Raw genomic sequence first — 111188 nt, 5'->3', positions numbered from 1 at the left:
GCCGGTGACCGCGTCGGCCGGTGCCGGTGCTGTGGGGCGGGGACTCAGGGACCGGGACACGCGCGCCTCCTGGCGGTCGGGCCGAGTAGTCGGTTGGAGATTCGAACCAACGCGCGGACACCGTAGCAGCACGCGGGCCTGGGTCACACCCACCGGCGCGGAGGGCGCGCCGCCGTCGGGCGCATGGTCCGTGCGGCTCGGGGGCACCGACTCCCGCAGAGGGCACCGACCGGGTGCCGCACGACCAGGGAGGAACAGCCGATGGCGTCCGTCATCCACTTCACCATCGCCACCGTCGCCGAGGAGAGCCCGGACTTCCGCCGCGTCCTGTGGACCGGGGGGAACACGCAGCTGGTGATCATGACGATCCCGCCGGGCGGGGAGATCGGTGAGGAGGTCCACGAGGACATCGACCAGATCCTCACCTTCGTCAGCGGCGTCGGGGAGGCGAAGGTGGGCGGTGCCACGAAGAAGGTGGCGCAGGGCGACCTCGTCGTCGTCCCGGCGGGGACGAAGCACAACTTCCTCAACACCGGCCAGAACCCGCTGGTCCTCTACACGGTGTACGGGCCGCCGGAGCACGCCGACGGCGCGGTGCACCACACCAAGGAGGAGGCCGACGCCGCGGAGGAGTCGGGCCAGGACGAGCCGCCGACCTCCTGACCCGCCGCCGCCCCGGGGCGTCCGGCCCGCGGCGCGCACCAGGGCAGCGGGACCCGGCGGGGCCGGTGCACGATGGCGGCATGACCGCCAGCGTGTACCGGCCCGCCGACCCGGAGAGCGTGTTCACCTACGGAGCCCCGCGGCTGAAGTTCGGCACGGGGGCCGCCGACGAGATCGGCTACGACCTCAGCGAGACCGGTGCCCGACGGGTGCTCGTCGTCACCGACCCCGGGGTGGCCGCGACCGGCCACCCGCAGCGGGTCGCCGACCAGATGGGCCAGTTCGGCATCGAGGCGCACGTGTTCGACGGCGCCCACGTCGAGCCGACCGACGAGAGCCTGCAGACCGCCGTCGACTGGGCCCGCGAGAACGGCCCGTGGGACGCCATCGTCGCCGTGGGCGGCGGCTCCAGCATCGACACCGCCAAGGCGGTCAACCTGCTCACCACCAACCCCGGTGAGCTCATGGACTACGTCAACAAGCCGGTCGGCGAGGGCCGGGCGCCGGTCAACCCGCTCAACCCGCTGGTCGCCGTCCCGACGACGACCGGCACCGGCGCGGAGAGCACCACGATCTGCGTGCTCGACGTCCTCGCGCTCCAGGTCAAGACGGGGATCAGCCACCCCCGGCTGCGGCCGACGATGGCCGTCGTCGACCCGGCGCTGACCCGCACCCAGCCGGCCGGTGTCACCGCCGCCTCCGGCATGGACATCCTCTGCCACGCGCTGGAGAGCTACACGGCCCGGCCGTACACGACCTACGAGCGCAAGCGCCCGGAGGAGCGGGTGCCCTACTGCGGGGCCAACCCGATCGCCGACATGTGGTCGGAGAAGGCCCTGTCGCTGCTCGCGGAGTCCTTCCGCCGCGCCGTCCGCGAGGGCGACGACGACGCCCGGGCCAAGATGGCCATGGCCGCCACCTTCGCCGGCATGGGCTTCGGCAACGCCGGCGTGCACATCCCGCACGCCAACGCCTACCCGATCGCCGGCCGCGTCAAGGACTTCCACCCGAAGGACTACCCGGCCGACGAGCCGATGATCCCGCACGGCATGTCGGTGTCGCTGACCGCGCCCGAGGCGTTCCGCTTCACCTTCGACGCCGACCCCGAGCGGCACCTGCGGGCGGCCCGGCTGCTCGACCCGCGGGCCGAGCAGACCGGCGACCCGGCGGAGTTCCTGCCGACCGTCCTCACCGCGCTCATGCGCGACATCGACATCCCCGACGGCATCGGCGCCGTCGGCTACGACGAGGGCGACATCCCGGGCCTGGTCGAGGGGACGATGAAGCAGCAGCGGCTGCTGGCCACCGCACCCAAGGACGTCACCGAGGACGACGTCGCCGGCATCTTCCGGCGCTCGCTGTCCCTGTGGTGACGGCCACCACCGGGGCGATCGGGACCGCCGAGGTCACCGCCGCGCTGCGCCGCGCCGGCATCGGGGACGTCGACGACTCGGGCCTGGCCCGGGCGCTGTACTCCTCCGACGGGTCGCTGTACCGCGTGCTGCCGCGCGCCGTCGTCCGGCCGCGGGACGCCGACGAGGTGGTCGCGGCGCTGGCGGTGTGCCGGGAGCTCGGCGTGCCGCTGACGATGCGCGGGGCGGGCACCTCGATCGCCGGCAACGCGGTCGGCACCGGCGTCGTCGTCGACACCAGCCGGCACCTGCACCGGGTCCACGCGATCGACGCCGAGGCGCGCACCGCCGTCGTCGACCCGGGCGTGGTCCAGGCCGCGCTGCAGGTGGCGGCCCGCCCGCACGGCCTGCGCTTCGGCCCCGACCCGAGCACGAGCAACCGCTGCACGATCGGCGGGATGATCGGCAACAACGCCTGCGGCTCGCGCGCGCTGGGCTACGGCCGGACGTCGGACAACGTGGTCGGCCTCGACGTGGTCACCGGGACCGGGCAGCGGCTGCGGCTGACCTCGGGCTCGGCCCCGGCCGGCCTCGAGGAGCTGCACGCCCTGGCCGGGCGCGAGCTGGCCACCATCCGCACCGAGCTGGGGCGCTTCGGCCGGCAGGTGTCGGGCTACTCACTCGAGCACCTGCTGCCCGAGCGCGGCTTCGACGTCGCCCGCGCGCTGGTGGGCAGCGAGGGCACCCTCGCCGTCGTCCTCGGCGCCACCGTGCGCCTGGTCGCCGACGCCCCGTACCGCGGGCTGGTCGTGCTCGGCTACCCGTCGATGGCCGACGCCGCCGACGCCACGCCGGGGCTGCTGCGGCACGGTCCCACCGCCGTGGAGGGGCTCGACGAGCGCATCGTGCAGCGGCTGCGCGACGTGCCGGCCGCCGTCGTCCCGGACCTCCCGAAGGGCGCCGGCTGGGTGATCGTGGAGCTGACCGGCGACAGCGTCGCGGAGGTGGAGGCCACCGCCCGCGGGGTGCTGGCCGACGCCGGAGCCCTGGACTCCATGGTGGTCACCGACGTCGCCGAGGCCGCCGCGATCTGGCGGATCCGCGAGGACGGCGCCGGGCTGGCCGCGCGGACCAGCGACGGCCGGCCGGCCCACGCGGGCTGGGAGGACGCCGCCGTCCCGGTGGAGTCCCTGGGCGCCTACCTGCGCGAGTTCGAGGCGCTGCTGGTGCAGCACGGCCTGCAGGGCGTGCCCTACGGGCACTTCGGCGACGGCTGCGTGCACGTGCGCATCGACTTCCCGTTCGGCCGCGAGCCCGACCGCGGGCGGGCGGCCTACCGGGCCTTCGTGACCGACGCCGCCGCGCTGGTCGCCCGCTACGGCGGCTCGGTGTCCGGCGAGCACGGCGACGGCCGGGCCCGCAGCGAGCTGCTGGGCAGCATGTACTCCCCCGCAGCGCTCGACCTGTTCGCCCGGGTCAAGGGCCTGTTCGACCCCGACGACGTGCTCAACCCCGGCGTGCTGGTGCGGCCCGCCCGCCTCGACGACGACGTCCGCGTGGCCGCCGCGCCCCGGCAGCGCACCGGGCTGGCGCTGGCCTACCGGCACGACGGCGGCGACTTCTCCAACGCCGTGCACCGGTGCACCGGGGTGGGCAAGTGCCGGGCCGAGCCCTCGGGCGTGGCGGTGATGTGCCCGTCGTGGCCGGCCACGCGCCAGGAGAAGGACACCACCCGCGGCCGGGCCCGCGTCCTGCAGGAGATGCTCGCGCCCGGCGGCCCGGTGCGCGACTGGCGCTCCCCGGAGGTGCACGAGGCGCTGGACCTGTGCCTGTCGTGCAAGGGCTGCTCGCGCGACTGCCCGACCGGCGTGGACATGGCCTCGTACAAGGCCGAGGTGCTGCACCAGAGCTACCGCCGGCGGCTGCGGCCGATCTCGCACTACACGCTGGGCCGGCTGCCGATGTGGTCCGACCTGGCCGCGCGGGCGCCGCGGCTGGTCAACGCGGTCATGCACTCCCGGCTCGGCGGCCGGCTGGCGAGGTGGGGCGCCGGCGTCGACCAGCGCCGGGACCTGCCGCTCTTCGCCCGGCGGACGTTCCGGCAGCAGTGGACCCCCCGCCCCGGCGGCGGCGCGCCAGTGGCGCTGTGGGTGGACTCGTTCACCGACCACTTCGCCCCGGAGGTGGCGCACGCCGCCGCGCGGGTGCTGGAGGCGGCGGGCTACTCGGTGCAGGTGCCCGGCGACGACACCTGCTGCGGGCTGACCTGGATCACCACCGGCCAGCTCGACACCGCCAGGCGCATCCTGGGCGATACGGTGCGCGCGCTCGCACCGCTGGCCGACGCGGGCGTCCCGATCGTCGGCGTCGAGCCCTCGTGCACCGCGGCGCTGCGCTCCGACGCCGTCGAGCTGCTCGAGGTGGCGGGTGGGCGAGCCATGGCGGCGCGGGTGGCCGCGGGCACCCGGACGCTGGCCGAGCTGCTCACCGCCACCGAGGGCTGGACGCCGCCGTCACTGGCCGGCGTCGAGGTGGTCGCCCAGCCGCACTGCCACCACCACGCGGTGATGGGGTGGGCGACCGACGAGCGGCTGCTCCGTCGGGCGGGTGCCACGGTGACCCGGCTGGGCGGCTGCTGCGGGCTGGCCGGGAACTGGGGCGTCGAGCGCGGGCACCACGACGTGTCGCTGGCGATCGCCGAGCAGCAGCTGCTGCCCGCCGTCCGGGAGGCCGGCCCGGACGCCGTCGTCCTGGCCGACGGGTTCTCCTGCCGGACCCAGCTCGACCAGCTGGCCGACCGCCCCGGCCGCCACCTCGCCCAGCTGCTCGCCGACGCGCTGGACCGAGCCCCGGAAGAGGACGGGCCGGAGGGGGAATGAGCCGCCCACCGGCGCGTTGGCGCTCGGCATGACCACTCTCGGCATCATCGGCGCCGGCCACATCGGCACGGCGCTCGCGCAGGCAGCCCTCGACGCCGGCTACGACGTCGTGATCGCCAACTCCCGCGGCCCGGAGACGCTGACCGACCTCGTCGACGCGCTCCGGGACCGACCCGGGCGGCAGGGCGAGGTCCGCGCGGCCACGGCCGCGGAGGCCGGCGCCGCCGGCGACCTGGTGGTCGTGACCGTGCCGCTCAAGGCGCTGCCCGACGTCCCCGTCGAGCCGCTGGCCGGCAAGGTCGTGATCGACACGAACAACTACTACCCCGAGCGGGACGGCCACATCGCCGCGCTGGACGAGGAGACGACCACCACCGCGGAGATGGCCCAGGAGCACCTGCCCACCTCCCGGGTGGTCAAGGCCTTCAACCACATCCTCGCCGCCGACATCACCGCCCGCCGCACCTCGCCGGGCACGCCGAACCGGCGGGCGCTGGCCATCGCCGGGGACGACGCCTCGGCCAAGGAGACCGTCGCCTCCTTCATCGACGAGCTCGGCTTCGACGTCCTCGACCTCGGCCCGCTCGCCGAGGGCTGGCGCATCCAGCGCGACACCCCCGGCTACGGCGCGGACCTCGACCTCGGCCGGCTGCGGCAGGCGACCGCGGACGCCAAGCGCTACCGCGACATGTGAGGCGTGGCGGCCCGGCGGGGAGTCCCGGCCGGGCCGCGGGACGCCCTCAGCCGCCGGGACGGACCAGGCCCATCTCGTAGGCGAGGACCACCGCCTGGACGCGGTCGCGCAGACCGAGCTTGGTCAGGACCCGGCTGACGTGGGTCTTGGCGGTCTGCTCGACGACGACGAGCTCCTCGGCGACCTCCCGGTTGGACAGCCCCCGCGCCACCAGCCGCAGCACCTCGACCTCCCGCGGGGTCAGCGCCGCCAGCCGCGCCGGCCGCTCGCCGTCCTCCGCGCGGGCCGGCCCGGTCTCCAGGTAGCGGGCGATCAGCCGGCGGGTGACCTCCGGGGCCAGCAGCGCCTCCCCCGTGGCGACGACGCGGACGGCGTGCAGCAGCTCGGCCGCCGGCGCGTGCTTGAGCAGGAACCCGCTGGCCCCGGCCCGCAGCGCCGCGTAGACGTGGTCGTCGAGGTCGAAGGTGGTCAGCACGAGCACCCGCGGCGGCGGGGCGCCGGGGTCGGCGAGCAGCAGCCGGGTGGCTTCGATGCCGTCGAGCCGGGGCATCCGGACGTCCATGAGCACGACGTCGGGGACCCGGCCGGCGGCCGCCAGCCGGCGCACCTCCTCGACGGCGGCCCGCCCGTCCCCGGCGGTGCCGAGCACCTCGACGTCGGGCTGGGCGGCGAGCAGGGCGGCGAAGCCCTCGCGCACCATCGACTGGTCGTCGACGACGAGGACGCCGATCACCGGACCTCCCCCGGCGGGAGCGCGGACGCCAGCGGCAGCCGCGCCGTGAGCGCGAAATCGCCGTCCGGCGTCGGCCCGGCGTCGACCGTCCCGCCGTGGACCGCCGCGCGCTCCCGCATGCCCGGCAGCCCCGCGCCGCGGCCCGGCCGGTCGTCGTCGCGCACGGGCGGCGCCGGCGGTGGCCCGTTGACGACGTCGACGGTCAGCGCGTCCCCGGCGCGGGCCAGCCGCACGTGCACCGGGGCGCCGGGCGCGTGCTCGGCGGCGTTGGCCAGGCCCTGCTGCACGATCCGGTAGGCGGTCAGGCCGAGCGCGGGCGGCACCGGCGGGACCTGGACCTCGGCGGTGACCCGCGCACCGGCGTCCCGGGCGGCCCGCAGCAGGTCCGGGACGTCGGTCAGGCCCGGCTGGGGCGCCCGCTCGCTGCGGTCGTCGGAGCGGAGCACGCCCAGCAGGTCCTGCATCTCGGCCAGCGACTGGCGGGCGGCGCCGGCGACCTCGGCGAACTCCGCCCGCACCGGCTCCGACAGCCCGCCCAGCCGGTAGGGCGCCGTCTCGCAGCGGACCGCGATCATCGACATCGAGTGCGCCACGACGTCGTGCATCTCGCGGGCGATGCGCGCCCGCTCGGCCAGCGCCCCCTGCCGCGCCAGCGCCTCCTCCGCCCGCTGCTGCTCGGTGCGCAGCGCCGCCCGGGCCGACTGCCGTGACCCCAGCGCGGCACCGAGCGCGAGCGGGACCGCGGTCAGGACCAGCGCGGGCACGACCGCGTACGGCCCACCCCCCCCCAGGGCAGGAACACCCCGCACAGCAACAGGGTCAACCCGGACACCAGGGGGACGCCCACCGCGGCGCGGCCGCGCGCGGCCGTCGCGGCCAGGGCGAGGACGGGGATCCACAGCAGCCACGCCCACGGCTCGAGGACGGGCACGACCCGTTCCGGGGCACCGACCAGCAGCCGGAGGACGACCAGCCAGCCGGTCACCAGCAGCCAGCCGTCCAGCGGGCGCACGACGGCCAGCCTGACGCCGACGACCGCGGGCAGCAGCAGCAGGAAGGCCACGCCGCCGGCCATGCCGGCGCGGCCGTCGAGCACTCCCCCGGCGGCCGCGATCGCGACGATCGTGGCGTACAGGGTGGCGACGGCCGGCAGCCGCCGCGCCAGCCCGGGCCGGCGTCCCCACGGCGGGGACCAGGGCGCGGCCTGCGGGCGCACCGCGGCCAGCACCGACTGCACGCCGGTCCGGAAGGCCGGCACGGCGGCGCTCCGGAGCCGCTCGGTCGGGCGCACGGTGCTCATGGTGGGGCGAGGCTAGCCGCGCGGGCGGCGGCCGCGCGTCACTCCGCAGGCGACCACCGACCCCCTACCGCGGTAGCACGGCCTCCCCACGGCCGGGGTACCGCCCGGCCCGCCGGTGCACCACGGGGAGGTGCGCAGGTCGGCTCCGCAGGGTGACGACCGGCGGCGGCGGTGTGTCCAGCATCGATCGGCATGCGGAACACCACCCTCGCCGCGTCCGTCGCCCTGTCCGTCCTGTCCGCCCTGGTCGGCGCGGTCGTGCAGCTCGCCCAGCCGGCGGCCGCGGCCCCCGTCGGGCCGGTCGGTCACGACGCCGCCTGCGCGGCCGACCTGACCGCCCGGGTCACCCGGGGTGACGACGAGGGGCTGCGGGTCCTCGGCTGCGACCCGGCCGAGCGGGGCCGCGCCGTCCTGGCGCTCGGGGACCCGGCCACCGCCGGCTCGGTCGCCGTGCTCGTGCCGGGCTCGGACACCGACCTCTCCACCCTGGACGACCCCGCCCACCCGCAGCACCGACCGCTCGGCTGGGCGAGGGCGCTGCACGCCGCCGCCGGGCCGGACAGCGCCGTCGTCCTGTGGGTGGGGTACCCCACGCCGGAGGGACTGGGGCGTGACGCGGCCACCGGTCGGCTGGCCCGCGCGGCGGTGCCCGCGCTGGTCGCCGAGGTGACCGCGCTGCGGGACCGGCCCGGGAGCCCGCCGCACCTCACCGTGGTGGGTCACAGCTACGGCGCGGTCGTCGTCGCGCTGGCCGCCGCCGACCTGCCCGCCGACGACCTGGTGCTCCTCGCCAGCCCCGGCGCCCGCGCCGACGACGTCGACGACCTGCACACGACGGCCCGGGTGTCCGCAGCCCGCTCCCCCGACGACTGGATCGGCCGGGTGCCGCACGTGCGCCTCGGGGACCTGGGACACGGGGCCGACCCGGCCGCGCCGGCCTTCGGGGCGCACCCGCTGCCGGTCGACGGCGTGCGCGGGCACGACGGCTACTTCCGTCCGGGCAGCACCACGCTGGCCGCCCTGGCCGACGTGGTGACCGGCCCCCCGCAGGAGACCCGGCCGTGAGCGGGGACCGTGCACGGCGGCCGCGGGTGGCCACGGTGGCGGCCTGGACGGCCGGGCTGACCTGCGTGGGCACCCCCTGGCCGCTGCCGCCACCGGCCGCGGTCCGGCTGACCGCCGGCCTGCTCGCCGCGCTGACCGCCTGGCTGGCCGTCCGGGCCGCCGGGTCGCTCGCGGTCCTGGCCGGCGACGTGCTCCGGGGGTGGACGCCGCGGGCCCGGCCGGTGGTCGCGGCGGTGCTGCTGCTCCTGCTGGCCGGGTGCGGCGCGGGCCCGCAGCCGGGGGCGGGGGTCGCCTCCGCCGGGGCGGGTGACGTGGCGGACGTGGCGTCGCTCTCCGCCGGGGAGAGCGGGGCGCTGCGGGTGCGGGTGGGCCTGGACGGCGCGGCCACCGACGTGGGACGGGCGCAGTCCGCGGTGCGCGGGCTGGAGAGCGCCGGCGGCCTGGCCCGGTCGACGGTGCTGGTCGCGGTCCCCACCGGGTCGGGGTGGGTCGACGAGGCGGCGCTCGCCGCGGTGGAGGACCTCGCCGGCGGGGACGTCGTCACCGTGACCGTCGAGTACGCCGACCGGCCCAGCTGGGCGGAGTACCTGCTCGGCGGGCAGCGGGCGACGCGGTCGGCCGGGGCCGTGGTGGCCGCGGTGCGGGAGCGGCTGGCGGCGGTGCCGCCGGGCGCGCGGCCGCGGCTGCTCGTGTTCGGGGAGAGCCTGGGCGCCGGTGCGCTGGCCGCCGCGCTGCCCGCCGCCGGCCCGGTCGACGGCTGTCTGCTGGCCGGCCGCCCGGGTTCGGGCGGGGAGCCAGCGGTCCCCGGCTGCACGGAGGTGCGCAATCCCGACGACCCGGTGGCGTGGTGGGGACCGGGTCTGCTCGTCGCCCCGCGGGCGGGTCTCCCGTGGCTGCCGGTGTCGACGTTCTGGCAGGTGACCGGCGCGCTGCTGCCGGCCATGGACCAGCCGGCCGGGCACGGGCACCGCTACGGCCGGGCGCTGGCGCCGGCGTGGGCGCAGCTGCTCGGCGCGGCGGCCCGGTAGCGGCGGCGGCGGGGGGCGCTGCGGCTCAGGCGGCCCGGCGGGCCCGGCGGGCGCGGGCGGCGGCGAGCACGGTCGGTGCGAGCGCGGCGGCGATCCGGGCGTAACCGGCCGAGGACGGGTGGAAGCGGTCGGCGGAGAACAGCGCCGGGTCGTCGCCGAAGGCCCGGCCGACCTCGGCGGCGACCGCGGCGACGGTGGCGCCGTGCGCCTCGGCGACCGCGGCCTGCCGCTGCTGCAGCACCGCGCAGGCGGCCCGCACCGCCGGTCGCAGCGCCGGCGGCACGAACGGGACGCTGGACATGTCCGGCGCCGGGACGACCACGACGTCGGTGCCGGCGGCGCGCAGGTCGGCCACCGCGCTCCCGAGCGCTGCCGTGGCCTGGTCGGCGGGCAGGAACCGGGCGAGGTCGTTGGCGCCGATGACGACGACGGCGAGGTCGGCGGCCGACGGCGCGGCGCGGCGCACCTGCGCGGCGAGGTCGCGCGACACCGCGCCGGGCACGGCCAGCACGGTGAGGTCGGTGTCGATCCCCTCGCTGCGCAGCACCTGCGCCAGCCGGGGGCCGAGGGTGTCCTCGACCCGCGCGGCACCGGTCCCGTACGCGATGGAGTCACCGAGGACGACGAGGCGGAGCGGAGCGGTCACGGCTGGTGCAACGCCGGCCGGCGGGGCGCTGTGCCCGCCGGCCGGCGTGAGCAAGGACCCACCTGCCCACCGCCACGCGCTCCGCACGCGGCGGGGCCCTGCAGGTGGGCCGCTAGGCCTTGGGGCCGCCCGCGGCGTAGACGACCTGGCCGGAGACGAAGCCGGCGCCCTCGCTGGCGAAGAACGAGACCAGGTGGGCGATGTCCTCCGGCTGGCCGACGCGCGCGACCGGGATCTGGGCGGCCGCGCCCTTGATGAAGTCCTCGAAGCTGACGCCCATGCGCTCGGCGGTGGCCCTGGTCATCTCGGTCTGGATGAAGCCGGGGGCGATCGCGTTGGCGGTGACGCCGAACTTGCCCAGCTCGATGGCCAGCGTCTTGGTGAAGCCCTGCAGCCCGGCCTTGGCCGTCGAGTAGTTGGCCTGGCCGCGATTGCCCAGCGCCGAGGTGCTCGACAGGCTGACCACGCGGCCCCAGCCGGCCTCGACCATGTACTTCTGGCAGGCCCGGCTCATGAGGAACGCGCCGCGCAGGTGCACGTTCATGACGACGTCCCAGTCGACCTCGGTCATCTTGAACAGCATGTTGTCGCGGGTGACACCCGCGTTGTTCACCAGCACCACGGGCGGGCCGAGCTCGGCGGCCACCCGGTCGACGGCGGCCTGCACCTGCTCGGCGTCGCTGACGTCGGCGCCGACGCCGAGGGCGGTGCCGCCGGCGGCCTCGATCGCCGCGACGGTCTCCTTGGTGTTGCCCTCGTCGAGGTCGAGCACGGCCACGGCGAAGCCGTCGGCGGCCAGGCGCTGCGCCGTCGCGGCTCCGATGCCGCGGGCGGCGCCGGTCACGATGGCGACACGGGGGGTTGCCTCGCTCATTGCGGTTCCTCTCATGCTGGTGGCGGCGTCGTCGCCGGCCGGTCCGGGCGCACGCACGCGACGGGTCCACCCGGTCACGCGCTCGCGCGCTGCGCCCGACAGGTTACGGCGGGGTCGGTACCGCATCGTCCCGGGCCCGGCGGCGCGTCGCCCGGACCCGGTCGGCGCCGGGCCTCAGGGCCAGATCGAGGCGACGATGATGGCGGCCACCGCCAGCTGCGCCGCGGCGCTGACCAGGCTCGCGGGGTGGAAACCGACCTCGGTGACCAGCGCGCCGAGCTTGCCGGGCGTGAGCAGGTCGAGGGCGACGAAGGCAGCGGCCTGCAGCAGCACACCCAGCACGCCGAAGACGACGGTGTAGAGCAGCGCCCGGCCGAAGCCCGAGGTGGCGTTGGTCCAGATCGTGGTGAAGACGACGGCGCCCTGGGCCAGGAAGCCGGCCGCGAGGACCACCGCCGCGCTCACCGACCGCTCGGCGTAGATGCGCCGGCCGAGGTGGCCGGGCGTCAGCAGGTCGAGCGCGAGGTAGCCGAGGGCGAGCAGCGCGAGGCCGACGGCGGTGTAGGCGACGGCATAGCCGATGCTGGCCAGCACGGGCGGGACCTCCGGGGACGGGGGCGGGCGGGCCCGCAAGGTCTACCGCACGGGCGCGGCCGGACGCACGCGGCGCCCCGCCCGCGCGGTCACGTCCCGGGCTCAGGTCCGCGGGGCCGGCTGCTCCGGGCTCAGGTCCGCGGGGCCGGCTGCTCCGGGGCCGGCTGCTCCGCGGAGGAGGCCGCGGTGCGCACGACGTCGACCCGGTCGAACCCCTCCGCGGTCGAGGGCGGGGTGAACCGGGCGCGGGCGGACAGGACGCCGACCAGCGGCACCCGGTCCCGGCCCTGACGGACCTCGTTGCGCGCCAGGCAGGTGTCCAGCGGGGTGTCCAGCCACACCGCGCGGACGGGCACGCCGGCGGCGCGGGCCGCGGCGATCAGCGGCGCGCGTTCCTCCGCCGACGGGCTGGTGTTGTCGACCACGGCGCTGCGGCCGGCCGCGAGCAGCTCGGCCACCACGCGCTGCTGCCGGGCCTCGCGGCGGCGGGCCCGGGGCCAGTGGTCCTTGCTCACCACGGCGTGGGTGGCCGCGAGGTGGCGCGCCACCCAGGTCGACTTGCCGGCGCCCTGCAGGCCCACCATGACGACGAGCTCAGGCGGGCTCATCGGCGGCCCCGTCCCGGATCCCGTCACGGGTTCGTGAGGGGCGGGGAGGACGGCGGCCCTCCTGCAGGGGCCCGCCGCAGGCCCCGTCCAGAGGCTCGTCCCGAGCGTGCGAGGGATGAGGAGGACGGGGTCCTTCCCCGGTGGGGGGCAGGAGGGTCCTTCCTCAGGCGGTCCGCCGCAGCGGGGTCACCGGCTCGTCGTCGTCGAGCGCCGGACGGGCCGCGGGGTGCTCGACGAGTGCGAGCACCCGGCCGGACATGAAGCGCGCGGTGCGCACGGGGGTGCCGCCGCGGGTGTTCTCCGTGACCTCCACGACGCCGCGGCCGTGGGTCACGTCCACCCGGCGGCCGGCGCGGGTGGCCTCGATCTCGTAGGTGCGGGTGCTGCCACCGGCGTCGATGACGACCTCGACACGATCGCCCTTCACGGGTCCTCCCAGGGGTCCTGTCGGGCACTGCACCCGACGTGGGGACAACGTCCTCCTCCCCCCTGACATTCCCCGAAACCGCAGGTCAGTGGTCGGATCCGCGCCGTCCGGGCCAGTGCGGGTGCAGCGCGCGGACCGAGGCCAGCGCCGCCCGGCGGTCGTGCGCGCGCTGGCGGGCGCGGCTGGTGCGCGGCGCCCGGGGCTCCTCGCGCAGCAGCGCGTCGAGCCAGTGCCCGCGCGGGTCGACGTCGACCAGCAGCGCCTTGACCAGCAGCGTGAGCGGGATGGCCAGCAGCGCGCCCAGGGCGCCGAGCACCCAACCCCAGAACAGCAGCGCGAGGAAGGTGACCGTCATCGACAGGCCCACCGAGTCGCCCACGAACCGCGGCTGGATCAGCGTCTGGACGACGAAGTTGAGCAGCGCGTAGACGATGATGACCACCCAGAACTCGGTCCACCCGCCGTCGAGGAGCCCGAGCAGGGCCGGCGGGATCACGCCGAGGACGAACCCGATGTTGGGCACGTAGTTGGTGATGAACGACAGCACGCCCCACAGCAGGGGCAGCGGCACGTCGAGGATCTCCAGGGCGATCGTGTCGCCCACCGCCACGATCGCCCCGAACACCGTGCTCACCAGCAGGTAGCTGCGGGTCCCCCGGGCGAACAGGCCGAAGGCGATGGGCAGGTGCGGGCGGTCGGCGGCGACGAGCGCCAGCCGGCGGCCGAAGCCGCCGGACTCGATGGCGAGGAACACCATCGCCGACAGCAGCAGCACCAGCGTGGTCGCGGTGTCGGTGACGCGGGCGAGCAGACCGGTGGCCAGACCCACGAGCTGCCCGTAGTCGAAGCGGTCGACGAGCTCGGCGATCTGCGCCGAGGACATGCCGGCCTCGCCGAGCCGGCGGACGGTGTCGTCGAGCAGCAGCTGGAACTGCGGCGCGTAGCCGGGCAGCAGGACGGCGAACTGGGCGATCGCGTACACCAGCAGCGAGCCGAAGCCGAGCAGCACTCCCCACACGAGCACCAGCAGCACGGTGGCGCTGGCCCAGCGGGGCACGTGGTGGCGCAGCAGCCACCGCTGCACCGGCATGATCGCGATGACGACGACCAGGGCGAGCATCACGGGCGCCAGCAGCCAGGCGATCTCCCGGACGCCGGCCACGGCGATGGTGGCCGCCGCGGCCCCGATCAGCAGGACCAGCCAGCGGGGCATCCCCCCGGCGCCGCCCGGCGCCGGGATGGCAGCCGCACCGTCCGCAGCCGCACCGTCCGCAGCCGCACCGGCGACCGGGGTGTCCGCGGCCGGGCGGTCGGCGGCGGCGTCGCCGAGGACGTCGACAGCGGGCCCGGCCGGCCCGTCCGGGCCCGCCGAGGGCTGCGCGGCCGCGACGAGCGCGGCCTGCAGGTCGGTCGTGTCCGGCGGCGTCAGCCGGGTCGCCCCGGTGCTCGCCCGCTCGGCCCCCCGACCGGACAGGGAGTGCTGCTGCGCGGCCATGTGTCGACGTCCCTCCCACCCGCGGTGGCCGTGCGGGCCGGCCGCGGGCCCGTCGGCACGGACCGCACCGCCGCCGCACCCGCGCCCCCGTCCGGCGCCGCCGTGAGCCCCCAGGGTGACACGCCGCGCCCGCGTCCGGGGGGACCCGTCAGCGGGCGGGCCGCCCGAGCAGCGCCGACATCTCCGGCAGCTCGAAGAACACCGCCGTCTCGCGGGCGCTGGGGCCGCCGGCGTCGGGGTCGGCCCCGGCGTCGAGCAGCGCGCGCACCGCGGGCTCGGAGCGGCGGAAGACCGCGGCGGCCAGGGCCGTCTGCCCGCGGTCGTTGGCCCGGCCGTGGTCGGCGCCGCGGGCGAGCAGCGCGGCCACCGTCTCGGGGTGGTCGTGGTAGGCGGCCAGGATGAGCAGCGTGTCGCCCTTGTCGTTGGTGAGGTCGACGGGGACCCCGGCGTCGACGTAGGCGGTCAGCTCCCCGGTGTGCCCGAAGCGGGCCAGGTCGAAGACCCGCGCGGCCAGCTCGATCACCCCGGGGTCGATGGGCTCGCTCACGGGGCCGCACCGCCGGCCCGGTCCACCAGCTCGAGCAGCCGCCGCCACGCGTCCTGGCAGGCGTCCTCCCACTTCGTCGAGGCGCGGTCGAAGAAGGAGTGCGGCGCACCGTCGTAGACGGCGGTGGTCACCTCGGCGCCGGCCGCGCGCATGGTATCGGCCAGGGCGAGCTGGTCCTCGACGGGGGTGGCGGCGTCCGCGCCGGCGATGAGCATCAGCGTCGGCCGGGAGGCGCGGGACGCGGCGTCGCCGACCATGACCGGACGGCCGTAGAAGCCCGCGCAGGCGGCGACGTCGAGGTCCCCGCCCGACTGGCGCCAGGAGTGGCTGCCGCCGAAGCAGAAGCCCACCGTGACCACGGGCAGGTCGGGGCGGGTGCGGCGGCGCAGCTCGGCGATCGCGGCGGCGAGGTCGGCGTCGATGCCCTCCGGCGTCGTCTGCGGGATGTGCGTCTGCCAGTCGAACTCCCCGTCGCGGCTGCCGCCCTCGGCCAGGCCGGCGGTCCGGCCGAACCAGTCGATCGCCAGCGCCGGCACACCGGCCTCGGCGAAGCGCTCGGCCAGCGCCACGTAGTAGGGGTGCAGGCCGCGGATGTCGGGGAGGACGACGACGCCGGCGGGGGCGCTGCCGACGTCGTCGGGAGCCGCCCAGGCCGCGGAGAACTGCGTGCCGTCGGCCGCGGTGAGGGTGGTCAGCTCGGTCGCGGCGACCGCACCGGCGCGGCGGGGTGGCGCGGGTGGGCGGCTGCTCGGGTCGTGGCACATGCAGGCAGTGCTACCAGGCCGTCCCCCGGGCCGCCCGGCGGGCCCCGGTGTCAGTGCCCGCCGGTGCGCTCGGCGGCCTCCGGTCGGCCGCCGAAGACCGCCGCGGCCACGTCGCGCCGGGCGTCGGTGAGCCACTGGTACTGCCGGTCCGCCTGGTCGATGAGCCGGTCCAGCTCGGCCCGGGGCAGACGGTCGTCGACCTCCGCGGCGATCCGCAGCGTCTCGAAGCCGCTGCGCTTGCCGCGGACGGCCGAGGCGAGGAACTCGAACTCGACGAGGTCCGACAGCGGTGAGCGGGAGAGCAGCCGGCCGTTGAGCTTGACGCGGGAGAGCTTCTCGGCCACCCAGACACCGAGCTGCTTGTACTGGCGCACCGGGACGCCGAGCGCCCGCGCGACGTCGAGCAGGGAGGACTTCTCGTCGCGGAGCTCGGTGAGCAGCTGCTGCAGCGGCGGTTCCCACCGCGACCCGCGGTGCACACCGATCATCCGGCAGACCAGCTCGATGCCGCCCGTGGCGGCGGCGAGGTGGTCGTTGAGGTAGACAGCGAGCAGTTCGGTGTTGCGCTGCGGGTGCACGGGCTGGGTCATCCGGACCTCCTCGGGGCGGTTCGGGCGCCATTCTCCGGGGTGCGGTGATCACCGCGCGCGGCGGTCCCCCGGGCGGGCTCAGCCCGCGGCGCGGACGAGCAGGCGGGCGGCGGCGGGCCGCAGCTCCTGCTCGAGGTCCCACAGCCCCGCCGACAGCCGCTGCGCGACCGCCTGCCGGGAGACGCCGAGCTCGGCGGCCACGGACGCGCGGGCGGCGCCGGCGGCGACCAGGTCGGCGGCGGCCCAGGCCGCCCGGCTGCGGCGGGCCAGCAGGACGGCCAGCGCGGAGAGCACCGCCTGCGCGTCGGCGGACGCGGCGGGATCGGTCCCGCGGACGGCGAGGCGGGCCGGTGTGCGGGTGGCCGCCTCCAGCGCCCGGCGGGCGACCAGCAGCACCGGGCCGTCGTCGGCCGAGGCGGGAGCGGCTCCCACCCCGATCCGCCAGCCGCCCTGCCGCACCAGCGCGACGACGGCGTCGACGGCCACCCGCGCCGCGGCAGCGGGGTCGGCGTCGTCGACGACGGCGACGCTGCCCTCCCGGATCGGCCGCACCGCCGTCCCCACCGGCAGTGCCGGCCCGGGCGGCGGGGCGCCGGGGATCGCGGCGCTGCCGGACCGGGGAGCCCAGCCGATCGCGAGCAGCACGGGCGCAGCGTTGTCCCCGGAGGCCGTCCGGGCAAGCTCCTGGCCTTGCCCGGCGCGCCGGGCGCCGGCTCAGTCCCCGGCCGCGAGCTCCGGCGGGAAGCCGCCGGTGGCCACCGGCCCCCAGGACTCCACCGTGATCCGCAGCAGCGACTTGCCCTGCCGGGTCATCGCGGCGCGGTACTCGTCCCAGTCGGGGTGCTCGCCGCTGATGGAGCGGAAGTACTCGACCAGGGGCTCGAGCGCCTCGGGCAGGTCGAGCACCTCGGCCCGGCCGTCGACCTGCACCCAGGGGTCGTCCCACGCGTCGGAGAGCACGCACAGCGAGACGGCGGGATCGCGGCGGGCGTTGCGCACCTTGGCCCGCTGCGGGTAGGTGGAGACGACGACGCGGCCCTCGGCGTCGACGCCGTAGGTCACCGGTGACAGCTGCGGCCCGCCCTCGCGGCGGCGGGTGAGCAGCACGGCCCGGTGCCGCGGGCGGAGGAACTCCAGCAGGGCGGCGCGGTCGACCCGGTCGGCGGTGGCGGTTCTCGGCACCGCCCGACGCTAGCCCGCGGGAGGAGGGAGGCACCGGGCGGGACGGGACGGTCGCCGTCGGTGGTGGTGATCTCCGGACGGTGGGTTCCGATGATCTGTGGTGCGATCGACTCATGAGGTTCCGCCTGCCCGGGCAACGGGACGACAACCCGGTACCGGCCGGCTCCTCCGCCGTGGGCGGCCCCGGCAGGCCCGGGCCGGACGCGCCGCGGACCGGCGGCACCGACCGCGACGGCGGCACCTCGGGCCCACCCCCGGCCCTCACCGGTGAGGGCGGGCCGGGCGACCCGCGCGGCGCCGACCACACCACCACCGTGGCCCCCGCGCCCACCTGGCAGCGCGGCGAACGGGCCCGGGCCGCCAGCCGGGCGCTCGCCATCAGCTCGGCGCAGCTGCTGCTCATCAGCGCCGCGCTCGTGGTGATCGGCTGGGTGCTGGGCAAGTTCTGGGTCGTCCTGCTGCCGGTGATCCTGGGCCTGCTCTTCGCCACCGTGCTGTGGCCGCCCACGCGCTTCCTGCGCCGCCACGGCTGGCCTGCGACGCTGGCCTCGGCGGTCGTGCTGCTGGTGTTCCTCGGGCTCATCGGTGGGCTGATCGCCGTCATCGCCCCACAGGTGGCCGACCAGGTCACCGAGCTCGCCGACCAGGCCGCCGCCGGCCTGCAGCAGGTCCAGGAGTGGCTGCAGGGCCCGCCGTTCGACCTCGACGAGGAGCAGATCGGCCAGTACGTCGACCAGGCGATCAACTCGGTCCAGGCCAACGCGTCCAACATCGCCGGCTACGCCGCCAGCGGCGCCAGCGCCGTCGGCAACGGCCTGCTCAACCTGCTCCTGGCCGTGTTGCTGGCCTTCTTCTTCATCAAGGACGGCCCGCGCTGGGTGCCCTGGCTGGCCGCGCAGACCGGCCCGAGGGCCGCGCCGCACGTCGCCGCGCTGTCGCAGAAGACCTGGAGCACGCTGTCGGAGTTCATCAAGCAGCAGGCCCTGGTCGGCTTCGTCGACGCCCTGTTCATCGGCATCGGGCTGTGGATCTTCGACGTCCCGCTGGTCATCCCGCTGGCCGTGCTGACCTTCTTCGGCGCGTTCATCCCGATCATCGGCGCCTTCGTCGCCGGCGCCTTCGCCGTCCTGATCGCCCTGGTGGACGAGGGGTTCACCACCGCGCTGATCATCTTCGGCATCGTGCTGCTGGTGCAGCAGATCGAGGGCAACGTCCTGCAGCCGATCATCCAGGGCCGCGGCTTCAACCTGCACTCCGCCGTGGTCATCCTCGCCGTCACCGCCGGCAGCAGCCTGTTCGGCATCATCGGCGCCTTCCTCAGCGTCCCGGTCGCCGCGCTGATCGCCGTCGTCTACCGCTACGTGCGCGACGTGTTCGACGGCCGGCACCCCGAGGTGGCCGGTGACGGCACGCAGACCCAGGTCGCCGGCGACGACGACGGCGCGGTGCTCACCCGCACCCCGGCCCCGGGGACGTCCGGCGGCTGACCGGCGGGGAGCCTCCGGGAATGCCCGGGGGCCCGTCGACGCTGATCACGGTGACGACGACCTGCAGGAGGTGCCCCCGTGGCGCAACGACCGGACGAGCTCGTCGAGCTGCTCCCCGACGCCGAGCCGTTCCTCGCCGCCGAGGCGGCGGTGCCCGAGCCCGCCCGCCGGCGCGGTCTGGTGCTCGTGCACGCCCTCGCCGGCGACTTCGACGCCGCCTCCTCCGCCGCCCTGGCCGGCGCCCACCTGCTGGCCACGCTGCCGCACCGCACGGTCGCCCGCTTCGACGCCGACCTCCTGGTCGACTACCGCGCGCGCCGGCCGCGGATGACGTTCTCCGGTGACCGGTACGAGACCTTCGACGCGCCGGAGATCGTGCTGTGGGCGGTCGAGGACGACTCCGGCGAGCCGTTCCTCCTGCTCACCGGACCGGAGCCGGACTACCGCTGGGAGGCCTTCGTCGCCGCGATCGCCGGGCTCGTCGAGCGGCTCGGCGTCACCTCGGTCGTGGCCCTGCAGGCCATCCCCATGCCGGTGCCGCACACCCGGCCGGTCACGGTCACCGCGCACGGCACGCGTCGCCAGCTCATCGACGCCTATCCCGTCTACTGGGGCGAGATGCGCATCCCCGGCAGCGCCGCGGCCCTGCTCGAGCTGCGCCTCGGCGAGGCCGGGGTGGACGCGCTGGGCGTGGCCGCACACGTGCCGCACTACCTGGCGCAGGCCACCTACCCGGCCGCGACGCTGACCCTGCTCGAGCACCTGGGCCGGCTGACCGGCCTGCTGCTGCCCACCGAGACGCTGCGTGAGGCGGCCCAGCGCAACCGCAGCGACATCGACGAGCAGATCGCCCGCTCCTCCGACAACACCGCCGTGGTCGCCGCCCTGGAGCAGCAGTACGACCAGTTCACCTCCGCCCGCGGGGGGACCGAGCTGCTGGGACAGGTCGGCGAGGTGCCCAGCGGCGAGGAGATCGGGGCCGAGCTCGAGCGCTTCCTCGCCGAGCAGGACCGCCGCAGCCGGGAGTGAGGACGCGCACGCCCCGCGGAGGGCGGGTCAGGCGGGCCGGCGTGCGGCCGTCCGGGTGACCGCGAGCGCCGCGGCGCCGAGCACGCCGACCACCGCGAAGAGGTAGAAGCCCCACGGGAAGGCCACCCCCGCGCCGACGAGCAGGCCGGCCAGCAGCGGGCCGACGATCGCGCCGACCCGGCCGGCCCCGGCCGACCAGCCCAGCGCGGTGCCGCGCACCTGCGGCGGGTGGTTGCCGCTGACCAGCGCGTAGACCAGCACCTGGGCACTGAAGACGAAGCAGCCGGTCAGGAAGACCATGAGGTAGATGCCGGCGAGCGGCAGCCGGATCGACAGCAGCGCGAGGAACAGCGCCGCCGCGGCGAACCAGCCGACCCCGGCGGTGCGGACGCCGATCCGGTCGGCCACCGTCCCGGCGACCAGCAGACCCACGATCGCGCCCACGTTGAGGACCGTGAGGAAGGCCAGCTGGGCGCCGAGGTCGTAGCCGGCCTCGCGCATGATCCCGGGCAGCCAGTTGTTCAGGCCGTACACCAGCAGCAGTCCCATGAACGACGTGACGCCGATGGCCAGCGTGTTGCGCAGGTAGCCACCGCGGAACAGCGTGGCCAGGGTGGCCGCGGCGCCGCCGGTGCTCGCCTCCCCGGCGTGCGGGTCGACCGGCGCGGCCGGGTCCTCGAGCGTGAGCCCGTGCCGGCGGGCGACCTCCTCGGCCTCGGCCCGCCGGCCGTGCGAGAGCAGGTAGGCGGCCGACTCGGGCAGGTGCCGCAGCATGAGCGGCACCAGGACGAGGGCCGGCAGCGCGCCGATCACGTACATCCACCGCCAGCCCAGCGGCTCGACCACCAGGATGCCGAGGGCGGCGGTGGCCACCGCACCGACGTGGTAGCCGGTCATCATCGTCGTCGTCACGCGACCGCCGCGGGCGCCGCGGCTGAACTCGTTGACCATGGCGATCGCCGTCGGCAGGCAGCCACCGAGACCGAGCCCGGCGAGGAAGCGCAGCAGGCCGAAGACGAACGGGTTCGGCGCCAGCGCGCAGAGCAGGGTGAGCACCGAGAAGGCCGTCACCGAGGTGATCAGCGCCTTGCGGCGCCCGAGCAGGTCGGTGAGCGTGCCGATGGTCAGCGCGCCCACCATCATCCCGACCAGCCCGACGGTGATCAGGGCGCTCGCGCCGCCGGCGGACAGCCCCCACTCCGCCGACAACCCGGACAGCGTCGTGGGGACGACGACGAGGTCGAAGCCGTCGAGCAGGACGGCGATCCAGCACAGCGAGGCCACCCGGCCGGCTCCGCGACCCGCGGCTCCTGGACGTCCCGCCGTCCGGCCGGTGCTCGTCGGTGTGCTGCTCATGTCTCCTCCTGGCGCGACGCTGCGGACCCCGGGCAGACGGTAGGCGAACCAGACCCTGCCGACCCAGCGGGGGCTCCCGGCCCCTGGGAGCCGACCGGCCGGGAACCCACGGCGGGCCGCGACCGGGGGTCCCGGTCGCGGCCCGCCGGCCGTGCTGGAGGGGTCAGCCCTGGGCGACGGCGACGTGCTCGTTGGGCACGCAGTGCGTCATCACGTGGCCGCTGACGTCCCGCGGACCGTTCTTGCCGAGGTTGGCGGCGCGCTGCTGCTCCTCCTCGGACAGGGTCTGCGTCTGCAGCGGAGCCAGGCCGCGGACGTCGTCCGCGGTGATCCCCAGGGCCTCGCCGACGCGCTGGCCCCACTCGTCCTCGCACATGAAGAAGTGCCAGACCATCCGCTCCTGGATCTCGCGGCGGCACTGCTGCAGGGCGCCGACCAGGTTGGCCACCAGGTCGTCCTTCTCCCACTGCTCCGACAGCAGGTAGCGCTCGCCGGCCTGCGCGTAGTCGTTGGTGCGCGGGATCCGCTTGCGGGTGACGCGGCCGGTGATGACCGGGCCCTGCTCGTCGTGGGTCGGGTACTGCGCCTCCCGCAGGCCGCCGAGGATGGATGGCTCGTAGTTCACGTGCGGGTTGGTGCCCTCGGCCCGGTCGACGCCGTAGGCCATCTGGCCGTCGCGCTGGTTGGTGGCCACCCGCGCCTTCGGCTGGTTCACCGGCAGCTGCAGGTAGTTGGGGCCCACCCGGTAGCGCTGGGTGTCGGAGTAGGAGAACGTCCGGCCGACCAGCATCTTGTCGTCGGAGAAGTCCAGGCCGTCGACGAGGACACCGGTGCCGAACGCGATCTGCTCGTTCTGCGTGAAGTTGTCCTCGGGCATCCGGTCGAGGGTCATCGTCCCGACCTTGCGCAGCGGGAAGACCTCCTCCGGCCAGACCTTGGTGTCGTCGAGCGGGTCGAAGTCCAGCTCCGGGTGCTCGTCGTCGCTCATGATCTGCACGTGCAGCTCCCACGACGGGAAGTCGCCGGCGGCGATCGCGTCGTGCAGGTCCTTGGTGTGGGCACCGAGGGTCTGGGCCTGCGTGGCCGCGGCGTCGGCCGCCGTCCAGGACTTGACGCCCTGCTTGGGCAGCCAGTGGTACTTGACCAGGACGGTCTCGCCCTCGGCGTTGACCCACTTGTAGGTGTTGACGCCGAAGCCCTGCATGAACCGGTAGGAGGCCGGCGTGCCGCGGGGGCTGAAGACCAGCGAGACCATGTGCATGGCCTCGGGGGTCTGGCTGAAGAAGTCGAAGGCCCGCTCGGCCACGCTGGCCTCGAACGTGACCGGGTCCGGCTTCTGCGAGTGGATGAAGTCGGGGAACTTGATGGCGTCGCGGATGAAGAAGACGCCGAGGTTGTTGCCGACGAGGTCCCAGTTGCCGTCCTCGGTGTAGAACTTCACGGCGAAACCGCGCGGGTCGCGCGCGGACTCCGAGGAGTCGCGGCCACCGGCGACGGTCGAGAAGCGCAGCGCGACGTCGGTCCGCTTGCCCTTCTCCTGGAACAGCTTGGCGCGGGTGTACTTCGCGACCGGCTCGTCGCCGACGGTGCCGTCGGCCTCGAAGTACCCGAACGCCGTCACGCCGCGGGCGTGCACCACGCGCTCCGGGATGCGCTCCCGGTCGAAGTGGCTGATCTTCTCGAGGAACTGGTAGTTCTCCAGGGTCGCCGGGCCGCGTGCGCCCACCGTCCGCTGGTTCTGGTTGTCGTAGACCGGGTGGCCCTGACGGTTGGTCAGGACCGGGCGGTCGGCCTCACTGGACGCAGGGCCCTGCGATGCGACGTCGGTCATGCGGATGCTCCTCCTCGATTGTCGTGCTGAAGGGCCTGAGCGGTCTGCTCCGGTGTCTGCACCCGGCACTCGCGGCACAGACCCCAGAAGACGACCTCCGCCTCGTCGACGGCGAAGCCCGCCGTGTCCGAGGGCGACAGGCACGGAGCCGCCCCGACGACGCAGTCGACATCGACGACCACGCCGCACGAGCGGCAGACCAGGTGGTGGTGGTTGTCCCCCACGCGGACCTCGTAGAGCGCCGGGGCGCCGGCCGGCTCGACCCGGCGGGCCAGGCCGACGGCGACCAGCGCCTTGAGAACGCCGTAGACGGCCTGCGGGGACAGCGTCGGGTGTGCCTGGCGGGCCACCGTGACCAGCGTGTCCGCATCGGCGTGCGGATGGCCGGCGAGGGCGTCGAGGACGGCCAGTCGCGGCCGCGTCACCCGCAGCCCGGCGTCCCGCAGCCGGGGCGCCCACGTCGTCTCCATCGGCTCCACTCAACCGGCTTTTCTTGAACGAGTCAAATCAAGCCGCGCTCCCGGCAACTCCTCCGCCCGTCCCGGGGGGTACCCGGTCACCCCCGGGGACCACACGTGGATCCCGGGGGTGACCGGCGGCAGGCGGGGTGCGCCTCAGGCGAAGACGATGGTGCGGTCGCCCTCGACGACGACGCGGTCCTCGACGTGCCAGGTCACCGCCTGGGCGAGCACCTGCCGCTCGACGTAGCGGCCCACCCGGCGCATGTCCTCCACGGTGGCGCGGTGGTCGACCCGGGCCACCTCCTGCTCGATGATCGGCCCGGCGTCGAGGTCGGGGGTCACGTAGTGCGCCGTCGCCCCGATCAGCTTCACGCCGCGGTCGTGCGCCGCCCGGTAGGGGTTCGCGCCGACGAACGCCGGCAGGAAGCTGTGGTGGATGTTGATCAGCCGCTCGGGGAAGCGGCTGCAGAAGTCGGCCGAGACGATCTGCATGTAGCGCGCGAGCACCACCAGGTCGACGTCGCCGACCAGCTCCAGGGCGCGCGCCTCGGCCTGGGCCTTGGTCTCCGGCGTCACCGGCACGTGGTGGAAGGGGACGCCGGCCGCCCGCGCCACCGGCTCGAGGTCGGGGTGGTTGGAGACGACGGCGACGATGTCGGCGGGCAGGTCACCGGCGCGCACCCGGTAGAGCAGCTCCTGCAGCACGTGGTCGGTCCTCGACACGAACACCGCCACGCGCGGCCGGCGGGAGGCCTCGGCCAGCCGCCAGGTCAGCTGCCACTGCTCGGCCAGCAGCTCCAGCGCGCCCTCCAGCTGGGTCCGGCGGGCCGCCAGCCCGGGGAGCACGAACTCCAGCCGCAGCGTGAAGGTGCCGCCGGTCGGGTCCGACGAGTGCTGCTGGGACTCGGTGATGTTCGCCCCGACGTCGGCCAGCAGCCGGGAGAGGACCGCGACGATCCCCGGGCGGTCGGGACAGCGCACCACCAGCCGCCCGACGTCGGAGGAGCCGGAGTCGTGTGCGAGCGGGGCGGCGGACACGCGCGAGATGGTGTCAGGAGCACGGCGGGGGCCGTCCCGCCGGGGCTCAGACGGCGGGCAACCGGCCGCGGGTCCGGTCGGCGACGTCGAACAGGTCGCCGTACTCCTCGACCCGGGCCAGCACCTCCTCGGTGTGGAACCGCAGCTCGCCGGGATCGGCGCCGCCGCCCCGGACGGCGTCCACCTCGTCCCAGCCGATCGGCGTCGACACCGTCGCGTCGGGCCGGGCGCGCAGCGAGTAGGGCGCGACCGTGGTCTTGGCCGGGTTGTTCTGGCTCCAGTCGACCAGGACCTTGCCCGGCCGCAGCACCTTCTCCATCCGCCAGACGACGCGGTCGGGCGTCTGGGCCGAGAGCTCCTGCGCCAGCGCCTTCGCGTAGCGGGAGGGGTGCTCGCGGTCGGTGACCCGGATCGGCGCGTAGACCTGCATCCCCTTGGACCCCGACGTCTTCACCACCGGGTCCAGCCCGTCCTCGACCAGCCGCACCCGCAGCCGCTCGGCGACCTCGCAGCACTCCCGGATGCCGGCGTCCGGGCCGGGGTCGAGGTCGAGCACGAGCAGGTCGGGCAGCGTCGGCTGCCGCCTGCTGCCCACCTGCCACTGCGGCACGTGCAGCTCGAGCGCGGCCAGGTTGGCCGCCCAGGCGAGGTCGGCGACGGTCTCCAGGACCACCATCTCGAGGACCTCGCGGTCGCGGGAGCTGCCGGGGCTCGGGACGGTGACCCGCCGCACCCAGTCCGGCGCGTGCCGGGCGGTGTTCTTCTCGAAGAAGGCCGGCCCCTCGACGCCGTCGGGCCAGCGGGTGAAGGTCACCGGCCGGCCCGACAGGTGCGGCAGCAGCACCGGCGCGATCCGCACGTAGTAGTCGATGACCTGCGCCTTGGTGAAGGAGACCTCCGGGAAGAGGACCTTCTCCAGGTTGGAGACAGACAGCTGCCGGCCGTCGACCCGCACCCGCTGCCGGCTCACGGGCTCCACTCCACCACGACGTCGTCGACGTCGAGGTCCTCGCGCAGCCCGCGCCACGCGGGGTGGCGCATCCGGCCGTCGGCGGTCCACGCGGCGAAGGCGACCTCGCCGACCAGGTCGGGCTCGGCCCACCGCGCGTCGCGGGCGACCTCGCGCGGGATGGCGTCGGCGAACGGCGGCGTCCGGCGGGGGCGCAGCAGCCCGCTGAGCTCCCGCAGCGCCGCGTCGGTGAACCCGGTGCCCACGTGACCGGCGTACACCAGCCGGCCGTCGTCGTCGTGGACGCCGACCAGCAGCGATCCCACTCCCCCGGCCCGCCGCCCCTTGCCCGGCCGCCAGCCGCCGACGACGACGCCCTGCATCCGGACGTGCTTGACCTTGCGCCACTCCGGCGCGCGCACGCCGGGCCGGTAGGGGGAGTCCAGCCGCTTGGCGACGACGCCCTCCAGGCCGTTGTCCCGGCTGGCCGCGTGCACGTCGGCGCCGCCGCCGCGGAACCACGGCGTGGTCACCCACCGCTGCCCGGCCGCGCCCAGCTCCTCGAGCCGCTCGCGCCGCACCTCGTAGGGCTCCTCGAGCAGGGGCTCGCTCCGGACGGTCAGCACGTCGAAGACCAGGAAGGTCACCGGCGCCGCCGCGGCCAGCCGGGCGACGTCGGCGCCGCCGGTGCGGTGCATCCGGTTCTGCAGCAGGCCGAAGTCCGGGCGGCCCAGCCGGTCGAGTGCCACCACCTCACCGTCGAGGACGGCGTCGGCGCCGGCCAGGGCCGCCGGGAGACGGCTGAGCTCGGGGTAGCGGCCGGTCACCTCGGTGCCGCTGCGCGCCCACAGGCCCAGCCGGCCGTCGCGGACGGCGGCCAGCGCCCGGACGCCGTCCCACTTGAACTCGTAGCCCCAGCCGCCGTCCTCGCGCCGCGGCGGCAGCTCCCCGGCGACGGCGAGCATCGGCGCCGGCACCGGCGGCTCGGGCAGCAGGTCGGGGCGCACGGGTCAGGCGCTGCGGCGCGAGGTCCGCTTGGCCGGCTCCTTGGTCGCGGCGGTCACCTTGCGGGCGCGCGGGCGGGCGGGGGCCTCCTCGGCCGCGGCGGCCCTCTTCGCCGGCGTCTTCTTCGCGGCGGCCTTCTTCGCCGGGGCGCGCTTCGCCGGCGCCGGCTCGTCGGCCTCCGCCGCGCGGGCCCGCGTCGCCCGCCGGGCCCGCGGGGCCGGGGCCTCGTCCTCGGTGGCGGTGTCCTCCCCGCCGCCGCGGGCGCGCTCGACGCTGCGCCGCAGCGCGCTCATCAGGTCGACCACCGCCGCGCCCGGGTCGGCCGTCTCGGGCACCGGCTGCACCTCGCCGCCGGTCTGCTTGGCCTCCAGCAGCGCCGTCATCGCCTCGCGGTAGTCGTCGGTGAACTCACCGGGGTCGAACTCGCCGGCCATCGAGGTGATCAGCGCCTCGGCCATCTGCAGCTCCTGCGGCCGGACGGCGACGTCCTCGTCGAGGAAGCCGAAGTCGGGACGGCGGATCTCGTCGGGCCAGCGCATGGTGTGCAGCACCAGGACGCCGTCGCGCACCCGCATCGCGGCCAGCGACTCCCGCTGCCGCAGCGCGATCTTGGTGATCGCGACCTGGCCGGTGTTCTCCAGCGCGTCGCGCAGCAGCACGTAGGGCCGCGTCGCCGGGCCGTCGGGCTCGAGGTAGTAGGTCTTCTCGAAGTGGATCGGGTCGATCTCGCTCTGCTCGACGAACTGCAGGACCTCGATCTCCCGCCGGGTCGACAGCGGCAGGTCGGCGAGGTCGTCGTCGGTGAGGACCACCAGCTGGCCGTCGGGGAGCTCGTAGCCCTTGGCGATGTCGCCGTACTCGACCTCCTCGCCGTCGATCGAGCAGATCCGCCGGTACTTGACCCGCCCGCCGTCGACGGCGTGCACCTGGTGGAAGCGGACGTCCTTGTCCTCGGTCGCGGAGTACAGCTTCACCCCGATGCTGACCAGGCCGAACGAGACCGCGCCGCGCCAGATCGAGCGCATGTCCACTCCCCTTCCCCGGGCTCTGCGACCGCCGGCCGGCCGGTCCCGCAGGATAGGTGCGGGTCCCGGCCACCGGCACGTGCTCGGCCGACGGGCTCCTCCGCCCGGGGGAAGCGGGCAGTGCTGCTGGACGCTGCTGTCGCGGCTCAGGCCGACTCGGAGTGCCGTCCGGCGGTGTCGGCGTCCTCGGCCCCGCCGGTTCCATCCTCCTCCTCGTCGTCGCCGGTGACGCTGCTCTGCAGCGCGTCGTAGGCGAACTGCAGGACGTCGGACCCGGCCACCATCGTCATGGTCAGCGCGGCCAGGCGGGTGGCCCGCGGCGCGGCGACGTAGCTGAAGACGAACGCGGTGCCCACCCACTGCGCCAGGCAGAAGGGGCAGGTGACCAGCTCGCCGACGGCGTGCTTCCAGCCGTGCTCGGCGCGCACCTGCTCGGCCAGCTCGGCCTCCCCGGAGGCCCCGTCGAAGCGGGCGAAGGGGGCGCGCAGCGGGCTGGTGACGGGGTCCTTGGCGATCCGCCGGGCCAGCCGGAAGGTGCCGACGGTGAGCAGGACGGCGTCGCCGAGCGGGATGCGGGTGGGCAGCTCCCGGCCCGACGCGCGCACCACCGTGGCGCCCGCGGCCACCGCGGCGGTGTAGACGCTCATCGCGCCGAGGAAGCCGCCCAGGGGCCGGTCCTGACCACCGTCGTACGCCTGGCCCTGCTCCTCCGCCCAGCGGCGCACCGGCCGGCTGATCCGCTGCACCTGGTCTGGAATCGCCATGTGCCGAGCGCTACCCGGTCGTCCACCGCCTCATGCCGCCGGCGGGCGTGGTGCGCTTTCCCGCATGGCCCGCCGGGCGGCGGGTAGGCGGAGGGCAGTCCGCTGCCGGGACCCCGGTCCCGGCAGCCCGAGAGGAAGGGACCCCGTGACCGAGAACGATCCCGGCGCGCTGCACTCCGCGCAGAACGACGCCGACTTCCCCGACGACGAGCGCGGCCTGACCGGCGTCGCCGAGGACCCCACCACCCCGCGGCCGGAGGGCCAGACCGCGCGGGACGTGTTCCCGGAGGACGAGGGCATCCCGGAGGTGGCGCAGGACGACTCGCCCACCATGCAGTCCGCGGAGGACCCGGAGTTCGCGCCGATGCCGGGCGAGGACCCCGGCGCGGTGACCGACTTCGGCACCACCGCCCGCGAGCAGTCCGACGGGGAGTCGCTCAGCGGCCGGCTCGACCGGGAGGTGCCCGACGTCCAGCCCGGCGTCCGCCCCGCCGAGGACCCAGAGGCGGCGTCCATGCAGCTGGAGCAGGACACCTCCACGACGCCGGAGAGCGACTCCGGCACCAACCGGACCGCCGACGACGTCGAGGCCACCGCCGACCGCCGGGCCGGCGGGGAGGGGCCGGAGGAGGCCGCCGTCCACGTCATCGACCCCTGAGGTAGGGCCGCACTCCCGCAGCCCGCGTCCCGCCCCCTCCGGTCAGCCGATCAGGACCCGGCACCCAGGACCTGGCACCCACAGCCCGCGCCCGGCGGGACGCCCCAGCGGCGTCCCGCCGGGCTGGTTGGCGTCTCGCCATCCGGTTGTCTACGTTGGATGACGCGGTTGAGCAGGCAGCCGCGTGCGCCGGTCGCCCCCATGGCTCCGGTGCACTTCTCAGGACCACCGGTGCACCCGGGGGTGATCACACCCCCGGGCCGTTCGTCGGTAGATTGACCGGTGGCCGCGCCGTGCGGTGTGGCCACTGAGAGGAGCTGCGTCCGTGACCGCATCCGACCTGCCTGCCGGAGGGCAGCACGACGTGCCCAGCGAGGGCACGGAGGCACCCTTCGACGACGTGATCACGCTCTCCACCGCCACGGGCGAGGACGGCTCGGTCACGGTGACGGTCGTCGGCGAGGTGGACACGTTCACCGCCCCGGTGCTGCGCTCCTCGCTGGACACCCAGCTCGAGCAACAGCCCCGCGAGCTCGTCATCGACCTGTCCGGTGTCCAGTTCCTGGGCTCCGCGGGTCTGGCCGTCCTCGTCGAGACCCAGAAGTCCGCCCGTTCGCGCGACGTCGACCTGCGGCTCGTCGCCACCACCCGGGCGGTCACCCGCCCGCTGGAGGTCACCGGCCTGATCGACCTGTTCACCATCGTGGACAGCAGCGCGCGCTGACCACCCGCACCACCCGCAACGAGGCCCCGCCCCGGCGGGGCCTCGTTGCGTTCGCGGGCGCCTGCAGGCGGGCCAGCGAGCGGCGGGCCCCTGCAGGCGGGCCGGCTAAGCGGACAGCAACTGGCAAACCGCCTGTTCGAGCACGCGCTGCGCCTCGCGGTCGTCCTCGGCGCCCGCGGCCTGGGTGAGCGCGTCGGCCACGGTCTCCCCGTGCTCGTACCGGTCGACCACCCGCGGGTCGACGTAGCTGGCCTTGCACACCGCCGGGGTGTTGCCGAGCTGCTCGGAGACCCGCACGTACGCGGCCTTGATCGTCTTGTTCCGCGCCGTCTTGTTCCTCGGCGGCGGCTGCTCGGCCAGCGTGGCGGCCATCAGCACCGTCGCGTTCCACGTGCGGAAGTCCTTCGCGGTGATCTCCGCGCCGCTGACCTCCTTGAGGTAGGCGTTGATCTCGTCGCTGGTGACGTCGTGCCAGGTGCCGTCGGCGAGCTGGTAGGCCAGCAGCTCGTCACCGGCGTCGTCGGGCCGCTCGAGCAGCTGCCGGACGACGGTCGCCGTCGGCCGGTCGGTGATCTCCACCTCCCGCTCGATGCTGCCCTTGGCGGTGTACCGGAAGAAGGTCCGCTCCCCCCGCACCGTGACGTGCTCGCGGCGCAGGGTGGCCAGGCCGTAGGTGCCGTTCTCCTCGGCGTACTCCTCGCTGCCGATCCGGAAGGTGCCCAGGTCCAGCAGCCGCAGGGCGCAGGCCAGCACCCGTGCCCGGTTGAGCCCGCGGGTGCGCAGCGCGGTCGCCACCTGGTCACGCACGTCGGGCAGCTCGGAGGCGATGGCCAGCACCCGCTCGTGCTTCTCGGCGTCCCGCCGGGCCCGCCACGCGTCGTGGTAGCGGTACTGGCGGCGCCCGGCGGCGTCGAGCCCGGTCGCCTGGATGTGCCCGTTGGGCCAGGGGCAGATCCAGACGTCCTTCCAGGCCGGCGGGATGGCGATCGCCCGGACGCGGTCGAGCCGTTCGGCGTCCCGGATCAGCTCCCCGCGCTCGTCGCGGTAGGAGAAGCCGCGCCCGGCCCGGCGACGGGTCCAGCCGGGGCCGTGCACGTCACTGCGCCGCAGTCTCACGCCCCGTGGATGGGCACCGGAGGCGTGCCTCAAACGACCGGCACCCGGACGGGCGCCGCTCAGCGCAGCTCGACCAGCCGCTCCAGCCCACTGACCAGGAGGATGTGGCGGGTGACACCGCCGTCGGGGGCGTGCACCACCAGCCGCCAGCCCTCGGCCTCGGCGATGGCGGCCACGGCGAGCACCACCCGCACCGCCGCGCTGCTGAAGAGGGTCACCCCGGTCAGGTCCAGCTCGACGCGGACGGTGCCGCCGTGACTGGCCTCCAGCAGCCGGATCCGCAACTGCTCGGCGCTGACCATGTCGACGTCGCCGGTGGCGTGCACCACCGGACTGCTGCCCGTGCGGTCGACGACGACGCTCGCGCCGGTGCCGCCGGCCAGGTGCTCGGGCTCCTCGTCGGGCGACTGACGCAGCCGGGTCCGCAGGGTGACCGTGGTGCCGTGCTCGCCCTGCACGACCATGCCGTCGACGAGCTGCCGCATGATCAGCAGCCCCCGGCCGCGGTCGCCGGGGTCGCGGTCGGGCGGGCGCCAGGTGCCCTCGTCGCGGACGGTCACGGTGAGCATGCCGTCGACATCCACGGCCGCGGTGACCTGCACGGGACCGGGCTCAGTGTCCCGGTAGGCGTGCTCGGCGGCGTTGGCGCACGCCTCGCCCACCGCGACCATGACGCCGACCCGGTCCTCCTCGCCCATGCCCAGCGCCGTGAGCCACGCGCTGAGCCGGCGGCGCACCGCCGGCAGCGACGAGGGGATGGCGAGCAGGTCCAGCTGCAGCGGCTCGACCGAGTGCGCCCGACGGTGGGTCACCAGGACGGCGATGTCGTCGGGACGGCCGTCGGGGGTGAGCAGTCCGCCGACGATCACACCGGCCAGCCCGGCCACCGCCTCGCCGTCGAGGGCCGCCGGGTCGGCGAGCGCGGCCCGGGCCACCTCGGTGAGCCGGGACAGTCCCTGCGCCGGCGGTGGGCCGGTCGCGGTGACCGCGCCGTCGGAGTAGAGGACGAGCGTGGCGCCCCGCTCGAGCTCGGCGCGGGCGACCGGGGTCGGGGCCCCGCGCAGGGTGCCCAGCGGCGGCCGGGCGGTGACCGGCAGGTAGGCGGTGCGCCCGTCGGCGTGCACGAGCAGCGGCGCGGGGTGGCCCGCCGCCGCGTAGGTCAGCGCGCCGGTGGCGGCGTCCAGGACGGCGTAGAAGACCGAGGCGCCCTGCACGTCCTCCATCTGGACGGCGAAGTCGTCGAGCGCGGCGAGCACCGCCGCCGGCGCGGGGTCGCGCAGCGCGCTGGAGCGCAGCGCTCCGCGCAGCCGGCTCATCGCCGCGGCGGCGGGCACCCCGTGGCCGACGGCGTCGCCGATGACCAGCGCCAGGCGGCCGTGGCCCAGTGACACCGCGTCGTACCAGTCGCCGCCGGCCGACCGCACGGAGCTGGCCGGGTGGTAGCTCCCCGACAGCCGCACGTCCGGCAGCAGCGGCAGCGAGGGCGGCAGCAGCGAGTGCTGGGCCTGGCCGACGACGTCCTGCTCGGCCGGCGTCGCCGGCCGGTGCCCCGCGGGGGCCGGGGCGCCGGCGGGGCGCGCGGGGCTCTCCTCGACCACCAGCACGACGCCGGGCCGGCCGCCGGTCACCAGCGGGCGCAACGCGACCGTGACCGGCGGACCGTCGCCGGGGAGGACACCGGTCAGCGTCTCGGGCCGGCCGCTGTCGAGGACCGCGGCGACGAGGTCGGCGACCGCCCGGCCGCCGACGACGGGCAGGTCGGCGGGGTCGGGGCCCAGGGCGCGGGCGCGGGCGTTGGCCCAGAGCGTGCGCGGTCCGGGGCCGGCCAGGAACCACAGCGCCGAGGGCGCGTCCTCCAGCGCGGCGACCAGTGCCGCCGGGCCCACGTCCTCGGCGGGAGGGGCCCCGGCGTGCTGCCCTGGCTGGCGTTCATCCGGGACAAGCAGACAACAGGGCCGGTACCCCGGCAACCGCGCACGGGAGCCGCCCGGACGGCCTCCCGGAGGGGCGCCGACGGTGTTTGGGAACCGGTCCGGATCGGGTAGGGCCGGGTGCTGGACGGACAGCGGAGCCCGCCCCCACGCGCACCCCGGCCGGGCGGCCGGGCAGGATGGGACACCGCCGGCGGCGGCCGGCGGGGCCGGAGCCGGCGAGGGCCCGGCGCGCGGGTGGCCGACCGCGGTACACGGATGAGGAGCAGACGACGGATGGCGGACTCGAGGAGTGCCCCCGCGCAGGACGGGCGACGCACCGAACGACTGGAGCTGCGCGTGCCCAGCACGCCCAACCAGCTCCCCGCGGTGCGCGCGATGGCCGGTGACCTGGCCATCCGCATGGACTACGACCTCGACTCGGTCGAGGACCTGCGCCTGGCGGTGGACGAGGCCTGCGCCACCCTCGCCGCGATCGCCCTCGGTGACGCCCCGCTGACCGTGGTGTTCGAGACGACCCGCGCCGGGCTGCACATCGACGCCTGGGTGCCGGTCGCCGAGGGGACCGGCGTCCCGCGTGACGGCTTCGGCTGGGCGGTGCTGCAGACGCTGGCCGACAACGTCGACGGGCGCGCGGCGACGCAGGGCGACGTGCCCGCCGGCGACGGCGGCGACGCCGCGGTCGCCGTCATCTCCATGGACAAGTACCTCCCCGGCCAGCGGCCGGGCGAGCTCGTCGGCGGTGCGGGCCAGAACCGCTCGGTCGCCCCGTGACCCCGGCGGCCGCCAGCCACCGGGCCGTCGAGGAGGACCCCCTGTCCGACCACACGTCCGGGAGCCCCGGGGGTCCGGCGGAGGAGACCGCCGAGGACGCGACCGAGGACCCGACCGAGGACCCGACCGAGGACAGCGCCGAGGACACCGCCGAGGACACCGCCGAGGACACCGCCGAGGACACGACGCCGCCCGCCTCGGAGGCCCGGGAGGCCGACGCCGACAGCGCGCCGGTGTCGGACAACCGCCGTCGCGCCGAGCGGACGGCACCGCTGTTCGCCGAGCTCGCCACGCTGGAGAAGGACGACCCGCGGCGGGAGCGGCTGCGCGAGATCCTCGTCGAGGAACACCTCCCCCTCGTCCGGCACTTCGCCCGCCGCTTCAGCAACCGCGGCGAGCCCTTCGACGACCTGCTGCAGGTGGGCACGCTGGGCTTGATCGCCGCGATCGACCGGTTCGACCCGACCCGCGGGGTGGAGTTCCTCTCCTTCGCCGTCCCGACGATCACCGGTGAGATCAAGCGGCACTTCCGCGACCAGGGCTGGTCGGTGCGCGTCCCGCGGCGGCTGCAGGAGCTGCACCTGTCGCTAAACTCCGCCGTCGGCGAGCTGGCGCAGAAGAACGGCCGCGCGCCGACGCCCTCGGAGCTGGCCGAGCACCTCGGCATCCCGCGCGAGGAGGTCCTCGAGGGCCTGGCCGTGGCCAACGCCTACCGCAGCAGCTCGCTCGACGAGCGGCTCTCCGGCGAGGACGACTCCCCCACGCTGGCCGCCACGCTCGGCGAGGAGGACGCGGCGCTGGAGGGCGTGGAGTACCGCGAGTCGCTGCAGCCGCTGCTGGCCACGATCCCGGCCCGCGAGCGGCGCATCCTCATCCTGCGGTTCTTCGGCAACATGACCCAGTCGCAGATCGCCGCCGACATCGGCATCTCGCAGATGCACGTGTCCCGCCTGCTGTCCCAGACCCTGGCCAAGCTCCGCGAGGGCCTGCTCAAGGACTGAGGACCCCCTCGCCCCCACGCCTCGCGAGCTCGGCGCGGGCCCCTGCGAGGGGGCCGTTCCCGCACGTCGCCGGTCAGGCCGGCGTGGGGTTGCCGTTCTGCTGCCGGACCTCGTCGGCGAGCTGGGGCAGCGGCGGCGGGGCGGGCAGCGCCGGCTCGTCGTCGGTGATGCTGCGCAGCTCGATCTTGGCCTCGGGCTGCTCGGCGGCCGGCGGCAGCTGGGACTCGAACCAGCTGCTGGTGTCGATCGGGCGCGCCGGCGCGGCCCCGTCGGCCGGCGCCGGGACGTCGAGGAAGGACCGCTCGCCGTCGGCCCCGCCGAGGCGGCCGAGGCCCTCGAGGGCCTTGCTGAACTCGCTCGGGACGATCCACATCTTGTTGGCGTCGCCCTGGGCGATCTGCGGCAGCGTCTGCAGGTACTGGTAGGCGAGCAGCCCCTGGTCGGGCCTGCCGTCGTGGATGGCCTGGAAGACCGTCTCGATCGACTTCGCCTGCCCCTGCGCCTGCAGGAACAGCGCCGCCCGCTCGCCCTCGGCCCGCAGGATGCGGCTCTGCCGCTCGGCCTCCGCCTCGAGGATCGCCGCCTGCTTCCTGCCCTCGGCCGACAGGATCGCCGAGGCCTTCTGCCCTTCCGCGGAGGTGATCGCGGCCTGCCGCTGCCCCTCGGCGGTGAGGATGATGGCCCGCTTGTCGCGGTCGGCGCGCAGCTGCTTCTCCATGGAGTCGCGGATCGACGGCGGCGGCTCGATCGCCTTGATCTCCACCCGGGCGACCCGCAGCCCCCACGGGCCGGTGGTGCCGTCGAGGACCTCGCGCAGCTGGCTGTTGATCCCGTCGCGGCCGGTCAGCGACTGCTCGAGGTTCAGCCCGCCGACGACGTTGCGCAGCGTCGTGGTGGTCAGCTGCTCCATACCGGTGATGTAGTTCGCGATGCCGTAGACGGCCAGCCGCGGGTCGGTCACCTGGAAGTAGACGACGGTGTCGATGCCGACCTGCAGGTTGTCGGCGGTGATCACCGGCTGCGGCGGGAAGGAGATGACCTGCTCGCGGAGGTCGACGGTGGCGCGCACGCGGTCGATGAACGGCACGAGCAGCGACAGACCCGGGGAGAGTGTGCGGCTGTAACGACCGAGCCGCTCGACCACCTTGGCCTGGGCCTGCGGCACGATCGTCACGGCCTTGGCCACCACGACGACGAACACCAGTGCGACGACCAGCAGGGCGATGAGGGCGGGAGTCACGGGATCCTCCGGTGCGTCGCGGACGGTGCACCGATCATCCTGCCGCTCGCGGCGTCGCCGGTCACGCACGTCCGGCGCGGGTCACCCCAGTTCGAGGGCGTCGCCGACGACGGCGGTCGCGCCGTCGACCTGCAGGATGCGCACGGTCGTGCCGACGGGGAAGGTCTCGCCGCCGTACTGGCTGCGGGCGCTCCACTCGTCGGCGCCCACCTGGATGCGGCCACTGGAGGCATCGACATCCCGGGTCACCCGGGCGGTCCGGCCGATGAGCGCCTGCACGCCGTCGACGTGGCCGGGGACGTGGCTCTCGAGGCGGGCCTTGGCCGCCGGCCGGACGACGGCGAGCAGCAGCGCCGAGACGACGATGAAGGCGACCAGCTGGACGGCGACCGCGCCGCCGGCGAGCGCGACGACCGTGCCGCCCACGGCGCCCCCGGCGAACATGAGCAGCACGAGGTCACCGCTGGCCACCTCGCCGGCGACGAACAGGCCCGAGGCGATCATCCACAGCAGCCACGCAGCCATGGCCCGAGTCTCGCAGGTCCGGGCGGGGTCGTGGCGCCCCGGCGACCGCGACGTAACCTCGCCCGGTGCACGACCTCCCCGCCGGCCGGTTCGCGGTCTGGGCGACCGCGTGGCTCTCCGGCCGCACCGCCTACGACACCGCTCTCGACGCGCTGACCGACGACCGCGCGCACCGCGTGACCGGCCTGCCCGGCAGCGACGGCGCCGTCCCGCTCGGCTGGGCGCTCACCGCGCTCCGCGGCCTCGGCGAGCGCCGGCTGCGCCTGGTGCTGCCCGTGCCCGGCGACGTCCGCGGGCTGCCGCGCGCACCGGGGTTGGCCGCGCTCGCGGTGGAGGCCGGGCAGGCCGCCGTCGGCGAGCACGTGGCGCTGGTACCGGAGGAGCTCGGGCCGGAGGTGACCGCCTGGACGGCGTTCGGTCTCGATGGGGTGCCGCCCGCGCCACCGCCGGTCGAGGGGTCGCTGCGGCAGGTGTCGGGCGCGCTGGACCTCGCCGTCGGCGACGCCGCCCGCACCCTGGCCGCCCTGGACCTGGCCCGCTGGCACCCCGAGGTGCCGGCGCTGCTGGCCGGGCTCGGCAGCGCGCCCGCTCCGGGCCTGCCGCCGGACACCGACCCGCTGGCGCTGTCGGTGCTCACCCGGGCCCAGCGGCTGGCGCGGGTGCTCGACCTGGCCCTCACCGACGCCCCCGGTGGCGCGGTCACCCACGGGCAGGCGGCCGCGCGCGACGAGGCGCTGCGCCCACTGGCCACCGCGGTCCGCGAGGCGATCACCGCCGCCTGCAACGCCGTCCCCCGCTGAGCTGCTCCGCCCGTGATCACCGGCGGGTGGTCGCGCCCGCCGGCGTGTCGGACCGCCACTCGCCGATGATCACGGCATCCCCCCTCCCGCAGGAGGTCAGGGACGGCGGGCGGTGACCAGCCAGGCGGCGGAGCCGAACTCGATGCCGTCGGGGCCGGTGTGGGCCTCCAGCCGGCGCCGGAGATCGGCCACGGCGCGGGCCCGGGCGGCGTCGTCGAGCCCGTCGAGCAGCCAGCCGGCCAGGCCGAGCACGAACTCCTGGGCGTCGTCGGCGTCGGCGCCGAACCACTCCGGCTCGGCCAGACCCTCGACCTCCACCTGACGGTGACCCGCGGCGGCCAGCACGCCGCGCAGGTGGTCGGGGTCGGCGAGGGAGAACGGCCCGGGCGCGCCGGGCGGCGGGCTGGGCAGCGGGCGCCCCGCGGCCAGCGCCCCGAGGATCTCGGTCATCCACTCGTTGGCCTCCAGCGCCTGCCACACCAGCAGGACCAGCCGGCCGCCGGGCACCAGCGCCCGGCCGACGTTGGCCAGCGCGGCCACCGGGTCGGCGAAGAACATCGCGCCGGTGCGACTGATCGCCACGTCGAAGCCGGCCGGCGGGAAGTCGGCCACCTGGGCGTCGGCCTGCTGGAACCGGACGCCGGTCAGCTCCTCCTCGGCGGCGCGGCGCCGGGCGACCTCGAGCATCGCCGAGGACAGGTCGACGCCGAGCGCGGACCCGGTGCGGCGCGCGGCCTCCCGGGTCGTGCGGCCGGTGCCGCAGCCGACGTCGAGGACCCGCTCCCCCGGCCGCAGGTCGGCCGCGGCGAGGAAGGCGGCGTCGTAGCGGGCGACCGACCGGTCGAAGCGGTCGGCCTGGGCGGCCCAGTAGGCACCCTGCGCGCCGTCCCAGGCGCCCAGCTGGCCGGCATTGGCGGGGTGGACGTCGACCACGGCACACCGTCCTGACCGGGGACTGGGACTGGGACGCCCCGGTCTACCCGCGGCCGGCCGGCGGGTCAACGCCCCGCCGCGCCGCCCGCTCCGGGGGTGTTCCTCCGGGTGGAGGGGTGTTGCAGGACCCCCGGAGCCCGGGGAACACCCCGGGAGGTCCGGTCAGGCCGGGCGGGCCGCCGGGCGCTGCACGAAGCAGCAGGCCGCCGGGCAGTTGGTGCCCAGCCGCGGCTCACTGCCGGAGCGCCGCTCCTGCAACAGCTCCCGGACCATGGCCACGAACGCCGGGTGGGTGCCCGCCGTCGCGGCCCGCACGAAGGCCATGCCGAGCTCCTCGGCGGTCTCGCGGGCCTCGTTGTCGAGGTCCCAGACCACCTCGAGGTGGTCGCTGACGAACCCGACGGGGAACAGCACGACCGCCGTCTCGCCGTTCTCGTGCAGCGCCCGCAGGTGGTCGTTGACGTCCGGCTCCAGCCACGGCACCGACGGCGGGCCGCTGCGGCTCTGCCACACCAGGTCGAAGCCCCGGCCGGGGTCGACGGCGTCGACGACGGCGCGGGCGGCGGCGGTCAGCTCTCCTTCGTAGGCGTGCCCGTCAGGACCGGCGACGACGGCCATCGCGTCGGGAATCGAGTGCGCCGTCGCCACCAGCCGCGCCGAGCCGCGCACGTCGTCGGGCAGCTGCGCCAGCGCGGCGGCCAGGGCGTCGGCGTTGGCCCGCACGAAGCCCGGCGCGTCGAAGTAGTGCGGCAGCTTCTCCGCCGTCGGGCCTCCGCCGGTGGCGATGCGGGCCCGGGCGACGTCCTCGTGGTACTGCCGGCACCCCGAGTACGACGCGTACGCCGAGGTGGCCAGCACGTACACGTGCTCGATCCCGTCGTCGGTCATCTGCTGCCAGACGTCCTCGACGTAGGGGTCCCAGTTGCGGTTGCCCCAGTACACCGGCAGGTCGACGCCGGCCGCGGCGAGGTCGGCCCGCACCGCGGCGACCAGCGCCTCGTTCTGCTCGTTGATCGGGCTGACCCCGCCGAAGTGGTGGTAGTGCTCGGCGACGTCGACCAGCCGCTCGGGCGGGACGCCGCGCCCGCGGGTGACGTTCTCCAGGAACGGCATGACGTCGTCGGTGCCGCGCGGCCCGCCGAAGGAGAGCACCAGCAGCGCCTCGCGACGGCCGGCCGGGGCCGGGGCGGACGACGGCGGCGCGCCCCCGTTGTTGCGGACGGCGAGCGACGGGTCCTCGTCGGGTCGCTGGCCGGGGTGGAGGTCGACGGTGGCGCGGGGCACGGGCCCTCTCTCCGCGGGGTGCTCAGACGCCCACGGCGTGGAAACCGCCGTCGACGTGGACGATCTCGCCGGTGGTGGCCGGGAACCAGTCCGACAGCAGCGCGACGACGGCCTTGCCCGCCGGCTCGGTGTCGGTGACCGACCAGCCCAGCGGGGCGCGGCCCTCCCAGGCCTGCTCGAACTGGGCGCTGCCGGGGATGGACTTCATCGCCATGCTGCGCAGCGGGCCGGCGGCGACGAGGTTGACCCGCACGCCCTCGGGGCCCAGCTCGCGGGCGAGGTAGCGCGACGTCGACTCCAGGGCCGCCTTCGCCGCGCCCATCCAGCCGTAGACCGGCCAGGCGACGCTGGCGTCGAAGGTCAGCCCGACGACGGAGGCGGTCCCGCCGAACAGCGGCCGGCAGGCCTGGGTGAGCGAGGCCATCGACCAGGTCGACACCTGGAAGGCCGTGGCCGCGTGCTCCCACGCGACCTCGGGGAACCCCTCCCCCATGGCCTCCTGCGGCGCGAAGCCGATCGAGTGGACGACGCCGTCGAGGCGGTCGCCGACGTGCTCGCGCAGCCGGTCGGCCAGCGTCGCGAGGTGCTCGGTGTTCGTCACGTCGAGCTCGACCACCGGCGCCTCGGCGGGCAGCCGCTTGGCGATCCGCTGGCACAGCGACAGCGCGCGGCCGAAGTTGGACAGGACGACGGTGGCGCCCTGCTCCTGCGCGATCCGCGCGGTCGCGTACGCGATCGAGGCCTCGGTCAGCACGCCGGTGACCAGGACGGTCTTGCCCTCGAGAATGCCCATCAGTGCCCCATCCCCAGTCCGCCGTCGACCGGGACGACGGCCCCGGTGATGTAGCCGGCCGCGTCGCCGGCCAGGAAGCGCACGACGCCGGCGATCTCCTCCGCCGAGGCGTAGCGGCCCAGCGGCACCTGGCCGAGGATCTCCTGCTGCCGCTTCTCCGGCAGCGCCGCGGTCATGTCGGTCTCGACGAAGCCCGGCGCCACCACGTTCGCGGTGATGCCGCGGCTGCCGAGCTCGCGGGCGATCGAGCGGGCCAGGCCCACCAGACCGGCCTTGGACGCCGCGTAGTTGGTCTGCCCCGCCGAGCCCAGCAGCCCGACGACGGAGGAGACGAACACCATCCGGCCGCTGCGGGCGCGGACCATCCTCGCCGCGGCCCGCTTGGCCACCCGGTAGGCGGCAGTCAGGTTGGCGTCGAGGACGTCGGTGAAGTCGTCCTCCTTCATCCGCATGAGCAGCCCGTCGCGGGTGATGCCGGCGTTGCTGACCAGCACCTCGACCGGCCCGTGGGCCTGCTCGACCTCGGTGAAGGCCCGGTCGACGGCCTCGGCGTCGGTGACGTCGCACTGCACGCCGAGCAGCCCGTCGGGGGCGCCGCTGCCGCGGTGGGTGACCGCCACCCGGTCGCCGTGGTCGGCGAACGCGCGGGCGATGGCCAGCCCGATCCCCCGGTTGCCGCCGGTGACCAGCACCGACCTGCCGGACTCCGCCATCCGTGCCCTCCTCGCCGTCCGCCCGTGTCGGCTCCCGAACCTAGTCGCTGGCCACGGGTCCCACCCGGCCGCCGCCGGCTCCCGCCCGGACCCGCGACGGTGAATCCGAACGCCGTTCTGGTCATGCGGACCCGCCCGGTCTAGGTTCGTGACGTCCGTCACGCCGTTCCCGGAGGCCCCATGACCACGACCGAGCTGCCCAGCCGCGCGACCGCCCCGGAGCCGGCGGGGGACGCCGGGATCCCCGCGCACGTCGACGTGCTGGTCGTCGGTGCGGGCATCTCCGGCATCGACGCCGCCCACCACCTGACCACGCGGTTCCCGGAGCGCAGCTTCGTCGTCCTCGACGCCCTGCCGGCGCGCGGCGGCACCTGGTGGACCCACCGCTACCCCGGCGTCCGCTCCGACAGCGACCTGTTCACCTTCGGCTACTCGTTCAAGCCGTGGCGGGGCCCGTCGATCGCGACGGCCGACGAGATCCTCGCCTACCTCGACGAGGTGGTCGAGGAGTCCGGGCTCGGCCCGCGCATCCACCACCAGCACCGGGTGACCGCCGCGAGCTGGTCGACCGAGGAGCGCCGCTGGACCGTCGAGGTCACCCGCGAGGACACCGGCGAGCAGCTGCGCCTGACCGCCGGCTTCCTGTGGATGTGCCAGGGCTACTACGACCACCGGCGCGCGCACACGCCCGAGTGGCCGGGGCTGGACCGCTTCGGCGGCACCGTCGTGCACCCGCAGCACTGGCCCGACGACCTCGACACCACCGGCAAGCGGGTGGTGGTGATCGGCTCGGGCGCCACCGCGGCGACGGTGGTGCCGGCGCTGGCGCAGACGGCGGCGCACGTGACGATGCTGCAGCGCTCGCCCACGTTCTTCATCGCCCGGCCCAAGACCCACGAGCTGGCGGTCACCCTGCGGGCCCTCGACGTCCCCGAGGAGTGGACCCACGAGATCCTGCGGCGGGCGCACATCGCCGAGGGCGACGAGCTGCAGCGGATGTCCTTCGAGAGCCCCGAGGAGCTGCGCGCCTTCCTCGTCGAGGAGATGCGCCCCCTGCTGCCCGAGGGGTTCGACGTCGACAGGCACTTCAGCCCGACCTACCGCCCGTGGCAGCAGCGCCTGGCGGTCCTGCCCGACGGCGACCTGTTCGCCGCGCTGCGGGAGGGAACGGCCTCGGTCGTCACTGACACCATCGAGACGTTCACCGAGACCGGCATCCGGCTGGCCTCCGGGGAGGAGCTCGAGGCCGACGTCGTCGTCACCGCGACCGGCTTCGACCTGTCGGTGTTCGGCGACGTCGCCTTCACCGTCGACGGCGAGCCGGTCGTCTTCCCCGAGCGGGTCACCTGGCGCGGGATCATGATCACCGGCGTGCCGAACATGGCCTACGTCTTCGGCTACTTCCGGCACAGCTGGACGCTGCGCGCCGACCTGGTCAGCGCCTTCGTCTGCCGGCTGTTCGAGCACATGGCCGAGCGCGGCGCCTCCGTCGTCGTCCCCCGGCTGCGGCCGGAGGACGCCGACATGCCGCTGCTGCCCTGGGCCGACCCGGACAACTTCAACGCCGGCTACGTCATGCGCTCGCAGCACCTGCTGTTCAAGCGCGGCGACCGCGAGCCCTGGACCCACCTCAAGGAGTACGTCGAGGAGCGCGACAGCCTCCCGGCCGCCGACCTCGACGACGGCCTCGTCTACTCCTGACGCGCCGCCCGACCACCCCCGAGAAAGAGGAGAACCGTGCCGGTCGATCAGCACACCGCCGCCCTGCTGGGCATGCTCGAACAGTCGGGCATGCCCCCGATGTACGAGGGGACGCCCGACGCCGGGCGCGCGCAGTACCTGGCACTCACCGCCGGGACCCGCACCCCGGAACAGGTCGTGGCCGTCGGGAGCACCGAGGACCTGACCGTCCCCGGCGCCGTGGGTGACCTGCGCGCCCGGGTGTACCGGCCCGAGGGCGAGGGCCCGTTCCCGACCGTCGCGTTCTTCCACGGCGGCGGCTGGGTGATCGGCGACCTCGACACCCACGACAACATGGCCCGCCACGTGTGCCGGGGCGGGCGGGCGGTCGTCGTCGCCGTCGACTACCGGCTGGCGCCGGAGCACCCGTTCCCCGCGGCCGCCGACGACGCCGTGGCCTCGGCGCGCTGGATCGCCGCGCACCTGGACCGCTTCGGCGGCGACGACCGGATGGCCGTGGCCGGCGACAGCGCGGGCGGCAACCTCGCCGCCGTCGTCGCCCAGGTGCTGACCGCCGAGGGCACCCGGCTCAGCGGGCAGTTCCTCATCTACCCGGCCGTCGACGCGATGGGCGAGTACCCGTCGCGGGTGGAGAACGCGCGCGGCTACTTCCTCGAGCAGCCCACGATGGACTGGTTCTACGGGCACTACGCCGGTGCGTTCGACGACGCCAAGGACCCGCGCCTGTCGCCGCTGCACGCGGCCGACCTCTCCGGCCTGCCGCCGGCGGTGATCGTGACGGCGGAGTACGACCCGCTGCGCGACGAGGGCGAGGCCTACGGCGAGGCCCTGCGCGCCGCCGGCGGAGAGGCCTCGGTCACCCGCTACGCCGGGCTGATCCACGGGTTCTTCGACATGGGCACCGCCTCACCGGCCGCCCAGGCCGCGATCGACGAGAGCAGCGCCCGCTTCGGGGAGCTGCTGCACCGCTGAGCACCCCATCCGGCCCCGGTCCGCGCCCGCGGACCGGGGCCCGATCGTGTCCTCGGCCCCGTGCCCTCAGCCCAGGCGCAGCGGCAGCGCCCGGGGCCCGCGGATCTGCCCGGTCGACCACCGCACCGCCGCGGGGTCGGCCAGGCTGAACTCGGGGACGCGGTCGAGCCAGACGTCGAGCGCCACGCGCAGCTCCATCCGCGCCAGGTGCGAGCCGACGCAGCGGTGGATGCCCAGGCCGAAGGCGGCGTGCCGGTTGACCTGGCGGTCGACGAGCACCTCGTCGGCGCGGTCGAACCGGGCGGGGTCGCGATTGGCGGCGGGGAAGGACAGCAGGACCCAGTCCTCGGCCCGCATGTCCACGCCGCGCCAGTGCACGTCCTCTTTCACCAGCCGCGCCATGGTCACCGGGGCGTAGGCGCGCAGGAACTCCTCGACCGCCGTCGGCCGCAGCGCGGGGTCGGCGACCAGGCGGCGCCGGTCCTCGGGGTGCCCGGCCAGGTGCCACAGCGAGGCGCCGATCGCGCTCCAGGTGGTGTCGATGCCGGCGATGAGCAGCAGCGCCATCGTCCCGGCCACGTGCGCGGGCTCGAGCTTGCGCCCGTACAGCTCGGCCTCGAGCAGGTAGGTGGTGAGGTCCTCGCGCGGGTGCTCGAGGTGGTCGCGGATCTGGACGAGCAGGTACTCGAAGAGGTGGCTGCTGCGCGCGATGCGCTCGTCCGGCGGCAGGTCGATCGCCTCGAGCGCGTTCTCGACGAAGTGCCGGAACCGCGGCCCGTCCTCGGGCGGGAAGCCGAGCATGTCGGCGATGACCCGCACCGGGATGTGCTGGGCGTAGTCGGCGGCCGCGTCGACGACCTCCCGCCCGGCCAGGCCGTCGAGCAGCGCGTGGCAGTACGCCCGGGTCGACTCCTCCTGGCGGCTCACCGCGCTCTTGGTGAAGGCCGGCAGCAGCAGCTTGCGGGCGTCGTGGTGGAACGGCGGGTCCGAGGAGATCGGCGGCGTGCCGCCCACCGGGGCGAGCGCCCGGGGCGGGCGGAAGTTGCCGGCGATGATCGCCCGCGAGGAGAAGTGCTCGGTGTCGTAGGCCACCGCGGCGACGTCGTCGTAGCGGGTGGGCAGCCACGCCCCGCCGAAGCGCTCGGTGTGCGCGATCGGGCACCGCTGGCGCAGGTCGTCCCAGATGCCGATCGCCCCCTCGGCCCACTCCTCCTCGGTGTGGGAGAAGTCGGTGGCCCAGTCGGTCACCGGCCCGGTCACCGGCTCGGTCATGGAGCCGAGGGCGGGGTCGGACCGCAGGCTGCCGGCGTCTGCGGTGAAGCGGTCGTCGACGGTCACGGCGCGACCTCCTCGAACACCAGGACCGCGGCCTCGGGGCAGTTGTCGGCGGCGAGGTGGGCGGCGTCCTCGCAGCCGGGCGGCACCTGCCCGTCGGTGGTCAGCAGGGTGGCGTAGCCCTCGTCGTCGGCACCGAACAGGTCGGGCGCGAGGTCGTAGCACCGCCCGTGGCCCTGGCACAGGCTCGGGTCGATCTGCACTCTCATGGACGGCTCCCCATCTCGGCGGTGGTGGCGGGGTCGGCTGCTGGTGCGAGGGACGCGACGAGGCGGCCGAGCAGGGCGGTCCACTCCTCGTCGTCGACCGGGTCGACGTCCGGGCCGACGAGGGCGGTGCCGACGGCCAGGGCCAGGCACAGGTGCGCGACGGCGCGCGGCGACACGGCGGCGTCGATGCCGCCGTCGTCCTGCCCGCGCCGCACCAGGCCCGCCAGCCAGTCGGCGCGCTCGTGCACGTAGCCGCGCACGGGCCCGAGGACGTCGCCGTCGCGCCGGGCCGCCACGAGCGCCTCGACCAGCAGCTCGCCGTCGGGCTCCCGCCGGCGGCGCAGCGTGCGGCCGCTGGCGAGCAGCAGGTCGGGCAGCGAGCGGGTGGGCTCGGCGGCGACGAGGTCGGCGAGCAACCGGCGGCCGTGCACGCGGAGCGCGTCGACGAGCAGCTCGGCCTTGGACCCGAAGTAGGCGTACATCGCGCCGTTGCTCAGCCCGGCCGCCGCGGCGACCTCGGACACGCGGGTGCCCTCGTAGCCCCGGCGGGCGAAGACGTCGGCGGCCGCGCGCAGCAGACGGTCCCGCGTGTCCGCCGCGGTGGCACCCGGAGTGCGACCCACGTCACGAATCGAACAGTGGTTCAATTCCCGCCGTCAAGGGGTCGGCGCGCGAGAGCGCCGCGAGCCGCTGCCCGACGACGCGCTGCTGCACGGCTGCGCGCCGGCCCACGTGTCCGACGTCCTGCTGCTGTCGACGTCTCTGGCGCCGCACCGGACCATGATCGGGGCCCCGGACGTCGCGGCGGCCAGCCTCGACCACGCGGGGTGGTTCCACCGTCTCGCCCGCGCCGACGAGTGGCTTACTACGAGCAGGAGAGCACCTGGGCCGACGGCGGGCGGGTGATGTGCTCGGGCCGGGTCCTCGACCGCGCCGGCCGGCTGGTGCTCACCGTGGCGCAGGAGGGGACGGTCCGTCCGCTGGGGCGTCGTCGACCTCCACCCCGGGGACCCCCATCCCGGGGACCTCCGCCCCGGGCGCCTCCGCTTCGGGCAGGACGCCGAGCCGCTCGATCATCGCGAGGGCGGCGTCGGTGATCGCCTCGGCCTCCCGGCGGCTGCGGCTGCCCATGACCTCGCGCGCGGCCTCGCCGATGACCGACGTGAGCACCGAGACCGTCAGCCGCCCGAGGGCGTCGTCGGGCGTGCCCAGCAGGACGGCGTTCTGCCGCAGCCACCCCGAGGCGCGCCGCCGTCGCATCAGCTCGAAGCCGGGTGGGCCGTCGGCGTCGACGAACAGCACGCCGACGGCGCGGCCCTCCCAGGAGCCGCGCAGGAAGCCGCGGGCGCCGGCGGCGAACAGCGCCAGCGGCCGGGTCTCCCCCGCCGTGCGCGCCGCGGCCACGGCCCGGGCCGCGCGCTGCTCCTGACTGCTCTGCCAGTCCTCCCACAGCGCGAGGAACAGCTCGCTCTTGCCGCCGAAGTGGTGGTAGAGGCTGCCCACGCTGGCGCCGGCCCGCTCGACCACCTCGGCGACGCCGGCGTCGGCGAAGCCGCGCTCGGCGAACACCGCGCGGGCGGCGTCGAGCAGGACCCGCCGGGTCTCCCCCGTACGGCTCCACTTCCAGGGGCTGCGGCCCTCGCTGCGGCCCTCGCTGCGGCCCTCGGGAGCACCGACGTCCCCGGGCATCGGTGTCCCCCTCGCGATCTCCGCCGGCAGCAGCCCCGGGCGGACCGGATGGTACGGCCGGGCGGCCGCCGGCCGGCCGGGTGCGGCTCCGACGTCCGGCGGCGATCCGGCCGACGCCTTGGGCGATCGCGCGTAGCGTTCGGGCACGGAGCCGCCCAGGCTCCCGACGAGGGAGCGCGCCATGGCCGACAAGTCCCCGCGACACTCGATGTCGAAGAAGTCCGGGAAGTCCCTCAAGGAGAAGCGCTCCGAGCGCAAGACCAAGGTCGACGCCCGGTCGCAGGTGGAGCGGCTCACCACCACCGACAAGAAGCACTGAGCCCCGACCGCCACCGGCGCCGGTTCCGCTCAGCGGGCAGGATCGCGGCGTGCTGAGCGACACCGACCTCACCCACCTGCGCCGCTGCGTCGACCTGGCGGCCGAGGCGCTCGAGGCGGGGGACGAGCCGTTCGGGTCGCTGCTGGCCGGTCCGGACGGCGCCGTGCTCCTCGAGGACCGCAACCGCGTGGCGGGCGGGGACGCCACGCGGCACCCGGAGTTCGCGATCGCCCGCTGGGCCGCCACGCACCTGTCCCCGGAGGACCGCACGGCGGGCACCGTCTACACCTCGGGCGAGCACTGCCCGATGTGCGCGGCCGCGCACGGGTGGGTGGGGCTCGGCCGCATCGTCTACGCCAGCTCCGCAGCGCAGCTGGCCGGCTGGCTGGCCGACCTCGGCGTCCCGCCGGCGCCGGTGCGTCCGCTGCCGGTCGGCGAGGTGGCGCCGGGTGTCCCCGTGGACGGCCCCGCGCCGGGCCTGGACGAGGAGGTCCGGGCCCTGCACGAGCGGCTGCACCGCGGCGGCTGACCCGCCCGCGGGCGGGTCAGACCGAGAACTGCGCCACCAGCCCGCGCAGCTGCCCGGCGAGGCGGCCGAGCTCGTCGGAGGCGTGCTGCGTGCTCGCGGCCTCCTGGGCGGCGTCGGCCGCCGAGGCCAGGCCGCCCACGGTCGAGGAGATGGCGGTCGCGCTGCTGGCGACCTCGCCCACGCTGCGGCTCATCTCCTGGGTGGTCGCGGTCTGCTCCTCGACGGCGGTGGCGATGGCCGACTGGAAGGCGTTGATCCGGTCGATCGTGTCGGAGACGTCGGCGATCGCCCGGGTCGCCTGGCCGGTGTCGGCCTGGATGGCCTCCACCCGTCGGGCGATGTCCTCGGTGGCCTTGGCCGTCTCCTGGGCCAGCTCCTTGACCTCGTTGGCGACGACCGCGAAGCCCTTGCCGGCCTCCCCGGCGCGGGCGGCCTCGATGGTGGCGTTGAGGGCCAGCAGGTTGGTCTGCTCGGCGATCGAGGTGATCACCTTGAGCACGTTGCCGATCTCGGCCGAGGACTCGCCGAGCTTGGCCACCGTCGCGCTGGTGTCCCGGGCGGTCTCCACGGCCGCGGCGGCGACCTGCGCGGCCTGCTGGGCGTTGACCGCGATCTCGCGGATGCTCGCGCCCATCTCCTCGGCGCCGCTGGCCGTCGTCTGCACGTTGCGGCTCACCTCGGCGGCCAGCCCGGCCGAGCCCTGCGCCTGGTCGGAGACCTGGGCCGCCGAGGAGGACAGCCGGCTGGCGACGTCGGAGAGCCCGGTCGACGCGCCGCTGAGCGTGTCCACGCTGCGGCCGATGTCGGCGACGGCCTCGCGCATCACGGCGCCCGCGTCGTTGAGGGCGCCGGCCATCTCGCCCATCTCGTCGCGGGTGCGCAGGTCCAGGTGGGCCGAGAGGTCCTTGCGGCCGAGCGCCCGCAGCGCCGCCACGCACTTCTGCAGGGGCCGGGTCACCGACACCTGGACGGCGCGGGCGAGGACGAGCGCGGCCACGAGCGCGAGGCCCAGGGTGATCAACGTGGCGGTCCGGTGGACGGTGGCCTCCTCCGCAGCGTCGGCCGACGTCCGGGCCGCGCGCTCCTGCACCTGGTCGACCATCGCCGTCGAGGCCTCGGTCACGGCGAGGTAGGTCACCAGCTGGCCCTGCTGGTCGTCGTTGAGCCACGTGACGAGCCGGTTGGCGGCGTCCGGGGCCCCGGAGGTGAGGATGGCGCGCGCCTGGTCGGCGGTGGCCAGGTAGTCCTCCCACGTGTCGGCCAGCGCGGCGAAGTCCTCGCGCTCGGCCGGGGTCATGTACTCGGTGTGGACCGAGTCGAGCATCTCGCGGGCCGCGGCGAGCTCACCCTGCAGCCCCTGCCAGTTCGGCCCGTCCGCGGAGACCGCCTGCTGCGGGCCGAGGGTGAAGGCATCGGTGGCGACGCCCATCTCCCACGCGCCGATGCTGGCGGTGTAGTAGGCCGACTCGTCCATCTCCTGCACCAGCACGCCCAGGTGGTCGACCTCGACCGCCGCGGCGTGCTGCGCGCTGAGCCCGACCAGGCCCACCACGGTCGCGACCGAGGAGAGGCCGAACACCAGCAGGAAGGCGAGGAACAGGCGGGGGCCGGTGCGCAGGCGGTTGAGCGGGTTCACGGGAACGGGATCTCCGGACGACGGCGGGCAGGACACCCGGACGATCGGTCGTCCTGGTCCCGGGTTGAGCCGAACCGGTCGGGCCCGTTCCGGGTCGAGGGCCCCGGCCCGTCCCCGGGGCCCGGCCCGAGGTCCTAGCCTCGGGACCACGTGGTCCCGGTCCCGCTCCTCGGAGGCCCTGATGCCCTACCCCGGCGCGCACGCCGTGACGACGCCCGACAAGCCCGCGGTCGTCATGGCCGGCACGGGCGAGACGCTGACCTACGCCGCGCTCGAGGAGCGCTCCACCCGCCTGGCGGCCCACCTGCGGGGGCTGGGGCTGCGGCGCGGGGACGTCGTCGCGCTGCTGACCGACAACCGGCCGCAGGCCAGCGAGGTCTACTGGGCCTGCCAGCGGGCCGGGCTCTACGTCACCGCGGTCAACTGGCACCTGACACCGGCCGAGGCGACGTACATCGTCGGCGACTGCGGCGCGACGGTCCTGGTCGCGTCGGCCGCCCTGGGCGACCTGGCCCGTGCCGTGCTGGCCGGGGTGCCGGGGATCCGCACGGCCCTGGCCTACGCCGGGGACGTCGAGGGGTTCGGCGACTACGAGGCCGCCCTCGCCGCGGCCGCCCCCGTGCCCCCGGCCGACCAGCCCCGCGGCGGGGACCTGCTCTACAGCTCGGGCACCACCGGCCGGCCCAAGGGGATCAAGCCGGCGCTGCCCGACCGGCAGGTGACCGAGCCGGGTGACACGCTCACGGCCGTCTTCGGCGGCATGTACGGGTTCGGCCCCGACACCGTCTACCTCTCCCCGGCGCCGATCTACCACGCCGCGCCGCTGCGCTTCGTCGGCATGGTCCAGGCCCTCGGCGGGACGGTCGTGATGATGGAGTCCTTCGGCGCCGAGGCCGCGCTCGCGGCCATCGAGCGGTTCCGGGTCACGCACAGCCAGTGGGTGCCGACGATGTTCGTGCGCATGCTCAAGCTGCCGGAGGAGGTCCGCCGCCGCTACGACGTCTCCAGCCTGCGCTGCGCGGTGCACGCCGCGGCGCCGTGCCCGGTGGAGGTCAAGCGGGCGATGATCGAGTGGTGGGGGCCGGTCCTCTACGAGTACTACGCGAGCACCGAGTCCAGCGGCGGCACCTTCATCGACAGCGCCCAGTGGCTGGGCAAGCCCGGGTCGGTCGGGCACGACGGCGTCATGGGGACCGTGCACATCGTGGGCGAGGACGGCGCGGACCTCGGCCCCGGCGAGGTCGGCGTCGTCTACTTCGAGCGCGAGGAGATGCCCTTCAGCTACCACGGCGACCCGGCGGCGACCGCGGCGGCCCAGCACCCCGACCACCCGACCTGGACGACGGTCGGCGACATGGGCTACCTCGACGAGGACCGCTTCCTGTTCCTCACCGACCGCCAGTCCTTCATGATCATCTCGGGCGGGGTGAACGTCTACCCGCGCGAGGTCGAGGACGTGCTGGTCCTGCACCCGGCCGTCGCGGACGTGGCGGTGATCGGGGTGCCCGACGAGGAGATGGGCGAGGCGGTGAAAGCCGTCGTCCAGCCCGCCGACGGCGTCGCGCCGTCCGACGACCTGGCGGCCGAGCTGATCGGCTACACCCGCGAGCGGCTGGCGCACTACAAGTGCCCGGCGTCGGTGGACTTCGTCGCGCAGCTGCCGCGCACGCCGACCGGCAAGCTCCGCAAGCACCTGCTGCGCGGCGACCACCGGCCGGCGACGACCCGCTGAGGCCGCCGGGCCCTCAGGTCGCCGCGACCACCATCTTGACCTGCCCGGGCGCGGGACGGACCGCGTGCTCGAAGGCCGCCTGGGCGTCGTCCACGCCGAACACGTGGCTGACGTAGCGCTCCGCCAGCTCCGGGTGCTCGCGCAGGTACCGCTCGGCCAGGGCCAGCACCCGCCGCCGCTCGAGCGTGACCCCGGCCCGCAGCGTGAGGTTCTTGCGCAGCATCAGCCACATCGGCAGCGGGTACACCAGCTCGTCGGGGACGCCGAAGTAGAAGACCTCGCCGCCGAACGCGGCGGCCTCCACCGCGTGGGTCAGCGTCGCCGTCTGGTGCCCGACCGCCTCCACGACCAGGTCCGGCCGGTCCCCGGCGGGCAGCGACGCCGCCCACAGGTCGCTCGCGGCCCACACCGGTTCGTCGACGCCGAAGGTGGCGGCGAGGTCGGACCGGTCGACCGCGTCGACGCCGACGACGCGCGCGGCACCGGCCGCCTTCGCGACGTGCCCGAAGAGCAGCCCGATGGGCCCCTGCCCGATGACGGCCACCGTGCGGCCGGCGACCGGGCGCACCTGCTCCATGGCGTACAGGACGCACGCCAGCGGCTGGATCATCACCGCGGTGCGCGCCGGGAACCGGCGGTCGTGGGCGTGCAGCCCGTCCCCGTCGCAGACGACGAGCTCGGCCAGGCCGTCGAAGCGCGGGGCCCAGCCGACGACGTCGTCGCCCACCTGGAGGTCGGGGTGCCGGGAGGCGACCACCGAGCCGGCGACCTCGTGCATCGGGAACCCCGGGGTGCCGAACTCACCGGCGTCCAGGCCCACGTCCGGGGAGATCCCGCCGCGGAAGAACGGCAGGTCGCTGCCGCAGATGCCGCCGGCGGCGACCGCGACCAGGACCTCACCCGGCCCCAGTGCGGCCTCCCGCGGCGCCGGGACCTCCACCGGCTCCAGCCGCCGGGGAGCCACCAGCCGTTGTGCCCACATGCCCGCCTCCGCTTCCCGGTGCCCTCGCCGACGGCGGACGCGCCGCCGGCCGTCGCGTCATCCTCCTGCGGCCGCGCGGGAGCCGCCGCGCCGTGCCCGGACGGCCTCGGCGAGCTCGGCCAGCACCACCTCGGTCGTCGCGGGGTCGACGCACGCGTCGGTGACGCTCACCCCGTACGCCAGCCGCTCGGGGTGCCGCTGGTCGAGGTCCTGCCGGCCGGCGACGAGGTTGCTCTCCACCATGACGCCGCGGATCGCCTGCTCGCCTCCGGCGACCTGCCCGGCCAGGTCGCGCACGACCTCGACCTGGCGCCGGTGGTCCTTGCGGCTGTTGCCGTGCGAGGCGTCGACGACGAGCACCTCGGGCAGGCCGCGCGCGGCCAGCCGCCGCCGGGTGTCGGCGACGTGGGCCGCGGAGTAGTTGGGGCCGTCGGCGGCGCCGCGCAGGATGACGTGCGCGGTGTCGTTGCCGGTCGTCGACAGCTGCGCGGACACCCCGTGGGCGTCGACGCCGAGGAACTCGTGCGGGGCGCGCGCGGTCAGCACGGCGGAGACCGCGGCGTCGACGCTGCCCTCCGGCGAGTTCTTGAACCCGACGACCGAGGAGAAGCCCGACACCCGCTCGCGGGCGGTCTGGTCGGTGACGTTGCGCGCGCCGACCCCGTTGTAGGTGACCAGCCCGTTGACGTACTGCGGCGTCAGCGCGTTCAGGGGCTCGGCCGCGACCGGGACGCCCATGGCCGTGATGCGGCACATCAGCACGCGGGTGGCGACCAGCCCGACGCTGATGCGGCTCGACCCGTCGAGGAACGGGTCGTAGGCGAAGCCCTTCCAGTCGACCTCGGTCCGCGGCTTCTCGGTGTAGGTCCGCATGAGGACCTCGAGGTCGTCGCCGTGCCGCTCCCGCATCCGGGCGAGGAAGCCCGCGTACTCCACCGCGGCCTCGGGGTCGTGGATCGAGCAGGGGCCGGCGATGACGGCCAGCCGGTCGTCCCGCCGGCCCACGATGTCGGCCACGGCCCGGCGGGCGGCGGCCGTGGTGGCGACGGAGGCGGCCGGCAGCGGGACGACGGTCGCCACCGCCGCCGGGGTGACGACGACGCTCAGGCCGGTGATCCGGGTGTTCACCAGGCCGGACACGTCCACGTCGTCGGCGGGGACGCCCAGCTGCTCGCGGACGCCGGGCAGCAGGTCGGCCAGCGTGTCGTCGATCTGCCGGTTGACCCGGGTCTGCACGTCCACGAGCAGGTCGGCGACCCGTGTCGCCGCGTCCAGGATCCGCTCCGCGGGGATGGGTGCCTCCTCGGTCGTCGCCGCGTGCCGCGGCCGGGCCCCCAGTGTGCCGCCCGGGCGGCGACCGCCCGCCCGGGCCTCCCCCTCCGGTGTCGGGGCGAGGTCGAGGTCCCAGTCGGTGTCGGTGGTCCCGGTGATCCAGTGGCTGCCCCCCACGGGATGACGAACAGCAGGCTCTTCTCGGTGCGCGTGATGATCCCGGTGGCGCTGTTGATCCGGTTCCGGGGGACGACGAGGTGCACCCCCTTGGAGGCGCGGACCTGGAACTGGCCGCGGCCGCCGACCATCTCCTGGATCTCGTCGGTCCGGATCCCGGCGGCGTTGACCACCTGCTGCGCCCGGACGGTGTACTCCCCGCCGCCCTCCAGGTCGCGGACCCGGACCCAGGCGATCCGGTCGGACTCCCGGAGGAACCCCGTGACCCGGGTGCTGGTCACGCACAGCGCCCCGTGGGTCGCCGCCGTGCGGACCCCCTGCCCAACCAGGTCGGAGCTCCGACGACCGTAACCCGACCGTGAGCTGGGTCACGACCGGGGTGCAGGGTCAGGGGCTCCCGCCCATCCGGTCGACGAGGGTGTCCAGGTCGACGCCGACGGACTCGAAGGCGGCGGCGACCGTGGCGTAGCCGACCGGGTAGTGGAGGGCCAGCAGCCGGCGCTCCTGCGCTGGGCTGAGTCGCATGAGGGGCAGCAGCCGGACCACGTGCTCGCGGCTGATCTGCTGATCTCGGAGGTGGAACACCGTGGGCTCCTGGGGCGTCGGCGCGCCGGGGCTCCCTCTGCTCGGGTGGGGCGGGCGTCGGCCGCCCCGTGGCGACCGCCCCATCCTCCGCCCGGCGGGGCGGGAAGGACAGGGACCGAGCACCCCGCGGGCACCCACCGGCTGTAGTAGGCCTCACCCTCGTCCCCGACTGCTCGATCGCCACTGTCCGGGGCGACCACGACGCACAGGGAGATCCGGCATGCACGCGCCCCCCGTCGACCACCTCCGCAGCGCCGCCGACCCGGGAACCTGGACGCTCGTCGTCGCCGACCGGGTCCACACGCTCGCCGGTCCGCCGGTGGAGGCGCTGGTGCTGCTCGACGACCGGGTGGCGGCCGTGGGCGACGCCCGTGAGCTGGGCGAGAGGTTCCGCCCCGGCCGCACGGTCGAGGTCGACGGCGTCCTCGTCCCCGGCTTCAACGACGCGCACGCCCACCCGAGCATGACCGCCGAGAACCTGCTGCACGTCAACTGCTCCCCCGAGGTCGCCACCGACGAGGACGTGCTCGTCCGGCTGCTGCGCGAGGAGGCCGCCGCCGTCGGCGAGGGGCAGTGGGTCGTCGGCTCGCGCTACGACCACACCAAGACCACCGGCGGCCGGGTCGTGGACCGCGCGTTCCTCGACCGCGCCGTCCCCGGCTCCCCGGTGCTGCTGACCCACGTGGCCGCGCACTGGGGGGTGCTCAACTCCGCGGGGCTCGCGGCCGCGGGGCTCAGCGACACCAGCGCCGACCCGCCGGGCGGCGCGCTGGGCCGCAGCGGCTCCGGGGAGCTCACCGGCGTCGTGTACGAGCAGGCCCTGTTCGACGTCTCCTACCCGTCGCTGGCGCGGGGCGGGACGGTCGTCCCTCCCTCGACGCCCGCCGCCCGGCTGCGCGGGCTCGCCCGTGCCCAGCAGCTGTTCCACGCCGCCGGGATCACCTCGATGGTCGACGCGCTGTGCGGCCCCGACGACGTCGCCCTGCTGGCCGAGGCCGCCCGCAGCGGGCAGCTGACGCTGCGCGTGGCGGTGCTGGTGGCCTTCCCGCACTACGACCGCATCGCCGCGCTGGGCCTGCACAGCGGCTTCGGGGACGAGCGGCTGCGGCTGCTCGGGGTCAAGGCGTTCGTCGACGGCGCCTGCGCCGGCGGGAACTGCCTGGTCGACGAGCCGTTCGAGGGCACCGACGACCACGGCATGCAGACCATGGACGACGCCGACCTCCGCGACCTGGTCGAGCGGGTGACCGGCGACGGCGTCGTCCTGGCCGTGCACGCCAACGGCGACCGCGCCATCCGCAAGCTGCTCGACGCCCACGAGCGGGCCCGGGCGCTCGGGGCGCCGCCCCGGCGGCACCGCATCGAGCACTGCTCGCTGGTCGACGCCGACATCGTCGGCCGGATCCGCGCGCTCGGGCTCGTCGTCGTCCCGTTCGGTTCCTACGCCCGGTTCCACGGCGACAAGCTGGTCGGCTACTACGGGCGGGAGAGGCTCGAGCGCATGTTCGCCCACCGGACGCTGCTCGACGCCGGCATCCCCGTCGCCGGGTCCAGCGACTACCCGTGCGGGCCGTACGAGCCGCTGGCCGCGATCACCAGCTGCGCCGAGCGGCGCGCGCTGGACGGGACCCCCATCGGGCCGAGCCAGCGGATCTCCGTGCGGGAGGCGTTCGACCTGTACACGACCGGGGCCGCCTACGCCGCGGGCGAGGAGCGCGCAAAGGGCACCCTGGCCCCGGGCATGCTCGCGGACTTCGTCGAGCTCGGCCGCGACCCGTTCCAGGCGCCGGCCGGCGAGATCGTCGACATCCCCGTCCGGTCGACGTGGGTCGGTGGCCGCCTCGTCCACTCGGCCCGTTGAGGTCGACGCCCGTCAGGGTCGCCTCCGCGACGGGGCCGGCCGCTCCAGGGCTCCTCCGCCTGGACGGTGCGGATCACCGGCGTGGCTCCCCGTCCGCCACACCTCTGATCTTGACCAGGTCCAGGGAGACCGTGACGATGGCGCCGTGCCGGGCACCGCAGACCTCGAGCGCGCCCTGCGCAGGGCGGGCCTGCGGGTCACCGGCCCGCGGATGGCGGTGCTCGACGCCGTCCACGCACACCCGCACGTGGACACCGAGGTGCTGATCGCTGCCGCCCGAGCGCGTCTGAGCACGGTCTCGCACCAGGCGGTGTACGACGTCCTGCGCGTCCTCACCGACCGGGGCCTGGTGCGGCGGATCCAGCCGCAGGGCTCCCTCGCGCGCTACGAGGCGCGGGTCGGCGACAACCACCACCACCTGGTCTGTCGGTCCTGCGGCGTGATCGCCGACGTCGACTGCGCCACGGCACGGGCACCGTGCCTCACTCCCCCCGACGACGGGGACTTCCACGTCGACGAGGCCGAGGTCATCTACTGGGGCCGGTGCCGCGCGTGCGCGGCGGCCACCGACTCCTCCCCCGACCCCCACGGTTCCCCAGCAGAGAGAGGCACGCCGTGAGCGAGAACGACAAGACCGAGGCCGGCAAGGCCGCGACCGCGAGCACCAGCGAGAGCGAGAACCCGGCGATCCCCTCGCCGACCGCGCACACCGACCAGCGGCCCCACAGCAACCGTGACTGGTGGCCCAACCAGGTCGACCTGGCGGTGCTGACCAAGCCCTCGCGGGACTCCGACCCGCTCGGCGAGGACTTCGACTACAGGAAGGCGTTCGCCTCGCTCGACGTCGAGCAGGTCAAGCGCGACCTCGTCGAGGTCATGCGCACCTCGCAGGACTGGTGGCCGGCCGACTGGGGCCACTACGGCCCGCTGTTCATCCGCATGTCGTGGCATGCAGCCGGCACCTACCGCATCGCTGACGGCCGCGGCAGCGGCCACACCGGCGCCCAGCGCTTCGCTCCCCTCAACAGCTGGCCGGACAACGCCAACCTCGACAAGGCCCGACGCCTGCTGCTGCCGATCAAGCAGAAGTACGGCCGCAAGCTCTCCTGGGCCGACCTGCTGCTGCTCGCCGGCAACGTGGCGCACGACGACATGGGCCTGAAGACCTTCGGGTTCGCCTTCGGCCGCGAGGACACGTGGCAGCCCCCGGAGATCTTCTGGGGCCCCGAGGACACCTGGCTCGGCGACGAGCGCTACGCCGGCGACACCCCGCTCGACCTCGACGAGGGCCACCTCGCCGCGGTCACCATGGGCCTGATCTACGTCAACCCGGAAGGCCCGCAGGGCCGGCCCGACCCGGTCGCCTCCGCCCACGACATCCGCGTGACCTTCGGCCGGATGGGGATGACCGACGAGGAGACCGTCGCGCTCATCGCCGGCGGCCACACGTTCGGCAAGACCCACGGCGCCGGCAACCCCGAGCTCGTCGGCCCGGAGCCCGAGGGCTGCCCGGTGCACGGCAACGGCCTGGGCTGGATCAGCCAGCACGGCACCGGCAAGGGCCCTGACACGATCACCAGCGGCCTCGAGGGCGCCTGGACCCCGACGCCGACCACGTGGGACAACACCTACTTCGAGATGCTCTTCCGCTACGAGTGGGAGCTGGGCGAGAGCCCCGCCGGCGCCAAGCAGTGGCACCCGACGGACCCCGAGGCGCAGGAGCTGGTGCCCGACGCGCACGTCGAGGGCAAGAAGAACCCGCCGATGATGGCGACGACCGACCTCGCGCTGATCCAGGACCCCGAGTTCCGGGCGATCTCGGAGCGGTTCTACAACGACCCGGAGTACTTCGCCGACCAGTACGCCCGCGCCTGGTTCAAGCTCCTGCACCGCGACATGGGGCCGAGGAGCCGCTACCTCGGCCCCGACGTCCCTGCCGAGGAGCTCGTCTGGCAGGACCCGGTCCCGGCCGTCGACCACGAGCTGGTCGGCGACGCCGAGGTCGCCGACCTCAAGGGCCGCCTGCTCGCCTCCGGGCTGAGCGTCTCCCAGCTGGTGCACACCGCGTGGTCGTCGGCCGCGTCCTACCGCGGCACGGACAAGCGCGGCGGCGCCAACGGCGCGCGGCTGCGCCTGGAGCCGCAGATCGGCTGGGCGGCCAACGCCGGCGTCGCGGACGTGCTGCCGGTCCTCGAGCGGGTCAGGGACGAGTTCCAGTCGCAGACCGGCCGGAGGATCAGCCTCGCCGACCTGATCGTCCTCGGCGGCTCCGCCGCGGTGGAGAAGGCGGCGGCCGACGCCGGCGTGCCGGTGACCGTGCCGTTCTCCCCCGGGCGCACCGACGCCACGCAGGAGCAGACCGACGTCGACAACTTCCGCTGGCTCGAGCCGCGCGCCGACGGCTTCCGCAACTGGATCGCGCCGGGCAGCAAGCTGGAGCCCGAGACGCTGCTGGTCGACCGCGCCTACGTGCTCGAGCTGACCGCCCGGGAGATGACGGTCCTGGTCGGCGGCTTGCGGGTCCTCGGCGCCAACACCGGCGGCGTGCAGCACGGGGTCTTCACCGACCGGCCCGGCGTGCTGTCGCAGGACTTCTTCCGCAACCTGCTGGACCTGAGCACCTCCTGGCGCAGCTCGGTCGAGACCGAGGGTGTCTACGAAGGCGTCGACGCCGGTGGAACGGTCGTGCGCACGGCGACCGCGGTCGACCTGGTGTTCAACTCGAACTCCATCCTGCGCGGCATCGTCGAGGTGTACTCCTCCGACGACGCCGGGGAGAAGTTCGTGCGTGACTTCGTCGCCGCCTGGGTGAAGGTGATGGAGCTCGACCGCTTCGACCTGCGGTAGGCGCCGCCCGTCCGGAGGCCCCGGCCCGCACCACGCGGACCGGGGCCTCCGCGCGTCCGGGCACGTCCTCAGGAGCGCAGCGTCGTGCGCACGACCGGGACGGCGACGACGTCGTCGTGCAGCTGCGCGCGGCCCGGGTCGGGCAGCACGACGGAGGTGCCGGCGTGGCCCCCGGTGACCCCTGACGGGGCGCGTGTGACGCCCGGGGCGGGTGGGGCGTGGCGCCGCCACGCGGGGCAGGCGCGTGCGCACCATGGGCGCGTGCCGGCACGACCGGACGCCGTCGCCGCGCTGCCGGCCGCCCCGGGCGTCTACCGCTTCCGGGACGGCGGCGGGCGCGTGCTCTACGTCGGCCGGGCGACGGACCTGCGCTCGCGCGTCGGCTCCTACTGGGGCGACCTGCGCGACCGCCGCCACCTGCGGCGGATGGTGGGCCGGGTGGCCCGGATCGAGGCGCTCGAGTGCGACTCCGTGCACGAGGCCGCATGGGCCGAGCGGAACCTGCTGGAGCGGTCCCTGCCGCCGTGGAACCGGATCGCCGGCGGCCTGGAGGTCCCCGTCCGGATCCGGCTGGACAGCTCGCCGGACGCGCCGCGCCTCGACGTCGTCTCCGACGCCCGGCCGACACCGGACGTGCGCCTGTTCGGCCCCTACCTCGGCAGCCGCAGGGTGCGCGCGGCCGTCTCCGGGCTGGGTCGCGTGTACCCGCTCACCCACGCCGGCGTGCAGCGGAGTGCGGCCGAGCGCGAGCTGGCGCGGGCGCGGGGCGGCCGGGACACCCCGGTCCCGCAGCTCGCCGCCGCACTGACCGCGGTGCTCGACCGCGAGCCGGGCGCGGTCGCCGCCGCGCTGACGGCGCTGGCCGCCCGGCGCGACGCCGCGGCCGAGTCGCAGGCCTACGAGGCGGCCGCCCGCCTGCAGGAGGAGATCGAGGCGCTCGAGTGGGTGGTCGCGCCGCAGCGGGTCACCACGACCGGGAGCCAGGCCGACGGTGACGTCACCGGCTGGACGGGCGAGGTGCTCGTGCGGCTGCGCATCCGGGGCGGCCGGGTGCGCGGCTGGGACCAGGAGGCCTGCAGCCGCGCCTCGTCGGGGACGCGGGCGCCCGCCGGGTGGGGGGCGTTCCTCCGGCGCAACGCCGAGCTGGCCGCCCGGCTCGTCGCGCTGCCGGTCTCCTGAGCGCGGCCGGCGCCGTGCCCACCCGGTGCCGCGGGCGGGACTGCGGCAGGCTGGCCGGGTGAGCGAGGCGGAGCTGCGCGGGCTGGTCGGGTGGCGCGTGCAGGACACCGCGCCTGAGGCCCGCGCAGGCCGGGTGCTGGGCGCCGTGCTGCACGCCGTCTCCGCCGTGGTCACCCTCGGTGCGGACGCTGCCGGTGGTGCCCGACGCCCCACCTGGACGGTGCCCGCGGACCCGGCGGCCTACCTCGACCTCGGCGTCGTCCGGCTGCGCTGGCCGCCCTCCGCCCCGGGAGAGCCGGTGGCGGCCTCACGGGAGGGCGTCTGGGCGGTCCCGCCGGGACGCCCGCCCCGGGCGCTGCCGGTCGGGTCGTGGCAGGTGGTCCGGGCCGTACCGGGCACCGGCTCCCGGCGGCCGCGGCAGGCCGGTGCGCCGTGGCGGCTCGAGGTCAGCGACGGCACCGGCACCGGCACGCTCACCGGCGCCTGGCTCGCACTCGCCTGGATCGGCTCCGTGGCCGGCTGGCCCGAGCCGGCCGCTCCCGAGGGCGGCACCTGAACGGCCGCGCGGGCACCGGCGTGGGCCACGAGGACCTCCGACGCCGGGGGCGTGGCGGACAGCGCCGGTGACAGTCAGCCCGTGCTCCGCAGGGGCCGCGGTCCACCCCGTCCCAGGAGGTGCATCAGCGCGGCGGCCTCGTCCGTGATGATCGCGTCGACCCCCAGGGACACCGCGACGTGCATGTCGCGCGGGTGGTTGACGACCCAGACGTGGACCTGCAGCCCGGCTCGGTGCAATCGTCGGACGAGGCCCGGGTCGTGGCGCAGCATCGCCAGGGACGGACCGATGGCGGTGCCGGCCGGGAGAGCGGGTCGCGACCGCGACCGTGACCGCGGCACCATCTGGCGGACCAGGTGCACGGTGGGGAGGTCCGGCGCCAGGGTCCGCACCCGCCGCAGCGCCGTGGGCGAGAAGCTCATGACGCGGACCGCCGGACCCCCCGACCACTCCAGCGGACGTCCGCCGGACAGCAGCCCGAACCTCCGCAGACTCGTCAGCAGGGCCGCCTCGACCTGCCCGGCGTGGCGGGTCGGGTGCTTGGTCTCGATCGCCAACCGGACGCGCCCGGGCGAGGCCGTCACGTAGTCCAGCAACCGGTCGAGGGTGAGCACCCGTCCGGCGTCCTCGTCGGCCTCCACGTCGTCCTCCGTCACCGCGGGACGTGACGGGCGGCCCCGCACCCCGGCACCCCGGGGTCGCCGGTGGACGACGCGGTGCCGCTCCAGCTCGGCGAGGTCCAGCGCCGACACCACACCGCGGCCCGTGGACGTCCGGTTGATGCGGCGGTCGTGCACGCACACCAGCACGCCGTCGCGGGTCATCCGGACGTCGCACTCCACGGCGTCCGCCCCGAGGGCCAGCGCCTGCTGGTAGGCGGCGAGGGTGTGCTCGGGGGCCTCCGCCGAGACCCCGCGGTGCGCCACGACCTCGATCTCGGACGGTGCGCGCGGCGGCAGGTTCACGACGTCCTCGCCGCGGCCGTACCGGTCCCGGTACGGGACACGCGATCTCCTCGAACGGTCCGAGGACCGGGTCGCTGTCGTCCGGCCGCAGGATCCGTCCCGCCGCCGCTGGCCTCGCCTCCTACCCGCCTCCGCCGGGCGACACGCGCAGCGGTCGTGCGGCACGGACCCGGGAGCCCGAACGCCGCGGAGCCGACCGGGACGGCGAGGACCACTGCCGGCTGTCGACCGACCGACCTGCCAGCCGCGCCCCTCCGCAGTCCCGTGTCTCGCCGACCCGCGACGGCACGCGTCGGAGACGCAGCGCGGCCCGGCGTGCTCAGAGGGACGGGTCGCCCTCCGGGACCTCGGTCGCGACCACCTCGGCCACCTCCGCGTCCCCACCGGAGAGCCCGTCGGCCCGCTCGTGCTCGTCGTGGAAGGCCAGCCAGCGCATCCCGAGGGCCTCGCGCTGCTCGTCGTCGACGGCCTCCGTGAACGGAGGGAAGAAGTCCGTCTCCTCCTCGCTCATGTGGTCGGCGTTGACCTGCCGCACGGTGTGCACCGCCTCCCACCAGTCCTCGCTGCCGACCTCGTGCTCCTCGACGGCGGCCGCGGCGTGCCGGATCTCGTTGTGGTCGTGCACGCCCTCCGCCGTCTCCTGCTCGCCGTCGGCCTCCTGGGCGAGCAGCGGGTAGAACAGCTGCTCCTCGGCGACGGCGTGCACCTCCAGCTTGGCGTGCAGGGCCTCCCACGCGGCGGCGAGCTCTCGACCGGACAGGTCCTCGAGCGCTGAGAACTCCCGCCGGAAGACCTCGTGCTCGGCCAGGACCAGGGCGGTGATCTCGAAGTCGGACACGCAGACCGCCTACCCGTACCGAGGGGGAGGTAGGCGGAGGGAGCAGGCGGCCCGGCGCTCGACCACTCGACGGCGACGGCGCGCGGCAGGTGGACGGTGACCGGTACGGCGCGGCTCCTGCTCGACGACGGAGCGGAGCTGGTGCGGCCCACTGCCACGAGGCCCGCCCGCGGCCCTCGGTAGCCGGACCGCCGGTGCGACCGGCCGACCTGCAGGGCCGCCGACCGACGGTCACCCGCCTCGCGCTGGGGATCACTCCTGGAAGTCGGTGCTGACGCTCAGCTCCTCCCACTCGTCGGCCTCGGCGAGGGCCGTGCGGAGCACCCGCCGGTAGCTGGTCAGGGCGTCGCTGCCCAGCAGCAGCATCGCGGGTGGCGCGGCGGACTCCACGGCGGTGAGGATGGCCCGGCCGGCGCGCGCCGGGTCGCCCGGCTGGGTTCCGTGCGCCGTGTCGTGCTCCTTGCGTCGCTTGCCCGCCGTCTCGGCATAGTCGTCGATCACGGTCCTGGACTGGGTCAGCGAGCGACCCGAGAAGTCCGTGCGGAACCCGCCGGGCGCCACGACCGTCACCGAGATGCCCAGCGGCCGCAGCTCGTCGCGCAGGGACCCGGACATCCCCTCGAGCGCCGCCTTCACCGCCGCGTAGTAGCCCGATCCCGGCGGCGTGATGTGGGCCCCGATCGAGGAGACGTTGACGATCGCGCCCGCGCGACGCGTGCGCATCCCGGGCAGCACCGCCTTGATCATGGTCACCGACCCGAAGAAGTGGGTCTCGAACAACGTACGGACGTCGGCGTCCTCACCCTCTTCGACCGCGGCGCGGTACCCGTACCCGGCGTTGTTGACCAGGACGTCGACGGCGCCGAAGCGGTCCTCGGCCTGGTGAGAGACAGCGGCCGCTCGCGCCGGGTCGGTGACGTCCAACGCCGCGCCCAGCACGCGATCCGGAGCCAGCTCCACGAGGTCGGCGACCGTGCCCTCGTCGCGCGCGGTGACCACGGCGTGGTGGCCGGCCCCGATGACTGCCTCGGCCAGGGCTCGACCGAGCCCGCTCGAGCAGCCGGTGATGAGCCAGGTGGACATGCTGTTCCTCTCCGAGGGTGGTCCTGTCCGGGCTGCCGGGGCCTGGACGTCGACCGCGACCGCTCCCGGGTCCGCAGGCAGGTTCCCCAGCCGAGGACGGTCCCAACCACACGGGGCAGCCGCTGACGGGCGGTCCACGACGCGCCGGTCGCGGGGTTCGGGGAGGATGGTCCTGCCATGATCACAGCCCCGCCCCCGCGACCGGACCCGTGGCCCGGAGGCAGCCGACCCCCGGGCGTCATCCTCCTCCGGGAGGACCGGTGATCGACCGGCTGCTCCTGCTCGGCGCCACGGGCGACCTCGCCGGGCGGTTCCTGCTGCCCGCGCTCGCCCGGCTCTCGGCCGACGGCCGGATGCCCGACGGCCTGCAGGTCGTGGGGGGCGCCCTGCAGGACTGGGACGACCGGACCTTCCGGTCGCACGTGGCCACCCGGTTGCGCGAGCACGCCGGGGACGTCCCGACCGCGGTACGGGACGCGCTGGTCGGTCGCTTGCGGTACCGGGCGGTCGACCCCGGAGCGGCCGGTACCGTCGCCGCCGCGGCGCGGGCCTTCGACGACGGCGACGGCGGCGATGCCGCTGACCGCGCGGCGGTGGCCGTCTACCTGGCCCTGCCCCCGGCGCTGTTCCCCGCGATGCTGGGGGCGCTCGGCGACGCGGACCTGCCGGCCCGCAGCCGCATCGCGGTGGAGAAGCCGTTCGGTACCGATCTGGCGAGCGCAGTGGCACTGAACGACCTGCTCACCCGCGTGACCGGCGGCATCGAGGAGGCTGCGTTCCGCGTCGACCACTTCCTCGGGATGCCCAGGGTGCAGGCGCTGCTGGACCTGCGCGCGCCCGGCCGCGAGCTGGCACCCGTCTGGGACGGTGACTCCATCGCGGAGGTCGACGTGCTGTGGGAGGAGACGCTGGGGCTCGAGGGCCGAGCGGACTTCTACGACCGCACCGGTGCCGTCAGGGACGTGATGCAGAACCACGTGCTCCAGGTCCTGACCCTCGTCGCGATGGAGCTGCCGGCTCGGCAGACCGAGGGCGACCTGCACGCGGCCAAGCTGGAGCTGCTGAGGTCGGTCCGCGTGCCCTCCGCCGCGGAGGTCCCCGTCCGGACCCGACGGGCGCGCTACACCGCCGGGACGCTGAGCGCGACGGGCGCCACCGCCGGCCGGACCGTGCCCGGGTACACCGACGAGGACGGCGTCGACCCTGCTCGCGGCACCGAGACCTACGCCGAGGTGCTCCTGGAGCTGGACACCCCTCGGTGGACCGGCACCCGGTTCGTGCTGCGCACCGGGAAGGCGCTCGGAACGCCGCGCAAGGGAGTCGCCCTCCACTTCCGGACCGCCGCGCCGGCGTGCAACCCGCGCGACGCCGAACGGGTGGCGGCCGACCGGTTGTGGATCGAGCTGGACGCGCCGGAGGAGGGCCGGCAGCCCGGGGCGCAGGTGGCGGCCCCGGGCGAGCGGACCGCGTACGGCGAGGTCCTGACCGACCTCCTGTCCGGCGGTGGCCGACTCTCGGTGAGCGGCGAGGAGGCCGAGCAGGCCTGGCGGATCGTCGATCCCGTGTTGCAGGCGTGGGCGCAGGACGCCGTGCCGATGCTGGAGTACCCCGCCGGCGCGGCCGGTCCTCCCCTGTTCGAGGGAACCGCCGGCTCGAGGCGGTGACGAGGATTCCGAGGCGAGCGGCACCCTCGGGTCCCGGGGGGCCTGCCCGCACGGAACTGCCCCGTGCGCCGTCCGCCGTCGGCCCCTGGAGCCGTCGTGTGCCGGTGGAGCCCCAGCCTCGGGCGCAGGCGAGCCGTGCAGATCACCCGCTCCGGCGGCCCCGAGGTCCTGAACGTCGTCGACCTGCCCGACCCCGTCCCCGCCGACGGCCAGCAGCTCCACGAGGTCTCCGCGGCCGGGGTCGACGTCGCCGACACCCACCACCTCCTGTCCTGAGGCGAGCGACGGCTCCCGAGCCGCCCCTCGCGGACGGTCACTGCCGAACGGCGAACCGCTCCTCGAGAAGGCGGTTCACGCAGCCCTCCGCCTCGTCGACGGCGGAGGCGTTCTGCGCGCTCGGGCACCGGTTCCACGAGCTGCGGGCGACGCCGAGCGCGATGTAGGCGACCGAGATGTCGAGGTCGAGCTGGTCGGTGCTGGTGACGGTCGGGCTCATGACGACCTCCGGGTGATCGGTGCCTGTGAGCTGCACGCTAGGACGCAGGTGTGACGGTCCTGCTGCGCCGAGGTCATCGGCGGACGTCGATCCGTTCCGTCTGCCACTTCCTCCCCCCAGCGTCGGCACCGACCCACCGGAGGACGACGGAAGGGGATCCCGTGACCGGCTCGACCACCCTCACCCGAGAGCGGGCCGACCTGCTCGAGTCGCTGCGGCGACACCGGTCCCTCCTGCGGTTCACCGCCCGCGACCTCACCGACGAGCAGGCGGTGCGGCGGCCGACCACCGGCGCGCTCGATCTGGCCGGGCTGATCGAGCACGTGGCGGCCACGGAGGCCGGATGGGTGCGGTTCGCCGGAGGCGGGGCGGAGGCGCTGCGCCGGGGCCGCCGGCCGAGCCGACGCCAGCTGGACCAGCCCCGGTCCCCGGCTGTGAGGCGGACCCTCAGTGACCGACGGTGAACCGCTGCCGGGGGTGCTTCGACTGCTCGATCTCGTCGACGTAGGCCATGGCGAAGTCGGTGCCGGAGATCTGCGAGGTGCCGTCGCCCTGCACGACGAGGTGGTCCCCACCAGTGCGGTAGGCCCCGGTCGTCGGGAAGTCCGTCCACGAGCCGAACAGAGCGGCGGGGCTGACGTAGAACCACGTCAGCGCCTCGGGTGCGGTGCGCATCGCCTCGAGCACCTCGGCGTGGGCCAACGCCTCGCCCTTCCACTCGTCGTGGAAGTCGGGGGTGTCGACGAGGCGGGTGCCGTCGGGCAGCAGCGAGGAGCCCACCCCGCCCACGAACGACAGGCGAGCGCCGCTGTCGAGAGCGGCATCGATGAGGCTGGGCACCAGCTCGACCAACGTCCTGCCATCGACGTCGGCGCCGCGCGTGGCGACCACGATCTCGTCGACGCCGCGGCTCGCCTCGGCGACGAGGGAGGGATCCGCCAGCGAGCCCGTCCGGTAGGTGACACCGTCGACGGGCGCCGAGGGCAGGTGCCGGGAGTAGGACGTCACCTGGTGGCCACGCGTCACGGCCTCGCGTGCGATGGAACCACCGGCGTAGCCGGTGCCCCCGAAGATCACGATCTTGGCCATGTGTGTACGAACCGATCCCTGGAGACCGCTGTTCCGGTCTCGACGTCGTCGACCTGTGCGAGCGGGGAGTCCTCGACCCCTCGGGTGGCCACAGGACCAGTCGATGACCATGGGTTGGAGAGACGACACCGACTCGCCACCCACGGCAGCCTCGCGCCCGGCCATCACGATCACCACTGGTCCTGCCCGCGCACTGGTCGCGCCTCGACGAGTCGGAGCGGACCGGCCACGAGCGGGTTCTCACGGGTGCCCGACGCCCAGCGGCGACCTCGACGGGTACGTGTGCGCGTACGTCGACGCGACGCCCTCCTGACGGCGACTCCCGCGCTCCCCCTGGCCGATGGACCACGCGTCGGGGCCGGCAACCGCCCGCCGTCCACGCCGCCACGATGACCTTCGCCGACTCCCCGATGCCCGGGTCAGGTGATGTGCTCGATCCCCGACCGTGGGGTCCAGGCACGTCAGCCGCTCGGACGTCAGCGAACGGGCCTCCGACCATGCGCGCTGCGCAGGCCGGGGGAACGCCCGTCAGCCGACCGGTGCGGACGTGCCCCGGCGGACGGCGGGGATGACCTCGTCCCGGAACAGCTGCAGGGACCGCAAGGAGGCGTCGTTCGACAGCGAGCCCCACGCGAACGAGCCGGCCAGGTAGTTCACCTCGCCTGCCGTGACGGCCTCCGTGACCAGGTCGGCGACCGTTCGCGGGGACCCGACGTAGACCTTGCCCTCCGCGAGCAGCTCGTCGAAGTCCAGCGAACCGGAGAACCGCTCGGCGCCGGCCTTGCGCCAGAGGTGGGCGAAGCTGTCGTAGTGGTCGGCGAACGCCGGCCAGGCCAGCGCCTGCGCTTCCTCGTCGGTGGCTGCGACGAGGACGTGCCGCATCAACCCGAACCGCGGGGTGACGCCGGGGAGGGCGAAGCGCGCCGTGCCCTGCTCGGTGGACGCCCGGAACCGCTCGAAGAAGATCTTGCTCTGCTCGCGCACCACGTCCAACGGCGGCGAGACGAAGCCGAACCCGAACAGCACGTTGTACCCCTGCTCCCCCAGCCGGGGGATCGAGGCCGGGTTGGATGACGGGTACCACAGCGGGGGGTGCGGCCGCTGGTACGCCGGCACGTGCAACGGCACGGGCTCCGCGGCGATCCCGTCGGCGCCGGGCCGGCGGAAGACGCCTGTCTCCAGGGCCTCCAGGATCGCCGGCATCAGTTGCTCGAACCGCTCGGCGGTCTCCGGCGGCGTCAGCCCGTACATCGCCGCCTCCTGGGGCGAGGAGCCCTTGCCCACCCCGATCTCCAGCCGGCCGTGGCTGAGCTGGTCGAGCATGGCGATCTCCTGCGTCAGGCGCAGCGGGTCGTACAGCGGGAGGATGAAGGTCGTGGGGGCCAGCCGGATGCGTGTCGTCTCCCGGGCCGCGGCAGCCACGAAGACCCCCGGGGAGGGTGCCAGGCCCAGTGGCGTGCCGTGGTGCTCGGCCAGGTGGTAGACGGCGAACTCGCCCTCGTCGGCCTCGCCGAGCAAGCGCAACCGCCCGTCGTAGACCTCGGCTGCCGGCACTCCCGGAGCGACGTCGATCCAGTCGAAGAGACCGAACTCCAGGTCGCCGGTGGCAGGGGCGCCGCCCTGTGCTGCGGACATGCGTCGAACCCTTCTGTCAGGTGGCCAGGTCGGCCCGGGAGGAGTCAGGCGTGGGCGCCGGGGCGCCGGTCCGGCCGGAGCGACCGCGGCCAGATGCCCGACTTGCCCGGCGAGAGGACGCCGTTGGGGTCCACCCCGTCCTTGATCGTCTCCAGGAAGCGCCGGAGCACGTGGTCGTTGAACGAGTAGGTGTCCATGACCTCGTCCATGAAGTGGACGTGCGTGCGGTACAGCCCGTAGCCGGCCTCGGCGCAGGCGGCGATCGCCTGCGGGTACATCTGCTCGAACGCGGCCCGGGTCTGGGCCTCGTTCGAGGTGTCGAAGAACGTCGGGACGACGTGGAACATCGTGCGGCCGATGATGCTGAAGGTCGGGCTGTAGACCAGCCCGGCGTCCTCGATGACGGGCCGCAGGATCGACATCACCCGCGCCGCGTCCGCGCCCTTCAGGGGCAGGACCGGGGAGAAGTCGATGTGGCCCCCCACGCCCTCCCAGAGCTCCACGAGCGCCCAGAGGTGGTTGTTGGGCACGCCGGCCGCGCACATCTCGGCGTGGTTGCGGGTCTCCTCGTGCACCCGGTCACCGGCGAAGGTCCGGGCGGTGCAGACGGCCGCCTCCACCCCGGCGAACGCCTGCTGGATCTGTGCCCACTGGGCCGCGACCACGTCGGCCGAACCGTAGAGGGGGAAGCGCAGCATCCACGGGGCACTCCGGCTACGGGTCTTCAGGCTCTCCGCGACCTGCTCCCGGGAGGGCCCCTGGCCGCTGAACACCGCATCGCGGAGCTCGACCAGCTTGCTCGAGTCGGTGGCCCGGGTGATGGCCAGCCCGGAGGGGATGGTGCCGTCGAGGACGAACGGCCGGATCGTGTCGACGAGCTCGGGAACGGCGTCCTGGCGCTCCGTGGTGACCAGGCAGAGCTGGTAGACCTCGGGCTCGGGCATGCACCAGACACCCATCTTGGTGACGATGCCGAAGTTCGACTGCATGAAGAGCGGGTCGAGAGCCGGACCGAATCCCCGCTGGTAAGTGTGCCAGGTCTCCGCGCCCGGGAGCGCACCCATGCCGGTGCGCAGCACCTCCCCGTTGCCCAGGACCACCTCCATGCCACACGCCCGATCGGGGTGCTGACCCGGCCGCCCGGTGCCCACACCGTGGTCCAGCGTGTTGCCGACCACGCTCCCCCAGCTCAGGTCGGGCAGCTGCGGCCAGAGCCGGTGGCCGTTCGCCCGGAAGTGCTCGTACAGCTCGAAGAAGCTGACGCCCGGCTCGACGACCGCGTAGCCGAGCTCCTCGTCCACCTCCAGGATCCTGTTCATCCGCCGCAGGCTCACCTGGATCGATCCGCTCAACCGGGGGGCCGCCCCGCCGTAGGCGTTGTTGCGGCCCTGCGAGGACGTCCAGAGCGGCACCCCGAACTCGTTGGCGATCCGCACCACCTCCTGCACCTGCTCCACCGTCTCCGGCATCACCACCGCCGCTCCGCGGTGGTCCGCCCACTCGGCGAAGGTGAACGGATCGCGGAACTCCTTCAGCTGCTCCTCGTCGGTGAGGACGGCGTCCGTCCCGAGGGCCGCGACGAGCCGGTCCAGTGCTGGCGCGAGCACCGCTTCCGGTACGGCAGGTGGCGTGCTGGTGGTCACGTGGGGTCGCTCCTGGTCTGGGCGGGACGGACGGCGGTGGCGGGACGGAGGTCGGCCGGCGGTACCGGGCCGGTCAGCGGGCGAGCGCCGCGCGCTCCTCGTCCGAGAGCTGGTGCGGACCGGTCATCGGCGCCGTGCGGGCGGCCTCGATCCGGGCGACCTTCCCGTTCCGCAGCCGGTAGTGGATGAAGTAGCGGGCCTCGTAGTACTCCCCCTCGGCGAGCGGCCCGACCACCAGGTCCGGCGCGTCCCGCAGGGCGGCGAACCGGCTCGTCGCGTCGATGGCGAGCCCGCCCTCGTCGACGATGACGTCGTGCACCGTGAGGATCTCCCGGGCTGAACTCCACAGAGTGGTGTAGAAGGCGCGGATCTCCCCCTGCCGTGCAAGGTCGCGGACGGCAGGACCATCTCGACGTCATCGGCGTAGAACTCGGTGAAGCGGTCCAGCTCGCCGGCGTTGAAGGCGTCGATGTACTCGGCGTAGGCACGCCGTCCCTCGGCGTCCGGGGTGAGGACCGACCCGCCGACCGGCCGCGGGTCGGCCGGCTCGCCTGGGGTGGTGCCCGGACCTCGGTCGTCGCTCATCGGAACTCCTCTCGGGACCGCTCGCAGCGGCCGTGGTCGTACTCGCCGGCGACACCCGGCGGAGATCGGTGGGCGGTGGGGCTCGGAAATCTGCGCGGACCGGCGCCCATGCCCGGGTGGGTGTCAGCGGCCTGCTGCCGGACTGCGGTGCGGGTCACATGTCAGACCGCGGAGCGCAGGACGTCAAGGCCCCGAGAACACCGCCGGCCGCCGTCCGGAGGCCGCCATCAACCCGGGTTGATGCAGAGGGGGAGAACCGACGGATCGGACGTCGCTCGATCCGCCCCGGAGCGGTGCCCTGGGCAACGCGTACCGCCGCTTTGTGATCCACGTCACGTTCGGCTGCGGTGGGCGTCCTCGGCCCGCCCCAGGCCTTCCAGGTTGCCGATCAGGGCGTCCAGCACGAGGTTGACCGCCTCCTCGGGCAGGTCACCGAGCACGGCGAACTGCCGCGCCGCGGCCAGCGGAGCGAGCTCGTCGACCAGGGCCGAGCCGCCGGCCGTCAGCCGGTACCGCGTCGTCGGCCCGCCATCGACGGCCGCCCGCTGGATGAGCCCGCGCTCCACCAGCGTCTGGACCGAACGGCTGATGCCTGCCTTGTCGACTGCGCACCGGTGGCTCAGCTCGGCCACGGTGGACTCGGCATCGTCCAGTGCCCTGATGACGCGCAGGTCCGTCCGCCGCAGGCCGTGCGGCAGTTGCACGGCCGCGGCCGTGGACCGTTGGGTGAGCTCACCGATGCGGCCGAGCCGGACCATGACCAGCCGGTCCAGGCCGATCGACGCGAGCTGCCGCGACGACTGCCGCCCGTCATCGGGGCGCTCGCCGGAGGGATCGCCCGACGGCCCGCGCCCGAACCTCTTGTGCGCGGCCTGGGCGGTCACCCCGAGGGCCGAACCGACGTCCGCCCAGGTGGCCCCCAGCTGGACCGCCTCCCGGACCGCGGTGGCCCGGCGGCTCTCCACCGCGGCCACGCAAGCGCGCAGCAGCGCGGTGTGCGTGGCCACCCGTTGCAGCGCGTCCTGCCGGCCACGGTCGTCGGCGGGGAGGCCCGGGACCTGGTCGGTGGGGAGCTCGGATGCCACCATGCGCCCAGCTCACCACCGTGCCGGCCCGGACGACACCCGCCGGTGCACTCGGCCTCGCGGAGCACGCCCCGTCGTGGACGCCGCTTTGTACGCTGGGTACATTGCCGCGGATGCAGGCTGCCGTTCTGACCCGGTTCCTCAGCGGTCTGGGTCCCACGGGTGACGTCGACCCGTCGCTCGTCCTCCAGGACCCGGGCGACTCCGCGCCGGACGGGGCACGGCAATGGGCCGCCGAGGTGGCCCGCCGCAGTGCCGACGTCATCCTGGCGTCGATGCCGCCGGCCGAGGTCGAGGTCTTCGCGACGCGACTCCCCCGGGCGATCAGCCGGCACCTGGTCTTCCTGCTCGGGTACCTCGGTGGGAACCGCACGGCGTTCCGGCTGAGCCCGGACCAGACCTCCCTGATCGCGCAGATGGCCCAGACGGCTCAGCCGTACAGCCTGTTCGTCCGGGGCCTGCGCACCGTGCAGCGCGAGGTCACCGACTCACTGCTCGCACGCCTGGACCACCACCGGCCCGCCGGTGAGCGCACCGCCTTGATCCGTGCTCTGGTCCCGGAGGTGACCGCCCACTTCGACGACAGCGTCGAGGCGATGATCACCGCCTACCTGAACGAGCGGCAGCGGCTGATGGCGCAGGAGGTGTCCAGCCGTCAGCGCACCATCGCGGCCCTGGTGGCCGGCGACCGGGTGTCGGCCGAGGTGGCCCGAGGCGTGCTCGGGTTCGAGCTCGACCAGCACCACCTGGCACTGCTGCTCTGGTCGCCCGGTCACGTCGAGCCGGGGCTGGAACCGCACACCGGCCTGGCACGGGCGGCCACCGCGGCCGCCGAGGCCCTGCTGTGCCGACCCCCGCTGACCCTCCTGTCCGACGCAGGCGTCCTGTGGTGCTGGCTCAGCCGGCCGGCACCGTTCGGGGCCGATCACGTCCAGGTGCTGGCCGGGGCGGCCCGCGGCCCGGACGTCCACGTGGCCATCGGCGTGCCGGCGCACGGTCCGGCCGGCTTCCGGCGCAGCCACCTCGCTGCACGGGACGCCCATCAGGTGGCGGTCGGCTCCGGGAACCGGGCAGTGACCGCCTACCGCGACGTCGGCCTGATCGCCCTGCTCGCCACCGACCCGGAGCGGGCGCACTGGTTCGTGCACGAGGAACTCGGCGCCCTGGCTGCCACGGACCCGAAGACCGCCGACCTGCGCACCACCGCCCTGCGCTACCTCGACTGCGGGGCGAACCTGCTCGACACGGCGGCGGCGCTGCACCTGCACCGCAACACCGTCGTCTACCGCCTCAAGAAGGTCGCCGGCCTGCTGGGCCGCGCGCTGGACGATCGGCCCCTGGAGACCCACGCAGCCCTCGCCCTGCACGCCGCGACGGGCCCGTGACCGCACACGACCGAGTGCCGGGCTGACCCGGGGGACTTTGTGCGCCGAGCACAAACCCGAGACCAGACCTTGGGTGTGCGGGCCGACGACGACGGAACGCGTCCGACGGATAGTGGTGCAGGTACGGGTGACCCGACGTCCAGCGGACGGGTCGACGCAGAGTCGCGCGAGGAGTTCCCATGACCGACACCGCAGGAGCCCAGACCGCCACGGCCCTGCCGGCCGAACCGATGGCGGCGCTGGTGAAGACCAGGATCAGCCACATGGGCACGTCCGTGGACAGCACGGACGACGCCCCCCGCAACCCCTACCTCGAGGGCCCGTTCGCCCCGGTGTCGCAGGAGGTGACGCTCACGGACCTGCAGGTCACCGGAACCATCCCGCCGGAGCTCAACGGCCGCTTCCTGCGCGTCGGCTCGAACCCCAACCCGATCGACCCCGAGGACCCGGTCACCTACAACTGGTTCACCGGCACCGGCATGACCTTCGGCGTCCGGCTGCGCGAGGGCCGCGCCGAGTGGTACCGCAACCGGTTCGTCCGCGACGACGTCATCAGCCCCAGCCTCGGCGTCCCGCGTCTGCCCGGCCCGGACCAGCTGGCCCGCCGCGAGCCCTACCGGGACAAGAAGGGCCCGCGTTACATCGACGGCAACGTCAGCAACACCTCCGTGTTCGCCGTCGCGGGCCGGACCTACGCCTTCGCCGAGGCCGGCGTCCTCCCGATCGAGCTCAGCTACGAGTTGGAGAGCGTCGCCAGGTCGAACTTCGACGGCACGCTGGAGGGGTCGTGGACCGGCCACCCGCACCGTGACCCGGACACGGACGAACTGCACGGCGTCGCCTACTACTGGCAGTGGGACCACGCGAGTTACCAGGTGCTGGGCACCGACGGCAAGATCAAGAAGAAGATCGACGTGCCGGTGCACGGCCGGCCCACCATCCACGATGTGGCGATCACCGGCAGATACGCGGTCTTCCTCGACGGACCGCTGAACTTCAGCGACGTGCAGCACGGCAAGGGCTACGAGTTCCCGTGGGTCTGGGACCTGGAGTACCCGACGCGCTGGGCTGTCGTGCCCCGCGACGGGGAGAGCAAGGACGTCCGGTGGTGCGAGAGCGACAACACCGCCGTCTTCCACATCCTCAACGGCTACGACCTGCCCGACGGGCGCATCGTGGTCGACGCGGTCAGCTACCCGAAGCTGTTCGTCGACGACTTCGCCGGCCCGACCGACACCAAGGGCCAGCTGCACCGTTACACCCTCGACCCGGCGACCGGCAGGACCGCCGTCGAGCCTCTGGACGACCGCGCTCAGGAGATGCCCCGGCTCGACGAGCGGCTGATCGGCAAGCAGCACCGCTACGGCTACTTCACCGGCCGACGCGGCACGTCGGCGATCATCAAGCAGGACCTGGTGGCCCGCAGCTCCGAGGCCTTCGAGCACGGCCCTGGCCGGATCGGCATCGAGTCGGTGTTCATCCCCCGCGAGGGCAGCACCGCCGAGGACGACGGCTACCTGATGACCCACGTCATCGACATGCCCAGCCAGTCCAGCGAGGTGCTCATCCTGCACGCCCAGGACATGCAGAGCGGCCCGATCGCCCGGGTGCACATCCCGCACCGGCCGAACACCGGCTTCCACGGCAACTGGATCCCCGACGCCGACCTGCAGCAGGCCAACGGCTGATGACCTCCACCAGCGAGCTGCCCGACGAGGTCCTGGCAGAGCTCCGCCGGATCGGCCGGACGTTCACGCCGGAGTCGATCGACGCCGTCCGGCAGCTCCTCGCCCCGCTGCACGAGGCCCGGGCGTTCCGCGCGCCCCGGGTGGACCGCGACCTCACCTACGGACGCGACGCCCGGCACCGGCTCGACGTCCACACCACCGACGACGGACCGCCGGGGCGCCCGGTCCTGCTCTTCGTGCACGGTGGCGGGTTCGTCGGCGGGGACAAGACCGACCCGGTGCTGCCGTACTACGACCACCTCGGTGGCTGGGCGGTGCGCCACGGAATGGTCGCGGTCACCATGACCTACCGCCTCGCGCCGGCGCACCAGTGGCCGGCTGCGGCCGAGGACATCGCGGCCGCGCTGGCCTGGACCCGCGAGCACGTCGCCGACCTCGGCGGCGACCCGGACCGGATCGTGCTCGCCGGCCAGTCCGCCGGCGCAGCCCACGTGGCGTCCTTCCTTGCCGGCCACGGCGGCAGCGGCGCCGAGACCCTGGCCGGAGCGGTTCTGCTGTCGGGGATCTACGACCCGCCGACGGCCGAGCACAACGTGATGCTCGAGGCGTACTACGGCAGCGACCCGGCCGCGTTCGCCGGCCGGTCGGCGCTGGCCGCGCTGGCGAGGTCGGACCTGCCGATGCTGTTCGGGGTGGCCGAGCTCGACCTCCCGGACTTCCACCACCAGGCCGCCGTCCTCCTCGACGCGGTGCGTCAGGAGCGGGGTGTCCTGCCGCTCTTCGTGACGGTCCCCGACCACACGCACCTGTCCGAGATCCTCGCCCTCGGCCTGGACGAGGACGCCTTCGGAGCGGTGTTCGCCCGGTTCGTCCACGGGGCGACGACCAGCCGCCGATCCGCTCCCGCCTGATCCTCCTCGTCCGATCGCCGCCGATCCGCTCATCGGCGGCGATCGGACGACGTGTCCGCTCGGGCGACCGGATCGATGACGGCCAGGACCGCCGTGCCGTCGCCGTCCCCGATCAGGCCGGAGGGGCGGGGACCGGTGCCACCGTCGTGGACCCGCCCCCGGAGAGCCACTCGGCGAGCGTGAGCGCCGCATGCGTCGCGAGCTGCCGCTCGCCCAGCTCCCGACCCAGGAGGCGCTCGGCCTTCAGAAGGCGGGAAGAACGTGGGCAACGTGACCGTGAGTGCCACCAGTGCCGTCCCGGTAGGACGCCGACGTCGGATCGGCTGGTGGTCCATGACGGTGCCCGCGCTCCTGATCGCCGCTTATGCCGTCTTCTTCCTGGTGGGCACGCCGCCTGGCGACCCCCACGTGAAGGCCTCCATCGTGGGAACGCCCTGGGGCATCATCCACGTGCTGGGCAGCCTCGTGGCGATGGCCATCGGTCCGTTCCAGTTCCTCGACAGCGTGCGTCGCCGGCGGCCGCTGCTCCACCGCTACCTGGGCCGCCTCTACCTGTTCGGCGTCGCGACGGGCGGTGTCGGAGCACTCTGGGTCGCCAAGGAGGCGCTGTCCTACCCGGTCGGCGACCTCGGGTTCGCCTTGCTCGCCGCCGCGTGGCTGACCACCGGCTGGCTCGGTTACCGGTCGATCCGCCACAGGGACGTCCGGCAGCACAGGCGGTGGATGGTCCGCAACTATGCGCTCACCTATGCAGCCGTGATGCTGCGCTGGCAGCTGCCGCTCCTCATCGTGCTGGGCCTGTCCCCCGCGCTGGCTCTGACGGTCACGGGCTTCAGCGCATGGCTGCCCAACCTCCTCTTCGCCGAATGGTGGCTGCGCCGCCGCACCGCAACCGCGTCCGTCGGACCCCGGGCATCTGCTCCCGCCCTCAGCTGAACCGGCCCGCCCCCGTCCGAGGCCGCCGAGCACCCTGGCACCCAGCAACTCGAGGGGGAGTTCCATGACCATCGACTACGACACCCTCTTCCTCGGCGGCGAGCGGGTGCCGCCCTCATCTTCGGCGCGCCGACCCGGTCCCCGGGGACGGCGAGCAGCCCTACGAGGTGTCGGCCGCCGGCATCGACCACGCCGACACCCACCACCGGCTGTCGTGCACCTGACCTGACGAGCATCGTGCGGGCGAGCCCCGCGCTGCACGGCGGTGCGAGGTCGCCGACGGTTCCCGCGTCGCTCTCAGAGAGCCGTCACGGCTGAGCGCCCGGGCCGCCGACCGTCCCGACGGCACGCCGCAGCTCCCGTGCGCTGCAGCCGTACGCCGTGCGAAAGGCACGGGAGAAGTGGGACGGCGAGGTGAACCCGGCCATGGCCGCGATGTGCGCGATCGTCAAGCGCGCCCGCGCCGGATCGAGGAGGAGCTCCCTGGCTCGCCGTATCCGCTCCTCGGAGATGACCTGGCCGACCGTGGCCGAGTGGTCGGCGAAGACCCGCGCGAGGTGCCGCTCACTGATGCCGACCGCCCGGGACACCTGGCGGACCGACAGCTTGGGGTCGGTCACGTTCCTCCGGATGTGCTCCCGCGCAGACAGCCAGTAGGCCGCCGAGGAACCACCCGCGCCGCTCACGATGAGGCTGAACAGGTCCAGCGCCTGCGCCTCCAGGGAGGAGGCGCGCGCAGGATCCTCACTCAGTGGCTCCCGGGAATGGCTCAGCACCGCTCGGATGTGCGCCTCGAGGCCGGGACTGTCCGCCCCGCGGATGATCACGGGGTGTCGGACGACGTCCCGCCCGTGCCGGTCGGCGTACACGTCACTGTCGACCCGGACGATCAGCTGGTGGATCCCTCGCGGGATGCCGTAGACGTACGGGCTGTCCGAGTCGTACAGCACCGCGTCACCCCGCGACACGAGGTCTGCGCCGCCGGAGTGGTACACGAAGGCCTCGCCGGCGAGGAGTATGCACAGGAACTTGGTCCCCGTGGGCGTGCTCCGGATGAGCTCGGGTGTCCGCTCGATGATGTGGTCGTTGCTGGACATCTCGGTGATCTGCAGGCGCTCGCCGAGGGCGGTGCTGTGCACCCTGGCCTCCAGGCCCGCGTCGGCGAAGGTCCGGAAGTCCAGCTTGGTGAACCAGCGGCGGCTGTACTCCTCCCACAGGGGGAGCCTGAGCTCTGCTGCGACGCTCGCCGTCGAGAAGGAGCCCCGCGCGGCACCGGCCGTCGTCCCGAGGTGTGCGGGAACTGACCGCATCGTCGGTCCTCCCATGTCATGGCCGGCACGGACAGTGCGCCGGTCGTGGCGCACGCGGAGGACCTCATGGTGACACGGAGCACCCGCGGCTCGGTTCGTCTCCGACCGGCGCGACCGGGTGCAGCTCTTGACGTGGGCGGACGACCTCCTCGCCAGATCCGGACGCCTCGGTGCGCGGCGCCGGTCGCACGTCGATCCTCGGTTCCACGTGTTCGGGCGCCGGCAGTCGTCCTCTGGGCGCGACGCCTGGAGAGCCAGGACCGAGGAGAGGAGACCGACAGATGCGGCTCGAGGGAAAGGTCGCCGTCGTCACCGGAGGTGGGTCCGGCATCGGACTGGCCTCGGTACGCCGGTTCGTCGCCGAGGGCGCGCGAGTGGTGGCCCTCGACCGCAACGTCGACCGCCTCGCGGAGGAGTTCGGCGGCTCGGACGCGGTCGTCCCCCTCGCCGGTGACGTCACCCGCAGTGCCGACTCCGACGCGGCGGTCGCGCGGGCCGTCGAGGAGTTCGGCCGGCTGGACGTCCTGGTGACCGCAGCGGGCATCGCCCAGCCCAGCAGCCAGCGGACCACCGAGTTCGGCGGCGACATCACCGACATCACCGACGAGGACTTCGCCGAGGTGGTGGAGGTCAACCTGCACGGCACCTTCTACGCCCTGCGGGCGGCGGTCCCGGCCATGCGGCGCAACGGCGCCGAGGGTGGGTCGATCGTGACCCTCTCCAGCGTGGGCGCCCTCAGCATCCAGGCGCTGGTCCTGCCGTACCCGGCGTCGAAGGCAGGGGTGCTGGGCATGACGCGCGCCGCCGCTGCTCGGCTGGCTCCGGACAACATCCGCGTCAACGCAGTCGCCCCCGGAGCGACCGACACCCCGATGCTCGCGCTCAACGGCGAGCAGGCGCGACAGCTGATCGTCGACCTGGCTCCGCTCAAGCGGATGGCCTCGGCCGACGAGATGGCGAACACCGTCCTGTTCCTGGCCAGCGACGAGGCCTCCTTCTTCACCGGCCAGACGCTGTCCCCCAACGGCGGATTGGTCTGACCGTCACGCAGCAGACCTCTCACCGTCTCCCGGATCACAGCGGGGTGACGAAGGGGCCACGAGCGGTACCCGCACGTCGAGCCCGGCTCGAGAAGGATGCGCATCGTCCCGGGACCCGTCACCCCGGCAGGGAGCGGGGGCGGACCACCCACCCACGACGGAGAGGAACACCCATGGAGATGACGGATCCGACAGCGGTCGGCTTGGACGAGCAGCGGCTCCGCCGGCTCGTCGAGACGATCCAGCGCGACGTCGAGACCGGGTTCTACGACGGTGCACAGATCGCGGTCGGCCGGGCCGGCCACCTGGTCGTCAACGAGGCCGTCGGCTTCGCCGACCGGTCGCAGCAGCGGCCGCTGCAGACCGACGACGTGCTGGTCCCGTTCTCGATCAGCAAGCAGCTGACCGTGGCGACGGTCCTGGCCTTCGTCGAGCGCGGACTGCTGTCCCTCACCACCCCGGTCGCCGACGTCCTGCCCGACTTCGGATCCCGCGGGAAGGGCAACGTCACGCTCTTCCACCTGCTGACGCACACCGGCGGCGTGCTCGCCGACGTCCCCATGCTCCCGGTCGAGGACATCATCTCCCTCGAGCGCTTCACGGCCTACGTGTGCGCGTCGGCGCCCGAGGCGCCGGCCGGCCAGCGGGTGCTCTACTCCAAGCTCGCCGCGCACGCGGTGATGGCCTCGATGCTGGTGGCGGTGGACCCCGCGAAGCGCTCGTTCGACGTGATTGTGGCCGAGGAGGTCCTCCAGCCGCTCGGCATGACCAGCACGACGCTCGGGCCTCCGCCGAGTGACCGCTACCTCGCGCCCGTGGTGGCCCGCTACCGGCATCCCGCGGGCATGTTCACCGTCGAGGGCATCGAGGGCTCGGCCCACCTGATCACGGCGCCCGGCTCCCAGATGCCCGGCGCGGGCTACACGACGACCGCCGAGGACTTCTACCGGTTCGCCGACCTGCTCCGGGCCGGTGGGGTACGGGGCGGCCACCGCCTGCTCTCCCCCGCCATGATCGAGTTGGCCACCCGCAACCACACGGGCGAGATGCCGAACTCCCTGCTGGACTACGCGCTGCAGATGCGCAACTGGTTGCCGTGGCCGGCGTACCACGGCCTCGGGTTCTTCGTCCGGGGCGACGCGCTCACTCCCGGCCCGCTGCCCAACCTCGGCAGCACGGGCACGTTCGGCGGGTGGGGCGCCGGCACGTCGTGCTTCTGGGTCGACCCGGCGCGAGACGTCTGCTTCGTGCTCATCACGGTCGGCTCGCTGGAGGACTCCGACCATCTGCCACGGACCCAGCGCCTGGGCGACATCGTGCTCGGTGCGGTCGCCGACTGACCAGCCGGGAACACCGCTGCCAGGGCCGGCCCGCGCGACGGCGTGCGCGCCGGCCGACCCTGGCGGCAGCGGAGCCGCTGACTGCCGGGGCCATACGACAGCCTCTGCACGAGCACACGTGCGGCGGACCGGCCGTGCCGCCGTCGCCGGCGAGCGCGGTGCGCGCCGTGACCGGTCCGTCGTCGTGGGTCGTCGGATCGAGTGCTGCGGCACCTGGACGCTCGTCGCCTCAGCCCCACCGGCATGCGTGCTGTGCAGATCACCCGCTTCGGCGGCCCCGAGGTCATGGACGTCGTCGTCCTCCACGACCCGACGCCTACCGACGGTCAGACCCGGGACGCCCCTCGAACACGGGTCGGGCAGGATCGGTCCCCAGGTGACCGCCATCATCGCCACGTCCTCGAGACGTCACCTCCGGGCGAACCAGGGAGCGAGTGCTGCCACATGGCTGACATGACCGTGCAGGAACGCAACAAGGAACTCGTCCGCCAGTTCGTCACCACGATGGTGAACGACCGCAATCCCGAGAAGGCCGCCGAGCTCATCGGTGATCGCTACATCTCGCACGCTCACGGGGTCGCCGACGGGCGTGAGGCGTTCATCCGGAGCCTGCACGACGACTTCCTCGACCCCTTTCCCCATGCCCACGTCGACATCAAGCGCCTGATCGCCGAGGACGACCTCGTGGTCTGCCACTCCCATCTCGTGCTCGACCCGACGAACCCGAACGACCGGGGCTCTGCGCAGTTCGACATGCTCAGGGTGGACGAGACCGGGATCGTCGAGCACTGGGTCGCCTGGACGGCGATCCCGGACACTGATCCCGTCAACACGAACACCATGTTCTGAGTCAGCCGACTCCCCTCCGGGCGCCGGCCAGCGCCCTGGGGCGACCGCGCCTGCCACCGCGTCGTACGGGCGGTACTCGGACGAGCCGGTGGCCGATCGCAGAGGAACCCACTCACCGAAGATGGTGGGCAAGCCACAGGTGGGTCACGCCGTCGGGCACACAGCTGCTCTCGTCGCCGGCGAGGTGAGCGGGGAGCTCCTGCACGTGCCCGGGCACGTGCAGGAGCTCCCCGCGGAGGCCCATAGCCTGCCCCCATGCGTGCTGTGCAGATCACCGAGTTCGGTGGTCCCGAGGTCCTGACCGTCGTCGACCTGCCCGAACCCGTTCCCGGGGACGGCGAGCAGCTGTACGAGGTGAGCTCGGCAGGAGTCAACTTCGCAGACACCCACCACCACGTGTCGTCCAACTGACCCGGGAGGCTGACCCACGTCCCCCACGGGGAGGCGTCCCTGGAGAGACGGCTCGCCCGCCGGGACCTCGGTCACGACCACCTCGGCCACCTCCGCGTCCCCACCGGAGAGCCCGTCGGCCCGCTCGTGCTCGTCGTGGAAGGCCAGCCAGCGCATCCCGAGGGCCTCGCGCTGCTCGTCGTCGACGGCCTCCGTGAACGGAGGGAAGAAGTCCGTCTCCTCCTCGCTCATGTGGTCGGCGTTGACCTGCCGCACGGTGTGCACCGCCTCCCACCAGTCCTCGCTGCCGACCTCGTGCTCCTCGACGGCGGCCGCAGCGTGCCGGATCTCGTTGTGGTCGTGCACGCCCTCCGCCGTCTCCTGCTCGCCGTCGGCCTCCTGGGCGAGCAGCGGGTAGAACAGCTGCTCCTCGGCGACGGCGTGCACCTCCAGCTCGGCGTGCAGGGCCTCCCACGCGGCGGCGAGCTCTCGACCGGACAGGTCCTCGAGCGCTGAGAACTCCCGCCGGAAGACCTCGTGCTCGGCCAGGACCAGGGCGGTGATCTCGAAGTCGGACACGCCGCACCGCTCACCCGTACCGACTGCCCGGTGGGCCTGAGTGGCAGACACGTGTCGACGTGCTCGGTCCCGCACACCGCCGACGTCGAGCCTGTCAAAGCGCCTGGGCTACTACGCCCGGCGCTCTACTCACACACGGCCAGATGGACGGCCCGTCAGCCGAGGACGGTGCTGACCAGCAGGTAGCCGTTGAGCCCGATGATCAGTGCGGCGACCACCGAGCCGGTGAGCGTGGTGATCCGGCGGTTGACCCAGCCGCCCATCAGGTCCCGGCGGGAGGTGAGCCAGAGCAGCGGTACCAGCGCGAACGGGATGCCGAAGCAGAGCACGACCTGCGACCAGACCAGCGCCGTGGTCGGGTCCCCGCCCAGGCCGAGCACCAGCAGGGCGGGGGCCAGGGTGATCAGCCGGCGGGCCAGCACCGGGATGTGCCGGCGCAGGAACCCGGCCATCACCACCTGACCGGCGTGCGTGCCCACCGAGGAGGCGGCGAAGCCCGAGGCGAGCAGGGCGAGGGCGAAGGCCAGGGCCGCCCCGCTGCCGAGCTGCTCGCCGAGGCCGGCGTGCACCCTCTCCAGGGAGGAGATGGCCGGGTCGCCGGTGAACAGCTGCGCGGCGATGACCAGCATCGCGGCGTTGACCAGGCCGGCCAGGCCCATGGCCAGCAGCACGTCCAGCCGCTGCGCGCGCAGCAGCCGGCTGCGTCCCTGCTGGGTCTTCCCGGCGGTGACCGCGTCGCCGTACCGGCCCGGCGTGAGCGCGGAGTGCACGTAGATGACGTGCGGCATGACGGTGGCGCCGAGGATGCCGGTGGCCAGCAGCAGGCTGTCGGTGCCGGCGAAGCCGGGCACCAGCCCGGCGGCGACCCCGCCGGCGTCGACCCCGGACCCGACCAGGGCGTAGGCGAAGCCGCCGCCGATGACCAGCAGCAGCCCGGTGATGACCCGCTCGAACGGCCGGTGCCCGCGGGACTGGGCGGCCAGCAGCACGAACGCCACCACGGCGGTGATCACCCCGCCGGCCGGCAGCGGAACCCCGAACAGCAGGTACAGCGCAACCGCCCCGCCCACGATCTCGGCCAGGTCGGTGGCGACCGCGACCGCCTCGGCCTGCGCCCACAGCCCCCAGACCACCGGTCGGGGCAGCCGCTCGCGGCAGCAGGTGGCCAGGTCACGGCCGGTGGCCAGGCCCAGCTTGGCGGTCAGCGACTGGATCAGCATCGCCATCAGGTTCGCCGCCACGATCACCCACAGCAGCGTGTAGCCGAAGGAGGCGCCGCCGGAGAAGTTGGTCGCGAAGTTGCCGGGGTCGACGTAGGCCACCGCGGCGACGAACGCCGGCCCCAGCAGCGGCCACAGCCGGCGCTTGGTGGCGGGTGTCGCGGCGGGCCGGCTGCCGACGATCGTCGTGGACAGCACGGCGGCCTCGGTATTGGACAGGTACACGGCGACCTCGCGATCGGGGGACGTGCTACGGCTGCTGGGGCTTCGCTGCACCGAGGAGATCGCGCACTGCGGCGACCTCGGCGTCGTCGACGCCGTGCTCGGGGGCCTCGTGGATGCGCAGGGTGACGGCCGCACCCATGGCTTCGAAGAGCGACGCGGTCTGGCGTACGCGCTGCGGCGGCACCCACTCGTCCGACCGGCTGCTGCTCAGCAGCACAGGGACGCCGGGCATCCTGCCGTGCACCGTCCGTAACAGGTCGTCGGGACCGATGTACCCACCGGTCAACAGCGCAACGGCGGCGACGGGCCGAGGGCTCCGGACGAGGAACTCGGCAAGGAGGCATGCCCCCTGGGAGAACCCGATCAGCACCGTCCGACCGAGCGGGATCCCGGCCGCCTCCACTGCCTCCAGCGTGCGGTCGAGGGCCCGGAGTGCATTGCCGAGCCACGGCTCGTTCTCGCTGACGGGGTCCATGAACCGGCCCGGGTACCAGCTGCTGTCCGCTGCAGCCGGGTAGACGCGGCACACGTCGGGCATCCCGACCCGCTCCGCGACGTCGGCCATGAAGTCCGGGTCCTGGCCTCGGCCGTGGACGAGCACCGCCGCAAGAGCCGCGCGGTCGGGCGACGGCCCGTCCCAGCGGAGGGGGGTCGCGAGGTGCGGGTTGTCGGGCCCGGTCATGCCCGCTCGATCCGCGTCCGGACGGTCTGGAGCGGGCGGTGGTGATGGGTGGGAGTCACTCGGGATTCCGATCGTGTGCGCAGGACACCGCCCGGAGGACGCGCGGGCGGTTGGGCACCAGCAGGTGGCTCGGGTCAGGTGGCACACGGCCCCCGAGCGGCTGCCGGGTGGGAGTCGTCGCCGGCTCCCACCCGGCCGGCGGTCAGTCCTCGATCTCGATGGGCTCGAGCTGGGCCATGATCTCGGCGCGCTTGGCCTCGAACTGGGGAGGCAGCATGAAGTGCTTGCCGAGCTCCTCGGGCGACTCGTCGCAGTCCCAGCCGCCCTCGTTGTGGGTGACGGCGAGCTCGAAGAGTGCCCCACCGGGCATGCGGCAATAGACCGACTTGAAGTAGGTCCGGTCCTTGAGCTCGGAGATGTCGGTGTACCCGGCGCCTTCGATGTCGTTCTTGACCAGCTGCTGGTTCTCCAGGTTGTCCAGGTTCCAGGCGAAGTGGTGGTAGGTGCCGGCACCGTAGGACCAGGTGCCCTGGTCCTCGCTCCGGTTGCCGATGACCTCGACGTGGTTGCCGAACTTGTCGTTCCCGATCTGGAACGTCGCCCGGTCGCCGTCCTCCACGATCTGGCCCTGCGAGAAGAAGACCCGCTCGGCGAACTCGACGGTCCGCTCAGGGGTGTGGGCGTGGACGGTCATGCCGTGGATGCCGTGGATGCCGTTCTCCTGCGGCACCTCACCGCCGCCGTAGGCGATGCGCGGGTCGTCGGCGTTGCCCACGAATGCGTACTCGATGCCGGACGGGTGCAGGAACGCGAGCCGGCGCTTGCCGAACACCTCGGCGTTGGTCACCTCGATCTGGTGCTCGGTCAGCCGCTTGTGCCAGTAGTCCAGCGAGTGCTCCGGCACCGACAGGAGCACCTCGCGGGCCTGGTTGGTCCCGCGCTTGCCGTACACGCCGGCCTGGGCCCAGGGGAACGTCGTGACCACGCTGGAGGGGTCACCGTTCGCGTTGGAGTAGTACAGGTGGTAGATCGGCGTGGCGCCGTCGTAGAGCACCGTCTTCTTGATGAACCGCATGCCCAGGACCTTGGTGTGGAAGTCCACGTCCTCCTGCGCGTGGCCCACGGACAAGGTCACGTGGTGGGACCCCTGGATGTACGTCATGGTGCCGTTCCTTCCTCGGGAGTCCGGGATGCGGATCGCCCCGGCTCGACTGTGTGACGCGGGAACTGATCGACGAGCGCGGGCGACTCGGTCCGGACCACGGACGGCGGTGTCGACTGGTCACCGTCCACGCGGGCCTCGGCGGAACAGGCCGCACTTTCGGTCGTGAGCAGGTCGGCGCCTCCTTACCCGTTCGACTGCCGGGGACGCCGGGTGAGCGCGCACCCCGCGGCGCTGCGCAGCTCCTGCGCAGCGACGACCTCCGATGCCTGCGGAGGGGCCGCCGCCCCCAGACTGCAGAAGGCGCCGGTGCATCACAGTGATCTGCGTCATTGCCCGGTGCGCCTGATCCGGTGGCAGCGGATCGGGCGCCCGCCTCGTCGAGCTCGTCGCGGAGCCGTCCCGGGCCGCTCGTCATCCAGGCGCTGGGCGGCGGCCGACCTCCCGGCGGATGAGCGTCGACGCCGTCGGCAGCTACCTGCAATGGCCGAGCGGGACAGCCCTGGCCTCAGCCGCGAGCGAGCCGTGCAGATCACCCGCTTCGGGCGCCCGGAGGTCCTGGACGTCGTCCACATCCCCGGGCCGGAAGCCGGCCCCGGGCAGGAGCTCGACGCCGTCTCCGCGGCGGGGATCAACCACGCCGACACCCAGCAGCGGCTGTCGGTCAACTGACCCCACCCGGGGGCTACGCGTTCCTCACGAGGGGTCCAGCGCGGCGTGGGTGCCGAACAGTCGACCGTGGTACGTCAACGGCTCGCCGGTGAGGGTCTCCGCGGCCACGACGCGGCCCAGCGCGACCACGGCCGCCGTCCGTGCCGACCCGGGGCCCCCCGCTCACGGGATCAGCACCGCGCGACCCTGGATGCGGCCGGCGGTGAGGTCGTCGAAGGCCGACCGCGCATCCTCGAGGGGATACCGCTGGAGTCGCGGCGTGATGACCCCCTGGCGAGCCAGCTCGACGACCGCGATCAGATCCGACCGTGATCCCCAGTAGATCGTCCGGACGGTGATCTCGGGCGGTCCCGCCATGGAGGCGCTGGCTGCGCCCCCGCCCACGCCGACGATCGAGATGTCGCCACCTTGGCGGACACACTGCTCCGCCACCTTCGTCGTGGACTCACTCCCCACGAAGTCCAGGACGACGTGCGCGCCGAGGCCCGTCAGCTCCTCCACCCGCGCCGGGACGTCCGCGCCGGCGTCCAGCACGACGTCGGCACCGCACTCCCGCGCCAACTGCAGCTTCGCCTCCGACGTGTCGATGGCCACCACCGTCGCCGCCGACAGCGCCTTGAGGAGCTGGATCGCGACGTGCCCGAGGCCGCCGACACCGATCACCAGCACGGTCGACCCGGCCACCAGCTTCGACAGCGACCGCCTGATGGCCCGGTAGGAGGTGATCCCGGCGTCCGGCAGGATCGCCGCCACGGCCGGGTCGAGGTCCCCGATCGGCACCAGGTGGCGCGCGTCGTCGACCACCATGTACTCCGCCATCCCGCCGTCCGAGCCCAGACCGGCGTAGGTGAGGCCGAGCTCGTCGCGGCGCTCGCACAGGTTCTCCTCACCCCGCGCGCACTGCACGCAGTTCCCGCAGCCCCAGGCGCCGTAGACGGCGACGTTCGTCCCGATCTCGAGCGCGGCGACTCCCTCGCCCGTGCTGACGACCGTGCCTGCGGTCTCGTGCCCGAGTGTCGTGGGCAGCGTGATCCGCCAGGCGTCGAGCATCTCCCGGGGGAAGGACAGGACGCCGATGTCGGTGTGACAGAGGCCGGCCGCCTGCACCTGGACGAGCACCTGGCCAGGGCCGGGGACCGGGGGGTCGACGTCGACCAGCTCCGGCTGCTCACCGAAGGTCGTGTACTGCAGCGCCCTCATGGCACCGGCTCCGTCCTGTCCTGTCCTGTCCGCATCACGCCTTGGTCGCCGAGCGGCTCCGCTCGGAGGGGAGCGAACCGTTCAGATCGACGCCGCCGGCGATCCCGAACCTCGTCGCACCGATCATCTGGGCCCACTGGCCGTACTGGTTCGCGCCGTGGGTCTGGTAGGTCATGGTGTCGCGGAGGTAGCGCTCCATGCGCTGCCCCGGCCGGGCCGCGGACGTGCCGGCCGCCCGGAACAGCTGCTCGACGGCGTCGGAGGAGAGCCGGCCCGCCTGGATCGCCATGCCGTAGAGGGTGGCGTCCATCGCGTTGGTGAACGGCTTCCCGTGCCGCAACGCGGCCTCGGACCACTCCGCCAGGTACTCGGAGATCTGCAGCACGACAGCCTCGGCGGCATCGGTCTTGAACCGCGCCTCGCCGAACTCCCGTTGGTAGAACGGGTCCTCCGCGCGTGGCAGGTAGGGCGGCATGAGAGAGCGTCGTCCCTGCGCCAGGCGCTCGACCTCGTCCAGCGCGGCCCGCGCGTTGCCGACCGCCACGGCGGCCGGTTCCAACTTCAGCATCGACTGTCCGATGCCCAGGTACATGGAGTTGTCGTGCACGGCCGCCCCGCTCCTCGCCGGGTCTGCGTCGCCGATCCACTCCATCGGGACGACCATCTCGGCCGGGACGAACACCTCGTCGATCAGCACCGACTGCGACCCGCTGGCCCGCATGCCCAGCACGTAGTCCGCACCCCAATCGTCGGCGACGGTGTGGTCCGCGCGCGGGAGCGTGGCGATGACGGACACCGGGACGCCGTCCGTGTGCGCCTCACCCTCCACCTCGACGCGCATCTGAGCATGGGTGGAGAAGGCGACTCCGGAGCTGTAGGGAACCTTCCCCTTGACGAGGAACCCCCCGTCGACGGGAGTGGCAGTGGCCTGGGTGTTGTAGCTGAGCGGGCTCCGGGAGTAGCCGGCGTCGTTGCGGAAGACCTCGTCCTGGGCCTGCTCGGACAGCTGGGCCGCGGCCGTGAGGCAGTGCGCCTCCCCCAGGCAGCAGCTCCAGCCGGAGCCCGGGTCACCGGTCGCGATCTCGATGGCGACGCGCACGAAGGTCTTGACGCTCAGCTCGGCTCCGCCGTACCGCTTCGGGGTCAGCACGTGGTGGAGCCCGGAGGCCAGCAGCGCCTGGTGCACCTCCTCGGTGTAGTGCCCGAGGGTCTCCGCCTCCTGCTGCTGGGAGCGGAGCAGTTCGCGCAGCCCCCGGGCCCGCTCCACTGCCTCCTCGTCGGTGAGACCGGTGAAGTCGAGCGTGGCCGCCGGGGCGGTCGGTGCCATGGTCATCGGTGCTTCCCTGTCGTCTGCGAACTGCGGGAGGCGCCCGCCTGTGGCCGGGCCGCGGACGTCGTCCATCCCCTGCCTCCGGTCGATGTGACGCTGATCTCAGGCGGCGGCCCAGGACCATGGCCGCAGGACATGATTGCGCGGCTCCGACGTGCGGCCGCACGCTTCCGTCACCTGGCCTCCCCGTGGCCTCAGGACTCGGGCCAGGTCCCTCGAGCGACAGCGGTGCGGTAGGCATGGGGCGTCATGCCCAGCGTGGCGACGAAGACCTGCCCGAAGTGGGACGGCGACCGGTAGCCGACCCGTGACGAGACCGCCGTGACGGTCAGGTGGGCGAGCGCGGGGTCGGTGAGCTCGCGACAGGCGCGCTCCATGCGGCGGGCCCGGATCCACGCGGCCACGGACTCACCCTCGCTGGCGAAGATCGCCTGGATGGTGCGCGGGGACATGTAGTTGGCCGCGGCCACCCTCGCCACGGTCAGGTCGGGGTCGGCCAGGTTCGCCAGGACGTGTGCCTTGAGCTGGGCGAGACGCACGCGGCGGGCGTGGTCGGCGTCCACCTGCCCGACCTCGCGGTCGCCGGTGAACAGGGTGACGGCGATGTCGAGCGCGGCCCACAGCGCGCGGGCCGCCTCGGACGCGGAGATCGACGGCATGGCCGTGTCGAGTGACTCCAGCAGGGCCCGGAAGACGTCGACGAGTCCGGTGCCCGCAGGGAGGCGTGGCGATCGGCCGGGCGGCCAGCCGCCGCGGGGAGATCGGCACCGCCCACTGCGGCGCGACGAGGGCGATCCCCCGGAAGTCGGAGGTCACCTCGAACTGGCTGGCGACGTCCGGGGTGTGGAAGACCGCGTCACCTCTCTCCAGTTCGAAGAACGACTCCCCCGCACCAGGCGGCAGGAGCCGGCGAGCTGGACACCGAACCAGTAGCGCGGTGGCGCGGTGACCGGCGGCGCGGAGGTGATCGCCGACATCCGGCTGGTCGTGATGTCGATGAGCCGGATGTCCCCGACGGAGTGGGCGCTCAGGTCGGCGTGCAGCGGCGCGTCGACGGCGGTCGGTGGGACGACGATGCCCAGGACGGCGGCGACACTGTCGTTCCACTGGGAGCGACCGTCGACCGTGATCCTGGTCCCCGACGTCATCCGGCCCCCTCGTCGAATCGATGGCCACCGCGACCGCCGTGCCCGGTACGGCCCCGGACCCCTCGTCCCCGCGGCGTCGGCCGACCGCGCCGGCGGGTCAGTAGCAGCGCTCGAGCAGGCCGACGATCTCCTCGGTGGTGACCGGCCGGTCGGTGGCGTCGAAGATCTCCAGCCCGATCCGGGTCGCCTCGGCGACGGAGGTGAGTTCCTCGTGCGGCACCCCGACATCGCGCAACCTCATCGGGAGATCGAGGCCGCGGATGAACCGGTCGACCGCCTGCGCCGACTCCAGCGCCGCCTTCTCCGGCGCTGCGGGGTCGAACGGGATGCTCAGCGCCGCCGCGATCTTCTCGAACCGCTGCGGGGAGATCTCGGCCATCACCTCCATCGACGGCGGGAGCGTGATGCACGAGGACACCCCATGGGCCACGTCCCACCGCGGCCCCAGCTGGTGACTGAGCGCGTGGGAGAGCCCGAGCCCGGTGTTGAATCCGCCGTAGAGGGACAACCAGGCCGCATCCAGGCAGGCCGTCCGGTGCTCCAGCGACGCCTCGTCGGTACCCGCCGACAGCGGCAGGTGCCTGAACAGCATCCGGATCGCCTCCACCGCCAGCGCATCACCCAGCACGTGCGGCTTGCGCGAGTACAGCGCCTCCACCGCGTGGTCCAGTGCCCGGATGCCGGTGGACAGCCAGAGGGCCCGCGGCGTCTCCAGCGTCACCTGCGGGTCGTGCACGACCACGGCCGGCTGCAGCCACGGCAGGATCACCGCAGCCTTGTTGCGGGTCGCCACGTCCAGCACACCGGCCGCAGGGGTGAACGCCCCCGCCGACAGCGTGGTGGGTACCGCGATGTGCAGGAAGCCCGCGGACCGGTCGTCACCGAAGGCCTTCTCCAACTGCAGCGTGCCGGCCTCCTTGGTCATGTCCCGCCCGTTGACCACCGAGGCGACGGCCACCTGCGTGGAGTCGATGACGCTGCCACCACCGAGGCTGACGACCGCGTCGGCGTCGTACCGGCGCAGGTCGTCGGCGATCGCCCGCACCCCCTCGGTCGGGGAGTGCTGCCCCGCGTTCACGCCCACCCCCACGAAGCGGGAACCCAGCGCCGCGCGGACCCGCTCCACGGAACGGCTGTCCACCAGGGACCGCGTGGTCGTCACCAGGACGCGTTCGGCTCCGCGCGCGTCCATCTCCTCACCCAGCACCTCCACGGCACCGGTGCCGCTGACCACCGCCTCGAGGCGCGTGAGGTTGAAACGGTTCGGCTTCGCGGTCATCGGCAGATCCCTCGCTGGATGGCTCGTCTCGATGGATCGTCAGTGCAGCACAGCTCCGCTACCCGAGCGCAGGTGCAGCGACGTCGAACCGCACTGGCGCCTTCTGCACCCGTAGGGAGAAGGGTGAGCCCCACATCTCGACGTCGCCCACGCTGAACTCGGACCAGCGGTCGAGCAGGACGTTCAGCGTCTCCTCCATCTCGACCAGGGCGATGGCCCGCCCGACGCAGAAGTGGCGGCCGTGCCCGAAGTTCAGGGCTGCAGGGGCCTTCCGGCCGACGTCGAACCGATCGGGGTCGGTGTAGACGGCGGGGTCTCGGTTGGCCGCGTAGGTGTTGAGCAGGATCAGCTGACCGGGCTCCAGGGTGATCCCGGCGTACTCGAACTCCTCCTCCGGGACGCGGAATCCCGCGAGGAAGCCCGGCTTCCACCGCACTCCTTCCAGGACGGCCGTCCGGACCAGCGCCCGGTCGGCCTTCAGTGCGCGCCACCCTCCGGGGTTCTCGGCCAGCGCGAGGAGGTTCAGGCACAGCTGCGTGTTCGTGTTGTCCGTGCTGCCGCCGAGCACCGTGGAAACGGTGTCCATGACCTCGGCGTCGCTGAGCGCGCCCTCCCCCGTCGCCGAGACCAGGGCGGAGATCAGGTCGTCACCGGGTTGCCGCTTGCGCTGCTCGACGAGTGGCCTGAGGTAGTCGTGGGCGTCGATGCGCGCCTGCTCGGCGATCTCTCCGGTGCCGGGCTGGAACGTCAGGATGGCGAGCATCCGCTCGGAGATGTCGGCCATGATCGGGGCGTCGCTCACGGGCACCCCGATCATGTGGCAGAACAGGGCCGACGGCAGGCGCCGCCCGGCGATGTCGGCGAAATCGAACTCACCGCTGTGCTCGGCCTCGGCCACCCATTCGTCCACGTGCTGGTGAGCGGCGTCCCGCAGGCGCTTGGCCGCGCCGGCGCTGAAGTAGGGCATGACGGCCAGCCGCAACCGCTTGTGCAGCTCTCCCTCGGCGCCGAGGAGGCCCTGGACCCACTGCTCGTACAGGGGACCGTCGGTGATCCCCTGCTGGGCCAGCACCCCGCCGAACCCCGTGTTGCACCGGAGGTCGCCGAGCAGCTCCTGACCAGCCGTGTGGGTGAGGAACTCCAGTCCCCGGTCGCTCCGCGCGACGGGCCCCTCCGCTCGAGCACGGGCGATGAGCGGGTAGGGGTCCTGCGTGTACTCCTCGGAGAAGACGTCGAGGTAGGGGAGTTCGTCGATCCGGACGCTGCTCATGTCGGTCTCCGCTCGTTCGGGCTCACGGTGTACCACCTCGGTTCAGTACGCGATGAAGAGGATCTCCTCGCGCCCGTACTGCATCCCCGGGTGACGGTCGGCCAGGTGGGTCAGCGTCTGCTCGACCAGGTCGTCCTCGTCGATGCCGGTGATGTGCACCCCGCAGGGGCAGTCCAGCTGCGTCTTCATCGCCGGCTCTTCGCTCACTGACCGGTCCAGAGCTTCGTGAACTGCTCCTCGTAGTCGTCGAACGCCATGTATCCGGCTTCGATGTCCGCCGGCACACTGTCGTCGGTGATGACGTGGAAGAGCCCCGGGTGCGACGTGGTGTAGTACTCGTTGCAGTCGTACTGCTGCCCCGCCAGCGTCCGCAGCACCTGGTCCATGGCCATCCAGGCGAGCATCCCGGGGTCGCTGGCCGGAGCGCCCAGCGGCTGCCCGTCGCCGATCTGCTGGAGGTTCACCTCGATCGGCGCGGTGCCCATCCCGGGCACGTCGAGGCCGGCGACGTCCATGGCCGCCGGCAGCCCGATCTGCAGTTCGTCCACCGCCACGATGAACGCGCCGGTCTCCGGGTTGGCCTGCAGGTCGCTGACCACCGTGCGAGGGGCGGTGCTGCCGACCTCGGTGATCGAGATGTCGACCACCCGCAGCTCGCAGTCGGGGCACTGCTCGGCGAGCCGCTCCTCCACGCCCTCCAGGATGAGTGGCGTGAACGGCAGCTCGGGAACGCGGTAGTAGGCGAGCTCGGTCGCCTCCCCGTTCGTCTCGGCGAGCACGGCCGAGGCCAGGATCCGGCCGGAGTCCCTGGCCCCGGCTGCCCGGACGCTGATCTGCGAGTCGTCGAACCCGAACTGCTCACCGATGACGGTGAATTCGGGGCTGAAGACCGCCCCCTGCTCCTGCAACGCCTCGCGCTGGGGAGTGAAGGGTGCTGGGTCGATCGCCAAGTCGATGACGATGTCCGGGCGACTCTCGACCAGGGTGTTCACCGCGGCGTTGATCTCCTGCGGACTGCGGCCGGTCTGCACCCGCTGCACCTCGATGCCCAGCACCTCACCCGCTTGGCGGAGCTGCTCGTAGACCTTGGCGGGGCTCGGGGTGCCGTTGTCGAGGAAGGCAGCCGTCGTCCCCGGCGGTGGGAGCTCCGCGAGCGGCTCGGTGATGGGGAACTCCGTCGGCGCCTTCGTCAACGGCTGGATCGACTCCTGCGCCGCGGCGACGTCGACGCCCGCCCCGCCGCTCCCACCGGAGGTCTCCTCCGACGAGTCACTGCTGCCCGGACGTCGCGTGACCGTACGGCGGTTCGCCCATCGAACGCGTGCTGCGTCACGTCGGATCCGTGCACGGCGGGCGTGCGGCACGATCGCCCATGTGACCGCCACAGACGGCGAGTACTCGCCGCGGCCGTGCGGGCTGCGGGACAGGCGTCGCGAACTCGCCCCGCGCAACGAGCAGACTTGCCACGGGGGCGTGGCCATAGCCTCCCCTGCATGCGAGCCGTACAGATCACCCGCTTCGGCGGCCCCGAGGTCCTCGACGTCGTCGAGCTCCCCGACCCCATCCCCGGGGACGGCGAGCAGGTCTACGAGGTCTCCTCGGCCGGCATCAACCACGCGGACACGCACCACCTCCTGTCCTGAGGGGTAGATCGGCACGGACGTCATGCCCAGACGCGCCATCGCGCGAGGCTGTGGCCTGTGCAGGGTGCACGTCCTGGGGGGCGGTGAGCGTGATGGTGGCGTCTGCGTCCTCGGGCGGAGACGACGTGGCCGTGGGTGGGTGGATGGGACCGGTGCCGGGACGTCGATCCCGGGGATCGGGGCGATGCCCTCGCGCGGGTGTGGGGTTCAGTCGCCACAGCCGGTAGGTCCACGGCAGGTCGTAGAGCAGCACGTAGGCCGTGTACGGGGCCAGCGCGTTGCGCGAGCGTGCGTCCCCCGCGACCGACCGCTGGAGCGCCACGAGCGGGACCGTGAAGGCGCACAGGCCGACGAAGCCGGCACGAGCGCTCCGCCGGCCGAAGAAGACCCCGTTCCAGGCCTCGTTGCCGACGAGCACCGCCAGGCTCCATGCCGTGCTCCGGGCGTCGCGACGGTCGAGACCCCGTGCCAGCACGTAGCCGACGATCCCGTAGTACGCCGCGCCCACGCCCAGGAAGGCGGGCATCGGCAGCTGCCAGCGCGGCGCGGTGAGGCCGCGGAACCAGGCCATCGCCGGCTTCCCGATGAAGGCGTTCCCCGCGATGGCGGCCGCGACCGCGCAGGCGCTCGCCCGGAGCACGGACCGCCGCCTCATGCCGTGCCCGTCCCCGTGCCGCCGTCGGTGACCGCACCGGTACGCGCGACAGCGCGCGCCGGGTCCTCCGCCCGGCTCTTGAGCGCCTCGTTCATGGCCTCGAAGGCGGGCAGGGTGCTCCGGTCCAGCGACGCAGCCATGAACGGGACGAGGATCCCCCGGAAGGTCTCCGACTGGACCAGCCGGGTGCCGCCGGGCTGCGGCTGCAGCTCGAACGTGTGCTCGGCGTCCATCAGCCCGGGCAGGCCCAGCCTGCCGCGCCACCGCAGCTCGCGGCCGGCGGCGACCTCGACGAGCCGGGGGCGCAGGGTCATCGCCCGGCCGCCGACCGGCTGCATCCTCAGCGTCAGCCGGCGGCCCGGGCCCACCACCCCCTCCGCCCGCACGATGAACGGGTTCCACTCCTGGTAGGCGGCGAGGTCGGTCAGCACATCCCACACCCGCTCGGGCGTCGCTCCGATGTCGACGTGGGCGGACAGTCGCTTGGACATGGCGTTCTCCTTCGGGTGGGGGGGGTGTTGCGGGACGGGACAGGGGACGGCCGATCGAGCGCCAGGTGCTCGCGCAGGAACGCGGCCTGCGCGGCCAGCGCCCGGTCGGTCGCCGGGCCCGCGCCGAGCACCGGGTAGGCGTGCAGGGCGCCGGGCTCCTCGAGGAAGTCGACGGTGACGCCCGCGTCCAGGAGTCGTCGTCGCAGCAGGCGGACGTCGTGGACGAGGATGTTGCGGGTCCCCGTGGTGAGGTGCACGGGCGGGAGTCCGGCCAGGTCGCTGTGCAGCGGCGACAGCCGGTGGTCGGCCAGCGGGGTCCGGCCGGCGTAGGCCAGGGCCGACGGCTGCAGGAACCGGCGGCTGAGGACCGGGGCGTCCGGCTCGGTCCCGGGGATCTGCGGATTGGCGAGGGCCAGGTCGACCCACGGCGCCACGAGCACGAGCGCCGTGGGCAGGGAACTCCCGTCGGCGACCAGGGTCCGGGTCGCGGCGAGGGCCAGGGCGCCCCCGGCGCTGTCCCCCGTCAGCGCCCAGCGGCCCGGTCGGGGCGCCCGGGCGGACAGCAACGACCGGAGGGCGGTGACGACGTCGTCCAGTGCCGCCGGGTGCGGGTGCTCCGGCGCGACCCGGTGGTCGACCATGACGGCGCTCATCGAGAGCTGCGCGCCGCGCGCGGCGAGCCAGCGCCACTGCCCGGCCACCGGCCCGGTCACGAACGAGCCGCCGTGGACGTACACCAGGACCCCGCGGTCGGCCAGGGCGGGACGGAGCCACGTGACGGGCACCCCACCCGCGGTCGCCGTCGAGACGGGCAGGCCGTCCCGGAGCGGACGCGACATCCGTCCCAGCCGCTGGATCCCGACGTTCACCAAGAGGGGCAACCGCGGGAGCCCGCGGCTGACCAGCCGGTGGAGCACCGTGCCGGTCACGGTCGCCCCGCCAGGACGGGCTCGGCACCCACCCGGGGAGCGCGAGGCCGGCCACCCAGCCGGCCGCGGGTGGCGGCCACGACGACCAGGCCCAGGGCCGCGCTGGCCACCAGGTGCACCGGGCCCACCCCGTCGTCCAGGTAGAGCCGGGGCAGCAGGCCGGGACCCCCGAACCCGCTGCCGTCGGTCGTCGCGTTCCCGGCCGCGTGCACCAGGCCGACGACGAGCAGGCTGCCGGTCCGGTTGGCGACCCAGCCCTGCAGGAACCGGAACGGGATCGCCGTCGCGGTGACGAACAGCAGGACCACCGTGCCGCCGAGCCAGCCGTTGCCGGCCGCCAGGGCGGCGTGCTGCAGGGCGAACAGCGGTCCGGTGGCCAGTGCGGCCCGCACCGGCCCGTGCCGGTCCTGCAGGCGGGTCTGGAGGAACCCCGTCCAGGCGACCTCCTCCGCCCAGTTGGTCGTGAGGAACCCGAGGAGCACCTGGACCAGCAGTCCGGAGACGATGGCCGCGGCGAGCGCCTCGCCGGAGTCCGGCGGCCCGAGCAGGGCCACGGCCACCGCCGTGGTGGCCACCGGGACGACGACCAGGGCGAGGGCGTACCAGCGCAGCGGCACCCGGACCCGGACCGCGCGCCGCCACAGCGCGCGCACCCCCGCCGGCCCGTCGACGACGCGGGTGACGACCACCGCCGGCAGCAGCAGGCCGACCAGGTTGGCCAGGACGACGAAGGGAGCCGTCGGCAGGTCGACGCCGTACCACGCGGGGGCGACGACGGGCTGGAAGGCGATCGCCTGCCCGACGGGCACGGACCAGGCCAGGAAGCTCGTGACGGGGTGCCGGCGGATGATCCCGGCCAGCCGGCGCTCCGCCGTGACGGGCGCACTCACCGCCGACCCCCGACCGGTTCCGGCACCGCGCGCGCCGGGAAGGCCACGTGCTCGTTGCGGATCCCGATCGCCATGAAGCGGGAGAACAGCCGCAGCAGCGGCGGGACCCGGGACAGGAGGCGCAGCGGCACGGGGACGCCACGCGGCGGGACCGGGTCCGCGGCGGCGCCGAACATCTGCCGCTGGACGCCGCGCTGCACCAGCTGGGTGACCCGCGTGGGCAGGTCGCGGCGGCGCTGCACCCGCGCGAGGTCCCGTGGTGTCACGGCTCCTCTGCGGAGGGGGAGGACGAGGGCGTTGGCGGCGGCCACCGCGTCCTGGACGGCGAGGTTGATGCCGACCCCCGCGACCGGGGACATGGCGTGGGCGGCGTCCCCGATGCACAGCAGTCCGGGCCGGTACCAGCGGCGCAGCCGGTTGACCCGGACCTCGAGGAAGCCGGTGTCGTCCCAGCTGCGCAGTGCCGTGTCGATCCGGTCGCCGAGGAAGGGCATGGCTCGCCTCACGTCCGCTCGAAGCGCCTCGATGCCCGCCGCCCTCAGTGACGCGACCGTGCCCTTCGGCATGGTGTAGGCGCCCTGCCAGTAGCTGCCCCGGTCGATCATCGGGAGCAGCCGGCCCGGCACCAGCCGCGCGAAGGACGCCTCCGGGTCCCCGGGGCCCTTGGGGATGCGGTACCAGAGCACGTCCATGGGGGCGCCGAACTCGACCGGGGACATGCCTGCCGCTCGCCGCACCGCGGAGGAGCGTCCGTCAGCAGCGACGGTGAGCAGTGCACGGAGCTCCCCCTCGGAGCCGTCGCCGTCCGTCCGCCGGTGGCGGACCCCGGTCACCGTGCCGTTCTCCTCCACGAGCCCCACCACCTCCACCTGCCGGTGCAGGACGAAGGAGGGGGACCGCGCGGCCTCGGTGGTGAGGAAGTCCAGCAGCTCCCACTGCGGCACCATCGACAGGCACTGGAAGCGGCCCGGGAGCCGGGTGAAGTCGCCGAGCGTGACGAACCCGTCGTCGGTCATCAGCGAGATGCTGGTCGTGCGCTGCTGGGGCAGCTCCTCGAAACCCTCCAGCAGGTCGAGTTCCGCGAGCACCTGCATCGTCGAGGCGTGGACCGTGTCGCCGCGGAAGTCACGCAGGAAGTCCGCGTGCTTCTCGAGGACGACGACGTCGATGCCGGCGCGGGCGAGGAGGAGTCCGAGCACGGCCCCGGCCGGGCCGCAGCCGGCGATGCAGACGGTCGTCGTCGCGGGGAGATCCCGGGTGGTGGTCATGGCGTCGTCCTTCCAGAGCGGGGCGGGGCGGGCGGTCACGAGGAACTCGACGACAGGACGGGCGGGGCCGACGGCTCCTCCGCCGGCTGCGGCCGGCGCATCCGGTACCGCCGCACCCCCCAGAGGACGGCGGCGTCGCAGATCAGCAGCCCGACGAGCCCGGGCACGGTCATCGCCCATCCGGTGCCGTCGCCGACGACGACACCCCACAGCAGCTTCCCGCCGGCCATGGCGTTCAGGAGGACCAGGCCCCAGCCCACCGACCGCCGCCAGAAGGCCAGGCAGTAGGCGGTTAGTGCCAGTGGTGCGAGCGTCGCCTGCGCGAACTTCTCGAGGCCCCAGGTCCCGGTGATCCACTCCCGCTCGAAGTCGAGGAACTCCAGGATCTGCGGATCCGGCTGGGCGGGCGCCGGGAACCAGGCGATGCTGCTGGCCAGGGCGACGAGGGTGCCGGCGATGCCCCAGCCGCTGCGCCGGTGGGCGAACCAGGCCAGCGGGATGAGGAAGAGCGGCCTGATGTACCAGCTCAGCGGGTTGGCGTGCCGGTCGAAGGCCCAGTCGCCGAGGTCGGCGAGGAGCTGCGCGATGTCCATGACGGTCTCCTAGAGGTGGGTCGGTGCAGGTCCGCGGGAACCCGACTGCGGTGCCGTCCAGGCGGAGGCGGGGAGCCGGGAGGCCAGGACCAGCAGCGCGACGGCGGCCAGGCTGACCGCGGCGAGCGAGATCGACTGCAGGACCTGGTCGGTGACGGTCGGCAGGACCGACACGTGCGCCTGGTGGTAGAGGTGGTGCGGCAGGTTCGTCACGACGACGGCCAGGCCGACGGCGCGGGCGAGCCAGACCGCTCCGCTGAGCAGCGCGACGAGCGCGACGGTGCCGACGGCGAGGTTGCCGAGACCGACGTCGCGGAGCAGGTGCTCGTTGTAGGGACCGTCCGGGCTCACCCAGTGGTGTCCCATCCCGGGGAAGTCGGCGTAGAAGGAGGCCGGGAACACGGCCTGCCAGAGGCCGACCACCAGTCCGAAGAGGGCGAACCACGCCAGCAGGACCTTGACGGCGAGACGCATGCGGACCTCCGGAGGAGTGCGGATCCGGGTGGGGGCCGGCGGGTCACCGGTGTCCCGGGGAGACCGTCGGGCCCGGCTCTTGACGGATCCGGGGCATCCGCTTGACGGGACCCGGAGCGCGGCGACGGCAGGGGGCCGGGATCGGGCGGCGGCGGGGCAGGATGGCGCGACGGCGAGTCCGGCGGGCGCCGGAGAGGCGGGTGCGCGGTGCAGTTCGACGTCCTCGGACCGCTGCAGGTCCTCGATGCGGGGCGGCCGCTGGTCCTCGGGCGGCCCAAGCAGCGCGCTGTGCTCGCGATCCTGCTGCTCGACGCCGGCACGGTGGTCCCGCTCGACCGGTTGGTCGAGGAGCTGTGGGGCCCGCACGCGCCGCCGCAGGCCCTCGCCTCGGTGCAGGCGTACGTCTCCCACCTGCGTCGGCTGCTGGAACCGCAGCGCCTACCCGGGGCTCCCGCGACGGTGATCGTGAACCAGGCGCCGGGCTACCGCATCGTGGTGGACCCCGACGACGTCGACGCCGCGCGCTTCGAGGCCCTCGCGCGGACCGGACACGACCTGCTGCAGCGGGGGGAGGCACCGCGCGCGGCGGAGACGCTGGAGGCGGCCCTCGGGCTGTGGCGCGGGCCGGTCCTGGCCGACTTCGCCGACGCGTCGTTCGTGCAGGCGGAGCGGGCCCGGTTGGAGGACCTCCGGCTGACCGCCCTGGAGGACCGGCTCAGCGCCGACCTGGCCATCGGCCGGCACGCCCGGATCGTCGCCGAGCTCGAGCGGTTGACCGGCGAGCACCCGTTCCGGGAGCGCCTCCAGGGCCTGCGCATGGCCGCTCTCTACCGCTGCGGGCGGCAGGCCGAGGCCCTGCAGGGCTACCAGCAGTTCCGCTTGCTGCTGCGCGAAGAGCTCGGCCTGGATCCCGGCCAGGCGCTCCGCGACCTGGAACGGGACGTCCTCCGCCAGGCCCCGGCACTGGAGTGGACGGCGGTTCCCGCCGACGACGGGAGCACCCCGGGCCCGGCTCCCGTCCCGACGCAGGTCGTGTCGCGCGCCGCCGTCGAGGCCGCAGACGTCGTGGCCGCGCCCAACGGCCTGGTCGGGCGCGACGCACAGCTGCGGGTGGTCGACGAGGCGCTGGCTGAGACGGCGACCGGACGGGGACGGATCGTCCTGGTGGCCGGCGAGCCCGGGATCGGCAAGACGAGGCTGGCCGAGGAGGCGGCGCGGCGCGCCCGCGCATCCGGAGTGGCGGTGGGCTGGGGGCGCAGCGACCAGGACGCCGGGGCCCCGCCGTTCTGGCCGTGGACGCAGGTGCTCCGGAGCCTGCTGGGCGACGGGACGCCCGGAGCGCCCAGCGCCGGGCTCGGCTCCTCCGCCGTCGAGCTGGCGCCCATCCTGCCGGAACTGGCGGGCGGCGCCCCCCTCCCCCCCGCGCCCGTGGTCGACCCGGAAGCGGCCCGCTTCCGGCTCTGTCAGGCAGCGACCGCGGTGCTGAGGGAGCTCGCCTGCGGCCGACGCCTGCTGCTGGTCCTCGACGACCTGCAGTGGGCCGACGTCGCCTCCCACCGGCTGCTGAGCCACCTCGCCACGACGCTGGCCGACGCACCCGTCGTGGTGCTGGTGACCTACCGGGACCGGGACCTCGACGCCTGGGAGCCGCTCGCCGAGACGCTCGCCGAGCTGGCACGGGCGGTCCCGGTGGACCGGCTGGAGCTCGCCGGTCTGGAGGTCGCGGACGTGGCCCGGGTCATGGCCTCCCACGTCGGCACGGACCCCGACGACGAGCTGGCCCGGCTGGTCGGGGACCGCACCGGCGGCAACCCGTTCTTCGTCCTCGAGGTGCTCCGCTTGCTCGGCGCCAACGGCTGGCCGGAGCGGACCACGGGCAAGGCGGCGACGCTGGTCGCCCAGCAGGTCCCCGCGGGCGTGCGCGACGTCCTCCGCCGTCGGCTCGCCCGGCTCCCCGACCAGACCCGCACCGTGCTGCTCGTCGCGGCGGTCGTCGGTCAGCAGTTCGACCTCGACGTCGTCCGCGCCGTGACCGGGCTGGACGACGACGACGCGCTCGCTGCCCTCGAGCTCACCGTGTCGGCCGGACTGGTCGTCGAGGACCCCGCGAGGGTGGGCCGCTTCCGCTTCGCCCACGCGTTGATCCGCGAGGCCATCTACGGCGAGATCAGCCGAGCACGACGGGCCCGGCTGCACGCCCGCGTGGGACAGGCCCTGCTCGACCACCGCGGCGACGACGCGGACCACGTCCTGCAGCTCGCCCACCACTGGTGGCTGGCCGCACCGGTGGTCGGCCCCGAGCAGGCGGTCCCCCACCTGATCGCCGCGGCGGAGCTGTGCCTCGACACGCTGGCGCACGAGGAGGCCGAGCGACAGCTGCGACGGAGCCTGGACCTGCTCGCCACCATGCCCCGGACTCCCGCTCGCGCCGCCTCGGAGCTGCACGTCCACCTGCGCCTCGGCACGCTGCTGGTCCAGCGGCACGACACCGCGAGCGAGGAGGCGTGGGCGAGCTTCGCCCACGCCCGTGAACTGGCCGACCAGCTCGGCGACAGCTCGGCCCTGCTCGCCGCGTGCCACAGCCTCTTCGAGGTGGCGTACGCCCGGGCCGACCACCGCGCGGCCGGCGACCTGGCCGAGCGCATGCTCGGGATCGCCGCGGACACCGCCGATCCGGTCGCGTCCACCGTCGGCCGCCTGGCCCTGGGCAGGACGCTGTGGGGCCAGGGCCGGCTCCTCGAGGCCCGCGAGCAGCTCGAGCAGGGGTTGCGGGTGGCGGACGGGGCGCCCACGCACCGCCAGCCCCTGCCACCGGTGTTCATCCTGCAGCTGCAGCTCTCCGCCGTGCTGGAGCCCCTCGGCGAGCTGGAGCGCGCCGCCGACCTCGTCGCGGCGGCCGTCGAGGGGTCCCGCGACCAGCACCCCTTCGCGCGGGCCGCCGTCCTGGCCGGAGCTGCCCTGCTGGCCGCCCTCCGCCGCGACAGCCCGGCAGCGCGCGCGTGGGCCAGGGAGGCCCAGGACCTGGCCACGAGGTGGAACTTCCCGGCGCCGAGCGGGTACGCGGCGGTGGTCCTGGGCTGGGTGGAGGCCGTGGACGGGGATCCCGAGGTCGCCGTCCCCGCGCTGCGCCGCGAGCTCACCCAGATCGAGGCGGGCGGCGTCCACCACCTCCTGGCCTGGGGGTTCGGGCTGCTGGCCGAGGCCCACCTCCGCGACCGGCAGCCGACGGAGGCGCTGCGGCTGCTGGACGACGCGCTCTCCCGGGTCGACCGCACGGGAGAGCGGCTCTACGAGTCCGAGCTGCACCGCCTGCGCGCGCTGTCCCTGGTGGCGCTGACGCCACCGCGCACGGAGCAGGCACACCGGGCTCTCCAGCAGGCGGCGGCCGTCGCGCGGGAACAGGGGTCCCCCGTGCTGCTGCGACGCGTCACGGAGACCCGCCGCACGGTCGCTCCCGACGGTCACAGCGGCAGCTGCGACCACCCGGACGCACAGTCCTGAACCGGCTCCCGCGGCACAAAACCGGTCCGGGCGAGCAGCGCCGCGATCCGGCGGTCGCGGACGGGTGGCGCGGTGATCTGCTCGACGCCCGATGCCCGGAGCCGGTCCGCGACCTCGCAGACCAGCCGCCGTTCCAGCTGACCGTCGTTGTAGGCCGTCGACACGGCGAGGCCGCACAGCCGGGCTGTCGTGGCGTCCAGGCTGCGGACCACCGCCACCCCGGCGAGGCCGCCGGTCGTCGTCGTCGTCAGGTCGCACAGGCCGTACCACTCGCAGGTGTCGTCGTGGTCGTCCAGAGCACAGGCCGACAACAGCATCTCGGCCTCGCGCCGCTCGGAGGCTGCGTCGAGCCGCCGGAAGACGATGCCGGCCGGTGAGCCGCGGGCGGCCATCGTGCCTCCAGGGGGCCGGGGTGTCCGGGAGCGACGGTGCCCGCGGCCGCTTGACGCCTCCTTGACGCCGCGCGCGGACGAGGAGCCAACCGGCCGTCAAGGTCCGGCGGCGACGCTCTCCTCCCGATCGGCCCCGACGGAGGGATGTGCGATGACCAGCGTGCTCGTCACCGGCGGCACCGGACGGCTCGGACGACGGGTGGTCCGCGCCCTGGCGGCCGACGGCCACCCGGTGCGGATCCTGAGCCGCGAGTCCGCCGCGCCACCGGTACCCGGCGCCGACGTGGTCGTGGCGGACCTGAGCACCGGAGCCGGCCTCGTCGAGGCGGTGGCCGGGGCGACCGCGGTCGTGCACTGCGCCACGGACCCGCGGAACTCCCGGGCGGTCGACGTGGCGGGGACCGAGCGGCTGCTGGAGGCCGCACGCGACGCCGGCCGACTGCACCTCGTCTCCGTCTCGATCGTCGGCGTCGACCGCATCCCGGTGAGCTACTACCGGGCGAAGCTGGCAGCCGAGGAGGCGATCGCGCGGTCCGGGCTGCCGTGGACCCTCCTGCGCACCACGCAGTTCCACGGGTTCGTCGACGATCTGCTCGGCCGCCTGGTGCGGATGCCCGTCGTGCTAGTGCCGCGCGGCTGGCGGATCCAGCCGATCGACGTCGACGAGGTCGCCCGCCGGCTGGCGGACGCCGTGGCGTCCGGGCCCGCCGGCCGGCTGCCCGACCTCGGCGGTCCGGAGGTGTTCCCGGTCGCGGAGCTCGTCCGCGACCGCCTCCGGAGGACCGGGCGGCACCGTCCGATGGTGGAGGTCCCCCTGCCCGGCGCGCCCTCCGCGGCGCTGCGGGCGGGCGCGAACCTCGTCCCGGGCAACCGCTCCGGCGGGCGCACCTGGCAGGAGTACCTCGACCGCCGTTCCCCGTCCCGGCTCCCGGAGGGCTGACCACCATGAGCACCAGCACGGACGTCCTCGTCGTCGGCGCCGGCCCGACGGGGCTCACGCTGGCCTGCGACCTGCGCCGCCGTGGCGTCGACTGCACGGTCGTCGAGCGAGCCACGACCCACCACACCCGGTCCCGCGGCAAGGGCCTGCAGCCGCGCAGCCTCGAGGTCTTCGACGACCTCGGGATCGCCGGGGCTGCCCTGGCCGCCGGCCGGACCCACCACCACGTGCGCCTGTACTCGGGCGGACGGCTCGCCCTGGATCTCGACCTACCGGCCCGCCCGCCGCAGCCCGGGGTCCCGTACCCGAACCTGGTCGTCCTGCCGCAGTGGCGGACCGAGCAGGTGCTGCGGACGCGCCTGTCGGAACTGGGCGGCACCGTCGAGTACGGGCGGGAGCTGGTCGACCTCGACCAGGACGCCGACGGCGTCACCGCCACCATGACTGACGACTCCACCGGGACGGTCGAGCGGATCCGGGCCGCCTTCGTGGTCGGCTGCGACGGCGGGAGCAGCACGGTGCGGACGCTGGTCGGCATCCCCATGCGCGGCGAGAGCCGCGAGGAGCACTTCGTCCTGGGTGACGTCCGGATCGAGGGACTGCCGGCCGACGGCCCGTCCTACGCCTGGTTCGACGACGGGTACCTCGCCGCCGACCCGCTGGACGGGAGCGGGACGTGGCAGGTGCAGGCCGGCGTCCGGCCCGACGTATGACCTTCCTGCGCGACCGGGTCCTCGTGCCGGCGCTGCGGCTCCCGGTCGTCCTGGACCGGCTCCTCGACGGCGTGGCCAAGCTCGACGTGGGCTACCGGAGCAGCTCGCTGGCCGGCGAGCCGGCCGGCGTCGACCGCACCGGCGACGGGGAGGCGGCCGGCGTGGTGGACCGCGTCCGGTTCCGGCACGGCCTGCACGCCGGCGACCGCGCACCGGACGCCGACGGGCAGGACGGCGACGGCGCGCCCGCGCGGCTCTTCGACCTCTTCCGGGGCACCCACTCCACCCTGCTGCTGTTCGACGGCCCCGCCGCCACCGACGCCGGGTACCGGCGGATGACCGCCACCGCACGGGCGGTGGGCGCTGCCCTGGGCGACGACGTCCGCACGTGGGTCGTGGTGCCCGGTGACCGGAGGCCCGAGGGACTGGACGACGTGGCCGTGTTCCTCGACCCGGACCGGGACGCCCACCACCGCTACGCGGCCACGGCCGAGTCGCTGTACCTCGTGCGACCCGACGGGTACGTCGCCTTCCGCAGCCGGCCCGCCGCCGCCCGACCCGTGCTCGACTACGTGAGCTCGGTGTTCAGGATCCATGCGCCGGCGTGAACCCGTCTCTGTCGTCGTCCGGGACCCGCGCGACACCGCCTTCTCGGGTGTCGAGGCGGTGAAGCCCAGGTCCGGGACCACACCGCCGGCAGGGCTGAGCGTGGGGCGGCGCATAGCCTCCCCTGCATGCGAGCCGTGCAGATCACCGAATTCGGTGGACCCGAGGTCCTGAACGTCGTCGACCTCCCCGACCCCGTCCCGGGCGACGGCCAGCAGCTGTACGAGGTCAGCTCCTCGGGCGTCAACTACGCCGACACCCACCACCTGATGTCTGGCTGCGTAGTTTAACCTGACCTGCCCCTACGTCCGCCGTCTCCTCCAAGCTGACCGGGTCAGGACTGGGGCCGCCACACCACCAGCTCGTCCACCTCGTGGGGCAATAGCCTGACGTGGTACTCGTTGCTCGGTGTGATCCGCGTGACCTTCTTGTCCCTAATCGCCCGGTCGATGGTGGCGATGTGGACTCCGATCCTGGCGGCTGCCTCCTTCTTGGTCACTGGTGCTCCGTCGCGGTGTCTCTGAAGGTCATGCCGGGCGCGGGTGGACCCTTCCTCATGGCCGCGCACGTGCGGACGGTGCAGCTTCCCGAGGTGGATCGGCGGGAGCTGGAGCGGCGGGTGCGGGACAAGGGCGCCCCGGCTCGAGTGACCGAGCGGGCCCGGATCGTGCTGCTGGCCGCGGACGAAGTACCGGCAAGCAGATCGCGGAGATGGTCGGCTACGCCGAGGGCACGGTGGCGACCTGGCGCGGCCGCTACGCCGAGCGTGGCCTGGCCGGGCTGGCGGATCTGCCGCGGTCGGGCAAGCCCTCGCCGCTGCCCGAGGCGCTGCGTGAGCGGGTGCTGGAGCTGACGCTGACCGAGCCGCCGGATCAGTTCGGCGCCACCTACTGGTCCTCCCGGCTGCTGGCCACCGCGCTGGCCGGCGAGGGCACGCCGATCTCGCACGCCACCGTCGCCCGGATCTGGCACCGCTTCGGCGTGCAGCCGTGGTGGGCGGGCACGTTCAAGTTCTCCACCGACCCGGCCCTGGAGGCCAAGATCCGCGACGTCGTCGGGCTGTATCTGCATCCGCCGGAGAAGGCGGTCGTGCTTTGCGTGGATGAGAAGCCGCAGCTTCAGGCGCTGGAGCGGACCGCGCCGACGCTGCCGGTGCGGCCCGGGCATCCCGAAAGGCAGACCTTCGATGACGTCCGGCACGGCACCACCACGCTGTTCGCCGCGCTCGAGGTGGCCACCGGCAAGGTCACCGATGCCTGCACCGACCGGCACCGCCATCAGGAGTTCCTGGCCTTCCTCAAGCAGGTCGCCGCCGCCTATCCCCGCCGACAGCTGCACGTGGTGGTCGACAACTACGCCACCCACAAGCACCCGGCGGTGCGCGCCTGGCTGGACCGGCATCCTCGGGTGACGCTGCACTTCACCCCGACCTCCGGGTCGTGGCTGAACCCGGTGGAGGCGTTCTTCTCGATCATCACTCGGCAGGCGCTGCGCCGCGGCAGCTTTCCGACCGTGGCCGACCTGATCGCCGCGATCGAGGGGTTCATCGACGCCTGGAACGACCGCTGCCGGCCGTTGATTGGGACCAACGACCCCGACACGGTCATCGCCAGGGCCACCGACCCACGCCACCGCAAGACACAAACGACGTCAGATACGGAGCACTAGGCTCGGATTCCTGGTGAGAAAACCTCATTGACGGCCGGGGATGCCAAATTGAGGTTTTCCCACCAGGAACTGGCGCCCAGTTGGAGGGTGTGGTTGTCGCCGCTGGTCAGGACTGTGGGGAGTCGTTGGCGGAGTCGATCACGGCTCCTTGGCGTATGCTCCTGCCAGGCGGTACTCGGTACTCCGCTGGCACATGCGCCTGACCTGCGGCGATGGCTCTCTGACCTGTCCCCGATCGGCGAATCCTGGTGAGAAAACCTCATTCGGGTTCAAGATCGGCTGAAATCCGTGCAGGACAGCGAGCAGGGGCGGTCTTACGGCACAGACATCCCCAGGTGGTTCCACCTCATCCAAAGATGACGGCCTCATGACCGCGCTTGACACATCAACACCGTGCACGGACCCTCGGAGTCATGGGTACGAAGACCATCGTTTTGTTTCATGACGACCTGACGGATGCACCTGCGGACACGACTGTGAGTTTCGGCCTCGATGGCCGGGACTATGAGATCGACCTGACGGACACCAACGCCGAGGAACTGCGGCAAGCGCTCGGGAAGTACGTTGAGGCTGGTCGCAAGGTGGGCGGCGTGCGCAGGCGTCGCCGTGCTTCCAGTCCTGTTGCAGACGTGGACCCTAAAGCCGTACGCGCATGGGCGGCTGCAAAGGGATACGAGATCAGCAACCGCGGACGTGTCCCTGCCGCGGTGATCGAGGCATACCGAGCAGCTGGCAACTAACCTCGTACCGAGTGGGCACCTAGGTACGGTGCTGAGCGCCGTCCGCGCCGCTTATCACCGTCACGGTCTCCCTGCACTGGAAGCACCCGAACTCGGCTCCACCAGCTTGGATCTCAGCGTGGTGCTTCGTGCAGACACGCATGCTGTCCGCACCACATGCACAGCTAGCGATCGCGGTGTAGCGGCCGAGGTTATGACAGGTGTGAATCTGGCAGCGTGGTCGGGTGTCGGCCTGTTGAACTCGTGCCTTCATCCAATCCGGAACAGAGACGATCTCGGTAACCACACTGCGGATGCCCCCGCAGTGTGAACACTTTTTCATGTGCTGGGACCGAAGGCCAGCTCCGCGGCGGCCGCCGCGGTGTTCGGCACAACGTGGATGTTGTTCATCGCCGCAGCTGCAGGACACCTGGACGTTCCAGATGGCCGGCTTCTCGCACCGGCTGCACCTGAGGGTGTCGGTGGCCATGGGGCAGTATGCGGGGGGAGTCGTCCGGCGGTCCAGCAGTGTTGCCCGGTGCAACCCACAGGTTTGCCATTACCGCTGTTCGTGACTGCTCGCGGTGGCGGACCGACTGTCGAGTAGCGGAGGACTGCCCCGACACTGCGGCCTCGAAGGCCTGGCCCTAGCTACGCTGGCCCTAACTTCGGGCGTCCGCCAGAACGGTGTTTGGGGCGTCGTTGCGGTGCACCTCGATGAGCTGCTCGAAAACCTCGATGACATCAGGGCCAGTCCGTCCTCGGCACGGAAATGCGTGGTGCCCTCCGGACACGGGTCTCGTGTCCGGAGTCGGAGTAGCGGACGGCGTTGGACTGAAGCCACTCGTGGATGTGAGCTCTACACGGCTCGGGATTCCCGTTGCGCGCACTCCCGTCGCGGCCGCTGGCGTCGTTGGTCAATCTCACCCGTTCATCACGGAGTGAAAATGCACCAACTGTGACGTCCTCGTCGCACCAACTGTGACGTCCTCGTCGCGGGACCGTTTACGTGCGCCAGCCGTTCACGGATGTTCAACCCCAGTGCCATGACCTCGACGGCCTTACCTGAAGGAACTGGTGACGGAGGCGGGCACCGCGCGCCGCGTCGGCGCACTCGGACGACTGGGCAGAGTTGTCAGCGTTGATTGAGGTTTTCTCACCAGGATTCGCCGTCCGCGGACGGCTGGGAGAGGCATCGCTGCAGGTCAGGCCCTCGTGCCAGCGAAGTGTCGAGTGCCGCCTGCCGGGAGCCTGCGTCGAGGGCCCGCGCCCGAAGTCGCTGACGACTCGCTGAAGCCCTGACCAGCGACGCCCACTACGCCCTTCAACTGGGTGGGGATTTCTAGTGAGAAAACCTTATTACTCGAGTGTCTTCAAGGGCAGGAGAATGCGCACGGTGTCGTCGTGGTCGGTTGTAAGTGCGGGGATTGCGGGAGTAGCGTCGATGGCCTCGGGTGTCTCCTCCGTGGCCAGCACGTGCATCAGCTCAAGTGCCAGCTCGTCCGGGTCACGGTCGTGTGCTGCGGCCGTGGCGCGGATGGCGTCGGCTTGAATCGCCGTCAGCTCGTTCAGCACGGGTACGGAAGCCTCTTCCGATGGAGGAGCGTGCGCCGGCACAGTCCCAGCGCTCTGTGGTGGCGCTGGGCGGTCACTCCGGAACCAACGCCGCCGGTGCCGGTGTCGTCGGGAATCAACGCCGCCGAGTGGTCCTCGCCGGCTATCCGCGGAGGAGGGCATCGCGCGCCTGCTGCCACTCGTCGATGATGCCCGCGAGGCGGGCGGTGGCTTGCTCATAGATTGCTCGGGGGACGCGGGCGGGGAAGCATCAGCGGTGCCGTTGCCGTTGCCGTTGCTGTCGGCGTCAGCTGCGGATGCGAGCGCTTGGTCCTGGGCGCCCGGATCGGTGCTCATGCTGCGAATGCTGGCTCCCGCCTCCGTGCGAGGGCAACCCGATCGCGGAGCGGCCCGCTGTCTGATCTCACCGGCCGGGCTGGACGCGCGGGCCGTCGTGCCATGCCCCACGGTCGCGCACACCGGCCCGGCCGCGTCCGGCGTGACGCGTGACGTTAGTCGTGCTCCTCGATCAGCGGCTCGGACTCCACCAGGAAGTGGATGAGCTCACCGAGACCGATCTGCACCCGCCACACCCCAACGGCGTTTCCGCGCTCATCGATGGCGCGGCGAACTCAGCGGGCTCCGTCGCACTCCTGCCAGTCCGACCGTTGCCACGCGCACCGATCCTCCTCAGACCTACCGCTCGGCCAACTCCTCGGCTCGGGTGGCCGACGACGCCACCCTGATCACCCGCGGTCGGCACCTGAGCGAAGGACGCATAGACCACCAACACGCCCTCCCCCATGGCGGCGCACGCTAGGGCCGACGAATGCGGCGCTGCCCCGTGTCCGGCGGCTTCCGCCCAGCCGCTCCTGCCCCGGACCGTGACCGCGAGCGTGCTGGCCGGGCCCGGCTGGGCTCGGCCAGCCAGCCTTCCCCGATCGACTTACAGGCGAGCAGACCACCGGCGGCTGCGTCGACCTGGCCAGGAGAAGACGGCAGCCACAGAAACGAGCCAGAGAAGACGCCTGGGCTGGCTACTGATGCGGCCCCGATGAGGACCGGGTCATACTGGTGACTGCTGTCACACGCTGCGTGGTCGACGACCGTCTCGCCTTAACCCTCACAGCCTCGTGGCCTTCCAGTCCCGAGAACCTGACCAGCCATCCCGGCGGCTCCTGCGGTGGGTTCCGCCCATGCCGACCCACCGAACGCCTGCTGCCGATGCCGCGCCGGCATCGGCTGGTGACCTGTCCACTCCTGAAGCTGAGGAGTTCGTCGTGGATGATCCGCCTGCCGCGGTCGTCGTCGAGGCGGAGTTGTCCGGCGGGCCGCCGGGGTGCACGGCGCGTCTCATCCTCGATCTGGGCCACGCCGGCGTTGAGGCCGCCGCGCTCGCCCGCGACCTGGCCCGGGGGATGCTGGGCCAGATTGAGGCGAAGCTGGTTGATCCGGCCGCCGACCTGTCCGCGGAGTTGCGCGGTGCGCTGGTCGCACTCGCCGGGGCACTCAGCGAGCACCCCGATGATCGAACCACCGTCACCTTGCTCAACACGCCACTGGCGCGCGCCTGGCACGCCCATCCCGCCAGGTGGGAGCGGTGAGGGATCCCGGCATGAGCTGCCACGGGCATTCATGGACGGTCGGCGCCGACGGCGCCCGCCATGCCGGTGGATGGGCACCAGGCTCGGATGCGGCAACGAGGACTCCGGCATACGCTGGACCTCTTGCTCGTAGGGCCGGTCGAAACGGTTCCGTGCCGTCCCGGGCGCCGATTCCGGCGTCTCTCGCGCAAGCTGGACCTCATTGCGGAGGTGGACCCTGAATGAGGTGACGGGCGCGCTCCCTCCGGCGGACCAGCGCAGCGCGTTCACCAATGCGCCGATGGGAATCGCCCTCACCACACCCGCCGGGGTCCTGGTCGACGCCAACCCCGCGCTGTGCCGGATGCTCGGCACGGCCGCCGAGGTGTTGCACGGCCGATCCGTGCTGGA

The 111188-nt window shown here is 74.0% G+C and carries 115 protein-coding genes and 2 pseudogenes (2 of these 117 cut by a window edge); 45 read left to right on the top strand and 72 right to left on the bottom strand.

Annotated features, from left to right (window positions below; genetic code table 11):
* A protein-coding gene (locus tag ACU616_RS19950; protein ID WP_446760156.1) for an MFS transporter crosses the window boundary here: on the bottom strand, window positions 1–60 show its beginning. The gene continues 1350 nt to the left of window position 1, outside the view; the window shows 60 of its 1410 coding nt (coding positions 1–60); it begins with the start codon at window positions 58–60; its stop codon lies off the left edge, out of view.
* 201 nt (window positions 61–261) lie between these two features.
* Here ACU616_RS19950 and ACU616_RS19945 point away from each other — a divergent pair, with 201 nt between their 5' ends.
* From ACU616_RS19945 to ACU616_RS19930, 4 genes are all read left to right on the top strand, one after another.
* Window positions 262–663, top strand: a complete 402-nt coding sequence (locus ACU616_RS19945; protein WP_446760155.1) for a cupin domain-containing protein — start codon at window positions 262–264, stop codon at window positions 661–663.
* 80 nt (window positions 664–743) lie between these two features.
* On the top strand, window positions 744–2036 hold the full coding sequence (locus ACU616_RS19940; protein ID WP_446760154.1) for a hydroxyacid-oxoacid transhydrogenase: 1293 nt from the start codon (window positions 744–746) through the stop codon (window positions 2034–2036).
* Window positions 2033–4894 carry an FAD-binding and (Fe-S)-binding domain-containing protein gene (locus tag ACU616_RS19935; protein WP_446760153.1) on the top strand — a complete coding sequence of 954 codons (2862 nt, stop codon included), beginning with the start codon at window positions 2033–2035 and terminating at the stop codon, window positions 4892–4894. Before ACU616_RS19940 ends, ACU616_RS19935 begins: the two co-directional genes overlap by 4 nt.
* Window positions 4895–4922: 28 nt before the next feature.
* A complete protein-coding gene (locus ACU616_RS19930; protein ID WP_446760152.1) occupies window positions 4923–5588 on the top strand; it encodes an NADPH-dependent F420 reductase in 666 nt (221 codons plus the stop codon).
* Between the two features lie 46 nt (window positions 5589–5634).
* Here ACU616_RS19930 and ACU616_RS19925 read toward each other — a convergent pair whose 3' ends face one another.
* Genes ACU616_RS19925 through ACU616_RS19915 form a run of 3 tightly spaced genes read right to left on the bottom strand, consistent with a single transcriptional unit; the run spans window position 5635 to window position 7621 of the window.
* Entirely contained in the window at window positions 5635–6321 is a 687-nt protein-coding gene (locus ACU616_RS19925) for a response regulator (protein ID WP_446760151.1), read from the bottom strand.
* A complete protein-coding gene (locus tag ACU616_RS19920) occupies window positions 6318–7085 on the bottom strand; it encodes a sensor histidine kinase (RefSeq protein ID WP_446760150.1) in 768 nt (255 codons plus the stop codon). The genes ACU616_RS19925 and ACU616_RS19920 overlap by 4 nt, the downstream gene beginning before the upstream one ends.
* Window positions 7067–7621: a hypothetical protein gene (locus ACU616_RS19915; RefSeq protein WP_446760149.1), complete on the bottom strand. Its 555-nt coding sequence runs from the start codon at window positions 7619–7621 to the stop codon at window positions 7067–7069. The genes ACU616_RS19920 and ACU616_RS19915 overlap by 19 nt, the downstream gene beginning before the upstream one ends.
* A gap of 192 nt (window positions 7622–7813) precedes the next feature.
* Here ACU616_RS19915 and ACU616_RS19910 point away from each other — a divergent pair, with 192 nt between their 5' ends.
* Both ACU616_RS19910 and ACU616_RS19905 read left to right on the top strand, forming a co-directional pair.
* The gene (locus ACU616_RS19910) at window positions 7814–8686 is read left to right on the top strand and encodes an alpha/beta hydrolase (RefSeq protein ID WP_446760148.1); all 873 of its coding nucleotides are present in this window, start codon (window positions 7814–7816) and stop codon (window positions 8684–8686) included.
* Window positions 8683–9714 (top strand): alpha/beta-hydrolase family protein, encoded by a 1032-nt coding sequence (locus tag ACU616_RS19905; RefSeq protein ID WP_446760147.1) that lies wholly within the window; start codon window positions 8683–8685, stop codon window positions 9712–9714. Before ACU616_RS19910 ends, ACU616_RS19905 begins: the two co-directional genes overlap by 4 nt.
* 25 nt (window positions 9715–9739) lie before the next feature.
* Here the strand turns inward: ACU616_RS19905 and ACU616_RS19900 are convergent, their stop codons facing one another.
* The 11 genes from ACU616_RS19900 to ACU616_RS19850 form a co-directional block, all read right to left on the bottom strand.
* Window positions 9740–10360: an SGNH/GDSL hydrolase family protein gene (locus ACU616_RS19900; protein WP_446760146.1), complete on the bottom strand. Its 621-nt coding sequence runs from the start codon at window positions 10358–10360 to the stop codon at window positions 9740–9742.
* A gap of 112 nt (window positions 10361–10472) precedes the next feature.
* Window positions 10473–11234 carry a 3-oxoacyl-ACP reductase FabG gene (fabG, locus tag ACU616_RS19895; RefSeq protein WP_446760145.1) on the bottom strand — a complete coding sequence of 254 codons (762 nt, stop codon included), beginning with the start codon at window positions 11232–11234 and terminating at the stop codon, window positions 10473–10475.
* A gap of 174 nt (window positions 11235–11408) precedes the next feature.
* Window positions 11409–11828 (bottom strand): DUF350 domain-containing protein, encoded by a 420-nt coding sequence (locus ACU616_RS19890; RefSeq protein WP_446760144.1) that lies wholly within the window; start codon window positions 11826–11828, stop codon window positions 11409–11411.
* A gap of 131 nt (window positions 11829–11959) precedes the next feature.
* Window positions 11960–12436, bottom strand: a complete 477-nt coding sequence (locus ACU616_RS19885) for an AAA family ATPase (RefSeq protein ID WP_446760143.1) — start codon at window positions 12434–12436, stop codon at window positions 11960–11962.
* A gap of 163 nt (window positions 12437–12599) precedes the next feature.
* On the bottom strand, window positions 12600–12863 hold the full coding sequence (locus tag ACU616_RS19880) for a hypothetical protein (RefSeq protein WP_446760142.1): 264 nt from the start codon (window positions 12861–12863) through the stop codon (window positions 12600–12602).
* A gap of 85 nt (window positions 12864–12948) precedes the next feature.
* Window positions 12949–14358, bottom strand: coding sequence for an AI-2E family transporter (locus ACU616_RS19875; RefSeq protein ID WP_446760141.1), 1410 nt, complete (start codon window positions 14356–14358; stop codon window positions 12949–12951).
* A gap of 148 nt (window positions 14359–14506) precedes the next feature.
* On the bottom strand, window positions 14507–14905 hold the full coding sequence (locus ACU616_RS19870; protein ID WP_446760140.1) for an ankyrin repeat domain-containing protein: 399 nt from the start codon (window positions 14903–14905) through the stop codon (window positions 14507–14509).
* Window positions 14902–15669 carry a dienelactone hydrolase family protein gene (locus tag ACU616_RS19865; protein ID WP_446760139.1) on the bottom strand — a complete coding sequence of 256 codons (768 nt, stop codon included), beginning with the start codon at window positions 15667–15669 and terminating at the stop codon, window positions 14902–14904. The genes ACU616_RS19870 and ACU616_RS19865 overlap by 4 nt, the downstream gene beginning before the upstream one ends.
* 50 nt (window positions 15670–15719) lie before the next feature.
* Window positions 15720–16259, bottom strand: coding sequence for a hypothetical protein (locus ACU616_RS19860; RefSeq protein WP_446760138.1), 540 nt, complete (start codon window positions 16257–16259; stop codon window positions 15720–15722).
* Window positions 16260–16337: 78 nt separating this feature from the next.
* Window positions 16338–16904 carry a hypothetical protein gene (locus ACU616_RS19855; RefSeq protein WP_446760137.1) on the bottom strand — a complete coding sequence of 189 codons (567 nt, stop codon included), beginning with the start codon at window positions 16902–16904 and terminating at the stop codon, window positions 16338–16340.
* Window positions 16905–16973: 69 nt separating this feature from the next.
* Window positions 16974–17441 (bottom strand): PPOX class F420-dependent oxidoreductase, encoded by a 468-nt coding sequence (locus tag ACU616_RS19850; RefSeq protein WP_446760136.1) that lies wholly within the window; start codon window positions 17439–17441, stop codon window positions 16974–16976.
* Window positions 17442–17554: 113 nt separating this feature from the next.
* Here ACU616_RS19850 and ACU616_RS19845 point away from each other — a divergent pair, with 113 nt between their 5' ends.
* Window positions 17555–18928, top strand: a complete 1374-nt coding sequence (locus ACU616_RS19845) for an AI-2E family transporter (RefSeq protein WP_446760135.1) — start codon at window positions 17555–17557, stop codon at window positions 18926–18928.
* A gap of 78 nt (window positions 18929–19006) precedes the next feature.
* Window positions 19007–19957, top strand: a complete 951-nt coding sequence (locus ACU616_RS19840; protein ID WP_446760134.1) for a proteasome assembly chaperone family protein — start codon at window positions 19007–19009, stop codon at window positions 19955–19957.
* 27 nt (window positions 19958–19984) lie between these two features.
* Here ACU616_RS19840 and ACU616_RS19835 read toward each other — a convergent pair whose 3' ends face one another.
* The 8 genes from ACU616_RS19835 to ACU616_RS19800 form a co-directional block, all read right to left on the bottom strand.
* Window positions 19985–21313, bottom strand: coding sequence for an MFS transporter (locus ACU616_RS19835; protein WP_446760133.1), 1329 nt, complete (start codon window positions 21311–21313; stop codon window positions 19985–19987).
* A gap of 163 nt (window positions 21314–21476) precedes the next feature.
* Window positions 21477–23144, bottom strand: a complete 1668-nt coding sequence (locus ACU616_RS19830) for a catalase (RefSeq protein WP_446760132.1) — start codon at window positions 23142–23144, stop codon at window positions 21477–21479.
* Window positions 23141–23614: a Fur family transcriptional regulator gene (locus ACU616_RS19825; RefSeq protein ID WP_446760131.1), complete on the bottom strand. Its 474-nt coding sequence runs from the start codon at window positions 23612–23614 to the stop codon at window positions 23141–23143. Before ACU616_RS19825 ends, ACU616_RS19830 begins: the two co-directional genes overlap by 4 nt.
* Window positions 23615–23758: 144 nt before the next feature.
* A complete protein-coding gene (purU, locus tag ACU616_RS19820; RefSeq protein ID WP_446760130.1) occupies window positions 23759–24643 on the bottom strand; it encodes a formyltetrahydrofolate deformylase in 885 nt (294 codons plus the stop codon).
* 46 nt (window positions 24644–24689) lie between these two features.
* On the bottom strand, window positions 24690–25613 hold the full coding sequence (ligD, locus tag ACU616_RS19815) for a non-homologous end-joining DNA ligase (RefSeq protein ID WP_446760129.1): 924 nt from the start codon (window positions 25611–25613) through the stop codon (window positions 24690–24692).
* On the bottom strand, window positions 25610–26599 hold the full coding sequence (ligD, locus tag ACU616_RS19810) for a non-homologous end-joining DNA ligase (protein WP_446760128.1): 990 nt from the start codon (window positions 26597–26599) through the stop codon (window positions 25610–25612). The genes ligD (ACU616_RS19815) and ligD (ACU616_RS19810) overlap by 4 nt, the downstream gene beginning before the upstream one ends.
* A 3-nt stretch (window positions 26600–26602) precedes the next feature.
* On the bottom strand, window positions 26603–27622 hold the full coding sequence (gene ku, locus ACU616_RS19805) for a non-homologous end joining protein Ku (protein WP_446760127.1): 1020 nt from the start codon (window positions 27620–27622) through the stop codon (window positions 26603–26605).
* A gap of 146 nt (window positions 27623–27768) precedes the next feature.
* Window positions 27769–28386 (bottom strand): DUF1360 domain-containing protein, encoded by a 618-nt coding sequence (locus tag ACU616_RS19800; protein WP_446760126.1) that lies wholly within the window; start codon window positions 28384–28386, stop codon window positions 27769–27771.
* Window positions 28387–28531: 145 nt separating this feature from the next.
* On the opposite strand from ACU616_RS19800, the gene ACU616_RS19795 reads away from it, so the two are divergent.
* Complete coding sequence (locus tag ACU616_RS19795; RefSeq protein WP_446760125.1) at window positions 28532–29044, top strand: hypothetical protein; 513 nt, start codon at window positions 28532–28534, stop codon at window positions 29042–29044.
* Between the two features lie 325 nt (window positions 29045–29369).
* Window positions 29370–29768 carry an STAS domain-containing protein gene (locus ACU616_RS19790; RefSeq protein WP_446760124.1) on the top strand — a complete coding sequence of 133 codons (399 nt, stop codon included), beginning with the start codon at window positions 29370–29372 and terminating at the stop codon, window positions 29766–29768.
* Window positions 29769–29873: 105 nt separating this feature from the next.
* Here ACU616_RS19790 and ACU616_RS19785 read toward each other — a convergent pair whose 3' ends face one another.
* The gene (locus ACU616_RS19785; RefSeq protein WP_446760123.1) at window positions 29874–30884 is read right to left on the bottom strand and encodes a DNA topoisomerase IB; all 1011 of its coding nucleotides are present in this window, start codon (window positions 30882–30884) and stop codon (window positions 29874–29876) included.
* A 59-nt stretch (window positions 30885–30943) separates the two neighbouring features.
* Entirely contained in the window at window positions 30944–32770 is a 1827-nt protein-coding gene (locus ACU616_RS19780) for a SpoIIE family protein phosphatase (protein ID WP_446760122.1), read from the bottom strand.
* Window positions 32771–33154: 384 nt separating this feature from the next.
* Here ACU616_RS19780 and ACU616_RS19775 point away from each other — a divergent pair, with 384 nt between their 5' ends.
* Both ACU616_RS19775 and ACU616_RS19770 read left to right on the top strand, forming a co-directional pair.
* A complete protein-coding gene (locus ACU616_RS19775; protein WP_446760121.1) occupies window positions 33155–33589 on the top strand; it encodes an ATP-binding protein in 435 nt (144 codons plus the stop codon).
* Window positions 33586–34590: a SigB/SigF/SigG family RNA polymerase sigma factor gene (locus tag ACU616_RS19770; RefSeq protein ID WP_446760120.1), complete on the top strand. Its 1005-nt coding sequence runs from the start codon at window positions 33586–33588 to the stop codon at window positions 34588–34590. The genes ACU616_RS19775 and ACU616_RS19770 overlap by 4 nt, the downstream gene beginning before the upstream one ends.
* Window positions 34591–34663: 73 nt before the next feature.
* Here ACU616_RS19770 and ACU616_RS19765 read toward each other — a convergent pair whose 3' ends face one another.
* Window positions 34664–35830, bottom strand: coding sequence for an SPFH domain-containing protein (locus ACU616_RS19765; RefSeq protein ID WP_446760119.1), 1167 nt, complete (start codon window positions 35828–35830; stop codon window positions 34664–34666).
* 81 nt (window positions 35831–35911) lie between these two features.
* The gene (locus ACU616_RS19760; protein ID WP_446760118.1) at window positions 35912–36355 is read right to left on the bottom strand and encodes an NfeD family protein; all 444 of its coding nucleotides are present in this window, start codon (window positions 36353–36355) and stop codon (window positions 35912–35914) included.
* A gap of 65 nt (window positions 36356–36420) precedes the next feature.
* On the opposite strand from ACU616_RS19760, the gene ACU616_RS19755 reads away from it, so the two are divergent.
* Window positions 36421–37155, top strand: a complete 735-nt coding sequence (locus ACU616_RS19755; RefSeq protein ID WP_446760117.1) for a hypothetical protein — start codon at window positions 36421–36423, stop codon at window positions 37153–37155.
* A gap of 96 nt (window positions 37156–37251) precedes the next feature.
* On the opposite strand, the gene ACU616_RS19750 is transcribed toward ACU616_RS19755, so the two are convergent.
* The 4 genes from ACU616_RS19750 to fabG (ACU616_RS19735) all read right to left on the bottom strand — a co-directional run bounded on the left by ACU616_RS19750 (window position 37252) and on the right by fabG (ACU616_RS19735) (window position 40878).
* Window positions 37252–38088, bottom strand: coding sequence for a class I SAM-dependent methyltransferase (locus tag ACU616_RS19750; RefSeq protein WP_446760116.1), 837 nt, complete (start codon window positions 38086–38088; stop codon window positions 37252–37254).
* A gap of 162 nt (window positions 38089–38250) precedes the next feature.
* Window positions 38251–39372 carry a ferrochelatase gene (locus ACU616_RS19745; RefSeq protein ID WP_446760115.1) on the bottom strand — a complete coding sequence of 374 codons (1122 nt, stop codon included), beginning with the start codon at window positions 39370–39372 and terminating at the stop codon, window positions 38251–38253.
* A gap of 22 nt (window positions 39373–39394) precedes the next feature.
* Window positions 39395–40165 carry an enoyl-ACP reductase FabI gene (fabI, locus tag ACU616_RS19740; RefSeq protein WP_446760114.1) on the bottom strand — a complete coding sequence of 257 codons (771 nt, stop codon included), beginning with the start codon at window positions 40163–40165 and terminating at the stop codon, window positions 39395–39397.
* Window positions 40165–40878, bottom strand: a complete 714-nt coding sequence (gene fabG, locus ACU616_RS19735) for a 3-oxoacyl-ACP reductase FabG (RefSeq protein WP_446760113.1) — start codon at window positions 40876–40878, stop codon at window positions 40165–40167. The genes fabI and fabG (ACU616_RS19735) overlap by 1 nt, the downstream gene beginning before the upstream one ends.
* A 180-nt stretch (window positions 40879–41058) precedes the next feature.
* Between fabG (ACU616_RS19735) and ACU616_RS19730 the strand changes: the two genes are divergently transcribed.
* Both ACU616_RS19730 and ACU616_RS19725 read left to right on the top strand, forming a co-directional pair.
* Window positions 41059–42579 carry a flavin-containing monooxygenase gene (locus tag ACU616_RS19730; protein WP_446760112.1) on the top strand — a complete coding sequence of 507 codons (1521 nt, stop codon included), beginning with the start codon at window positions 41059–41061 and terminating at the stop codon, window positions 42577–42579.
* A gap of 36 nt (window positions 42580–42615) precedes the next feature.
* Window positions 42616–43551 (top strand): alpha/beta hydrolase, encoded by a 936-nt coding sequence (locus ACU616_RS19725; RefSeq protein WP_446760111.1) that lies wholly within the window; start codon window positions 42616–42618, stop codon window positions 43549–43551.
* Between the two features lie 66 nt (window positions 43552–43617).
* Here the strand turns inward: ACU616_RS19725 and ACU616_RS19720 are convergent, their stop codons facing one another.
* The 3 genes from ACU616_RS19720 to ACU616_RS19710 are packed head-to-tail and all read right to left on the bottom strand — an operon-like array spanning window position 43618 to window position 45718.
* Window positions 43618–44889: a cytochrome P450 gene (locus ACU616_RS19720; protein WP_446760110.1), complete on the bottom strand. Its 1272-nt coding sequence runs from the start codon at window positions 44887–44889 to the stop codon at window positions 43618–43620.
* A complete protein-coding gene (locus tag ACU616_RS19715) occupies window positions 44886–45095 on the bottom strand; it encodes a ferredoxin (protein ID WP_446760109.1) in 210 nt (69 codons plus the stop codon). Before ACU616_RS19715 ends, ACU616_RS19720 begins: the two co-directional genes overlap by 4 nt.
* Window positions 45092–45718 (bottom strand): TetR/AcrR family transcriptional regulator, encoded by a 627-nt coding sequence (locus ACU616_RS19710; RefSeq protein ID WP_446760108.1) that lies wholly within the window; start codon window positions 45716–45718, stop codon window positions 45092–45094. The genes ACU616_RS19715 and ACU616_RS19710 overlap by 4 nt, the downstream gene beginning before the upstream one ends.
* Here ACU616_RS19710 and ACU616_RS19705 point away from each other — a divergent pair.
* Window positions 45684–46009 (top strand): annotated as a pseudogene (locus ACU616_RS19705) (acyl-CoA thioesterase); the annotation flags it as partial. The gene ACU616_RS19710 and the pseudogene ACU616_RS19705 sit on opposite strands and share 35 nt — an antisense overlap.
* A 34-nt stretch (window positions 46010–46043) precedes the next feature.
* Here ACU616_RS19705 and ACU616_RS19700 read toward each other — a convergent pair.
* On the bottom strand, window positions 46044–46784 hold the full coding sequence (locus tag ACU616_RS19700; RefSeq protein WP_446760107.1) for a helix-turn-helix domain-containing protein: 741 nt from the start codon (window positions 46782–46784) through the stop codon (window positions 46044–46046).
* A gap of 181 nt (window positions 46785–46965) precedes the next feature.
* Between ACU616_RS19700 and ACU616_RS19695 the strand changes: the two genes are divergently transcribed.
* Together ACU616_RS19695 and ACU616_RS19690 are read left to right on the top strand one after the other, a co-directional pair.
* Window positions 46966–47103, top strand: coding sequence for a hypothetical protein (locus ACU616_RS19695; protein WP_446760106.1), 138 nt, complete (start codon window positions 46966–46968; stop codon window positions 47101–47103).
* Window positions 47104–47152: 49 nt separating this feature from the next.
* Window positions 47153–47632 (top strand): nucleoside deaminase, encoded by a 480-nt coding sequence (locus ACU616_RS19690; protein ID WP_446760105.1) that lies wholly within the window; start codon window positions 47153–47155, stop codon window positions 47630–47632.
* A 16-nt stretch (window positions 47633–47648) separates the two neighbouring features.
* Here the strand turns inward: ACU616_RS19690 and ACU616_RS19685 are convergent, their stop codons facing one another.
* Entirely contained in the window at window positions 47649–49268 is a 1620-nt protein-coding gene (locus tag ACU616_RS19685; protein ID WP_446760104.1) for a methyl-accepting chemotaxis protein, read from the bottom strand.
* Between the two features lie 181 nt (window positions 49269–49449).
* Between ACU616_RS19685 and ACU616_RS19680 the strand changes: the two genes are divergently transcribed.
* The gene (locus ACU616_RS19680; RefSeq protein WP_446760103.1) at window positions 49450–51000 is read left to right on the top strand and encodes an acyl-CoA synthetase; all 1551 of its coding nucleotides are present in this window, start codon (window positions 49450–49452) and stop codon (window positions 50998–51000) included.
* 13 nt (window positions 51001–51013) lie between these two features.
* Here the strand turns inward: ACU616_RS19680 and ACU616_RS19675 are convergent, their stop codons facing one another.
* From ACU616_RS19675 to ACU616_RS19660, 4 genes are all read right to left on the bottom strand, one after another.
* On the bottom strand, window positions 51014–51982 hold the full coding sequence (locus tag ACU616_RS19675; RefSeq protein WP_446760102.1) for a zinc-binding dehydrogenase: 969 nt from the start codon (window positions 51980–51982) through the stop codon (window positions 51014–51016).
* 57 nt (window positions 51983–52039) lie between these two features.
* Window positions 52040–53218 (bottom strand): 3-deoxy-7-phosphoheptulonate synthase, encoded by a 1179-nt coding sequence (locus tag ACU616_RS19670; protein ID WP_446761503.1) that lies wholly within the window; start codon window positions 53216–53218, stop codon window positions 52040–52042.
* On the bottom strand, window positions 53107–53712 hold the full coding sequence (locus ACU616_RS19665) for an FAD-dependent oxidoreductase (RefSeq protein ID WP_446760101.1): 606 nt from the start codon (window positions 53710–53712) through the stop codon (window positions 53107–53109). The genes ACU616_RS19670 and ACU616_RS19665 overlap by 112 nt, the downstream gene beginning before the upstream one ends.
* Before the next feature lie 106 nt (window positions 53713–53818).
* On the bottom strand, window positions 53819–54016 hold the full coding sequence (locus tag ACU616_RS19660) for a hypothetical protein (protein WP_446760100.1): 198 nt from the start codon (window positions 54014–54016) through the stop codon (window positions 53819–53821).
* 220 nt (window positions 54017–54236) lie between these two features.
* On the opposite strand from ACU616_RS19660, the gene ACU616_RS19655 reads away from it, so the two are divergent.
* The 5 genes from ACU616_RS19655 (at window position 54237) to ACU616_RS19635 (ending at window position 60459) form a co-directional block, all read left to right on the top strand.
* On the top strand, window positions 54237–55877 hold the full coding sequence (locus ACU616_RS19655; protein WP_446760099.1) for an amidohydrolase: 1641 nt from the start codon (window positions 54237–54239) through the stop codon (window positions 55875–55877).
* Window positions 55878–56022: 145 nt separating this feature from the next.
* Complete coding sequence (locus tag ACU616_RS19650) at window positions 56023–56496, top strand: Fur family transcriptional regulator (RefSeq protein ID WP_446760098.1); 474 nt, start codon at window positions 56023–56025, stop codon at window positions 56494–56496.
* Window positions 56493–58724 (top strand): catalase/peroxidase HPI, encoded by a 2232-nt coding sequence (gene katG, locus ACU616_RS19645; protein WP_446760097.1) that lies wholly within the window; start codon window positions 56493–56495, stop codon window positions 58722–58724. Before ACU616_RS19650 ends, katG begins: the two co-directional genes overlap by 4 nt.
* 261 nt (window positions 58725–58985) lie before the next feature.
* The gene (locus ACU616_RS19640; RefSeq protein ID WP_446760096.1) at window positions 58986–59903 is read left to right on the top strand and encodes a hypothetical protein; all 918 of its coding nucleotides are present in this window, start codon (window positions 58986–58988) and stop codon (window positions 59901–59903) included.
* 58 nt (window positions 59904–59961) lie between these two features.
* Entirely contained in the window at window positions 59962–60459 is a 498-nt protein-coding gene (locus ACU616_RS19635; RefSeq protein ID WP_446760095.1) for a hypothetical protein, read from the top strand.
* Between the two features lie 74 nt (window positions 60460–60533).
* On the opposite strand, the gene ACU616_RS19630 is transcribed toward ACU616_RS19635, so the two are convergent.
* The 3 genes from ACU616_RS19630 to ACU616_RS19620 form a co-directional block, all read right to left on the bottom strand.
* Window positions 60534–61424 carry a glycerophosphodiester phosphodiesterase gene (locus ACU616_RS19630; RefSeq protein ID WP_446760094.1) on the bottom strand — a complete coding sequence of 297 codons (891 nt, stop codon included), beginning with the start codon at window positions 61422–61424 and terminating at the stop codon, window positions 60534–60536.
* A gap of 319 nt (window positions 61425–61743) precedes the next feature.
* Window positions 61744–62262: a hemerythrin domain-containing protein gene (locus ACU616_RS19625; protein WP_446760093.1), complete on the bottom strand. Its 519-nt coding sequence runs from the start codon at window positions 62260–62262 to the stop codon at window positions 61744–61746.
* A 252-nt stretch (window positions 62263–62514) separates the two neighbouring features.
* Window positions 62515–63345: an oxidoreductase gene (locus tag ACU616_RS19620; RefSeq protein WP_446760092.1), complete on the bottom strand. Its 831-nt coding sequence runs from the start codon at window positions 63343–63345 to the stop codon at window positions 62515–62517.
* Between the two features lie 260 nt (window positions 63346–63605).
* Here ACU616_RS19620 and ACU616_RS19615 point away from each other — a divergent pair, with 260 nt between their 5' ends.
* Together ACU616_RS19615 and ACU616_RS19610 are read left to right on the top strand one after the other, a co-directional pair.
* Complete coding sequence (locus ACU616_RS19615; protein WP_446760091.1) at window positions 63606–65009, top strand: glucose-6-phosphate dehydrogenase; 1404 nt, start codon at window positions 63606–63608, stop codon at window positions 65007–65009.
* A gap of 135 nt (window positions 65010–65144) precedes the next feature.
* Entirely contained in the window at window positions 65145–65285 is a 141-nt protein-coding gene (locus ACU616_RS19610) for a Zn-dependent oxidoreductase (protein WP_446760090.1), read from the top strand.
* 37 nt (window positions 65286–65322) lie between these two features.
* Here the strand turns inward: ACU616_RS19610 and ACU616_RS19605 are convergent, their stop codons facing one another.
* On the bottom strand, window positions 65323–65505 hold the full coding sequence (locus ACU616_RS19605) for a hypothetical protein (RefSeq protein WP_446760089.1): 183 nt from the start codon (window positions 65503–65505) through the stop codon (window positions 65323–65325).
* A 161-nt stretch (window positions 65506–65666) separates the two neighbouring features.
* Here ACU616_RS19605 and ACU616_RS19600 point away from each other — a divergent pair, with 161 nt between their 5' ends.
* Window positions 65667–65969: a mycothiol transferase gene (locus ACU616_RS19600; RefSeq protein WP_446760088.1), complete on the top strand. Its 303-nt coding sequence runs from the start codon at window positions 65667–65669 to the stop codon at window positions 65967–65969.
* Here ACU616_RS19600 and ACU616_RS19595 read toward each other — a convergent pair.
* The 5 genes from ACU616_RS19595 to ACU616_RS19575 all read right to left on the bottom strand — a co-directional run bounded on the left by ACU616_RS19595 (window position 65953) and on the right by ACU616_RS19575 (window position 71545).
* Entirely contained in the window at window positions 65953–66594 is a 642-nt protein-coding gene (locus ACU616_RS19595) for an NAD(P)-dependent oxidoreductase (RefSeq protein ID WP_446760087.1), read from the bottom strand. The genes ACU616_RS19600 and ACU616_RS19595 overlap by 17 nt on opposite strands.
* Before the next feature lie 528 nt (window positions 66595–67122).
* Window positions 67123–68229, bottom strand: a complete 1107-nt coding sequence (locus ACU616_RS19590; RefSeq protein ID WP_446760086.1) for an LLM class flavin-dependent oxidoreductase — start codon at window positions 68227–68229, stop codon at window positions 67123–67125.
* 44 nt (window positions 68230–68273) lie between these two features.
* Entirely contained in the window at window positions 68274–69872 is a 1599-nt protein-coding gene (locus tag ACU616_RS19585) for an FAD-binding oxidoreductase (RefSeq protein ID WP_446760085.1), read from the bottom strand.
* A 73-nt stretch (window positions 69873–69945) separates the two neighbouring features.
* Window positions 69946–70191, bottom strand: a complete 246-nt coding sequence (locus tag ACU616_RS19580; RefSeq protein ID WP_446760084.1) for a hypothetical protein — start codon at window positions 70189–70191, stop codon at window positions 69946–69948.
* 598 nt (window positions 70192–70789) lie between these two features.
* The gene (locus ACU616_RS19575) at window positions 70790–71545 is read right to left on the bottom strand and encodes a MarR family winged helix-turn-helix transcriptional regulator (RefSeq protein ID WP_446760083.1); all 756 of its coding nucleotides are present in this window, start codon (window positions 71543–71545) and stop codon (window positions 70790–70792) included.
* A 110-nt stretch (window positions 71546–71655) separates the two neighbouring features.
* Here ACU616_RS19575 and ACU616_RS19570 point away from each other — a divergent pair, with 110 nt between their 5' ends.
* From ACU616_RS19570 to ACU616_RS19555, 4 genes are all read left to right on the top strand, one after another.
* Window positions 71656–72927: a PucR family transcriptional regulator gene (locus ACU616_RS19570; protein WP_446760082.1), complete on the top strand. Its 1272-nt coding sequence runs from the start codon at window positions 71656–71658 to the stop codon at window positions 72925–72927.
* A 179-nt stretch (window positions 72928–73106) separates the two neighbouring features.
* Window positions 73107–74615: a carotenoid oxygenase family protein gene (locus ACU616_RS19565; RefSeq protein ID WP_446760081.1), complete on the top strand. Its 1509-nt coding sequence runs from the start codon at window positions 73107–73109 to the stop codon at window positions 74613–74615.
* Entirely contained in the window at window positions 74615–75526 is a 912-nt protein-coding gene (locus tag ACU616_RS19560; protein ID WP_446760080.1) for an alpha/beta hydrolase, read from the top strand. Before ACU616_RS19565 ends, ACU616_RS19560 begins: the two co-directional genes overlap by 1 nt.
* Before the next feature lie 333 nt (window positions 75527–75859).
* Window positions 75860–76462: a DUF2306 domain-containing protein gene (locus tag ACU616_RS19555; protein WP_446760079.1), complete on the top strand. Its 603-nt coding sequence runs from the start codon at window positions 75860–75862 to the stop codon at window positions 76460–76462.
* Between the two features lie 308 nt (window positions 76463–76770).
* Here ACU616_RS19555 and ACU616_RS19550 read toward each other — a convergent pair whose 3' ends face one another.
* A complete protein-coding gene (locus tag ACU616_RS19550) occupies window positions 76771–77772 on the bottom strand; it encodes an AraC family transcriptional regulator (protein ID WP_446760078.1) in 1002 nt (333 codons plus the stop codon).
* 281 nt (window positions 77773–78053) lie between these two features.
* Between ACU616_RS19550 and ACU616_RS19545 the strand changes: the two genes are divergently transcribed.
* The 3 genes from ACU616_RS19545 (at window position 78054) to ACU616_RS19535 (ending at window position 81001) form a co-directional block, all read left to right on the top strand.
* Window positions 78054–78812, top strand: a complete 759-nt coding sequence (locus tag ACU616_RS19545) for an SDR family NAD(P)-dependent oxidoreductase (RefSeq protein WP_446760077.1) — start codon at window positions 78054–78056, stop codon at window positions 78810–78812.
* A 179-nt stretch (window positions 78813–78991) separates the two neighbouring features.
* Entirely contained in the window at window positions 78992–80152 is a 1161-nt protein-coding gene (locus ACU616_RS19540) for a serine hydrolase domain-containing protein (protein WP_446760076.1), read from the top strand.
* 252 nt (window positions 80153–80404) lie between these two features.
* Complete coding sequence (locus tag ACU616_RS19535; RefSeq protein ID WP_446760075.1) at window positions 80405–81001, top strand: nuclear transport factor 2 family protein; 597 nt, start codon at window positions 80405–80407, stop codon at window positions 80999–81001.
* A gap of 144 nt (window positions 81002–81145) precedes the next feature.
* Here ACU616_RS19535 and ACU616_RS19530 read toward each other — a convergent pair whose 3' ends face one another.
* The 4 genes from ACU616_RS19530 to ACU616_RS19515 form a co-directional block, all read right to left on the bottom strand.
* Complete coding sequence (locus ACU616_RS19530) at window positions 81146–81970, bottom strand: hemerythrin domain-containing protein (protein ID WP_446760074.1); 825 nt, start codon at window positions 81968–81970, stop codon at window positions 81146–81148.
* Between the two features lie 155 nt (window positions 81971–82125).
* Complete coding sequence (locus ACU616_RS19525; RefSeq protein WP_446760073.1) at window positions 82126–83415, bottom strand: Nramp family divalent metal transporter; 1290 nt, start codon at window positions 83413–83415, stop codon at window positions 82126–82128.
* A gap of 25 nt (window positions 83416–83440) precedes the next feature.
* A complete protein-coding gene (locus ACU616_RS19520) occupies window positions 83441–84097 on the bottom strand; it encodes an alpha/beta hydrolase (protein WP_446760072.1) in 657 nt (218 codons plus the stop codon).
* 202 nt (window positions 84098–84299) lie between these two features.
* Window positions 84300–85259, bottom strand: coding sequence for a VOC family protein (locus ACU616_RS19515; protein WP_446760071.1), 960 nt, complete (start codon window positions 85257–85259; stop codon window positions 84300–84302).
* A gap of 525 nt (window positions 85260–85784) precedes the next feature.
* Here ACU616_RS19515 and ACU616_RS19510 point away from each other — a divergent pair.
* Window positions 85785–85931: a Zn-dependent oxidoreductase gene (locus ACU616_RS19510; RefSeq protein ID WP_446760070.1), complete on the top strand. Its 147-nt coding sequence runs from the start codon at window positions 85785–85787 to the stop codon at window positions 85929–85931.
* A gap of 162 nt (window positions 85932–86093) precedes the next feature.
* On the opposite strand, the gene ACU616_RS19505 is transcribed toward ACU616_RS19510, so the two are convergent.
* The 8 genes from ACU616_RS19505 to ACU616_RS19470 form a co-directional block, all read right to left on the bottom strand.
* Window positions 86094–87131 (bottom strand): NAD(P)-dependent alcohol dehydrogenase, encoded by a 1038-nt coding sequence (locus tag ACU616_RS19505; protein WP_446760069.1) that lies wholly within the window; start codon window positions 87129–87131, stop codon window positions 86094–86096.
* 34 nt (window positions 87132–87165) lie between these two features.
* Window positions 87166–88464, bottom strand: coding sequence for an acyl-CoA dehydrogenase family protein (locus tag ACU616_RS19500; protein WP_446760068.1), 1299 nt, complete (start codon window positions 88462–88464; stop codon window positions 87166–87168).
* 191 nt (window positions 88465–88655) lie between these two features.
* Window positions 88656–89120, bottom strand: coding sequence for a helix-turn-helix transcriptional regulator (locus ACU616_RS19495; RefSeq protein ID WP_446760067.1), 465 nt, complete (start codon window positions 89118–89120; stop codon window positions 88656–88658).
* 153 nt (window positions 89121–89273) lie between these two features.
* Window positions 89274–89609, bottom strand: coding sequence for a hypothetical protein (locus ACU616_RS19490; RefSeq protein WP_446760066.1), 336 nt, complete (start codon window positions 89607–89609; stop codon window positions 89274–89276).
* Between the two features lie 97 nt (window positions 89610–89706).
* Window positions 89707–90888, bottom strand: coding sequence for an iron-containing alcohol dehydrogenase (locus ACU616_RS19485; protein ID WP_446760065.1), 1182 nt, complete (start codon window positions 90886–90888; stop codon window positions 89707–89709).
* Between the two features lie 58 nt (window positions 90889–90946).
* Window positions 90947–92158, bottom strand: coding sequence for a cytochrome P450 (locus ACU616_RS19480; RefSeq protein WP_446760064.1), 1212 nt, complete (start codon window positions 92156–92158; stop codon window positions 90947–90949).
* 42 nt (window positions 92159–92200) lie between these two features.
* Window positions 92201–92365 (bottom strand): hypothetical protein, encoded by a 165-nt coding sequence (locus ACU616_RS19475; protein ID WP_446760063.1) that lies wholly within the window; start codon window positions 92363–92365, stop codon window positions 92201–92203.
* Window positions 92362–93351: a sugar ABC transporter substrate-binding protein gene (locus ACU616_RS19470; protein ID WP_446760062.1), complete on the bottom strand. Its 990-nt coding sequence runs from the start codon at window positions 93349–93351 to the stop codon at window positions 92362–92364. The genes ACU616_RS19475 and ACU616_RS19470 overlap by 4 nt, the downstream gene beginning before the upstream one ends.
* 300 nt (window positions 93352–93651) lie before the next feature.
* On the opposite strand from ACU616_RS19470, the gene ACU616_RS19465 reads away from it, so the two are divergent.
* Complete coding sequence (locus ACU616_RS19465; RefSeq protein WP_446760061.1) at window positions 93652–93801, top strand: Zn-dependent oxidoreductase; 150 nt, start codon at window positions 93652–93654, stop codon at window positions 93799–93801.
* Here ACU616_RS19465 and ACU616_RS19460 read toward each other — a convergent pair.
* The 7 genes from ACU616_RS19460 to ACU616_RS19430 form a co-directional block, all read right to left on the bottom strand.
* Window positions 93767–94456, bottom strand: coding sequence for a tryptophan-rich sensory protein (locus ACU616_RS19460; RefSeq protein ID WP_446760060.1), 690 nt, complete (start codon window positions 94454–94456; stop codon window positions 93767–93769). The two genes, ACU616_RS19465 and ACU616_RS19460, sit on opposite strands and share 35 nt — an antisense overlap.
* Window positions 94453–94947 (bottom strand): SRPBCC family protein, encoded by a 495-nt coding sequence (locus tag ACU616_RS19455; RefSeq protein WP_446760059.1) that lies wholly within the window; start codon window positions 94945–94947, stop codon window positions 94453–94455. Before ACU616_RS19455 ends, ACU616_RS19460 begins: the two co-directional genes overlap by 4 nt.
* Window positions 94881–95732, bottom strand: a complete 852-nt coding sequence (locus ACU616_RS19450) for an alpha/beta hydrolase fold domain-containing protein (RefSeq protein WP_446760058.1) — start codon at window positions 95730–95732, stop codon at window positions 94881–94883. The genes ACU616_RS19455 and ACU616_RS19450 overlap by 67 nt, the downstream gene beginning before the upstream one ends.
* 140 nt (window positions 95733–95872) lie before the next feature.
* Window positions 95873–96766, bottom strand: a complete 894-nt coding sequence (locus ACU616_RS19445) for a CPBP family intramembrane glutamic endopeptidase (protein ID WP_446760057.1) — start codon at window positions 96764–96766, stop codon at window positions 95873–95875.
* A complete protein-coding gene (locus ACU616_RS19440) occupies window positions 96763–98034 on the bottom strand; it encodes an FAD-dependent oxidoreductase (protein ID WP_446760056.1) in 1272 nt (423 codons plus the stop codon). Before ACU616_RS19440 ends, ACU616_RS19445 begins: the two co-directional genes overlap by 4 nt.
* A 35-nt stretch (window positions 98035–98069) precedes the next feature.
* The gene (locus tag ACU616_RS19435; protein ID WP_446760055.1) at window positions 98070–98627 is read right to left on the bottom strand and encodes a hypothetical protein; all 558 of its coding nucleotides are present in this window, start codon (window positions 98625–98627) and stop codon (window positions 98070–98072) included.
* A 9-nt stretch (window positions 98628–98636) separates the two neighbouring features.
* Window positions 98637–99101, bottom strand: coding sequence for a hypothetical protein (locus ACU616_RS19430; RefSeq protein ID WP_446760054.1), 465 nt, complete (start codon window positions 99099–99101; stop codon window positions 98637–98639).
* A gap of 207 nt (window positions 99102–99308) precedes the next feature.
* On the opposite strand from ACU616_RS19430, the gene ACU616_RS19425 reads away from it, so the two are divergent.
* The gene (locus ACU616_RS19425; RefSeq protein WP_446760053.1) at window positions 99309–102602 is read left to right on the top strand and encodes a BTAD domain-containing putative transcriptional regulator; all 3294 of its coding nucleotides are present in this window, start codon (window positions 99309–99311) and stop codon (window positions 102600–102602) included.
* Here ACU616_RS19425 and ACU616_RS19420 read toward each other — a convergent pair.
* Entirely contained in the window at window positions 102563–102994 is a 432-nt protein-coding gene (locus ACU616_RS19420; RefSeq protein WP_446760052.1) for a hypothetical protein, read from the bottom strand. The two genes, ACU616_RS19425 and ACU616_RS19420, sit on opposite strands and share 40 nt — an antisense overlap.
* A gap of 151 nt (window positions 102995–103145) precedes the next feature.
* Between ACU616_RS19420 and ACU616_RS19415 the strand changes: the two genes are divergently transcribed.
* From ACU616_RS19415 to ACU616_RS19400, 4 genes are all read left to right on the top strand, one after another.
* Window positions 103146–103934: an SDR family oxidoreductase gene (locus tag ACU616_RS19415; RefSeq protein WP_446760051.1), complete on the top strand. Its 789-nt coding sequence runs from the start codon at window positions 103146–103148 to the stop codon at window positions 103932–103934.
* A gap of 5 nt (window positions 103935–103939) precedes the next feature.
* Window positions 103940–104647: an FAD-dependent oxidoreductase gene (locus tag ACU616_RS19410; RefSeq protein ID WP_446760050.1), complete on the top strand. Its 708-nt coding sequence runs from the start codon at window positions 103940–103942 to the stop codon at window positions 104645–104647.
* Window positions 104644–105255 (top strand): aromatic-ring hydroxylase C-terminal domain-containing protein, encoded by a 612-nt coding sequence (locus tag ACU616_RS19405; RefSeq protein ID WP_446760049.1) that lies wholly within the window; start codon window positions 104644–104646, stop codon window positions 105253–105255. Before ACU616_RS19410 ends, ACU616_RS19405 begins: the two co-directional genes overlap by 4 nt.
* 126 nt (window positions 105256–105381) lie before the next feature.
* Window positions 105382–105543 (top strand): Zn-dependent oxidoreductase, encoded by a 162-nt coding sequence (locus tag ACU616_RS19400; protein ID WP_446760048.1) that lies wholly within the window; start codon window positions 105382–105384, stop codon window positions 105541–105543.
* Window positions 105544–105587: 44 nt separating this feature from the next.
* Here ACU616_RS19400 and ACU616_RS19395 read toward each other — a convergent pair whose 3' ends face one another.
* A complete protein-coding gene (locus ACU616_RS19395; RefSeq protein ID WP_446760047.1) occupies window positions 105588–105752 on the bottom strand; it encodes a hypothetical protein in 165 nt (54 codons plus the stop codon).
* A 57-nt stretch (window positions 105753–105809) separates the two neighbouring features.
* Here ACU616_RS19395 and ACU616_RS19390 point away from each other — a divergent pair.
* Both ACU616_RS19390 and ACU616_RS19385 read left to right on the top strand, forming a co-directional pair.
* Window positions 105810–106921: pseudogene (locus ACU616_RS19390) on the top strand (IS630 family transposase).
* A 413-nt stretch (window positions 106922–107334) separates the two neighbouring features.
* Complete coding sequence (locus tag ACU616_RS19385; protein ID WP_446759833.1) at window positions 107335–107661, top strand: histone-like nucleoid-structuring protein Lsr2; 327 nt, start codon at window positions 107335–107337, stop codon at window positions 107659–107661.
* Window positions 107662–108999: 1338 nt separating this feature from the next.
* Here ACU616_RS19385 and ACU616_RS19380 read toward each other — a convergent pair.
* Window positions 109000–109215 carry a hypothetical protein gene (locus tag ACU616_RS19380; RefSeq protein ID WP_446760046.1) on the bottom strand — a complete coding sequence of 72 codons (216 nt, stop codon included), beginning with the start codon at window positions 109213–109215 and terminating at the stop codon, window positions 109000–109002.
* A 1175-nt stretch (window positions 109216–110390) separates the two neighbouring features.
* Here ACU616_RS19380 and ACU616_RS19375 point away from each other — a divergent pair.
* Together ACU616_RS19375 and ACU616_RS19370 are read left to right on the top strand one after the other, a co-directional pair.
* On the top strand, window positions 110391–110798 hold the full coding sequence (locus ACU616_RS19375) for a hypothetical protein (protein WP_446760045.1): 408 nt from the start codon (window positions 110391–110393) through the stop codon (window positions 110796–110798).
* A 226-nt stretch (window positions 110799–111024) separates the two neighbouring features.
* Window positions 111025–111188 carry the 5' end (the start) of a diguanylate cyclase domain-containing protein gene (locus tag ACU616_RS19370; protein WP_446760044.1) on the top strand. It continues 715 nt past the right edge of the window, so only the first 164 of its 879 coding nucleotides appear in the window; its start codon is at window positions 111025–111027; its stop codon lies beyond the right edge, outside the window.

Source organism: Geodermatophilus sp. URMC 62 (assembly GCF_052931475.1).
Note: the sequence above shows the minus strand (reverse complement) of the source record. Positions and strands in the feature narration are given on the sequence as shown.

Coding starts and splice junctions, on each gene's coding strand:
- ACU616_RS19565 (WP_446760081.1), top strand. CDS start 73,107: ATGACCGACACCGCAGGAGCCCAGACCGCCACGGCCCTGCCGGCCGAA.
- ACU616_RS19515 (WP_446760071.1), bottom strand. CDS start 85,259: ATGACGTACATCCAGGGGTCCCACCACGTGACCTTGTCCGTGGGCCAC.
- ACU616_RS19695 (WP_446760106.1), top strand. CDS start 46,966: ATGGCCGACAAGTCCCCGCGACACTCGATGTCGAAGAAGTCCGGGAAG.
- ACU616_RS19940 (WP_446760154.1), top strand. CDS start 744: ATGACCGCCAGCGTGTACCGGCCCGCCGACCCGGAGAGCGTGTTCACC.
- ACU616_RS19700 (WP_446760107.1), bottom strand. CDS start 46,784: ATGCCCGGGGACGTCGGTGCTCCCGAGGGCCGCAGCGAGGGCCGCAGC.
- ACU616_RS19555 (WP_446760079.1), top strand. CDS start 75,860: ATGACGGTGCCCGCGCTCCTGATCGCCGCTTATGCCGTCTTCTTCCTG.
- ACU616_RS19605 (WP_446760089.1), bottom strand. CDS start 65,505: ATGAGCCCGACCGTCACCAGCACCGACCAGCTCGACCTCGACATCTCG.
- ACU616_RS19860 (WP_446760138.1), bottom strand. CDS start 16,259: ATGACCCAGCCCGTGCACCCGCAGCGCAACACCGAACTGCTCGCTGTC.
- ACU616_RS19415 (WP_446760051.1), top strand. CDS start 103,146: ATGACCAGCGTGCTCGTCACCGGCGGCACCGGACGGCTCGGACGACGG.
- ACU616_RS19400 (WP_446760048.1), top strand. CDS start 105,382: ATGCGAGCCGTGCAGATCACCGAATTCGGTGGACCCGAGGTCCTGAAC.
- ACU616_RS19680 (WP_446760103.1), top strand. CDS start 49,450: ATGCCCTACCCCGGCGCGCACGCCGTGACGACGCCCGACAAGCCCGCG.
- ACU616_RS19440 (WP_446760056.1), bottom strand. CDS start 98,034: ATGACCACCACCCGGGATCTCCCCGCGACGACGACCGTCTGCATCGCC.
- ACU616_RS19455 (WP_446760059.1), bottom strand. CDS start 94,947: ATGTCCAAGCGACTGTCCGCCCACGTCGACATCGGAGCGACGCCCGAG.
- ACU616_RS19910 (WP_446760148.1), top strand. CDS start 7,814: ATGCGGAACACCACCCTCGCCGCGTCCGTCGCCCTGTCCGTCCTGTCC.
- fabI (WP_446760114.1), bottom strand. CDS start 40,165: ATGGGCATTCTCGAGGGCAAGACCGTCCTGGTCACCGGCGTGCTGACC.
- ACU616_RS19675 (WP_446760102.1), bottom strand. CDS start 51,982: ATGTGGGCACAACGGCTGGTGGCTCCCCGGCGGCTGGAGCCGGTGGAG.
- ACU616_RS19505 (WP_446760069.1), bottom strand. CDS start 87,131: ATGAGGGCGCTGCAGTACACGACCTTCGGTGAGCAGCCGGAGCTGGTC.
- ACU616_RS19375 (WP_446760045.1), top strand. CDS start 110,391: ATGCCGACCCACCGAACGCCTGCTGCCGATGCCGCGCCGGCATCGGCT.
- ACU616_RS19540 (WP_446760076.1), top strand. CDS start 78,992: ATGACGGATCCGACAGCGGTCGGCTTGGACGAGCAGCGGCTCCGCCGG.
- ACU616_RS19730 (WP_446760112.1), top strand. CDS start 41,059: ATGACCACGACCGAGCTGCCCAGCCGCGCGACCGCCCCGGAGCCGGCG.
- ACU616_RS19545 (WP_446760077.1), top strand. CDS start 78,054: ATGCGGCTCGAGGGAAAGGTCGCCGTCGTCACCGGAGGTGGGTCCGGC.
- ACU616_RS19480 (WP_446760064.1), bottom strand. CDS start 92,158: ATGAGCAGCGTCCGGATCGACGAACTCCCCTACCTCGACGTCTTCTCC.
- ACU616_RS19655 (WP_446760099.1), top strand. CDS start 54,237: ATGCACGCGCCCCCCGTCGACCACCTCCGCAGCGCCGCCGACCCGGGA.
- ACU616_RS19590 (WP_446760086.1), bottom strand. CDS start 68,229: ATGTCCGCAGCACAGGGCGGCGCCCCTGCCACCGGCGACCTGGAGTTC.
- ACU616_RS19930 (WP_446760152.1), top strand. CDS start 4,923: ATGACCACTCTCGGCATCATCGGCGCCGGCCACATCGGCACGGCGCTC.
- ACU616_RS19430 (WP_446760054.1), bottom strand. CDS start 99,101: ATGCGTCTCGCCGTCAAGGTCCTGCTGGCGTGGTTCGCCCTCTTCGGA.
- ACU616_RS19465 (WP_446760061.1), top strand. CDS start 93,652: ATGCGAGCCGTACAGATCACCCGCTTCGGCGGCCCCGAGGTCCTCGAC.
- fabG (WP_446760113.1), bottom strand. CDS start 40,878: ATGGCGGAGTCCGGCAGGTCGGTGCTGGTCACCGGCGGCAACCGGGGG.
- ACU616_RS19845 (WP_446760135.1), top strand. CDS start 17,555: ATGAGGTTCCGCCTGCCCGGGCAACGGGACGACAACCCGGTACCGGCC.
- ACU616_RS19405 (WP_446760049.1), top strand. CDS start 104,644: ATGACCTTCCTGCGCGACCGGGTCCTCGTGCCGGCGCTGCGGCTCCCG.
- ACU616_RS19620 (WP_446760092.1), bottom strand. CDS start 63,345: ATGTCCACCTGGCTCATCACCGGCTGCTCGAGCGGGCTCGGTCGAGCC.
- ACU616_RS19490 (WP_446760066.1), bottom strand. CDS start 89,609: ATGACGTCGGGGACCAGGATCACGGTCGACGGTCGCTCCCAGTGGAAC.
- ACU616_RS19800 (WP_446760126.1), bottom strand. CDS start 28,386: ATGGCGATTCCAGACCAGGTGCAGCGGATCAGCCGGCCGGTGCGCCGC.
- ACU616_RS19420 (WP_446760052.1), bottom strand. CDS start 102,994: ATGGCCGCCCGCGGCTCACCGGCCGGCATCGTCTTCCGGCGGCTCGAC.
- ACU616_RS19885 (WP_446760143.1), bottom strand. CDS start 12,436: ATGAGCCCGCCTGAGCTCGTCGTCATGGTGGGCCTGCAGGGCGCCGGC.
- ACU616_RS19495 (WP_446760067.1), bottom strand. CDS start 89,120: ATGCCGTCGATCTCCGCGTCCGAGGCGGCCCGCGCGCTGTGGGCCGCG.
- ACU616_RS19500 (WP_446760068.1), bottom strand. CDS start 88,464: ATGACCATGGCACCGACCGCCCCGGCGGCCACGCTCGACTTCACCGGT.
- ACU616_RS19875 (WP_446760141.1), bottom strand. CDS start 14,358: ATGGCCGCGCAGCAGCACTCCCTGTCCGGTCGGGGGGCCGAGCGGGCG.
- ACU616_RS19865 (WP_446760139.1), bottom strand. CDS start 15,669: ATGTGCCACGACCCGAGCAGCCGCCCACCCGCGCCACCCCGCCGCGCC.
- ACU616_RS19385 (WP_446759833.1), top strand. CDS start 107,335: ATGGGTACGAAGACCATCGTTTTGTTTCATGACGACCTGACGGATGCA.
- ACU616_RS19560 (WP_446760080.1), top strand. CDS start 74,615: ATGACCTCCACCAGCGAGCTGCCCGACGAGGTCCTGGCAGAGCTCCGC.
- ACU616_RS19825 (WP_446760131.1), bottom strand. CDS start 23,614: ATGGAGACGACGTGGGCGCCCCGGCTGCGGGACGCCGGGCTGCGGGTG.
- ACU616_RS19550 (WP_446760078.1), bottom strand. CDS start 77,772: ATGCGGTCAGTTCCCGCACACCTCGGGACGACGGCCGGTGCCGCGCGG.
- ACU616_RS19410 (WP_446760050.1), top strand. CDS start 103,940: ATGAGCACCAGCACGGACGTCCTCGTCGTCGGCGCCGGCCCGACGGGG.
- ACU616_RS19460 (WP_446760060.1), bottom strand. CDS start 94,456: ATGAGGCGGCGGTCCGTGCTCCGGGCGAGCGCCTGCGCGGTCGCGGCC.
- ACU616_RS19760 (WP_446760118.1), bottom strand. CDS start 36,355: ATGGCTGCGTGGCTGCTGTGGATGATCGCCTCGGGCCTGTTCGTCGCC.
- ACU616_RS19595 (WP_446760087.1), bottom strand. CDS start 66,594: ATGGCCAAGATCGTGATCTTCGGGGGCACCGGCTACGCCGGTGGTTCC.
- ACU616_RS19575 (WP_446760083.1), bottom strand. CDS start 71,545: ATGGTGGCATCCGAGCTCCCCACCGACCAGGTCCCGGGCCTCCCCGCC.
- fabG (WP_446760145.1), bottom strand. CDS start 11,234: ATGAGCGAGGCAACCCCCCGTGTCGCCATCGTGACCGGCGCCGCCCGC.
- ACU616_RS19835 (WP_446760133.1), bottom strand. CDS start 21,313: ATGAGCAGCACACCGACGAGCACCGGCCGGACGGCGGGACGTCCAGGA.
- ACU616_RS19570 (WP_446760082.1), top strand. CDS start 71,656: ATGCAGGCTGCCGTTCTGACCCGGTTCCTCAGCGGTCTGGGTCCCACG.
- ACU616_RS19715 (WP_446760109.1), bottom strand. CDS start 45,095: ATGAGAGTGCAGATCGACCCGAGCCTGTGCCAGGGCCACGGGCGGTGC.
- ACU616_RS19945 (WP_446760155.1), top strand. CDS start 262: ATGGCGTCCGTCATCCACTTCACCATCGCCACCGTCGCCGAGGAGAGC.
- ACU616_RS19435 (WP_446760055.1), bottom strand. CDS start 98,627: ATGGACATCGCGCAGCTCCTCGCCGACCTCGGCGACTGGGCCTTCGAC.
- ACU616_RS19520 (WP_446760072.1), bottom strand. CDS start 84,097: ATGACCGGGCCCGACAACCCGCACCTCGCGACCCCCCTCCGCTGGGAC.
- ACU616_RS19915 (WP_446760149.1), bottom strand. CDS start 7,621: ATGAGCACCGTGCGCCCGACCGAGCGGCTCCGGAGCGCCGCCGTGCCG.
- ACU616_RS19830 (WP_446760132.1), bottom strand. CDS start 23,144: ATGACCGACGTCGCATCGCAGGGCCCTGCGTCCAGTGAGGCCGACCGC.
- ku (WP_446760127.1), bottom strand. CDS start 27,622: ATGCGCTCGATCTGGCGCGGCGCGGTCTCGTTCGGCCTGGTCAGCATC.
- ACU616_RS19485 (WP_446760065.1), bottom strand. CDS start 90,888: ATGACCGCGAAGCCGAACCGTTTCAACCTCACGCGCCTCGAGGCGGTG.